Genomic DNA, 110,728 nt, shown 5'->3' on the forward strand with positions numbered 1-110,728 from the left:
CTCGGCTCTCCCGGATGAGGCTCGCGACTACCTGACACGCGCCGGCGATGCCGCGAACCGCATGGGGACACTGATCGACGACCTAATGTCCTTTTCCCGCGTCACCGCCAAGACGCATCCGTTCACCAGCGTCGACCTCAACATGGTGTTGCGAGGCGTGGTCTCCGATCTCGAGACTCGCCTCGATCAAACGCAGGGCCGAATCGAGACCGAGGAGTTGCCAACGATCGAGGCCGATCCGATGCAGATGCGCCAACTATTCCAGAATCTGCTCAGCAACGCCCTGAAGTTTCATCGCCCCAACGCGCCACCGGTCGTTCGCGTCTTCACCGACGAGACCGCGTCGACACCCGATTCGGCGACGATCCTGATCGCCGACAACGGGATTGGCTTCGAAGAGAAGTATCTCGACCGCATCTTCACCATTTTCCAACGACTGCGCGTCCGCAGTGAGTATCCGGGAACCGGGCTCGGGTTGGCGATCTGCCGGAAAATCGTCGACCGTCATCAGGGCGACATCACCGCGCGCAGCACCCCCGGCCATGGGGCGACCTTCGCTGTGACGCTGCCACTGCGACATCGCAGCGACGAGCGCGGCTCCACGCTGGGCTCGTGAGCATAGGAGGTAGTCGATGAAAGGCAACCGCACCAGCATCACGATTGTGATGGCCGACGATGACCAGGAAGACTGCATAATGACCCGCGATGCCTTGGCCGAGAGCCGTGTCGTAAATGATCTCCGCTTCGTCCAAGACGGGGAGGAGTTGATGGACTATCTGCTTCGCCGCGGGTCGTATGAGGCTCTTGGCGCCGCCCCACGCCCGGGCTTGATCTTGCTCGATCTCAACATGCCACGGAAGGACGGGCGCGAAGCCTTGCGCCAAATCAAAGGCGACGCCCAGTTGCGCGACATCCCGATCGTGGTGCTCACCACCTCCAAGTCCGAGGAAGACATCCTGCGCAGCTATACCAGCGGAGCCAGCTCGTTCATCACCAAGCCAGTCACCTTTGGAGGTTTGGTCGAAGTGATGAAGACCCTGGGCCAGTACTGGTTCGACATCGTCGATCTGCCGATGCAGCCATAGCGCGCTTGCCAGAAGGAGTTGCCCGATGGCCCACCCAACGTCCGCGGCCCACAACTTCGCCAATCGGGCACCACCGACGGCGACGAGCAACCGCCCGGTGCGCGTACTGCTGATCGAGGACGATCAAGACGACTACATCCTCACGCGTGACCTGCTCAACGAGATCGATGGGGAGCGCTTCGATATCGAGTGGGTGCCTGACTACGAAGGTGCGCACGCGGCGCTGGTTCGCCAGGAGCATGACGTGTATTTGCTCGACTATCGCCTGGGTGATCACAGCGGCATCGAGTTCTTGCGCGAGGCCGAAGCTCTCGGCTGTCAGGCGCCAGTGATCGTCCTCACCGGCCAAGGCAGCCGCGATGTCGACCTCGAGGCCATGCAAGCCGGTGCGGCCTACTACCTCGCCAAAGCCAGGATTGATGCGCCGTTGTTGGAACGCACCATTCGCTACGCGTTGCAGCTGCGCCAGGTCGAAGACCAAGTGCGTCGCCTCAATGCTGAACTCGAAGAACGTGTGCACGAGCGCACCACGCAACTGGAAGCCGCCAACCAGGAATTGGAAGCCTTCAGCTATTCGGTGTCGCATGACCTGCGGGCGCCGCTGCGGGGGATCAGCGGATTCAGCAAAGCCCTGATGGAAGACTACGCCGCGCAGCTTGACGAGCAAGGCCAGCACTACCTCAAGCGCATCAACGCCGCCGCCACGCGCATGGGCGATCTCATCGCCGACCTGCTGTCGCTGGCGCGCGTCACGCGCACCGAGATGACGTATCGCGCGGTCGATCTCAGCGCCTTGGCGCAGGACATCCTCGCCGAACTCCGCAACGCCAATCCCGATCGCCGCATCGACTTGATCGTTGCCCCCAATATCACCGCTCGCGGCGATGCGCTTCTCCTCCGGACCGTGATGGAGAACCTACTCGGCAATGCCTGGAAGTACACCGGCAAGCAGCCGTCCGCGCGCATCGAATTCGGAGTGCTGAATGCGGAGTTTGGAATCGAGCGAGTTGGACCGTCCGCGTCGGACACTCTGTCTTCCGAACTGTGCGCTCTCCATTCGCCAGTGTTTTTCGTCCGTGACGACGGTGCCGGGTTCGATATGAAGTACGCCGCCAGACTCTTTGGCGCATTCCAACGTCTGCACAATAGTCGAGAATTCGAGGGCACGGGAGTCGGGTTGGCAACCGTGCAACGAATCGTTCGCCGCCACGGCGGCCGGGTGTGGGCCGAGGCGGCCGTCGGCCGCGGCGCCACGTTCTACTTCACGCTGCCGCCAGTCTAGTCATCGCGATCACGGGCAGTTCGTCGGACCGTAGGCCGATAGCGTCGCCGGGTCACGGCTTGGTTGCCGCGAAACGCAACCGCACGTAGTCGGCGGTCCACTGACCTTGGGCGTCGCACAGCGCCGGGCGCGCGGCCTCTCTGACTTCGTCGATGAACGCGGCGCGCTCGGCTGCCGGCAACACGGCGGTGAAACTCTCAGCGAAGGTTTCGAGCCAGCCCGTGATGTCTCCCGGCAATGGCGTTGGGCGCGGAATGAGCGCGAGGTAGTTCACGACGAACCCACCAGCCCTGAGTCGCTGGCCGTAGTCCTCAGCGGTCGGAAAGTACCAGGGGTTCGCGGCGGCGCCATCGACCCCGCGGCGATCGAGCGCGGCGACCAGCGCGCGGGCGATAGTCGCCACGCAACCATTTCCACCGAACTCGGCGACAAACCGTCCGCCCGGTTTGAGCGCGCGCCCGACGCCGGCGATCACGTCGTCGGCGCGCCGCATCCAGTGCATCGCCGCGTTGCTGAAGACCGCATCGAATTCGTTTTCGAAGCTCAAGCGCTCGCCGTCCATCACCTGCGCATCGAGTCCGCGGGCGCGCGCTGCCGCGATCTGCTCGGCGCTGCCGTCAACTCCGACGACCGCGCAACCCAAGGCAACGAGCTTTTCGGTCAATGCACCATCACCACAACCGAGGTCGAGGATGCGTTCGCCGGCTTTCGGCGCGAGCAACTCCACCACCGGCATGCCGAGGTCGGCGACAAAGCGCGCGTTGCGCGCATAGCGTTCCGGATCCCACGTCTGCTGCGTTGTCATAGACTCCTATGTGTGTTCCGTCTTAGCGCGGGCTTCGCCCGCAGTCCAAGGTTGAAAGTCCAAAGTCGAAAGTGGCTGGCAGAATGTTTCTCGCAGCGCCGGCTTTGCGCAAGAAGTCGACTCTGCACAAAAGGTCGGTTTGGAGGGCGCTACGTCTCGGAGTTGAAGGACACCAACCACCGCACGGCGGTCTCCTCTTCGTCAAAGACCGCGACGGCCTCCATCGCGTCCTTGAGAAATGTCTTCACCACGACCCTGGACGCACTCCGGGCCTGCATCGTGGGCGCATAGTACGCGATCGCTGAGAACAGCTCTGCGGTCTTTGGTGCCAACATCTGTAGTGCCCCGAAGGATGGGGAGTAGGAATGGCTCCGATCAATCAGCAACGGAACCCTTTCCCCCGAAGAAAACGCACGGCCGCCGTGAGAAGCTCAGCCGCCTCTTGCTCCGTCGTCTCGTGATTCGGGCTCGGCTGTAGGTGCAGAATGCGCTCACCCCGCCACCACACAACGCCCGCAACCGATCTGAAAATTTCAGTCTTCATATGGACGGAAGCCGTAGCGACCAAGCCATGCCTGTCGGCCAAAACATGGGCGACGCGCGGGCTAGGCATCTCCTCCCGAAAGGGCTGGAAGCTTATTCAGCCGCGAGCGCCCCGAACCGGCGCGTCGTCCCGACCATACCTGCGCACGAGACTTGATCAAAGGCAAAGCTTGACTCGAACGAGTGGACGGCACTAAACACACCCGGCGGCGCAGAGAGCTGCGGCTCGCTGGACTACACACCGTGGCTGTTCCCGATCTTGATGCCGAAGCAACCCTGAAGGCGGACTCTGACGAACTCCGTCAGATCATCGCCCTTCGTCCTGCCGCCAGCCGGCCGCAGACGGCACCGCGCAACGCGACGCAAGCGCTGATGCTCGCCGTGCTCGAGGGTGGTATCCGCGACTATCTCGGTGCTGGGTCGGTTGTTCGGGCAGAAGCTGAGCACTGGATGCAAAGTGAGAAGCGCTGGCCCTTCGCTTTCAAGGTCATGTGCGAAACGCTCGGGCTCGAATCGAGCACGCTGCGGACCGCGCTCCGTGAGCTACGCGCTCGTAGTGCCGGTCCGAAGGCCATCGGCCGGAATCGGCCCAATGCCGGGTACGTCCGTCGGCTGCGAGCGAGGACTTCCAACCGCCATCTTCCTCCAACCCGGTGACGGCCTCATCAAAGATGGTCGTGGTCGCCCATGACAATGAGCGGCGCATGAAATGCCACAGGTGCGATCGGGAAGTGCAGGGCGACCGTCGCGGGAGTCAAGAGCGGGCGTCCGGCGCGAGGGTCTTCGTGCAGCACTTTGAGTGCGAATGTGGCGAGGCATGGGACATGGACATGCCAATCTCCGATGATCCCGCTGGGCAATTGATGATGCGACGCGCCTAGCTTGCGACTGCAAGGCCAGATAGCAAGAAGCGGCGGTCGGAGATCGCCAGGAAGGTAGCGCAGGTGCGGTGCACGTACCGATGAAGTGCACCGGTTCAAGCTGGGCGCCGGCACGATCGTGGACGCGACGTCATTCGGCGGCGTACAGCAGTTCACCGGCGACCTAGGTTTTCGCGATCGTCTCGCTCAGCGTAGACAGCACCCCGCGCGAATGCCACGACCGCCACCGATTGTCGGCGCAATGAGGGAGCGTAGAAGAATGTTGCTCGAGATGAAGAGAATTGTCTTGACATAGTACGACACGACGAACTATGTGCGCGCCTCCCGCGACAACGCGCGAGAGCAGGAGGGGCAGTGCGCAGTCACCGGATCGATGCGAGCACTCAACGGGTGACCGCCGGCCGTAGCCGAGTCGCATTGCGTGTGCTCATCATCGCCGCGCTGGCCGCTGCGCTCGTGGCGGTGATCGCGCCGATAACTGCTCACGCCGTGGTGGTGCAACCCGAAGAGCTTCCTACCTGCGATAGTAGCGCACCGCCGTGCGAGCTGGCCGAACTCCGTGGGGAGATGACTTCGGTTGCACAACTCGCCAACGGGCAACGGGTGCTGGTGAGCGATCAGTTACCCCGTAATTGGCAAGACGCGCAGGGACATTGGCAACGTGGCGTCCGTCAGTTTCACGCCGACGGCAGCGATGACCTGGCCGATCAATGGCCGGGATTCGTCGTGCGTTACTCGGCGATTGAGGGCGATGCGCAGACCCTCGGTGTCGTCTCGTACGCACTGCGCGACGCGACGGGTGGGATGACCTGGTTGGTCGGGCGCCCCGCGGTAGACGCGAACCCGACGTCGACGATTGTGGCCGGCGGTCTGGCGTGGACGCTGATGCTCGACCGCGACGGGCAACACTGGACGAGCGAAGCGGTGAATGCGCCGCGCGGTGTCACCACTGTGGACTGGCCGTACGAGCTGAGCGGGATGTGGGAGCCGTTCACCGTCGACCCCGACGGTGACGCCGTGAACTCGTTCTGGCGTGTCTCGCAGCCACGGATCGTCGGCGCGGACGGCACCGAGGTCCCATGTACGTGGCAAGCGGCGATCTTCCCCCAACGCTTGGTCATGGCGTGCGATGACTCGTCGTTGCCCGAGACCGCACTGCCGTACGTGATCGATCCGGTGTTCGGCCCTGGCAATCCGGGTACATGTGCTGAGGACGCTGCGAATGGCGAAGCCACGGCGTGGGGTGGGGAGACTCATGCTCTGAGCAGCGACAATTTGTGGGCAACGGCGTTGGTGGCGCCGGGGAACACATCCCGTTTCCTCAAGTGCACCAACTTTGGCATTGGTCCCGGGAATCTGCCCTACGACGCGACGATCACACAGACCCTCGTGCGCGTGGAACGGCACTGCCAGGCGGCGGCGACTTGTCAGACCAATGCGATTCGTCTGGTCAAGGACGGTATCGTACAAGCCACCGAGCACGTCGACGATCCGACGGCCGACTGGCCCGCCACCACGGACGCGACGAAAGACTATGTCTTCACCGACAACGCGTTGAACCCATGGGACTGGACGCAAACGGGCGCGGGCGTCGCCATGGCGGTGCACAACCAAGCCACGTCGTCGCGCTATGCCTACGTCGACGTGATGCAGTTGCAACTCACGTACACGGCGCCTTCCACCTCGAACGGGATCGGATGGGAGAGCGACACGATGGAGGCGGGTCAGTCGGGAGTTAGCATCGCGTCGTCCGGCTGCGCCAGCGGCGCGTATTGCGTCAGCCTGGTGCCCGGTGGTGGCATAGTGTGGAGCGGTGCGGGCTACGGTACAACCGGGGCGCGCGCGTCTGCCCGCTTCAAGTTGACCGCGTGGCCTGGTCCCGCCGGCGAGGCGGATATTCACTTGCTGGATCAGCCCGGTGGAATCTATGCGCGGGCGTTCGTTCGCGGCAGCGACCAGTCGCTACGACTACAGGCCAATTCGGTCGATTGCCCGACCGCCTTCAGCACCACCGTGCAGTTGAACACGTGGTACCGGCTGGAAGTGCGCGCGACCAACGGTCCGAGCGGCGTCTTCCAGGCGTGGCTCTATGCAGAGAATGGGACGCTGCTCGAAGCGGTCACCGACTGCGCGGCGAGTTTTGCTGTCTCACCGAACTACACCGTGGGGGACTACCTCGGCACCCGCGACGCGACCGCGGCGCTGATGATCGACGACTTCTACGCGAGCTACGACGATACGCAGCCGATCGGCAACATGCGGATCGTGAACCTGCGCCCCACGGCTGACGCCACCCCGAACGCCTGGACGGCGAGCGGCTGTACGAGCGGTCACTACGATTGTCTGGATGAACTTCCGCCTGACGGCGACCCGACACGGCTGACCAGCACGGTGACCGGTCAGCAAGAACTCTTTTCTCATACCAGCGCCGACACCGCCGGCATTACCGAGCCGATTGCGTGGGTGAAATTCTGGGACCGCGGGAACGGTCGCGTCGACACGCTGATGGACGGCAAGCCGTTTTTCGGGTGGTTGAATCGCGGCAGCAACTACACCACGACGTTTCGGGATCCCACCACAGTGCGCCCTTACGACGCGGCGCCGTGGACGCCGGCCACGCTCGATGCGACCCAAATCGGCGTTGCGGTCTACGACACCACCACCTCACCGATCAAGGAGACGGCGCTCGGGTTGATGGTGGCGTACGCCGCGCCGACCGCTACGCTGACCGCAACGCCGACGAGCACGACGACCAATACGGCAACGCAAACGTACACGGTGACGAACACGCCGACCCGCTCGTACACGCAGACGAATACGGCGACGCGGACCAATACCGTGACCGTCACCGCGACCGTCACAAATACGCCGACGCGGACCTACACGCAGACGAATACGGCCACGATCACGAACACCGCGACACGGACCTACACACTGACGAGTACGCCGACGGATGCGCCAACGGACACCCCGACTGCTACGGTGACGCCGACCGACACACCGACTCCAACTCCGACCGACACACCGACCGCCACCGCGACTCCGACTGACACGCCAACTCAAACGCCAACCGACACCCACACGGCTACCGCGACCCCGACCGATACGCCCACCGCGACTCCATCGGACACTCCGATCGCAACACCACCCGCGACACCAACCGAAACGCCGACGGCGAGCCCAACGGCGAGCGAGACGCCCACGAGCACCGCGACGCCCGCCGCGCTGCTGTCGTGCGCGCAGAGCGATCTTGGCAACGCAATCCCAATCGAGGTACCCGGCAGCACGGCCGGGCAGTCGAACGCGATGGTCGGCGCGAGTTGTGGCGATTTCAACAATCAGGCGCCGGACTTCACCTACCAGTGGATCGCGCCCGAGAGCGACACCTATACGTTCACTCTGGCGGCGTTGACCTTCGATGCCATTCTCTCGATCCGCGGCACGGCGTGCGACGGCGCAGAACTGGGTTGCAAAGCCAACTTCACCGACCCTGAGTCGGCAACGCAATTTGATCCGATCACCTTGACGTTGAACGCTGGCCAGATGCTCGCGATTACCGTCTATGGCTCCGGGAGTCAGAGCGGGAGCTATCAGTTGATCATAAACGCTTCACTACACCCGACCGTGACCCCGACCCCGACCCCAACGGTGACTCCGACCCCGACGCCTGGCGACTGCTGCGAGGCTAACACAACGGCCGGTTGCGATGATTCGACCTGTGCCGCGTGCGTGTGCGAGTTGGACTCCTTCTGCTGCACCTCGCAATGGGACGGGCTGTGCGCCGTCGAGGCCAGTGACGGGTGCACGCTGATCTGCACGTGCGCGATGGGCACACCGACACCTGGTGGCGTTGCGACCGCTACGCCGGCACCGCCAACACCGACACCGACCGCTGGACCTCCGGGAGACTGCTGCGTCGAGAATCTCAGCCCAAGTTGCGATAACTCGGCGTGTGCATCGTGCGTCTGCGCCCTCGACTCGTTCTGCTGCGACGTGCAGTGGGACAATGCCTGCGCTGCTGAGGCCGGCGACCAATGCGCCGCCACGTGTTCATGCGCAGGGCAGCCAACCCCAACTCCCGACCTGGGTTGTGTGCAGACTGATCTGGGCAGTACGGTTCCAGTATCCGTGACCGGCACGACCGTCGGTGGAGCCAATGCTTTGGGCGGCGCGGCATGCGGCGAGGGCGGTGACACCGCTCCGGACTTCACTTATGAATGGACCGCGCCGGCCGACGGTGCCTATGTGATCGAAACACTCGGCTCCGCATTCGACACGGTCCTGTATGTCCGCGATGGGGTGTGCAACGGTCGCGAACTCGCCTGCAATGACGATACGAACGGCAGCATGCAGTCGCAGATCAACGTCCAGCTCGTAGCGGGTCAGACGGTGATCATCGTGGTCGATGGATTCGGCGACGCCGCGGGCACGTTCCAGCTCTCGATTGCCGAAGCGCCCGAACAAGACCCGACTCCGACGCCAACGCCATTCGTCCCACCGACCGCACCTCGCGTTGTCATCGAAGCTCCCGCAGATGGAACCTATACGAACAGTTCACTGCTCACTGTGACGGGCACGGCATCTGCAGCCGACAGCGTCGTTGTGAACGAGGTGGGCGCCACATTGGTCGACGAAGCGTTCTCCGCGAACGTTCCGCTCGTCGAAGGCATCAACGCCATCACGGCGACCGCAACAGCCGCCAATACCTTGCCAGCGAACTATCGCATCTACGTCGTGCTCGACACTGAGCCGCCGCCGGCTCCGGTCCTCCGCCTCATTGCCATCGGCACACGCAGCAATGCTCCGGCTACGGTGCACGGCCTGCCGGGAAGCGTGGAAGCCAAGAGCTCGGTAACGGTTACCAATCAACGGACGAGCGAGAGCGCGGAGGCCGATGTGGACTCGGATGGGGAATTTGCGGCGACGCTCGCCGCGCAGAACGGAGACGACCTCTCGATCGTGGTGACGGACCGCGCCGGCAATAGCGGTCCTCCGGGCATGCTGCACGTAGGGACGTTGAGCGTCGCCATCACCACGCCCGGCGATGGAGCCAATGTGGCCGGTGGACCGATTGCGGTTCACGGGACGATCCCCACCGCGCCGAATATCGGAGTCGTGGTGAACGGGCTGAGTGCCCTGGTCGAAAGTGGGACGTTCATCGCTCCCAGCATTCCTATCGTACTGGGCAGCAACGAAATTACGGCGACCGCCACCAACCTGCGCGGTGATAGCGCGACCACCAGTGTAACGATCACGGCTCAATCCGCGACGACGGGGTTGACGCTGTCGGCCACACCGAACAACGGCCCGGCGCCGTTGTTCGTGACGTTCAGCTATCAATTCAGCGGTGCGATGCAGACCCTCAGCATCGACTTCAACGGTGACGGTGTCGCCGATTTCACTACCGCCAACGCCGAGCGGGCGTTGCACTACGTGTACTCGGCGCCGGGTACCTACGAGGTGCGGTTGAGTATCACGGATAGTCAAGGACAGCTCTCGGTCGCCACGACAGACGTGCAGGTCGTTGATCCGGCGACGATGGATGCGCTGTTCCAGAGCATCTGGACCGCCATGACCAGCGCGCTGGCGGCAGGAGACAAAGAGGCAGCGCTGGGGTTCCTGACGTCGAGTGCGCAAGAGAAGTACGGGCCGGTGTTCGAGGCGCTGCTGGCAAACATGCCAAGCATTGTGGCCTCGTATTCGCCCTTGCAGCGCGTGTCGCTGGCACCTGAAATCGGCGAATACGGCGTCAACCGCACCATCGACGGGCGCGACCGCATCTTCTTGGTCTATTTCCTCCACGGAAGCGATGGCGTGTGGCGCATCGAAGCGATGTGAGGAGAGAACGAGTCATGTCGAAGCATCTGTTGCTCGGATGGCTGGTCGCGCCCCTGATCGTGCTCGGCTTCAACGGCTGCGCCCCGCCCGTATACGTCGCGAAATCCATTCGCGGCAGAGTCGTTGACGCCGAGACGCAGCAGCCCATCGAAGGCGCGGTAGTCGTGGCGGACTGGATTCTTCTCACCAACGTGGTGGGATTTGGCAAGCACGATCAGCGCATGAAGATCTCGGAGGCCGTCACCGACGCGAACGGCGTTTACCTAATCCCCTGTTGGGGGCCGCGTCTACGGCCTCCGTTCAACGCGTTTGACTACCTCGATCCGCGATTGATCGTGTTCAAGAGTCGCTATGAGCCTGTTGTCATGGACAACACTCTTTCCGACTGGCGATGGATGGTCCGCGCATCGCGCTGGGATGGCGAGACGTTGAAGCTCGCGCCCTTCCGCGGAAATTCAGATGACCGATTGGATCAGCTCGATCGAATATTGACGGGACCGCGCGGTAAGTCGGCCTCCACACCAAACTTCTACCGCGAGATCCTAAAGGAAGAGCCGCTCATTGGCATAGCGGGCAAACCGTTTTTTCGCAATGTAAGAGAACTTTTGGAAGAGGGTTTGTGAGATGCATCCGAGATACCTCTGCGCGTTTTCAATCTTCGCTTGGGTGCTGACTAGGGGCGTCGCGTATGGGTACGAACTCGAGACGCACAGTCAGGCAAGTGCCAAGTCGTTCGATGCATCCGCACTGAATCCGGCCCATTCGGACTATCTAAGTCAGCTGGGCATGGACGCTCTCAACGATCGCTTCGAGGCAAGCTTGAGCAATACCAGGGACAATGACGGATCCGCCAAGGGCTGGCTTCGCCAAGGCGCGAGAGACGAGGATGACTACAATGTTGCATCGCAGCAACCGATCCGCGTTCGGAATCACTTCTTCAATCCCCTCACCAACAGCGGCCTTGCAAGCGGTAAGCCAGCCTCCTACTGGGGCATCGAATTCGGCAAAAACATCTCGGGGCAGGACTACTCCTTCAAGGATGCGCGCGGCTACTTCTACGACGCGCTCACCACTCAACAGCCGACGGGCCCAACCGGCCGCGAGCACTACTGGGCACAAACCTTCTACGCGCTCGGTCACGTCATTCATCTCATTCAGGACATGGCGCAGCCCCAGCACACCCGCAACGACACCCACCTGCTGGCATGGGTAGCAAGCAGGTTCAACCCGGCGCGCGCGACCCTCCGGTTCTATGAACAGTACGCTGACGCTCGGGCCACATCAGTAGGGTTACCGTATGCGGGCTACGAGCCAGCGTATCGCGATGCCGACACGAGCACGTTCACCCTCCCGCTCGACTTCTGGCATCGGGTCGGCGGCAAAGGGATGGCCGACTACTCGAACCGCGGCTTCGTCAGCGCTGACACCAACTTTTGTGCGGCCAACCCATCCGTCTCGTGCGCGGGCAGCACCATCCCGCCTTCCTTTCTTCAGCCCTACGATATTCTCCCCCACCCGGGGTTTCCCGATCCCAGTGGTCAGAGCGCGACGGTCATCACAGAGAGCATCCGAAGTCTTCCGCCGGCACTATATGGGGGATCTCTATCATCGAACGTAACCGGTGACATCGATTTCATAGAGACGGAGGTCCACGACGCCTACACCGGTCAGAGGCAGCAGGCCAGAACGAGCACCTACTCGATCTTCGATCCGGATCTGCAGGCGGCCAATCAGCAGCTCACGTTCACGCTGAATCGCTACAACTTCGATGACGCACTTGCCCTGCTCATCCCGCGCGCGGTCGGCTACAGCGCCGGCATGATCAACTACTTCTTCCGCGGCGCCTTCTCGATCTATTCGCTCGATGGTAGTGACCGAGGACCGTTCTTTGTCCGCAACTCCACTGCCGAACCGATGAACGGGTCGTTCCAGATGTACTGGGATGACGCAGCCGGTAACCGTCAACCAGTGGGGCTACCCCAAATGATTCCGGTGGCGGCACATAGTGAGAGCCCATTCGAGTTTGCCTTTGCCCCCGATCCGACCGTCAGTGACTACACGGTCGTCTTTCAAGGCAAGCTGGGCGACGAGAGTGGAGCCGTTGCCGCTAGCCGGACATGGATGAACTCCTCACCGATCGTTGTCATGAACCTACCTGCAGGTGCTGTGGCCACCGATCCGCAGAATGACCTCGTCGCCTACCAATGGACCATCGAGTGCGGTACGGAGTTCTCCGACGGAACCATCCTCTTGTACTATCCACATTTGACCAACGCCTCTGGTTCGCTAAGCGGAGGCGGGGCGTCTATCCCGGCACCGGGATTTCAAGTTCCCAGCACCATCCACGAATGCTGCTTGGACATCCAAGTAACCGACAGCCAAGGAGGCGCGGGCTTCGGCCACGGTTGCGAATAGGCTTCCTCGGAAAAGTGCCATCGGGGCCATCGAATCGCTTCCGCCGCAGTGAGCCTCGCCTCGATCCCCGAGAATGGAGAGAGAGAGAGACTTTCTCCCTAGCAGATCGCGCTGGCAATATGGGTCGGCCGCGGCACCGGGTCTTCCGGAGCGCTCCACCGTCACGGCGCGGGGCCCGCCCTTGAAGTCTGGATAAAGGTGGAACGGCGGTGCGAGACGCATCCGCTCCTCGTTGAGTTTCTCGGCGCCCTCGACCATATGATGACGCCATGGTTCGGGACTGCCGCTCCGCAATGGCCTCTGCGTGAAGGGCTCACACTACCCACGACCCGCAGTAGCCCACATCCGTCGCACGCTGGCGTGCGCTCGGTTGAATCGCCACGAGATCGCGGGATCGCTCGGCGATCTCGGGACGTTCCTGCCGCTGCTCGTCGGCATGGCGGCGCAGAACGGGCTCAACTTTGCCACCGCGCTGTTCTTCGCGGGGCTGTTCAACATCCTCACCGGGCTCACGTTCGCGATCCCGATGGCGGTGCAGCCGATGAAGGCGATCGCGGCGGTGGCGATCACCGAAGGGCTGAGCGCGCCACAGATCGTGGCAGCCGGCGCGACGGTCAGTGCGGTGGTGTTGGTGCTCGGCCTCACCGGATGGATCGATTGGCTCAACCGAGCGATTCCCAAGCCGGTGGTGCGTGGCCTGCAACTGGCGCTGGGCTTGTCGCTGGTGATGAAGGGTTTGCAAATGATCGCGCACACCAACCTGTGGCTTGGTGCCGACAGCTACATCACCGGCGCGGGCGCGGCGATCATCGTGCTGGCGTTCTTCTTCTCGTCGCGGGTTCCCGCGGCGCTGCTGTTGTTCCTCGGCGGGCTGATGCTCGCGGTATGGCGCGCGCCGGCAGTGGTTGAGTCGATCGGGATTCATCTCGCCCTACCCTCGTGGTCCCCGCCGCAGTGGGCGGACTTCGTGCGCGCGTTTCTGCCTGCCGCAATGCCACAGATTCCGCTCACGACTTTGAACTCGGTGATCGCGGTGTGCGCGTTGTCGGCGGATTTATTTCCTGCGCGCCGAGCCACCCCGCGCGCGGTGGCCATCTCGGTCGGGCTGATGAATCTGGCGTCGATGGGATTCGGCGGCATGCCGCTGTGCCACGGGGCCGGCGGTTTGGCTGGCCAGTACCGCTTCGGCGCGCGCACCAACGGCGCGATTTTGTTTCTCGGCGGCGTCAAGCTGATCGTCGCCGTACTGTTCGGCACCTCGCTGATGGCGCTCTGCCAAGTGTTCCCGGCCAGCGTGCTCGGCGTCATGCTGGCCTTCAGCGGTCTCGAGCTGGCGTTGGTGACGCGCGATCAAGTCACACGCAACGATGCCTTCACGATGCTGCTGACCACCGGTGCGTGCCTCGGCTTGGACAACATCGCGCTGGGGTTCACGCTCGGCCTCATCCTCGCGTGGGGTCTGCAACTCGCCCCAGCGGCCGCCGAACACGATCGCAACTGATCGCTGCTTGATCCGCGGCATTTCAAGTTCCGTACCGCCCGCCACCGGTTGTCGGGCGCAACGATCACATCCGACCATTCTGATTCGTGGGACTTGAACAACCCCTATTGTTCATGCGAATGGGAAGCGTCCCCGAGTCGAGAGGGCGGCAACCCAACATTTGCGCTGTCGCAGGCTTGGCAACGAATTTGGGATGAAGTTTGTGCGTATGAGGCGGGGAGTGTGACAGCCATCGGGTTTAGCCGCATTCTTTTACCGGTCGACTTCTCCATCCACGGCGAAGCGGCGGCGGCTTATGCGGCGTGGTTCGCCCAGGTATCGAATGGCACCGTTCATCTGGTTCACGTGATCGCAAACCCCGCCGATCCGCTCTACGAGCCGCAGGAGGTGGCGTACTGGGTCATGGTCGAACATGCCCAGACCAAGGCCGCGGCGATGCTCGAGCGCGCCGCAACCCAATCTCTGCCGGCAAACTGTGCGCACGAATGCCTCGTGCTGCAGGGGGATCCAGCCGACAAACTGATCGAGGCCGCGAAGCGCATCCAGCCCGATGTGATCGTCATGGCGACGCACGGTCGTTCGGCACTCGCCCACCTCATGATGGGCAGCGTGGTTGAGAAGATCGTGCGACACGCGCCGTGTCCAGTGTTTGTGACGCGCCGCGCCCCGGAGTGACGACGCGAGGAGGACAGCCCTATGCGGCTTTGCACAAAAGTCGAGCGATATCTCCGCTCGTCATTCCGGCGAAAGCCGGAATCCAGGATCGAGCCTCACGCCCACGCCTGGATACCGGCCTTCGCCGGTATGACGGACCGATTGCCTGGGTCTCTTGTGCAAAGTCCGCCGATACGGAGAACCGCACGTGCACTGCTACTCGGTTGTCTTCTAGCCACCGCACCAGCCATGGCGACCGGGTACGACGAGGGGCCGGTCGAGCACGGCGGTACAATCACCGGGCAGGTGCGCGTGATAGGGGAAATCCCCGCACTACCGCCGCAACCGGTCTTCAAACAATTCGACACCTGCGGCACCACGATCACGGACGAACGACTGGTCACCGGACCAAACGGGGCGGTGCGATTCGCGGTCGTTTCGCTCGAAGGGATCAAGTCCGGCAAGCCGATCGCCTACGAGCAGCCGGTGAAGCTCGACAACGAAAAGTGTGCCTTCGTCCCGCACGTCGTGAGCGCGAGCCTCGGCCAAAAGTTGGAGATTCACAATAGCGATCCGTTTCTGCACGACGCGCACGCGTTCTTGGGCTCACGCACGCTGTTCAACGTGGCGATTCCGAAGGGCCGCACGGCGACCCGGTCGCTCGTCGATGCCGGTCTCGTGCACATCAACTGCAACGTCCGCCACACGTGGATGCATGCGTACATTTTCGTGGCCGACAATCCGTACCATGCGGTGACCGATGGCGCCGGGCAGTTTCGCATCACCGACATCCCGCCGGGCAAGTACACACTTCGCGTCTGGCACGAGATGTTGGGCAATAGCGATCGCGAGGTGACGGTAGAAGCCGGCGGTAGCGTCGCGGTCGACTTCGAGCTGCGCGCGACAGCGGCCGAGACACCGTAAATTGGAGAAGGAGGGGAGCATGAGACACACACTCGCCGCAATCACCGTCGGACTGATTGGCATGGGAACCAGTTGGGCTGCTGACGCGCCCGAGGTCTACACCAAGAAGTGCCAGGCCTGCCACAGCATCGCCGGCGTCGCCGGCCCGATGGTGAAGATGGGTGGCCCGCTCGACAGCGTCGGAACCAAGCGCGACGAAGCGTGGCTGCGTGCCTATTTCAAAGATCCGAAGTCGAAGATTCCGGAATCGAAGATGCCCAAGCTCACGCTGTCGGACGCTGAGTGGAACGCCGTGGTCGCCTACATGCTGACACTGAAGTAGCCGAAGAAAGCGAGACGCGAACATGAACGTCCATCGGTACTGGGGTGTGAACCTCCTCATCGCTACCTGCAGCCTGTATGCGGTCGTCACGCTCAGCGGGTGCAAGGGCGACGATGGGGCAACTGGTGCTACGGGACAACAAGGTCAGCCAGGGCAGCAAGGCGCTCCCGGAACGCCGGGGCCGCAAGGTTCACCAGGACCACAAGGTTCACCAGGAGCACAAGGTTCGCCGGGACCACAAGGACCTCCGGGTTCACCAGGCGCGCAAGGTTCACCAGGACCGCAGGGCTCACCCGGTCCACAAGGAGAACCTGGGCCACAAGGCTCGCCTGGTCCGCAGGGCTCACCTGGTCCACAAGGTCCTCCAGGGACACCGGGCACCCAGGGTCCTCCGGGTGAGCAAGGTCCGCCGGGGACGAGCCAAGGCACCGTCAGCGGTCGGATCACCAATAGTCTCACTCACGGTGGCGTCGCCGGTGCATCGGTGACGTTCAGCCCGGCCGTCTCCGGTGCCAACATCTCGACCGGAGATGACGGCAGCTACTCAGTGCAGTTGCCGATCGGCGCATACACAATCACCGTCACCAAGACGAACTACACGTCAAAGACAACAACGGTTTCCGTGGTCGCGGGTACGAGCGCGACGGTTGACGTGGTACTGGTTCCGACCGCGCCGGTGGTGCTGAACACTTCGATGCAGGGGCAAGCACGGCCGGGCAGCACACTGACGGCTTCAGTGACCGTGACGCCGCTTGATGGATCGACCGTGCAGACGATCGCGTGGTCGCAAAACAACGGCGTCACCGTGACCCTCGGCACACCAACCGCCGCCACTACAACGGTGGAGGTACCCGGCAACGGTACGTTCAAGGACGAGTTGCTCCGGATCGTCGGCCAAGCCCAACTCGATCGGTTCGTGGTGCAAGGTCTCAACCCCTTCCAAGTGGATGAGGGCGGGCTGATCACGTTGACCGCGACCGTGACCACCTCGTCGGGTACGTACAAACAGCAAACGCAGATTCACACCGTACTGCTCTGGGAGCCCAATCCAGGGCTTCTGAACGTACCGATCGGAGTGCCGGTATTGTTGAATGGAAAGAATCTCGGCACGGACGCGATCTACGATTGGAACTTGGCACCGCCTGCGGGTTCTAGCGCGACCTTGGCCGATCCCGCGTCGCGCAATCCGTACTTCACGCCGGACGTTGCCGGTGTCTTCACCGTGCAGGTAACAGACAAGGCAATGAGTCCAGCGGCGCCGGTTACGCTCCAAATCAGTGCGGGCAAATGGCAAGGCGCGATCACCGGCCAAGACGCCGACGGCCGTCCACTCGCGGACGCGTGCACTGTGTGCCACAAGGCCGGCGGCATCGCGCCCGACATATTCCCCGAGTGGGCGCATTCCGGACACGCGGAGATCTTCACCAACAACTTCAACACACCGGGGCACTACACCACCGACTGTCTGACCTGCCACTCCGTCGGCTGGAATCCCAATGCCACCAACGGTGGAATCGACGACGCGCTGGGTTACCCGAACTTCCTCACTCAGTTCACTTCCAACGGCACCGACTTTGTGAGTAAGCCGGGCAACTGGACGAAGTTGTTGGCCACCATCCCCGATGTGGCCAAGCTCGCCAACGTCCAGTGCGAGAACTGCCACGGACCGAACGGGACAACGTTGCACTTCAACGGCCAAGTGGATGCGGCGCGCGTGAGCCTGTCCGCCGATGTGTGCGCGGTCTGTCACGGCGAACCCGCGCGACACGCCCGCTTCCAGCAATGGCAGGATAGTGGCCACTCGAACTATTCGCTCGCGCTCGATGAAGCGACGGTCGAAAACCGCGGCGCCACCGCGGGCCACTGCGGGCGTTGCCATTCGGCGCAGGGATTCCTCGAGTGGATCGATCAGGGAGACCTGACCAAAGTGATTCAAGGCGCCAACGGCAATGCCACCGTGCCCGAGCTCACCGCGCTGGGGCTGACGGAGAACACCGTCCATCCGCAGACCTGCACGACCTGCCACGATCCGCACGCGGAAGGCACGACCTCGGGCAAGCCGAACAACGCGACGGTTCGCATCATGGATAACACCTCGCTGCTACCGGCTGGCTTTGCCGCCTTGGGTGTCGGCCGCGGCGCCATTTGCATCACCTGCCACAACACGCGTAATGGTGCGCACAACGACGAGGTCGGCAAACCGACGAACTACACGGCCCCACACACGCCAGCGCAAGGCGACGTCCTCATGGGACAGAACGCCTACTTCGTGCCCATCGGTGTCCGTTCACCACACTCCTTCATCAAGGACACCTGCACGACCTGCCACATGGAGCTCACTCCACCGCCGGCGGAGTTCAGCTTCAGCGGCGCGGGCACGAATCACACCTTCACGCCGAGCTTGACGATCTGCGTGCAGTGCCACGGTGTCTTCGATGGTGGCACGCTACAGGAGAGCGCGGAGCTGGAGATCAAGGCCTTGGCCGCCACTATGTCGAAGTACCTGCTGGCGAAGATCACAGCGGCAGGGACGATCTTCATTCAGGATTACACGCCGCACACGCTCAACGGCGTCACCTACGATCTGAAGAGCGGAAAAGTACAGGTTGCGGCCAGCAACGTCGACGCGGTCGTCGAACCGACTGAGCCGCACGGGCAGCAGGGGTTCGTCGTGAAGTTCAAGAGTCTCGTGAACTTCACCTACAGCCCACCGGGGCAGACTTCACACACACTCAGCCTCACGCAAGCCGCGGTGCAGCTCGGTGACTTCACGACCGATGGAACGACCAAGGTGATCCCCGCGGACAACGTGCTGGTTCGAGCCGGCTGGAACTACTTCCTCATCCACGGCGACAACAGCAAGGGGGTCCACAATCCTTCGTTCACCTTCGGATCGCTCTCGGCCGCCAAAGCCGCACTCGAAGACGCGCTGGAAGTGGAGGTACCGCCAATCTGATCGAGGCACGTTCAGCGAGGACGTGAGGGGGGATTGCGTGTCGCGGAGTCGATCGTGGACTGCTCTCCTGTGTGTGTACACCGCTACGCTGCTCTTGGCGGGGTCCGTGCGCGCGCAGGAACTATCCGGCAATCTCGCCTTGCTCGGACAAGTTCGTGATGGCGACCAGACCCGTCGCACCGAGGTGCCGGTCGATCTCTACAGCAACCTCAGCGTGACCGGCTTGCGTCACGGCACTCGATTCGATTCGTTCGCCCGGCTGGAGCAAGACTTCGGCATCGATCAGGGCGCTTCTGATTTCTACGAAGGCGCGCTGCGCGTGCCGGGCGCGATCCCCGGTATCGACATGACCGTCGGGCGCCAGTTCTTGAGCGAGGGGCCAACCGGAGTGTACGTTGCCGACGCCGGCAAGGTGCGCATCGACCGCGGCTGGCCGGTGTCTTTCACGCTGTTTGGCGGTGCGCCGCGCTACTTCGAGCCGACTTACTCCACCAACATCATTTCACAAGAAGAAGCGATCTGGGGGGGCAGCGTCCGCGTCGCGCAGTGGAAGAGCACGCAGTTGTCGCTTGGGTACTTCGGGCAGGCGCGCGAAGATCACGTGTTGCGTCACCTCGTCACCAGCACGGCCAGCCGCGTCTTCACCGAGTTGCCCGGCGTGCCCAGGTTCTACGGATCGATGGCCTACGATGTCGATCATTGGAACTTCGACGAGGGCACGGGCGGTTTCGATGTCTTCTGGACGCCGCGTCTCAAGTTCAACGTCGAGGGCACGTACTACAAGCCGCAGGACCACGAGCACACCGTGCCGAACAGCAACCTCAACCGACGCGAAGACGCGCTCTTCGAGGTGTTCGCGGCCAGCGCCCTCACCCAGTGGCGTGCCGGGATCTCGCACACGCTCACCGCGACGCTGTCGCACTTCGTCGACTACTCGTTCCAACACTACGATCACATCGAGAGCACGCAAATCGAGAACTCGCACATCGCCAGCTCCGGCCTGGTATGGCTCCCCGGTGGCGATGGGCTCGAAACCGTGCGCGTCCAGTACTATGTCATCAGCAGCGATGCGGGTAACGTCAACGGCGGCAAGATCTCCTACCAAAGCCGCGTGTACCAAGACCTCTGGTTGCGATCGATGTTCGACGCGACGGGCTACGACAAGGAGCGCAATCAGTCAGGGACGGCGCTCAGCGGACTACTCGGCGTCGGCTTCGTCATCCTGCCCGGCCTCACGAGCGAGGTGAACTTCGAAGGCATCCACAACAACCGCTTCGCCGAGGAGTTCCGCTTCGGATTCTTCATCACCTACAACTTCCGCCACAGTCTGAAGCGCGGGGAGCAGAAAGGAGCGGCCTCGTGACGCGGCGTCTGACGGTTTGCCTGCTAGCGCCGCTCGCGGCCGGATTCTTCGTGGCGGCTTGCCGGCAATATTTGCCATCGAATCGGTTGCTGCAGAAGCGCGCCAGCCCGGCCGCTCCGTCCACGGCCGACGCGCGCAACAAGTTCGATCACGCTCGCCACACTAAAGCGCTAACCAAGGCGCAGGTGACCTGTGCCGACTGCCATCGCTTCGATGCGCTGGTCGACAGTGGCAGTGAGCCGCTCGCCCGCGAGTTGTCGGCGCACGCGCAGTACCCTGGCAGCGGCGCATGCCATTTCTGCCATGGCCCGAGCGAGACGCGGAACCCGGCCGCCCCTGACACGTGCACCAGCTGTCATCAAAACCTGGCGGCGCTCCGGCCCGCCGATCACGATGTGGCCTGGGAGCGCGTGCATGGACGGGCCGCACAGGTGAACTCGGCGCCGTGCGAAACCTGTCACCGACAAGCCGAGTGCATCGATTGCCACGAGCGCCGCGACACCATTCAGATGCGCATGCACGATCGGAATTTCCGTTCTTTCCACGGCATCGAGGCCACCGCCAATCCGATGCGCTGCAGCAGTTGCCATCGCGAGGATTTCTGCATCCGCTGCCACGAGCGGGGACAGTCATGAATTGGGCTCAACTCAGACATTGGCTAGTTCCTTCGCGGCAGCTTGGCACAACAGAGGCCCTCGATGCGTTCGCTCCGCGAACTACTCGGGCAAACGGGTTTTGCAATCGCGTGACAAGCAAACCGCTTCCCCGAGTAGCCGCACTGAGTAGAAGCCGAAGGCTTCGTATCGAAGGGCGGTGTATCGAGGGGCTACTCCGCATACGAGAGTCTTTGCATTTGAATCAGCGGCAACCTCGGGTGGTCCAGCCATGGCTGGTCGCGCTCACCGCCGCGGCGATCACCGGCTGCGGAAACTCTGGCGCTATGCAAGGCGAGAACTACGGCAACCTGCTCGACTCGCCGGCCGGTCTCGTCGTGGTTCAGGAAGAGCATCCGACGGGCTGGGGGCGCCCCGACTGCTTTGCCTGCCACAACATCATGGACATTCACACCGTCAACCGCACCGGGTTGCCGACGTGCAGCGCGACGATCACGCAGGATTGCCTCAACCTGTCGGAGATCCAAGCCATCGTCAGCAGCCAGCTCGAATCGAGCTGCGTCATGTGTCACGGCAACAACGGAGTGAATCAGTGATGCGCATCGGCGTGTTGTGGCTTCTCTGTTCGTTGAGCGTCGCGGCGGTCGCCGGCGCCGGCGAGGATGCGGCGAGCCCGCATCACATGATTGGGCCCGATGGCCAGGCCGAGATGGAAAAGTGCAGCCTCTGTCACAACGAAGACCTGTCGCTGCAGCGTTCGAAGGTCGAGACCTGTACGCTCTGCCATCCGATCACCGTGCACAGCGGCGCCAACGAACACTTGCGAGCCGATGCGGCCGCGGTCGCCAAGCGGGTACCCGCACCGAAGGAAGGTGAGACCGCATTGCCGCTCACCGAGGACGGGCGGATCTACTGCGGCACGTGCCACGTCTTCCACGATCCGGCGATCAGCCAGGAAACAACCGTACCCAGCGCCTGGGTGCCGGCGCCGAGTGGTCTGCCAGAGTCGGTTCGCGGCTCGATCACCAAGCGTTGGGAGGCGGCCGCCGCAGCGCGCGGCGAATCCCGTGTCGACGCGAAGTTCACCAGCCAGGGGACGCAGCGGCTGCGCTTGCCGGTGGACGACGGCAGTCTCTGCCGTCATTGCCACGAGTATTCGAAATGAGCGTTCGACCATTCACGATCGCCGCCGCACTGTGCGCGTTGCTCGCCGTCGGCTGCGGCGATGTCGGCGCGCCGCAGTACAGTGGGGGACCGTCAGCGGGTGCCGCGGCGTACGGCCAATGCGCGCTCTGTCACGTTGCGTTGGCGGATCACATGGCCGGCACCGGCGGCCACGAGAGTCTCAACCTCAAATGTGAAACCTGCCACGCGAATCTCGAACCCGGCGAATTCGGTCCGGGCCATCGCAGCATCCCCGCCTGTGCCGATTGTCACAGCGTCGAACACACGCATCACGACCCCGCGGCGGGGACGGCGCAGCAGTGCCAGGTCTGTCACGCGCCGCATGGCAGCGACAACATCAAGCTCATCCGCGAATTGATTCAGACAACGACGGGCCCTATTCGGCCGGTCACGTTCACAAGCGAAAACGGAGTAGGCAACGGGGGCTTTGCCAGTGCGAGCAACCCAGGCAGCGGCGTATGCGAAATCTGCCACACGACGACACGCTTCTACCGCGCGGACGGCATCGACCAGCCGCACTTCACCCTGCCCTGCATCACCTGCCACACCCACGCCAGCGGCTTCGCGACTCCATTGGCTCCTGCGACGCAAACGCCGACCACTACGCGCACAGCGACGCGTACCAGAACCTTCACACCGACGAGCACTGCAACCGAGACCCCGACCGTGACACCGAGTTTCACTGAATCGCCCACGCCCACTGAAACCGCGAGTCCGACGCCGACCGGCCCCAGTCCGACTCCGAGCGCAACACCGACCGGACCGAGCCCGACACCGACCAACACGCCAACCGCGACCACCACGCCGACACCCAGCGCCACGCCGAGCCCAACCGCAAGCAACACGCCGATCGTCTTGCGGGCGGTGCGTGTCAGCGCAGCGCCGTCTGGCATCGACGACCCGCTCTGGGACGGCGTGCCCCCCTTGCGCCCGAATCTCGAAAACGTTTCGACGCAACTGCTCTATGGCGACGGTCAGCTCAACATGACTCAGACCTACAACGGCGTGAGCGAGTTCAATGGCGGAGACCCGGCCGGCCTTGATCTGCGAGCCGTGCATGACGGCACCACGATCTACATCTTGGCGCAATGGAACGATGCGACCTTCAACGTCGATCGGCGGCGCTGGTTGTTCAACGGCCCCGGCGACCCGCTCAAGCCAAGTGAGTCGGCGATCGGATGGACGTCGCAGAAGAACGAAGACCGCATCGCGTTCGCCTTCGAGATCACGCCGGCGCAAAGCGAGTTCGGCACCTTCGCGCAGGTTGGTTGTGCCGCCTCCTGCCACAACACCGCCGCGGTAGGCGGACCTGATATGCGTCCGGCATCAGGCGCGGTGGACATGTGGCACTGGAAGACCGCGCGCTCCGAGCCCTTGGGGTACGTGGACGATCAGCTATCCACCGCCGACCAGGGTCTCGCGGATGATGCCGGTACGCCGATCGAGAACCGCAACGGTGCCGCAGCGGACAACAACCGTTCCGGGCCGGCGACCGAATGGGACGGTACCACGCAAGCGCTCACGCGCTGGGACGGCCAAATGATCGCCCTCGATCCCGCCTACTTCATCCTCGAAGGTCATCGCCGGCCGTTCACGGGCGATGCCGCCGCGGGGGATGTGGTGTACCAGGCGAACTGCGCGCTGTGTCACGGCAGCAAGGGCGAAGGCGGGATTGGGCCGGCCTTCACCGACATCGCCATCACGCGCATCCCACCCGCTGAACTGTACGCCGACAGCGCCGCTCCGGCGCATCCAGGCGCAAGCATCTTCAACAGCCTGAGCGCGCAACAGCAGACCGATGTGCTGGCGCGAGTCCGCGGCTTCGCCGGCGTGCCGGGGTACTTCCTCACTCCTCCCAGTGGCAGCGTCGCGGACGTGCGAACGCAATCAGACGTGAGCGTCAACCTGATCACCAACACCGATCGAACGCAGTATCGGCTGCTGACGATTCGCCCGCTCAACACCGGCCACGACGACGATACGCAGTTCACGCCGGGCAGCCAGTATCCGTTCGGTGTAGCGCTGATGGACGATGACGGGCGCAACCACATCGGCTCCAAGAAAGAAACCCTGGCGTTGGATCCGTGAGAGCGTGTGCGGCGATGCGATTGCCCCCATCCGTTCACAACCGAGTCAGCTATCTCGGCGCTGCGCTCGCCGCACTCGAAGTCCTGCTGTTTGTCTTCTTGCTGGTGCTGGATGCCGTGAGCGGCGCGGAGCGCGCCCCGTACGCCGGGCTCGTCATCTATGTCGTCATCCCCGCGCTCCTGTTGCTTGGCTTGGTTCTCATTCCGATTGGAATGTTCTTCGAATGGCGGCGCGTGCGGCACACCGGCAGACGCTCGGTGGTCCGCTTTCCGATCGTCGATCTGAACCAGGCGGCGCAGCGCAACGCATTGCTGATTTTCTCCGGCGGCTCGATTCTCCTGCTCTTCTGCTCCGCATTTGGCAGCTTCCAAGCCTACGAAGCCACCGAGTCGGTGGCGTTCTGCGGCACGCTCTGCCACTCGGCGATGTCACCGGAGTTCACGACCTACCAGCACTCGCCGCACGCCCGCGTGCGGTGCGTCGATTGCCACGTCGGCCCCGGCGCCGATTGGTACCTGAAGGCGAAGCTGACCGGCCTCCATCAACTCTACGCGGTGGCTTTCGACAAGTACCCGCGTCCGATTCCAGCACCGATTGCGAGCTTGCGACCCGCGCAGGACACCTGTGAACAGTGCCACTGGCCGAAGCAATTCTTCAGTTCGAAAGGCAGACGACTGACTTACTTCTTGCCCGACGAGTCGAACTCGCGCTGGGAAGTGAATCTCCTCGTCAAAATTGGCGGCGGCAGCCGCATTGGCGGACAAGGCGAGGGGATCCATTGGCACATGAACCTCTCTAACCGAGTCGAATACATCGCCACCGACGAGCGACGACAAGAGATTCCCTGGGTGCGGATTACCGATTCGAAGACCGGCCACCAAACCGTCTACACGTCCACAGAGAAGCCGCTCGCGGATACGGAGGTCGCAGCCGCAACCTTGCACCGAATGGATTGCATGGACTGTCACAACCGGCCCGCACACCACTACCGCTCGCCGGCACAGGCGCTTAACCTGGCACTTGCCGGCGGCACCATCGATTCCACCCTGCCCTTCATCAAGAAAACCGGCGTGGAGCTCTTAGCGGCGACGTACGACTCGACCGAGGCCGCTATGACAGGGATCGAGCAGGGGCTCGCAAAATTCTACCGAGAAAAATACCCCGAGCTACTCGCAACACGACGTGAGCTGATAAGCGGCGCGGCCACCGAGCTACAGCATTTGTATCGCGACAACGTTTTCCCGCAGATGAAGGCGCGCTGGGACGCGTATCCCGACAACGTCGGGCATCTGATCTTCTCTGGTTGCTTCCGCTGCCACGATGGCCAGCATCAGAGCGCCGACGGCAAGGTGCTCAGTAAGGACTGCGCCACGTGTCACACGATCACCGCACAGGGAAAACCGCAGGCGATGGCGTTCGCGGAGGATCTGAAAGGTCTGACCTTTGAACATCCCGAGGACATCGGCGGGGCATGGCAGGAGATGAAGTGCGCCGACTGCCACACCGGCCAGGCACCGTAGACTCAGCGCTTGGCGTCGAGACGCAGGTGACGAAGGAGTCGATTGATGGATAGCGAACTCGATCGCGGAGAGCTCTCGCGGCGCAACCTGCTCGATCTCCTGCTCTCCGGGAGCCTGTTGTCATTCGCCGCCGCCGTGTTCTATCCGGTGTTGCGCTACATCACGCCGCCGCCGGTGAGCGAAGTGACCACCACGAGCGTGGTGGCCGCCAAGGTATCCGAGATCGCGCCCAACACGGGCAAAGTCTTCCGCTTCGGATCGCGGCCGGGGATTCTGGTTCAAACGGCGAGCGGCGAATGGCGCGCGTTCAGCGCGGTGTGTACTCACCTCCAGTGCACGGTCCAGTACCGGGCCGATTTGGAACACATCTGGTGCGCTTGCCACAACGGACACTTTGACCTGAGCGGAAAGAATGTCGCCGGGCCGCCACCGCGGCCACTGGATCAGTTCAACGCCACCGTGAAGGGAGACGAGGTTATTGTCACCCTCAAGACGTAGCCCGCAACGCCCGCTCGTTGCGTGGTTCGACGAACGCCTCGGCCTCAGCGCGGCGCTCGACTTCCTGCGCCAGAAGACGGTGCCCCATCATCGCTCGTCGGTCTGGTACTACTTCGGCGGGGTCAGCCTGTTCCTGTTCGGCGTTCAGGTCGCGACCGGCCTATTGCTCCTGATCTACTACAAGCCCACGCCCGAGGCCGGTTTCGAGAGCGTGCGCTTCATCGTCGCACAGGTGCCGTTCGGTTGGTTGATCCGCTCGCTCCACAGTTGGTCGGCGAATCTGATGGTGCTGACCGTCTTCGTCCACCTCTTCAGCGTCTACTTCATGAAGGCGTATCGCCCACCGCGCGAGCTGACGTGGCTGACTGGGTTTGGACTGCTCGGTCTGACGTTGGCCTTTGGCTTCTCCGGTTATCTCCTCCCGTGGAACGAGTTGGCGCTCTTCGCCACCAAGGTCGGTACCGATATCGTCGGCTCCGTTCCCGCGGTCGGGCACGTATTGTTGCGCTACGTGCGGGGCGGTGACGAGGTGAGCGGTGCCACGCTCACGCGTTTCTTCGGCTGGCATGTGGCGCTGCTGCCGGCGCTATTCACGGGTCTATTGGGCGTGCACCTGTTGCTCGTGCAGCGGCTTGGCATGAGCGCGCCCTTGCGGCCAACGGCGGAAACGCGCGGGATGCCGTTCTTCCCCGGCTTCATCATTCGCGATGCGATCTTGTGGCTCGGCGTACTCGGAGTGTTGTTATCGCTGTGCACATTCATGCCATGGGAGCTGGGTGTAAAGGCGGACCCCTTCGCATCGGCGCCGGCAGGCATTCGACCCGAGTGGTACTTCACGTTCCTGTCGCAGTCACTCAAGTACATCCCCAGCAACGTCCTCGGAATCGATGGTGAGGTGGTCGGCATCACGGCGTCCGGGCTCGGCGGTCTGTTCTTCTTGTTGGTTCCGTTTCTCGACCGCCGCGCGGCCCGCGGCCAATCGAGTCCGCTGTTCACTGCAATCGGCGTCCTGGTGTTGCTGTACATGGCCACGATGACGGCGCTCGCATACCTGAAGCCGTACTGAAGGGGGCATGGTGATGCGACGAATCACAACGGTCCTCGCCCTCCTCACCGTTGTCGCAGGCGTCGCGCGAGCGGAGGAGAAGGTCGATTTGTGCGTGGCCTGTCATGCCGTATTGCCGGAGCAACTCGGCGCCCCGGTCGCGGGCATGCAGCAAGACGTGCACGCCCAATACGGCTTTTCGTGCGCTGACTGTCACGGTGGAGATCCCAGCGACATGGACCTCGCCGCGATGGCCCCCGAACGTGGCTTTCGCGGCAAGCCAACCCCGGGAGACGTGCCCAATCTGTGCGGGCGTTGCCACAGCGACGCTGAATTCATGCGGCGTTACAATCCAGCGCTGCCGACCAATCAACGCGAACGTTACTGGACCAGCGTGCACGGCAAACGACTCGCTGCGGGCGACACCAAAGTCGCCACCTGCACCAGTTGCCACGGCGTGCATGGCATCAAAGCCGGCCGGCAAGCGGACTCACCGGTCTATCGCGCCAACGTGCCGTCGACGTGTGGCCACTGCCACTCGAAGCCAGACTACATGGCGGGCTACGACATCCCCACGGACCAAGAAGAGCGCTATCGCCGCAGCGTGCACGGCGAGCTGTTACTGCACAAGCGCGATTTGTCGGCGCCGACCTGCACCACCTGCCACGACAACCACGGCGCCTCGCCGCCGGGGCTCACTTCGATCGCCGAAGTCTGCGGCCAGTGCCACGTGAACAACAGTACGTTCTTCATCGCGAGCCCTCACAAGCCCGCCTTCGATCAATTGCAATTGCCCGAGTGCGTGACCTGTCACAGCAATCATGAGGTGCGCCGGACCAGCGACGCCATGCTCGGCGTGACCGACGACGCGCTCTGCAGCCAATGCCACGCGAGCGACTCGAAAGGATACGTCGCCGCTCGGGACATGAGACAGACGATCGATCACTTGAAGGATGCGATGCAGACGGCTGATGCGACGTTGCACCACGCCGAGGAACTCGGGATGGAGGTCGGCGACGCACGCTACGAGTTCCACAATACCGGCGCGCTGCTCATTCAAGCGCGCACCAGCATCCACCGTTTTTCGGCGCCCTATGTGCAAGAAGTCGCCGCCCCGGGTTTCGAGCTGGCCCAGCGCACTGAGCGCATCGCGGCGGCCGCCGCCGCTGAAGCCCAATCGCGCCGGCGCCATCTGCTCGCGCCCTTGGCGATTCTCGGCGCGTTGATGATCCTGCTCGCGGTGAAGCTGCGCCGCATCGAGAAGGGAACCAACGGCAATACCCCGCGGTAGACCGGTCCGCACAGAGCGGCCCCCTACGAAGATCGGAAGCTGGTTTCCACCAGCTGCCCCGGTTCTTGTAGGGGCGACGCATGCGTCGCCCGCTCATTGACGTGTCCACTGCGGAGACGACGGAGGGCGATGCATGCATCGCCCCTACGGTTCGGAGAAGATCGCATGTTACTGACGTTTGCGAGACGCGACACTACGTGGCGGCTCCCTCGGAAACCGGGGACGGCTGCTCGCCTGCAACCGACTTCAGCATCCGCGTGCCGCGCCCGTAGAGTGTTTCGAGATACTCGATGATGTCGTCCGACTCGTACAGCTCCCGGCCGGTATTGGGATCGACGAGATACGGCACTTGCATCTTGCCGGCGCGCTGCACGAGGTCTGCGCGCTTCGGGCTGCCTTTGGGGAGATTGCGGATGATATGTTCGAGATCCAACTCGCTGAGTACCTCGCGCACCTTGCGACAGTACGGCGAGCCTTCCATGTTGTAGAGCGTGAGCGCCTCGAGACGCTGCCGCCGCGGCAGACTGCGACAGCGTGACCCGCGACCGGCGCGCACGGCGCTCGCGACAAATGATCCGAGATTGTCGATCACACTCGGGATCGGCAACGACCAGCCGGCGCGCGTACCCGCACCGTAAGTCTGGTTGAGATACGCATCGATGTCGTCCGACTCGTACATACTGGTGCCGGTGTTCGGATCGACAAGATACGGCGCTTGTACCTTTCCCCCGATCCGCTTGAGCGCATCACGCCGTAAACTGCCGTGCGCGACCGGGTGGACGACGTAGTCGAGATCCAGCTCGCAGAGCACTTCGCGAACCTTGCGGCAGTACGGACACCCTTCGAACTCATAGAGTTCGAGCATCTGCGCTGGCTCGGGACGCCGCTCGGCAGTCACCCGCGGCGTCAGGCCGCGACCCAGGCGCACGATGGTGGCCGCAAAACTCGAAACGTCGTTGACTAAGCTCATTGGCGCCTCCCTCAAAGCTGCCGGCACCCTACCGCCTTCCGCGACATCCCGAAAGCGAAGGGTGTTCCGCTTACTGCGACACGCGGTGTTACCGGACTTTGCGAGACGCAACCCTAGTCGGCGCCGACGCGGTCGTGATCAGTGACATGGCAGCGCGCCAGGGCTTGTTGCGCCCGCAGGATGGCTCGCCTTCCCAGCGAGATCGACCCGCTAACCGGTGACTCGTTCACGCCGAGACACCACGCGTTCAGATTTCCCGTGTCGCCGAGAGCGTTGTCCGAAACCGTGAGGCGCCACGCGCCGGCGGCGTCCTCGCCATCAAAGACACTCAGCGGGTTGTTCGGGATGAAGTCACCGCTGATCGCCGGGAAGGCGTCGGAACATTCGTCTTCGACCGCGGTCGGCGCCTCGTCGTCGAGCACGGCGACGATGTCCGCACCGCCACACCCGTCCGGCGGAAGAGCCGGCAGTCCTGGACGATCGATGAGTACCGCACTTGTGCCCGTGTCGACGTGAGTGAGCCGCACGACGAGATCACCAACCCAGTCGTGCGAGATGTCGACCAACACGTTCAGATCGGTGATGCCGGCGCCGTTGGCGATGACGATGTCGGAGGCAATCCCGCTCGCGCTATTGTCCGGAATCGCGTCAGGATCGACCAGCGTATCGCATTGCGTGAATCGGTCGGCAGGCGGCGTCGGCGTTGGCGTCGGCTGCGGTGGCACGTCCGGTCCGTTGGCCTCGAGGCACCAACGGATCAGGACGCCGACATCGCCGGTGGCTTCGTCGGCGACCGTCAGCCGCCATTGTCCGGCCAAGTGCTCGCCATCGAAGGCGCTGAGGGAAGCGGACGGCCGCAGGCGGCCGCCGATGCCGGGAGGAGAGAAGTTGCACGCGTCTTCCGCCAACGCTCCCGCCTCGTCGTCCAGAATCGTGTCGACATTCTCCGCACCGCAGCCATCGTCACTCGTCGGTTTTCCCGGTCGATCGAGCAGGACGACACGTGTTCCGGTGTCCACGTGCGTCAGCGACACCACGAGGTCACCCACCCACGTATGTTCGATCTCAAGGCGAACGTTGAGATCGGTGATGAGCGCCGTGTCGCTCAGCGTGAGCGTGTCGTTGATTCCGGTCGCGCTGCCGTCGGGAATCGCGAGCGGAGTCGCCGGCATGCTGCACGCGAGAGAGACCGTCGGTGTCTTGGTCGGAGTGAGCGTGGCCCGGGTCGCCGTGCCGGTCGCCGTCTTCGTCGGCGTTGATGTTTTGCCCACGAACGTGGCGGTGCGGGTTGGCGAGTTCGTCGCGGTCGCTGTCTGTGTGACTGTCGGCGTCGCCGTGCGCATGCTGGTCGGCACGGGCGTAGAGGTCGCCAACACAGTGCTCGTCGCGGTCGGCGTTTCCGTCGGCAACGGCGCAACGAGGGCGAACAGCGCGCCGCACGCAAACGCGTTCGATGCGGTCGCGCCGAGATCGGCGCCGTTGATGTCCCCATCCTCGTTTGCGTCCATCAGCGGGTGTTGCCGGCCGCCGGCGAGCCCCATGCTCGTGGCGGTCAAGTCCGCAGCCGAGACGCGGCCGTCGCGGTTGCTGTCGCCGGGGATCGCGCTCGGCGGTTGATTTCCGAAATCCTTGTCGCTCACGCCGCCGCTGCTCGTGATATCGAGGTCGTAGGTTCCATGCCCGAGGGGGAAAGTCTGGCGGTAGCCACACTGCATCAGTTCGCGCAGCACGTGCCGGCCCGCGGTGAGCCCTTGAAAGAGATAGCGGCCGTCCGCGCCGGTCACGACACGGGCTTCACCCTCATCGAGGTGTCCGTTCTCGTTGTCGTCGGTGAAGATCGTCCAGCCGGCGAGGCCGGGATCGGTGGAGTCTCTCCGCGCGTTATCATCGCGATCCTCGAACGCCGCGCCGGGCACGTTGCCGAGGCGGAAGTTGCCGAAGTCGAGGAACTGGAACGACTGCCCCGCCGCGAGGCGGCGAGGTGCCTGCGCCGGATGGCCAGCGCGCGGCATCATCATCTCGTCACCTTCGACGACGATGTCGGGCGGGTCGGCGCTGGTCTGCACCCAGCCGGGCTGCGGCACCTCGCGCACACGATAGAATCCGGCGCCGACAACGAAGGCGTACACACCGCTCTCGTCGGTGAACTTGCACTCCTCTTCCGCCTTGGCGTCGCAGACTCCGTCGCCGCTGCGTGCGTTGTTGAGCACGCCGTCGAGGTTGTCGTCGAGGAAGATGACCCAGCCGCGCAGGCGCGGCTCGCCGACATCGCGCTGGCCGTTGCCGTTCACGTCTTCGTACTTCATGCCGGTGAGGATGCTGGCAGGTGTTGGAGTCGCGGTCGGTGTCGGAGTTGGCGTCTCCGTTTCGGTCGGGGTCTCGGTCTCCTCGGGCGTCTCCGTGGGTGTTTCGGTGAGCTCGTCGGGTGTATGCGTCGGCGTCGGGGACTCGGTGCGTGTCGGCGTCGGGAGCTGGCGGTTCCCGAAGTTGACTTCGTAGCGCCCATCGCTCACCAGCGCGCCGGTGGTAGCATCGGGAAAATCGCGCGGGCCACCGCCAAACGGAAAGGTCTGTACCCAGCCCTCTTGATGAACCTCGCGTACCTGCGCCTGTCCCGGACCTTTGAAGATGCCCAGTGGCAAACGGAAGAAATAGTCGCCATCGACGTCCGTGACGGCGCGGCGCACGCGGCCGAAGGTATCGACGAACTCGATCTTCCAGTTGGGTAGACCGGGTTCACCGGCATCCTGCATACCGTTGCCGTTGCGGTCGTCGAACTTGCGCCCGAGGATCTTGATGTCGTGGAAGTTGCCGAAGTTGACCGTCAATGATTGCCCGCTGCGCACCGGTACTTGCGGAACGTCGTTGGGCAACACGCCGTTGGCCGGAAACGTGGGCGTCCAGCCGGTCTGCGTCACTTCGCGGATGACGTAATCCTGGTCTCCCTGCAACGAGTCGAGGGAAATCGAGATCTCATAGCGGCCATCCGGATCCGTGGTAGCGCGATGCACCTTCCCGAAGGTATCGATGTACTCGATCTGCCAGCCGAACAGCCCTGGCTCATCGGGGCCCATGAGACCGTCGCCATCGCGATCGTGGAACTTGATGCCCGTGAGTTTCATGTCGCGGAAATTGCCGAAGCTCACGGCGATCGCGGCGGTCGTGGCGATCGGATAGCCTTCGGGGGGATTGGGAGACTGGCCGCTGAAGCTCCATCCCTCTTGCGGCACCTCCCCGACCTGAAAGGTCTTAGTCTCCTTCGGGAAGCGCTCCTTCGGCACGATGATGACGCAACTGCCCGTGCCGTCGGTGATGCAGGTGGCGACCTCGGCGCCGTAGGCGTCGAGGACAGCGATCTCCCAGCCGGCGAGTTCCTTCTCGTCGCCGTCGTAGTGACCGTTGCCGTTCTCGTCATCGTACTTGAAGGGCAGCACGACGATGTCGTCACCGCTGACGCGAACTTCTTCGACGTCCGCTGGGTCGCTCCCGGGCCCGGTGAGGAAGGGCAGGCACACGTCGACGCGGATCTGACCGTTCCCGCGCTTGAGCCCGGTCGTGGTGGCGGCGCTCTGGTCGATGGTGACGACCGAATCCGGCGGGAACGTCGACTGCCACTTGGTCACGAACGGAATGTTGGGAATCCTCGTCTGCAAGCGCAGCTGGGTCACGGTGATCGTTCCCTGGAAGGGATTGTAGGTGAGCTGGATCTGGAAGTAGACGTTGCCGCCGCGGTAGGTGTTGCGATCGCCTTCCAGCACCGCTCCTGGCGGCACCACGATGTTGATGGGTACGCCGATGTCGGCCAGAATCTTGTCGAGTCCGGGGATGAGTCCCTCGATCTTCTGGCGAAACTTCGTAGCCGTGTCGCCGGTGAGATTGACCGGATCGAAGGCGAGGACCTGCGGCGGGCCGCTGGCCGCGACCGCGGTCAGCATGGCGACCGCATGCGGCGTGCGGTTGCCGCCGAGCGGCACCGTGATGGGGCTTTCGAAGCCGCCGGGCTCGTTGCGGATCTCGACCTTGTCGAGCTGGGGGCCGACGATGACGAGCACCGAATCATCGGCTTTGCCGAGGCAGAGCTTCTCGAGGTTGAGCGTCGCCTGCACGGCCGAGAGCCCGGGATTCTTGGCGGTGACGACGCCGCGGAAGAAGGGCTTGTTGACCGTGATGCCGTCCGTGACGGAGATGACGTTGTCCTCGGTCTGCGTGCGCCCGCTCGCCTCTTCCGAATCCATCGCCGCCTTCGAGCTCACCTCGAAATCGAGGAACTGACTGGCGATGTACGGCACGCCCTTCTCGACCGCCTTGGCGAGAACGCCGAGCGGGCCCGTCGCGGACGGGATGGCACCGATCACCGCTTGGATTGCGGTGATCAGGTTGACGTCCTCGATGATGCCGCCGAAGAAGTCGAACCTGATGCTCTTCACGCGCACGAAGCCCTCGCTGCCGATGAAGTCGGCTTCGCCGTTGCACAGTGGCCCGTGGCTGAAGAGAATCATGGGCGGATCGGCGACCTCCTTGCCGAGCGCATCGGTGATGGCGCCGGATACGAAGTTGAGGGGCGAGACCGGCTCGATCTCGAGTCCGGTCTGCTCCGCGAGCTTCATGCCCGAGATCACCAAGGCGATATTGGTGCTGGCCACTTCGACGCCGTTGCGCATGCGCACGGCGCGCAGCACGTTGACGCCGAGGCCTTCTTCGCCAGGCGTGAACTGCACGGTGGTGCCGCCGGCGCCCTGCACCACATCGAGCTTTGCCGTCTTCACCACCGGTGCCGTCTCGCCTTCTTTCAACTCCACCACTTTCTGGACGAACTTCTTGAGAGCGGCGTCGAGAACCTTGGGCGCGACGGTGCCCCGAACCCATTGGTACTCGATGTCCGGATCGTTGCTGACGTCGTGTCCGTTGCTGTCAGTCACTTGAATCGGTACCGGCGCGTTGTCGCACAGCCCCTTACCGAGGATGAGATACGGGCGCAGGGTGATCGCCAGCTTGCAGGTTTTCGGGCAACCGTCACCGTCCAGTTGATTGCCGTCGTCGCAGTTTTCGTTGAAGGGCGGCTTGTCGTCGAGCACGTGGTCGCCGCACTTCGGCAGGACGCAGAGCACGCGACAGGTGTTCGGTTCGGTGTCGCTGTTACGCGCGCCGGCGTCACATTCCTCGCCGGGATCGACGTGGCCGTCGCCGCACAGCACCGGGGTGGGCGTCGGCGTGGAACTTGGTGTCGGTGAGGTGGTGCGGGTCTTCGTGCGGGTCCCCGTCAGCGTGCTCGTCACAGTGACCGTCTGCGTCGGCGTCCGCGTTCGTGTCACTGATGGTGTCCACGTCACGGTAACCGTGAACGTCTGTGTCGGCGTGATAGTGCGCGTCGGGGTGAGGGTATGCGTGCGGGTCGGCGTGAGCGTGACCGTCGCCGTTGGGCCGACGTTGTTCGGGGCGATCTTGCTGACGAACACATCGTCGCCGCCACTGTTGTCCTGCGTCGGAAGGCCGGCGCGAGGAAAGTCCGTCGATGACGAGTTGCCGACGACGTACGCGTTCCCCGCCGCGTCGATGGCGATGCCGTTTCCGAAGTCGGTGCCGTTGCCGCCGAGATAGGTCGAGAAGAGTAGATCCGCATGGCTGTGTCCTTCCGGCCGGACCCAGCTCACGAAGGCGGCGCTGCCGCAGATACTGAGCATGCCGCCGACGACGCAGTCGGCACCCTGGATCGCCTCCTGCACCGGAAAGTCCGGCCAGACGGTCTGGCCGGTGACGTAGGCAACGCCATCGGACCGAACGGCGATCCCGCGCACTTGGCCTGCGCCCAGGTAGGTCGAGTAGAGCAATGCCGACCCGGTCTCGTTGAGAACGGCGAGGAAGGTTGTTGGAACCGCAAATCCACCGACGATGTGAGGGGCGACGGTGTTGAAGGGCATCGCTGGCGGGGGCGGGAATGGCAGGTCGACAGAACTGGTCGAACCGGCAATGTAGGCCCGCCCAGTTGGCCCGACCCCGATCCGAAGGTAGTTGCCTTCGAACTCGCTGCCCGTACCGCCGTAGAGAGTCGAGTAGACCGGCGCGCCGGACGGGCTCAGCTTCACGACGAACGCGTCCGCCTTACCCTGCGTGCCGGCCACATGGGTCTGAAAGCTCCCCATGGTGGTCGCAAAGTCGATCGAGTTCGTAATGCCCGACGCGTACACATTGGGCGGTGTCTGCGCATCGACGGCGACGCCATAGACCTCGTCGTCGAGCCCTCCGCTGACGTACGTCGCCCAGAGCGTCGCGCCGTCCGGCCCGAGCTTGGCGACGAAGCCATCCGGGGGAGGGGACGTGTCGTCGTTCTCGCCAATGCGCTGCGGCTGCCACGCGCCACCGGTGGTCGGAAAGTTGCCGTGGGGGTAGGTGATGCCGCCGACGTAGGCGTTGCCGGAGCCGTCGACCGCGATGGCGAATCCCTTATCGAGCTCGGTGCCGCCGAGCAGGCGCGAGTAGACGATGCTGTCTCCGGCGGGGCTCAGTTTGACCACGAAGACGTCATCGTAGCCTTTGCCTTTGTCCTGCCCGGGGAAGTCCGTGGCGCAGACCCATCCGGTCACATACGCACTGCCGGCCGCATCGACCGCGATGCTTTCGCCGAACGCTTCTACCGAGAACACGCATCCCTTGGCTCCATTGAGCATCGTTTGGTAGACGAGATGATCGCCCGCCGGATTGAGCTTAGCGACGAACGCGACGTTGTGGGAGTTGTTTGGGTCCGGGCCGATCGGCGTCGTTCCGGTGATGTAGGCATTGCCCTGCGTATCGACGACGATACCGGCGCCGACGTCGAAGTGGGCGCCGCCGAAATAGTAGCCCGAGTAGATCAACACAGGGTCGATGACGAGCGGCTGCGTGGGATCATAAGCGCCGAGCGCGAATGCGATCTCGGTTCGTCCTGAATCGGCAGCGGTGCTCGTCGGATCGAGTGCGGCCGCGGCGAGAACGAATCGCGCCGCAACCGGACGACGGGTGCCACTGATGTCCTGGTACGCCACCGGAGCCTTGAAGGTGAGGTCGCCGTCGGCGAGATGGAGGACGAGGTTGCCGGTGTCGTCGATGCGCACGACTCCGGCGGTCGCTTCAGAGCCCACGCCATCGACGACGGAGAGTCGGATCCGTCGCGGATCGGCGCCGGGCGCGACGACGAAGTCATACTCGAGTTGTCGCTGGTTGCCGTAGAAGACGAGATCGATCCCGGGATAGACGCCCCCGTAGGCGACGCGGCCGAAGTTGGGAATGTCGGTCTGCCACTGAAGCGGGTCATTGCCGATGAAGTAGTTGGTCGTACCCGGCTGTTGGTTGAGGCCCGTGATTTTTGGCGCGAGGTCGGCGCCGGCGAAACGAATGCGAGCCGTTTGCCACCGGTTCTCGCCATCGCCTTCGGCAACCGCGCGATGCGATGGCCGCGACACGAGCACGCCCTTGGCTGTGAGGCTCAACGTGTAGCCGGGGCCGCGGGAAAGAAACGCAACGTCACCGGACGCCTGCCCTTGGTTCGGTTCAAAGGTTAGCGGCAGCGTGCCGTAGCGGGTCGACACCGACTGCGTCGAAACCGCAGGCGAAGCAGGCGCGGCGGCGGGTTCGCCGAGACCGCCGAGCGCGAGCGCGGCGATGCAGGATATCGACGTGAACAGCGCTACGCAGTGCGTGCGAGACATCGCTCCTCTGGCGCGGGAAGATACCTCAGCACGATCAAAAAAAGCCAGGGCTCTGGCCTTGGACTTGGTGCGGATCACATGCGATGCCTGACGATGAGGAGGGCGCAAGGGAGCGATGGAAACCGAGCAGTCGTTCATTGGCTTGCCGAGTAGCGTCTGGCGTGGCGAGCCGTTTCGAATCTTCTTCCCGCTGGGCGTGGTGCTCGCATGGGTCGGCATCGGCCACTGGCTGCTGTACGCCATCGGCGTGACCAGCAGCTACTCGTGCATGTTTCACGGCGTGGTGCAGATGCAGGCGTTCATGATGGCGTTCGCGATTGGCTTTCTGCTGACCGCGGTGCCGCGCCGCACCGGCACTCCTCCCGCTTCTGCGATCGAGATCGTGGCGCTAGCTACCGCCCTCATCACCACGACCGCGGCGGCGGTCGCCGAGCAGTGGATGATCGCCGAAGGCGCGTACGGAGCGCTGTTTGTGCTGTTGCTGCAGTTCGCCGTGCGCCGTTTCGTCGGGCGCGAAGCGGGTCGCCGGCCGCCCGCGGCGTTCGTGCTGATTCCGATAGGCGTCCTGCAGGGCATCGGCGGCGCGGTGCTGATCGCGATGTCCACCGCCAGCGATGCGCCGGCGTGGCAGTTGGGGTTCGGGCGGTTGCTGGTCGAGCAAGGCGTCTTCCTGTGCTTCGCCGTCGGCGTGGGCAGCTTGGTGCTGCCATTGCTCGCAGGCGCTGCGCCGCCGCCGGATCTCGGCTCCTCGCCGCGCGAGACCTGGCGGGCGCTGTTGTACGGCAGCGCCGGCGTCGTCATCTTCGCGAGCTTGGTGTTGGAACAAGCCGGCTGGCTGCGCGCCGCTCCATTGTTGCGCGCTGCCGTGGTTGCCTGCGGACTGCTCGCCGGCGGTGGCGCCTGGCGTGCACCCGGCAAGCCCGGCTTGCATCGCCGACTAGTGTGGCTGTCGGTGTGGCTGATGCCGTTCGGGCTGGTTGCCTCGGCGTTGTCGCCCGACTATCGCGTCCCGGCGCTTCACATTCTGTTCATTGGCGGCTTCGGCCTGATGGCGTTCGGCGTGGCAACTCACGTGGCACTCAGCCATCTTGGTCTCGAGCAGCTCGCGCTTGGCCGGCCGCGCGCAGTCATCGTGCTGGGCGCCGGCTTTCTGCTGGCGATGGCTGGACGGGTGGCCGCCGATGCCAGCAACACCTACTTCGCGCACTTGGGATGGGCAGCGGGCTGTTGGCTCGTCGGCTCGTTGGCGTGGCTCGCCTTCTTTGCCCCGAAATTCTGGCGGCGCAGCGCGTAGCGCAATCTGAACTCGGCGTCAGCTTTTTCATCGGCGCGAAAACCCCCTGCCGGAATTCGCGCCGATGCAAAGCCAGGAACGCTGCGCCCGCCAGCGCATATTACGTCGTACGCCTGGCGCGCGATGTGCTGCAACCTCCTCCAATGTGAATCGCTGACCGCTCACGCGAGCTGACTCAGCTCAGAGGAGGAGAACCATGGCCGATTTCTTGTCCGCCTACTCGATCCAGAACTGGCTCGAGTCCTGCCCGCAAGGGTACCTGATGAACACCGAGTACGGGCACGGCTCAGGCGAACAGGAGCCCGAGCTGTTGCAGAACAACCCGGTGTTGCATGAAGACACCATCCGCACCACCGTGCAGTTGGTGGTCGGCGAGCGCTGCGCGCTGGCCGCGTCCTCTGGGCTCATCAATGCCGCCCCGGATGAAGCGAGCAAGCGATTTCTAGCAACCCAGACGCTCGACGAGGCTCGTCACGTCGAGATCTTCACGCACCGCCTCTACGACCTCGGCGTCCGCCGGAGCGAGCGCGAGGATGTCATCAAGCGACTGGCCAATCCCAACCTGGTCAAGTTCGCCGAGATCCTGCTCGAAAAGGTCGACAAGAAGGACTTCGTCGCGGGCGTCGTCGGTCAGAACATCGTGCTCGAAGGCATGGCCTTCAGCGTCTTCGAAATGATGTACGCGATGAATCAGCCGGTGAACCCGAAGTTCGCGCACACGCTCTCCGGCACCATCGCCGACGAGCGACGTCACGTCGGCTTCGGTGAAAACCGCATCGGCACGCTGATCAAAGATCATCCCGAGAAGAAGCCCGAGGTCGAGCGTATGCAGAAGGAGATGTCGTACTACATGCTGGCGACCTTCGCCGACGCCTTCCGCAACAACCGGGCAGCGGCCGAGATGGAGCACATCGGACAAGAGCGTGTCCACGCGCAGTGGCAAGGCGTCGACCTCGGGCGGATGCAACCGGAGGAAATGGAGGATGTCCTCGCCGATACTGTGCTGAAGGAGTTCAAGACGCGTTTGGGCCGCATCGGCATCGAGTATCAGACTCCAGTCCGACCGTGAGAGGCGCGGCGATGCCGGCGAGTCCAACCGCGGCGCCACCACGCGACATCCACGACCTTGACCCGCAGGAGTTCCTCGAAGAGGTGCACTCCTTCGAGTTCTGGTTTCAGGCGGTCGAAGGCTACCTGTCCGGACTCACCTACGGACACCGGCCCGAGACCGCCGAGGCGCTGTTGACCGAAGTCGAGCGCGATCGTCTCATCACCGTGCTGTGCAACTACTGCGTTGGCGAGACCGCGGCGCTCGAAGGCGCCAGCGGCTTGATCGCCATCGCTCCCAATCGACTCGCCAAGATCTTTCTGTCCACTCAAGTGGCGGACGAGGGGCGCCACCTGGAAGTCTTTCAGCATCGCTTGCGCGATCTCGGCGTGAGCGATCCCGAAGCCGAAGTCCAACGGCGCGCCAGCCGCAGCCTACTCTTGTTCCGACGACGGCTGTTGGAGTTGGTGGCGAGCAAAGACTGGGAAGCGGCAATCTTCGCGCAGAACGTGATCCTTGAGTCGCTCGAGTTCGCCGTCTTCCACAGCCACGCCCAGGACGCCGATCCGATCACGCGCGAGGTGTTGCAGAGCGTGATCAAAGACGAGCGCCGACACATCGGCTTCGGCGAAAACGAACTCGGCCGTCGACTCGCCAAGTCGCCGCACATTCGCGCCCGCATCGAGCAGGTGAAGAAGGAACTCGATCATCTCGTGCTCGACACGTTGGAAGAAACCATGCGCCACATCGGCTTGGAACGCAGCGAGCAGGATCGGCTCGGACGCGCCTATCTCGAATCGGTCGATCGCTTGGGGTTCGTATGATGCTCGACCCGATCGAACGTGAGGAACCCATCACCGCCGAGGAAGCGCGCCAGCGCTACATCCTAGAGGACACCGGCTTCGATGAGGTCCCGAAGAAGTACCGGCGCTTCTACCGCAAGTGGAAGGGTATCGGCGACGCGCTCGCGCCCAACGAAGTCATCTGTCCAGTGTGCAAGGTGGTCATCCGCTCGACCCGCGAACTGCGCCCCGGCGACCGCGTCTACTGTATGCCGTGCATGTCGCGACTGACCGTGGTGCGCACCGAGGCCGGCACGTTGGAAGCACACGTCGCATATTGAGCCGACGATAGCAGCCCGTTGAAAAACCCCGCATGCTTCGAGACGCGCCTCTCGGCGCTCCTCAGCATGAGCGGTTCTTTCCGCGTGTCATAACACTTTTCCGCTCACCCTGAGGAGGCGCGAAGCGCCGTCTCGAAGGGCCCCTCGCTTTTTCAGCGGGCCGATAAGCCAACGCAGTCCGAATCGTTACTCGACACGGAGCAGCGCGGAGCGAGTCGCGCGGATTCAGGAGGGCGATCCAGTAGCTGGTGTCCGCGAAGACCTTCCTCATTCCTCTTCTTTGGGTGCGCCGTGAAGATAGTGGTGGAGGTTCTTCGCGAGGTCGGTAGGAACCTTCTCCCACTCGGACTCCGGAACCGAAGCGCCCAGTTCAACGATAATCTCCCAGATGGGACGGGCCGTTGAGTCAGGCTTTGGAAGCCGTGGTGTGCGCCGGTTGCGTGATTGCGGGGGAAGCGGCCGGGTCTTCTTGTGTGCCTTCGAGGCCATGTTGCCTTCCTACCACAGTTGTCCCTTGAATGCGCAGCGCAGGAGGGGCGAGGGGAGAGCATTGATGAGTCAGATGAGAACCCAAGAGGCGGCGGACTCTAGACCGCCCGAACTTGTGATGCCTCAAGGGTCACGACCGCAGCCGTGTGCCCGCCGAGCGCGACGAACTCCACCTCGTACGCTCGTCATCCCCGCGGCAGCGATGTTATTTCCTACTCCCCGACGGCAAACTGGATCTCGCGCGCCTTCTCGACGACCTTGGATGCTTGGAGGATCTCGAAGCGAACGATGCCACCGTCGTAGCCGAAGTCCGCGATGACGCCGGGGCGTACCTCGTCACTTTCCTTGATTCGCTCGCTGCGGAGCGCGATCGTCAAGGTATCGGTTTCCTCATCATATGTGACCTTCATGGCTGCACCCCTTTCAGGTACCTCGCGATCTGCGACGTTCGGTACACGGTGACCACGACCAGTTCGTCGGGCGTTTCCTCCACGATGAGACACAGTAGCATCTCTTGCTGTAGCTGGGTATCGAAGTATCGGCGCATGAAGATTCGGCGGGGCGGCTGCCCCGGCGTAACGAACTCAGGCTGCGCGAGTGCGAGGTCGGCTTGCACCCGATCGACCTCACGATCGGCAAGATTCTTGAGGGCATGCGCTGTCCAGCGGACCGGCTTCATTCCTCCTCCTCGTCTTCCACGCCGTCCTGCCTCGTGCGGTACTTGATGTCGCAGTTGATGCAGTGCCGCGTCATCACGCTGTCTTCCACCGGGTCTTGCAGTAGTCGACGGTTTCCTTGCTGGTCAGGCGACGGGTGGAGTTGCCGCTGCGGATGTAGAGGTGTTCGTCGACGCCCTCCTGGTGAACAACGGACAGCACCTGGGTTGGATGGCCAGGCCGTAGTGGTTTCCGGTCGAAGAGGCGAACATCGTGGCTTTCAACCTCATAGGAAACAACGGATCAGTTTCGCGTCAGGCTTCGGATATGCTGAAGCAGCTTCTCTGCCTCTCGTTCGGGATTGCTAAACCAATCCGTCGACCAGATTCGGTAGACCTCCCAGCCCCTTTCAACAAGTATCTCTTCGCGAAGTCGGTCGCGGTCGCGTGCTGACTTCGCCGAGTGATACGTTGCACCGTCGCACTCGACGGCAAGAAGATACCGACCCGGATCGCGCGGGTCTTTCACGGCAATGTCGATGAAGTAGCCGGCAACTCCCAGATTCGCCACGACCTCAAACCCTTGCGTGCGAAGACGATCGGCAACAAAGACCTCGAAGTCGGAATCCGGTGGGCGACCGGTCGGGGTACCGAGATCAAGCTGCCCAGAACTGGCGTAGGCCAGGTAATGCTTGAGTATCCCAACACCCGCTCGGCTTGTCTCGGTTGGGATCACGTCGCCGGGCTCCATCGAGGAGAAGACGACGACCTTCTCCTTGGCGCGAGTGAATAGAACGTTCAGGCGCCGATGCCCCGATGCGGAATTGATCGGGCCAAAGCGCTGGGCCACCCGACCGCCGCGTTGCTCGGGGCCGTACACAGTGGAAATGAAGATGACATCGCGCTCGTCGCCCTGAACGTTCTCAAGGTTCTTGACGAAGAATGGCTCAAGCGTTTCCTCCCACCGCTTGCGATAGGCCTCAGCATGCGGCTCTCGGGCAAACAGGCGGTCCATCTCCTCCGACAGTATTTCGCGCTGCGCCTGGTTAGTCGTCACGACACCGAGGGACCGCTGTGAGTGCACCGCCATAAACTCCACAGCCGCTTGGGCGACGGCTTGGACTTCGGGCACGTTCACGCTAGCCCTCGGTGTGTACAAGCCAGCCACCTTCCGGTACTCAACTCCGTAGTCGACATGCTGCGCAATCGGTGACGGGAAGACAACCAGCTTGCCCTCGTAGAAGTGCTTGTTCGAAAAGGCGATCAGGCTTTCGTGGCGCGACCGATAGTGCCACCGCAGTTCACGCGACGGGTGAAACACCGAAACGGCAAGGTCGAGGATCGACTCGCTTTCAACGTAGTCCTCGGCTTCCTCTTCCTCCTCGCCTGGCATTCCGAGGCGCTCGAAAAAGGATGTGGGCGGCAACTGCTGGGGATCGCCAACGACGATGAGCTGGTGGCTGCGACCGATCGCACCCACTGCCTCCTCGGGTCTCATTTGCGAGGCTTCATCGATCACCACAAGGTCGAACTGTGTTCCACCGGGACGGACGAATTGCGCGACGGAAGCGGGCGACATCATCCAGCACAGCTTCATTTGCTGGATAGCCGCTCCGGCGCGCAGCAACAGATCACGGAGAGGGATGTACCTCTTCTGCTTGCCGATCTCGTTGTTGATCAAATGGAGATCAGTCCACTCACGCCTGGGACCCCAGTTGACGCCTTGGGGGATCTCGGCGCGGGAGAGCTCAGACGCAAGCCTCTGTCGTTTCAAGGAAAGAAGCTTCCGGTCAAGCTCCTGGAAACGACGGCGCGCCGCCTGTTGGGTAGTGCCGGAGAAACGCTTCAGCACCGGGTACTGCTCGTATGCTTGTCGGAGAACCGTGCGATGGAACGCATGGTCGAAGGCAGTCGCAAGATGTTTGAGCGATACGTCGGCCGCTTCATAGATGTTAGTGATGGGCTTCAGCCCCATGCTCTCTGAGTCGGTTCGCAGTCCGTTGTATTCGAGCCACGTCGTCAGCTCGTCGGTTGCAGAAAGTGCCCTCTGAATGCACGAGGTCAAGTTTGCAAGCGGCGCGCTGTCCGGGGCATCCGTGCCGAAGAAGACGTCGCAGTTGAGATTGCCAGCGCGCCTAGCCCTGTCCCGAGCCCGCGACTCCCGCTCTAGCCTATCAATCAGGGCGTTGCGCAAGTTCTTCAACCCGGGGAGATGGTTCGTGAGGTCGTCCGCGAACAACCTGTCGAGCCAGCGTCTCGGGAGGGCCATCCCACGAAGGGTGCGAGCGAGTCGTAGGGTACGGGAGAGACGCTCGTGGTCTGTGTCGAATCCGCGAAAATGCTCGCTGAGGAGATGGTTCCCAGGGAGATCGCCTTCCAGACGCCCCCTTATCTCAGCCAAAAGCGTTAGCTGTTCTGCCAGCTCTGGCAGGCGCTCCGTCATGACGTCGTCCTTCAAACCGGCAGCTTTGAGCATGTGGTGGAACTGCTCTGCCCGCTCCGCAACTCCGAGACTTGTCTCGACCATCGTCACCAGCTCGGGGTCCTCGCGCGCAGTTGTATCGTCGGCGTCGAGCTTTGAAAGGAAAGAACGCAGGCCGGAAACCAGAGCGTCGTGGGCCTCAGCTTGGACCGCATCGAGGTTTGCAAGGTCAGCCGTGCGGAGGAATCTTTGAGCCTCAGCATTTCCAGGTGCCGGGCCCGGAAAGCAGGATTCCACTCGGCGAGCGAAGTCGTTCACTGCGAGTAGACCATCGAAATCGGTGGCGACCCCGTCAAACTCCGCGCCGCAGATGGTCCGGATCCGATCGTTCTCTTGAAATTTCCGAAGCTCGACAAGGTAGTCGACCAGTTCTTCGAGTTCCCTCGCCATTTCCGACACGGTCTTCTTGCTGTGGATCTTCCGGGTTCCGCGCCACACTCGACGGGCCCGCTTGAACTTGCGACTGAACAGACGGGCGAAAAGGCCCGCCGATCGCAGCGAAGCGGCGCAAGCGCGGTACTCCTCCGGATTGTCATCATCGCCGACAACGAAGATCTCCGCGAGTTCCTTCCGATGCCGTTTCAAAATCAGCGCTCGCTCCGCTGCGTGTTCGAGGACTTGCCGTGAGGCCTCATTGAAAAGGGCGGTACGCCGCTTGATGAGCACGTGGCGCGGCGTGGACCGCAGCATGCTGATCGCGTCAAGGAGATGAGTCAGAGAGGACTTGGCAAGCGGTACTCGGACGCCCGCAACCTCGAAGAGGTGCTTAGCGACCGCGGTCTGGACCTCCGCGAGTCTGGCCAGACTCCGGTAACGCTCGGCAAGCGCAGGGAGGGCTTCAACCCTCTCGGCGAACACTCGATTGCCTACCGTGAGTTTCCGTCGCTCATCCTCAAGCGCGCGGATCGTCTCGCATGCGGGAAGGCGTTCTGCAAGCGTGTCAAAATCGGCCAAGAGGGTCCGCGTAACTTCGACGTAGTGGTGCAACTCCCCAAGAAACTTCTCAAGTGCGCCGAGCGACTCATCACCCGTCAACTTCGGCAGCACATCGGCTGCGATTTCATCGCCAGCCTCTGGCAGTACCGTGATGACCTCCGCGAGGCGCCGAACTGCACTGACATTGAGAGGCGGCGACAATCCGAAGCCGACCTCCACTTGTTTCGCTTCGATCTCCAGCGCAGCCAGTTCGTCATGCCATTCCTGCAAGGCCTGAATCAGTTCCTGTTGCTCAAATGGAGACAGACCGGCTCCGTTCACACCGACCCACGGGTGCTCGCGGGGCGTAGCGCTACTGAGGGAGGCCACGTGCTCTTCAAGTTTGATGAGCGCTCCGCGACAAGCATCACGATCTGCCGCAGTAAGGTACTGTGCACGTTCAAGCACCAGGCCATCGAGGGCGGCCGGCAGGCCGAGTTCCTTCGCTCGTATCCCTGTGCGAGCGGCTGCCCAGAAAAAGTCGTGGAGGGTCTTCCCACTCTGACCAAAGGGCTGGTTCAATAGTTCGACGTAGCGCGTGAGCCGTTTCCGCAGCTGCTCGTGCTCCTCAATCGCGTCATTCAGTTTCGCCGGTTGGCGAAGCGGCCGAAGTTCAAGACGCCTCTGCAGAGACTCGAGCACGTCCTTTCGCCGCACCTTGGTGGAGTGGAGTTCGAGACAGAACTCCCCGAGACCAGCATCATCCAGTCGCTTCTTGACGACTTCAAGTGCGGCCATCTTCTCCGCGACGAAAAGCACCTTCTGCCCTTTCGCGAGGGCTGCGGCGATGAGGTTGGTAATCGTCTGGCTCTTCCCCGTTCCCGGTGGACCCTTGATTGCGAGGTTCTTGCCGTCCATCGCGTCAGCGATCGCGGAGAACTGCGAAGAGTCTGCATCGGTAATCAGAAGGGGAACTTTGGCGGCGATTTGCGGCTGATCCACCTCGTAGTCCTCCGCATACAACGCGCCGCTTTCCTCCGAGCCGCCAAGGAGTTCGACTAGAACCGGATGCAGGTGGAGACCCTTGTCATTCGGCCAGCGCTTCGGGTCGAGATCGTGGTACATGGCGAGCCTGCCAAACGCGAAAAGGCCGACGGTTAAGAAACGACGGACGCGCCAGCGCTTCCTCTCTTTGATGGCGTCGTCGGCCTTTGCGAGGTAGCTCTCAACTGTGTCCTCTTCGCCAAGTTCTGGCAGCATCAGACCGAAATCGCGGAGCAGCCGTTCCTTGAGTGTAAGGTTTATCTCGCTCTCGTCGCCGGTGGAGGAAATGGAATAACGATAGGTCCGCCTGATGAGGGTTCGTTCCATCTCCAGCGAGTGCAGGAGGAGCGGGGCGAAGAACCGCTGGTCGCTGTTGTCAGATTCGTACCACTCAAGATAGCCGAACGCCGCAGACAAGACGTTGATCCCCATCTCTGATAGCGAGATGCGGGCACCGTCACGAATCCCCGAAAGCTTGCGTTCCATTTGATCGGGAAAGTGCAACGTCTGGATGAAGTCGTTGAGGTGAGAATCCTTGTGCTCCTCGCCTCCTCCAGACTGAGGCAGATCGTAAGAGGGGTCAAAGCCGTTGGCTCGCGCGTACTCCGCAGGTGACAGGCTCTCGCGTGTCGGGCGCGGCTGCCAGTCAAGCTGCTGGCGCACCCGGTCCTTCAAGGCACGCTCGATCCGTTGCGCCTGCGCGGACGACTCCTCGACCTCACGCAGCTGCTCAAGAGCGCCAAGATACTCCTCGTCGCTCATGCGCGCCGCTTCAAATGCCAGAAGAAATTCGTCAGACCTCTCGTCCTCTGGTTCGTCCTCGGGCTCAGGCAGAGCCGCAAACGTGAGTTTGCGGCCATCGAGAAGCTTTCCGTAGATGATGTGGGGCAGCTCGTCGATGATGCGCACGTGGGTGCGTGCACGATCGGAGAATCTGAAGTTCAGCAGTCGGCTATTGTTGCGGAGATCCAGGAGCCGCCTCCTGAGGTCCGCGATTAGCTTTTCCGCCACTTCGCGGCGAGCCGAGAGACGCGGACTCACGTGGTCCGCTGCAGTGGTCTCCTCTTTCCGAGTCTCGTTCTGAGTCATCCGGCGTCCGAGTTCAAGCAACCGACGCGAAAGTTGGCACGGTTGAAAACCCGCACGGTCTCTTGGGAGGCCGGGCGGAGTCGCTGCTCGATGTTGTCAAAGATGCGCGGCAATCACGTTCTCCTTACTCACACGACGGCAGTCCCTTACCACAGGTGTTGCCCTGGAGGACACGAGTTGGACAGGAAACGGTCAGTCGCAACCGACGACGCCCGTCACCCGCTCGCGTCGACCAACTCGTAGCCGCCGCGCGCCAAGGCGCGACGTGTGGCGTCCATTATCTGCGGGCCGTCGACGTGCTTGGCGACCGGCACATCCGGCGCCTTTCGCAATCGCTCGACGATCGCGTCTAGTTCTCCGCCGGCGAGTTGTTCGCAGACCTCGTAGAGGCCGCTCGGACCTTCCTCGATGATGTTGTGCTGCTCGAAGATGACCCGCAACGTGGCGATGATCTGCGGTGTCGGGCTCGGCACCATCAAGGCTGCGATCGCACCATGATCGCGGCGAAGCGTGGCCGCGACCGGCAACGGCTCACCGCCACGCCAGCGTTGCGCCGCGGGCAGCAGTATCTTCTCTTCCATGCCGATGTGCTTGAGCAGCCCGGCGCGGAATTCTGCGTAGGGCACCGGGTCGATCACGCCGGGGCGCGCGGTCGCGTTCGCCAGCAACGCTTCGAGCCGTCGATGGTCATCGGCGAGGAAGCGATACAGCGGTCCGGACACCAGCGTTCCTGCGCCAATGCAGATGAAACACTAGCTCGGTCGCATCTGCTCGCGCAGCTTGCAGCGCTCGAGGTACGTGCGCCGCACCAGTTCGGCGTCGCGCACGAAGTGTTCGAGTTCATTGATCAGCAGTGCCTGCGGCCCGTCACACAGCGCCTGCTCGGGACGCGGATGGAAGTCGACCAGCACCATGTTGGCGCCGGCAATGATCCCCTGAGCGGTCACATGCAGGATATCCAGCAGACCGTCGGGCGCGGCTTCTTTCTTGCCGACCGAGTGCGACGGATCAATGCACACCGGCACGCGCGTCAGCCGGCGCACCACCGGCACGTGGGCGAAGTCGACGAAGTTGCGGTGCGGGTCGCCGAGGTTGGTCTTCATGCCGCGCAGGCAGAAGACGATGCGATGATTGCCGCTGGTGGCGATATACTCGCAGGCGTTGAGCGACTCGTCGAGCGTGATGCCCATGCCGCGCTTGAACATCACCGGGAAGTCGTGTTGCTGCCCGACGGTCTTGAGTAACTCGAAGTTCTGCGCGTTGCGGGTCCCAATCTGCAGCATCACGCCAGTCGGATCGCCCGCGGCCTTGAGCGCGTCGCGAATCTCGTCGACCTGCGACTCGTGGGTGATTTCCATCGCCACGACTTTGATCCCGTACTTGCCGGCGAGCTCGAACAAGTACGGCAGGCAGGCCTTGCCGTGCCCCTGGAAGTCGTAGGGGCTGGTGCGCGGCTTGTACGCACCGGCCCGCGTGGTGGTGATGCCGAGGCCTTTGAGCGCACGGAACATCAGCTCGGTGTTCTCGGGAGAGTCGACCGCGCACAATCCCGGAAAGAGATGGAAGGTGTCTTGACCGAAGTGCACGCCGTTGTACTCGAACCCGATCGCCTCGGCCTGGCCCTGGTGTCGGCCGATCGCGCGATAGCGCTCTCGGATCCGTATCACCTTCTCGACCGCTGGAAACTCTTCGAACGGTTCGAGCGGAATCGTGCTGGTCGAGCCGAGCAAGTAGATCTCCGTCAACACGCGCAACGCGCCTTGAATCTTGCGCACCTCGGCGTGGACATCGGGGTAGCGCGCGGCCATTTGAATCACCTGCTTGACCTCGGGTGACTCCGGCAGGACGTCGTCCTTCATTACAATGATCATGCGGCACTCCAGTCTTCGGTGTGCTGATTAGGGCTCTTCGCCGCCGGAGGCAAGCTGGGCGACCGCCCGCAGACGGTCATCTCGCCGGCTATTTCGGCGAAGCGGTGGTCGGCGGTTGGACGAAGTCGACGCTGTCGAGCATGAGGAAGCGCGCGTTGGGGTCGAGACGCACGTAGCCCTTGATCGTGACTTGTTGGCGCGGGGAGACGGAGACGAAGCGCTTGATCGCGGTGTTCTGACCGCCAATCTGAAATTTCACCTTGTACGGCGCGACGGCCGCGTCGATATCGAGTGATGTGGTGGGGCCACTCAAGACGCTCAGCTTGAGCACGGATAGTTGGTATTTCTCGCCTTCGTAGACAACGACCCACGAAAACTCCGGCCGGATCCCTTCCACCTGCTCGCCGACGTAGGCGACCATGCGCACCGGAATCGGTCCCCCTTGGCGCGGCCGCGCCTCGCTCGCACTTGCAGCCAGCAGCGTCAGCACGCAGACAATCCGAAAAGTCTTCGACATCTCCAGTTCCCCCCTCCGACGGTTCTCCAACGACCGCGATCCGGACGCAAGGGGCGGACAACACCGCAACGGTTCGGTCGGATGGAGCGCGGACTAGAAGTCCACACCGACTTGGCCGGCTTGGCTCCGGACGATCGGCAAGGATTGATTCACCAGATCGCTGGGGTCACGCAGTCGTTCGCGTTCGGAGATCGCCTCCGCGCGAGTCAGCGGCGCGTCGGGATTCGCCGGCGCGGCGGGCGGGAGCGGCAGGGTGCCAACGCGGTCTTCGGGTGGCAACGCGGCCCCGGTCAGCAGCGGGTGATCGACCGTCTGGCTTTCCGGTAAACCGGCGCCGACGAACTCGAGCCCCTCGAGGTACAGGCGGAAGGCGTCATCGTCGAGACGACGGGGCGCAGTTGGAAACTGTCCCCGCGCCACCGTGGCCAACTCGCGCTCGGTAACAAAGACGACATGCCCGGCGCGATCGAGGACGCTATGAACCCGCGCACGGCCACCGACGCCAACAACCTCACTCACGTCCGCAACTGGATCGAAGCGCAGCACGAACTCGGTGCCGCGGACGCCCACGATCGCATTCGGACTCTCGATCTCGTAGGACGAACCCGGCTGCTGGTAGCCGTCGTTCACAATCGCGCGGACCTTGCCGCGGAGAATCCGCATCAGCGAGCGGAACACGCCCGGCTCCGGATCGAAGACCAGTTGATCGACGATCAGTTCCGTGTTGTCACCGATGATCAGCACGCTCTCGTCCCGGAAGACAACTCGCATGCGTCCCGGCGAGCCGGTGCGCAGCTGATCGCCTTGCTCGACCGCTGCGCCGATGGTTGCGGGCGACCACTCGCCGCCGCGCCCAACCTCCGCCTGCCCTTCGAGGTCGGCAATGGTGCCAACCTGCGTGCCAACGGTCTGCGCGGCCACGCGCACGGCGAGGCACAAGAATAGGCACATCAACAGGCCACGTCGCATGGGTCGCATGGCTAGAATCTCGCTCGTAACGACACCGAACCGATGTTCCGGTTGTAGTTGAAGTCGGGATCGTTCGAGTCGTTGAACGTACCGAAATACCCCAGCAGCCCACTCACGTGTGGAGTGATCGGATACTCCACCACGGCGGTAATGTCATGTTCGTTGTCGACCCGGCCGTTGCTCGCGCCGTCGTAGTCTTCGTGGCGGTAGGCGTAGAACAGATCGCTGCTGAATCCATACGGGAACGTCCAGCCCAGCCCGGTCATGACCTCGTTGCCATCGTAACCGTAGCGGTCACCCTGCGAATGGCTCGGATCGTTGCGATCGAACTGATAGCCGAACAACACGTAGCGCCCGACCGCACCGAGGGCGAAGATCTCACGGATCGCAGGTGCGTAGTCGATGGAACTATTCTGGGTCTCAAACGGCTGCTGTAGGAAGTCCTGCCACCGCAACCGAAAGGCAAACTGCGTGCGGCCAAAATCGCCGCTGGGCACTTCTAGCCAGGGCGACGCAGTGACGGCGGACAGGAAGCGCGTAGTGTCGAGCAGGTAGAAGTCGTAGTACGCGAGGAAGCCCGCGCGCGCTTCGCCGAACGCCCCAACGAGTTGCAAGGTTGGCCGGTGGTCTTGCAGATCGAACTGGGTCAGGTTGAAGTACAGGCTCTGGTAGAAGTCGTACCCAAGAGACAGTTGCACCTGTTGCCCGCGCCACACCACGGCATTGCCACCGACGGATGCGAACGCACTTCCATCGGCTTGCCGCGTGATACCCGCCGCCGTCGCGATCGCGTCGTCCGTCGGAGCCAAGACCACGTTGCTGTCGTACTGAAAGCCAGCTTCCGCGAAGACTTCGGTAGCCGGTCGCTCGCCGGCGCGCAGTCGCCGCAGCAGCGCGGCGGCTTCCCGACCCATTTCTGAATTGGGGCTCTCGGCAGCGACTGCGTCGAAGTGACGTTCGGCCCCGGGCCAATTCGAATCTTGGTAGTCGGCGATGCCTTGATAGTAGTGGACCGGCACAGCCAGGGCGGGATCGTGCGCGAGCGCCCGCTGCCATTGCGCGCGCGCGGCCCGTCGATCGCCGAGACGGAGATGGGCGATGCCGAGGAACAACGAGGCAGAGGCTTCTGCCTCGGGAATGCGCTGCCCGCGTTCGAGTAGCGGAATGGCTTCCGCGGGGTCGCCGGCCTGCACCAGCGCCACTCCCAACTCGAGCGCCGCTTGATCCATGTCGGGACGCACGTGTAGCACCGCCCGTAGATCAGCCACCGCGGCGGCGTGGTTGCCCAGGCGACCAAAGGTGACGCCGCGATAGTATCGGGCGTACACGTCCTCCGGGTCGGCGCGTGCCGCCTGCTCGAACAACGTGAGCGCCGCGGCGTAGTTGTGGGCGTGGAAGGCAACCAATCCTTGCGAGTAGACGCGCTCCGACTCTTCCGAGCCGAACGCCGTGGCACCGTTCAAGAGACACAGGGCGATCAAAAGAAAAATGACTCGCCGCCTCATGGCGCCCCCGCGGTGACGACCACCTCGCCGGCGCGACAGCCGGCCGGGAACACCTGCTCGAGTGGATCGACATACTGACCACCAAGGCAGCGAAGGACGACGCGACTGCCCGGTGGAACTCCCGCGTCAATCGCCACCCGGCACGTATAGACCACGCTGTCGTCGGCGATTGGGTTGAGCGTCACCAACGCCGCGCTGACTCCCTGGCAATCGGTGGCGGGCTGACAACCCGACGGACGGAACGCAAAATCGGCGACCAGGCCTGCGCTCGCGGTGCAATCAGGTGATCCGGCTGCCGTGGCCGCGATCGCGACGCCGGCACCGGCGGGTTCACTGATGATCTGATTCTGCGTACCGAGCACGGCGGTCCCGAGAGTCAGGAGCCGCACGGCTACAGTGACACGCGAGTCGGGTGCGCCGGTGACCGAACCCACTGCGATCGTCACGATGGCCGGGGTCTCCGTGGGCGTGCGCGTCGGCGTGAGCGACGGAGTGCGAGTGGGAGTTTGCGTGGGCGTCGTCGTTGGCGTGGCGGTGGGTGTGGCAGGGGCAGTGGCCGTCGATGTGTGAGTAGGCGTGGCGGTTGGTGAAGTGGTGAACGTCGCGGTGAAGCTATGTGTTGGGGTGACTGTAGGGGTCCGTGTTGGCGTTAGAGTCGGCGTCGCAGCCAGAGTGGCCGTGAGGGTGTTCGACGCAGTAAAGACCGGAGTCGGGCTTGCGGTCGGCGTGGTCGTGGGCATTGAGGTGAGTGTAGTGCTCGGGGCAAGCGTAGCGCTCGCAGTCGGCGTCGCCACAGGCTCCGTCGGTGTCGCCGTGCCGTCCACTACCGCGAACGGGTAGAAAAAGTTCAGTGCCCGCGCCGGCGACGCGAGGTTGCGCGCTTGAGCCTGCAGTGTGGCGTCGCCGCTCACGATCTCGACCGGTTCGCCTTCGACGATGAATCCACTCACCTGCAACGCACTGCCCGCACTGCACGGCTGCGCGGAGCCGTCCGCGCATGGGACCAGCGTACGCAGCCTGACAGCGGACTCGCTCCCACCATCGGGCGTCACAGCGAGCGCAATCGAGTTCGCATCGACTCCCGTGACGGCATCGGCGACGGTGAGCTGAATCGATACCGGCCGCACTGCGGAGCCGTGCGGGACCGGCTGCGCCGTCACCACGAACGGGACGGCGGGAATATCGATTGAGCCGACTTCAGTGAGCGCTCCGGGTGCGACATCGAAGCTCTTCGCATCGCTCTCAAAACTCGGCGAAGCGAGACGAGTCGGATCGCACGGCAGCCCGACATCGACCGGATCGGTTGCGCACTGCGTATTGTCCTCGCCGGCCACGGGAGCGAAATCTGTCGCGAACCCGGCGACGGAGATCACCGCCGCGCCATTGGCGATGCTGTCGAGCACGACACGCCGTGCCGGCAGTGACGACGATACGGCAAGACAGCACCGTCCCTTCTGCGTGTCGAGCACGATGCGCACGGTCCGTACCGACGGTGGAATCTGCGTACCGAAGCCGCCGTCGGCGGCGCGCTCGCGCATCGGTGCACCGCTGACGAAGGCCGCCGTGCCGTCGGCCGCACGCGGCTGCTCCCACAAGGCGTGCAAGCTAATCCGGCCACGATCTTCGCGCCCGGGCGCGCCGCCGCCCCCGCAGGCGCTCAGCCCCAGCGCCGTCGCACTGGTGAGCAGCGTGAGCGTTGTCATGAGTCGAATGTGTCGAGCCACCAGCATGCGAAACGGTCCGCCCCTGTACTCTTCATGGCGTTCCGCTGTCAAGAAGAAAAAAACGACACGTGAGGGTTTACAACTGACCGTGAGTTGCGCTACAGGCCCGCGACGTTGTCAGCTCTGAACTGCACGCAAGCATGCGAATCATCAAAGACAAACTGCGGAGCGACACGCCTCGTTCGCGACCAACTGCGGCGCGCCTATGCGCCCTCGCACTGCTCATCGTGCAGGCGGCCGGGCGCGCCGCGGCTCAGCCGACGACGGAAGCCACGGCATCGATACTGGTATTTCCGAAAGTGCTCGCGTCGGCCGCGCGCGAAACCCTGATTCAGATTACCAACACCTCCAACTCGCTGGCCTTGGCGCGCTGTTTCTATGTGAACGCGGCAAGTTCAACCGTGTCCGCGTTCACCATCACCCTGACCCGGCAACAGCCGACTCATTGGGTCGCCTCATTGGGGCGACCGCTCGATCCCACGGATCCGCAATGTTCGTCAACGAGCAACGCGTGCAACGCCGCCGGCCTCGATCCCGGCTCCGTGCCGGCGTTCGCTGCAGATTTCCAAGGGGAGTTGCTGTGTGTGCAAGTGTCCGCCAGCGGCGAGCCCATTGGCGGCAACAGCTTGAGCGGCCAGGCGACGCTGACGGACCTGAACACGGGCGACATCACGCAATACAGCGCGGTCGGCCTGAAAGGCACCGCGTTCGCCGGGTCGACCGGCAATACACTCCCGCTCGACAACTCACAGTTCATTTCTGGCCAGTACGACGCATGCCCGAACAGTTGGAACCTGAATCACTTCGCGGCCGGCGCCGTCGACGATCTCGCTGGTGCCGGGTCCGACGTGCAGACCGAGATCACGGTGATTCCTTGTACGCAGGATCTGAGCGGATTTGCGCCGACCGGGATCACGCTACAGTTTTCGATAACCAACGAGTTCGAGCAACTGTTCATGGCCACGACAATCGCTACGGGCTTGGTGACGGTCTCCCTCGCCAGCATAGACGCTGGGCTTACACTCGCCAACCTCGGCACGCCGACCGCCCGGACGCAGATCACACCGACGGAGCAGGGCGTCATCATCGTTGGTGAGGAGATCCGGACGTCGCCAGGCCCCGGCCCCATCTCGACCTCGGCCGCCGTCAACTTGCATCACGAAGGGACGCGCCGCAATGGTGTGGCGCCGATCGACGTGATCGTGCTGCCGAACTGACTCTCGAATGGACCTGCGAATGCCTCCCCGAGTGCTCCTGACGGTCGTGAGTGTGCTGCTCCTCGGACCGTTCAGCGCACACATCGGCCGCGCCGAAATTGCCGCCGACCAGGCGGCCGCAGTGGTGATCTTCCCGTATGTCTTCGTCGACTCGGCCAACGGCAGCGACACCCTGCTCCAGTTGAGTAACGCGGACACAAGCGGGCTCGACCTGCAGTGCTTCTACGAGAACCTCAACGGGCACTGCAGCGACTCTTTCGCCATCTGCCAACGCGACGATGAGTGTGCACCGACGGGAATCTGTCTGGCCGGGTACTCAGAGAACAACTTCCGGATTCATCTCACTCCTGGTCAACCGATCAGTTGGCGCGCGAGTCAGGGTGCATTTCCCTTGCCCTGCGATGCCGCCGCCAGCGGGCCGTGCGGCCCAGGAAACGACTTCAACACCGGGTTCATTCCTTCGCCCACCGAGGATCCGTTCACCGGCGTGCTGCGTTGCATCGCGGTCGACGGATCGGATCTGCCCGTGGAATCGAACGTCATCGAAGGCGTGGCGACGATCGAGCACTTCCAAAGCTCGCCGGCGGTGCGGTTCGATCAGGCGAAGTACAACGCGATCGGCATCCGCGCGATCGCCGGTGCCGGTGATGGTGATCCAATGCTCAATATCGGCGGCGCCGCAGCCGAGTACGACGGGTGTCCCGGCGTCACCGTGGTCACCCATCTGTTTGAAAACGCGCGCGCGCCTGCGACCGCGACCAGCACCGTGCAGACCACACTCGTGCTGGTACCGTGCAGTGTAGACTATGTGTCGCAGACGCCGGCAACGGTGTCCGTGCTGTACACCGTCTTCAACGAATTCGAACAGCGGCTGAGCACCACCAAGCAATTCACCGGTGCGCAGGTGCTGCCGCTGTCCGGGATTCACGCCACTTTGTTCGACGTGGCGACGCAAGGCACGTTGAGCGGCCAAACCCGCATCAGGCCTTTCGCCGGTGGCGGGGTGTTCGTCCTCGCGCTCGAGCGCCACACGGACGACGTGGATGCCACGCTGGTTTCGACGGCCGCCGTCAACCCGCACCACGCCGGTGCGCAAGGATCCGGCGACTCGATCGTGCTGCCATTCATGCCGTAGGAACGCGATGTCGCTTGTCGAAACAATCTTGTGCCGCCGATTCGCTCGCGGGCTGATCTTCGTGGCATTGAGCCGTTGCTTCCTGGCGACACCAAGCCACGCCCAGGTCACCCTCGAGCGAGCCGCGTCGATGCTGATTTTTCCCCACGTCGTTGTGAGCGCACAGCAGGATACGATCATTCAGCTCTCGAATACCTCCGCGTCAACCCTCAATGCGATCTGTGTATACGTGGATGGGTCCTTGACCCATCCGACGTTTCCCCAAAGCCCGGCGAATCCGCCGACGTGCTCACCAACGTTCTTCGACATCACCCTCTCGGGCAATTCAGGCCAGGGTAAGCAAGCCACGCATTGGACCGCGTCACTCGGAAGGCGGGTCGATGCTTTGAGTGACAATTTCCTCTGCACCCACTCGAACCCGCCGGATTGCGACGGCGCGGGTTTCGATCCCGGGCTCGTGCCACCGGCGCCGCTAGGTTTCGACGGCGAGCTGATCTGCTTCACTGTCGATGCCAGCGGAGTCCCGATTGCGAACGACGGCCTGACCGGAGACGCAACGATCAAAGACCTGACCAGCGGCGACCTGGCGCAGTATCTTGCGATCGGCCTACCTGGGACGATCAACAACAACGGCGACGGCGTGCTCTGTATCGGCTCCGGCGTGAGCGCCACCTGCCCATCAGGCGCCGAGTATCTCGCCTGCCCCGACACCTGGATTCTCAATCACGTTGCCAGTGGAACGGAAGACCCGCTAGTGGGTTCCGGCTCATCCGTCAGTACCAGCCTCACCATCGTTCCGTGCGGGCGCGACTTCACCGCCACGAGCGCCGCAAACGTCAGCGTCCAGTTTCAGGTGACCAACGAATTCGAGGCGACGCTGTCGGCAACTACGACGGTAACGTGCTTTGCGAACAGCCGGCTGGAAGACATCAACCCGTCCTTCACTCGGCCCATCATCGGTTCGGACTACGTGCAGACCCGCATCCGGGCCACAGGAGGGCGGGGGATCGCCGTCGTGGCGCAAGAGTTTCGCGATAGCGGCGGCGCACAACCGGTGACTGCCACCGCAGGCTTCAGTGCGCACCACGAGGGCCAAGCCGCGGGGCAGGACATCATCATCCTGCCGCCGACGCTGACACCGTGACGAGATGAGCCCGTTGCGAACTTCGCGGTTGCACGTGTGGGGGCTGACGCTGCTGATCTGCGTGGTCGCCCGAGCGGGCTACGCGCAGCTCGCGTCGGAGCCCGCCGCCTTGGTGGTGTATCCCTACATCGTCGTGAACAGCGCCGCGGGCCAAGATACGTCCCTCCAGTTAAGCAATAGCCTCACGTCGGCCGCCGCGGTCGACGTGCGCTGCTTTTACGAGAACGACACACGGCACTGCGCTAGCGGCGGTGCGCTCTGCACAACCAATGCTGACTGCGGTGCCGGCGGTTCGTGTGTACTGAACTGGCAGGCGATCGAGTTTGTCGTTCGACTGACGCCCAATCAGCCCATCGGTTGGCAAGCGAGCGCCGGCTTGCCGCTGCTGCCTTGCGACGCGGGCAGCGGCGGGCCATGCGGAGCAGGCGGCGACTTCAATACCGGTTCGATTCCTCCCCTGCCGGAAGACCCGTTCGTCGGGGCGCTACGCTGCTTCGTCGTCGATCCGACGGGGAAGCCATTCGGGAGCAACGCGCTGACGGGAACGGCGACACTCGAAACGTACGTGGCCGGTTCGCCGCCGATGCTCGATGAGGCGAAGTACGGCGCGATCGGGATCCCGGCGATCAGCAGCGGGCCAATCGCCAGCGTTGGGCTCGTGCTCGGTGGCGCTGGCGTCGACTACAACGCATGCCCACGCACGGTGCTCCTCAACCATGTTTTCGATGGTGCGCTGGAGCCGGCCGCACGGGCCAGCACGATCGACACGTTGCTGGTGCTCTTGCCGTGCGGTGCCGACCTGGTTTCCAATCTGCCGGGAGCGGCCATCGCGCAGTTTCTCGTCTACAGCGAGTTCGGTACCCGTTTCAGCACGTCCAGAAGTGTCACTGGCCAGTTCGTTAGCAAGCTTTCCAACATCGATACGACGAACAGCAACGCGAGCGTCTTCAGCGTTAAGGTCTCGGGAACGTTCGCCGGTCTCTCCGAGATCACCGGTATCGGCGGCGGGCTGCTAGCGCTAGCGATCGAGCGCCATCGTGACTTGATCGATCCGACGCGCGTCACCTCCGATGCCCATCTGGCTCACGGCACTGGAATTCGGGCGACTCCTGATCGTATCGTCCTGTTCTCGCCGACGCCGACCTTCACGCCCACGCGGACACCAACGGTCACTCGCACCCCGACTCGCACTCACACGCCGACGCGAACACCGACCGCGACCCGAACGTTCACCAACACCCGCACCGCTACCTCGACGAGAACCCCGACGAGAACCCCGACCACAACCCCCACGCACACGCCGAGCTCAACACCGACGGTGACGCCCACCAACACAGAGACACCCACAACAACCGCAACCGTGACACCAACACGCACGCCAAGCGCCACTCCCACCGCAACGCCCACGCGCACTCCGACTCACACCCCCTCGCCCACACCGACGCGCACGCCAACCACGACCCACACACCGACCCGTACGCCGACAGTTTCTCCCACGCAGACGCCGACACGCACCCCCACTGCCACTGCGACGGCGACACCCACCCGCACCGCAACCCCGACCCTCACGTCGACGCGCACATCCACGGCCACAACGACTCCCACGTTCACACTCACATCGACCAACACGGTCACCGCGACGGTTACGCGGACTCCCACCGCCACCATCACATCGACGGCGACCCCATCGGGTCGCCCGACCACCTCGGCATCGGGAACACCGACGGAGACTACGACCGTCACGCCAACGCGAACCGCAACCGTGACCCCGACTCACACGCCTAGCGCGACCGCGTCCCGGACGGCGACGCCGACTCGAACGCCGACACCGACGGCAACTCCCTCCACGACGCCGACAGCGACGCCCACGCGCAGCGCGACACCAACCAGATCAGAAACCGCGACACCGACAGCGACGAGCAGCGCGACGCACACGGCGACTCTCACCCCGACCGCTCCGGAAACGCGGACGCCATCGCCAACGCCCTCGGCGCCTCCACCCGCTTGCGTCGGCGACTGCGATGGCGACCTCGTCGTCACACAGGAGGAAGCCCAGCACTGCTTGCAGATCGCCAACGGCGCCGCCCTCGCCGGTTGCGCTGCCTGCGATCGTAACGGCGACGGGGTAGTCGATCTCGGTGAAGCGCTGCGCTCGCTTCGTAACGCGACCAACGGCGGCTGCCAATAGCGCACGGCAACCCGTCGCTGCGCCGACAGCTCAGACGGCGCCGCCTCTCCTCTCAACCCCGAAGAAGTGATACGAGCGACCGCACGCGTCGCCGTGGGTTCAAGGGCGCGGAGGGAATACTTGCCGACAATGAGCGCTCGCAAGCGTAGCCAGAGTTGGGTGGTGCGGACGTTCCGCAGCAAAATCCGTCCGATCTTTTCGCGTCGGCTGGCAAATCTCGCGGCCGCCGTCGTTCCCCACCTCTACATGTTCTACATGCGGTTGGTGTGGGCGACTAGCCGTATCGAGGGGCGCGACTTCGTCCGGCTCAAGCAGATCAGCAAGGACCACAACGGCGCCGTCGCCTTGCTGTGGCACGAAGAGGTCATGACAGTCGCCTTCGGGTACTACTACCTCGGCCTTCGCGGGCACACGTTGGCGAGCTTGGGCGAATCGGGCGAATTGATCACCCGCATGCTGAAGCTGTGCAACTTCGTCGTCTTCCGCGGCGGCTCGACCACCGGCCGCTCACGCCGGCGCGAAGGCACGCTCCAAGAGCTGATCGATCACATGCAGACACACGACGACGTGATCTATGGCCTGACCGTCGACGGCTCGAAGGGCCCGCCCTATCGCCTGAAGACCGGCGGCATCATCATCGCACGGGATTGCGGCAGGCCAGTGGCTCTCGTGCGCACGTGGTACAAGCGCTGCCTGCGCTTGGCAACCTGGGATCGCATGGCCATCCCCCTGCCCTTCAACGTGATCCGCTACTACCTGCGCGGCCCGTTCATGGTGCCCGCGAGCGCGTACACCGACGAAGGCCTCGAACAGTTCCGGCTCGAAATGGAAAACAATCTGATCGACCTCGCCGCGCAAAGTTACGTCGACATGGGACAAGCACGGCCGGCGAATTTGGTGAAGCGATAGAGAACACAAACGGCGAGCGCCCGCCCTCGTCGCTACCCATCATCCCGCCCGGCCCGCCGATGGAGGAAGGGCGCGGCGGCGTCACACACCTGCTCGACGGTGGCGGTCGCCACCGGATCGGACTGCTCGAGCCCCGTCGGCGCAGACACCACGATTTGATCCGGATCGTTCGCGCTGTCGGTCCACAAACGCTCAGCTCCGGTCCGAATGATCACCACGGTCGGACAGCCGGCGGCGGTGGCGATGTGCTTGGCGCCACCGTCGTTGCCGATCCAGACATGGCAACGTTCGTACATCGCCGCGAGTTCCTGAATGGTCGTCGCACCATAGTCCCACAGGGCGGGGCGTTCCTGCATGCGGGCCACGACCGCGCGCACTTGCTCGACCTCATCCGCAGCGGCGGTCAACACCAGTTGCGCCCCGTGCGCGCGGACCAAACAATCCGCCACCGCAGCGTAACGCTTCGGCAACCACTGCTTGTCGCGCACTTTCGCCGCGGCCGAGATCGCAACGATCGGTCGATCGGAACGAATGCCCGCTTGCGTGAACAACGCAGCGGCCCGTTCGCGGTCTGCTTCCGAAACGGCCAACGCGAGACGCACGTCCGCCGGCGCCGGGACGCCGATGACCGCCGCTACCCGCGGGAATTTGCGCGCGACGTAAATCGGATCGTTCCACCCAGGCACGAGGCGATTGTAGATTCGGTCACGGGGGCGGAGTTTTTCCCAGCCGACGCGGACCCGCACGCCAGACGTGAGAACAAGCAGAGCGCTGCGCGGGCTGCTCTGCAGATCGAGGACCGCATCGTATCGGGCCGCGCGGCAGGTCGCGATCGCGCGCAGCCAGGAGACCATCCCGTGCTCCAACACCAGCACCCGATCGATGTGCGGATTGTTGATCAAGACCTGATCGAAGCCGGCGAGCGTCAGGACATCGAGCCGGGCGGCGGGGTACGCCTGACGAATCGCGCGCAACGTCGGCGTTAGCAGCAGCACATCGCCAAACCGACGCAGCCGAATAACCAGGATGCGTGCTGATGGCGCGAGAGCGGGGCCAGAGATGGACGTCATCGACGGTGTCCGCGAGTGATGCCCCGGCACATGGAGGACACGGGCATGGTGGGAGACAACAGGAAGCCACGCGCGGGGTCAAGGGGCGCGTCCGAGGCGCATGATTGGCACGCGCAGCCGGACTACACTGCGCGCCGCGCGATGTTCGACCCAAACTCGGTCCAGCAGAAGGCAAGGCCAGCAGGACAAGAGCGCGAGCGGCGTGATCACGGCGCGACCCGCCGGCCGTTCCCTTTTTCCCCGCTGTCCGATCCGTCGGCGGAAGTGGACACGGCAGACGGGCGCCCATTGGGCGAATTGCGCTCCGCACGTCCCTCGGCACGTCTCACGGATTGACAGCCGAGGGCGCACGGTGGTCTAACGGCGACCACAACAAGCGAGCAACGGAGGTTGGTGGCCATGACGACGGGAACCTCGATGACGGCGCAGCGCCCGGCTGGCGCTGTCGCCCGAGCGCTGACGCTGCTATACGGCGTCGGCTCCTATCTCTTCTTCTTCTGTACGTTTCTCTACCTGATCGGCTTCGTCGGGAACTGGGTCGTACCGAAGGGCATCGACGACGGCACCCTCGCCGCATCGGCTGGCGCGGCCGTCGCTGCCAATGTCCTGCTTCTTGGCCTCTTCGCTGTGCAGCACACGATCATGGCGCGCCCCGCGTTCAAGGAGATCTGGACGCGCTGGGTGCCGTGGCATGTCGAGCGCAGTACGTTCGTCTTACTCTCGACCGCGATCCTCGCGGTCATGGCTTGGCAATGGCGGCCGCTGCCCCAGCCTGTGTGGCGCTTCGAGAGCCCGCTGGCCGCCGGCGTCCTCGCGGCCGCCTCGCTCGCCGGCTGGGGGATGGTGCTGGTGTCGACGTTTCTCATCGACCACTTCGATCTCTTCGGCGTCAAGCAGACGGTTTCCTACGCACTGGGACGTCCACTCGAACCTCCCAGGTTTAGGGAGCGCCTCTTCTACCGCTGGGTGCGGCACCCGCTCATGCTCGGGTTCCTGATCGCTTTCTGGGCGACACCCACGATGAGTCGGGGGCATCTCCTCTTCGCGGTGGTGACGACCCTCTACGTGCTGATTGCGATCCAGATCGAGGAACGGACGCTCGTGTACCTCCACGGAGAGCAGTACCGCAGCTACCAACGACGCGTGCCGATGCTCCTACCGTTCGGCCGCCGCCAGTAGGCCTGACAGCCGATCATCAAGGTCGTTACCACTGTCGATCGAACAAGATCTCGATTGACGACCGCTCGACTCAGTGGCACTAAGAACACCGCATGCGCGATACGACCCTCCATCTCACTTGGAGCGGCGCGGTGAACTGCCGAGCGACATCCAATTAAATGGACCCGCAAGACACCTTCGTCGAGAAGTTCGTCACCTTCCGCAAACTGGTTTCTCCCAATCAGCTTCAGCAGGCCAAAGCGCTGATTGCGCGCAGTCCCGACAAATCGCTGTTGCAGTGTCTGATGGAGTTGGGGTTTGTCAGCGAGACCGACTCCAAGTCCACCCTGCAACTGTACGAGAAGAGCCTCCGAGATCAGCCGCGAACAACCGTCGCACAACCGGCACAGCGCGCCCAGACACCCACCGCCGCGACACCCGTCGGCACGGCCTCCGCCGCGGTGGAAGCGCCGCCCGCAGCGGTCACGATACCTGAAACCGACTCTGCGAGAATCGCCGCCTTCAGTCACCTGCATGACTACCTGGACTACGCGCGCGAAGTCGGCGCCTCCGACCTGCACATCAACGTCGGCTATCCGCCGATCATTCGCAAACACGGCCGGCTGCTCCCGCTTTCCAAGACCTTGCTCGGCTCCGCAGAAACGGAGAAGCTGCTGTTTCAAATCTTGACTGACGAGCAAGCGCAGCGCACTCGCGAGGACAAGTCCCTCGACTTCTGTTACCGGGCGCCTGACCAAGGCCGTTACCGTAGTTGCATCCTGAAGCAGCGCATCGGATGGGACGGTTCGTTCCGCGTCGTGCAATCGCAAGTGCCCTCCTTCGAGCAACTCGGGCTGCCGGAGCAACTGCGGCGCTTGACCGAGTTCAACCAGGGGCTTGTGCTGATCACCGGCCCCAATGGCTGCGGGAAGTCCACCACCCTGGCCGCCATGGTGGAGTTGGTCAACCAGAACCGCGACGATCACATCATCACGATTGAAGATCCGGTGGAGTTCAACTTCGTCCCCGTCAAATGTCAGATCAATCAGCGAGAAGTCGGCGCACATACTAAGAGTTTTTCGGCGGCGCTGCGCGCGGCGCTGCGCGAGGATCCCGACGTGATCGTCATCGGTGAACTGCGCGATCGCGAGACTGTCTCACTGGCGATCACGGCCGCCGAAACTGGGCACTTGGTTTTCGGCACCATGCACACGACCTCAGCGGCGCGCACCATCGACCGCGTCCTCGATGTCTTTCCCGCCGACGAGCAGCCGCAGATCCGCAGCATGATTTCCGAGTCCATCAGAGGGATCGTCTGCCAGCAGCTCATTTTCCGAAAAGACGGCACCGGGCGCGCAGCCGCGCTCGAAATCTTGCTGAACACGCCGGCGGTCAGTAACCTCATACGGGAACGCAAGCTGTTCCAGATTCCCTCGACCATCCAGACCTCAAAGCAACAAGGCATGGTCTTACTCGACAACTCCTTGCTGGAATTGGTCAACGCCGGCGTCATCGACGGAGTCGAAGCCTACTACGCCGCCGACAGCAAGAGTTCCTTCCTGCAGTGGGCGCCGAAGATCGATGGCTTGGCCGCCGAGGGATCGTGATGCCCGCCATTGATCAGTGGTTCGATGCGATGTTGGCGGCCGATGGCTCGGACTTGCATCTCGCCGAAGGACAGCCGCCCAAGATCCGCCGCAACGGCCGGCTAGAGCAACTGGACTATCCCGCGCTGACGGCGGATACGATGCACGCCTACCTCAAAGAGATTTGTAGCGCGGAGCGCTGGCAGCAATTCCTCGACAGCGGCGATCTGGATTTCGCTTACGCCTTTGGTGAGAAGGCCCGCTTCCGCTCGAACTACTTCAACCAATCGCACGGCATGGGCGCTGTCTTCCGAACCATCCCGAGCAAGATCAAAACTCTCGACGACTTGAAGCTGCCGGCGGTTTTGAAGACGTTCAGTCTGTTGCGCTCGGGCCTCGTACTGGTGACCGGCCCCACCGGTTCAGGCAAGTCCACAACACTGGCGGCGATCATCGACTTGATCAACGAAACCAGCGCCCGGCACATCCTGACCATCGAGGAGCCGATTGAATTCGTGCACCCGAACAAGATGTCGATCCTCTGCCAGCGCGAGGTCGGCATCGACGTGTCCTCGTTTGCCGATGGGCTGAGAACCGCCGGCCGGCAGGATTGCGACGTGATTCTCGTGGGTGAAATGCGCGACTACGAAACCATCTCGATGGCGGTCAGCGCCGCATCGACTGGGTCGTTGGTGTTCGGGACCTTGCACACGAGCTCCGCGGTGAAGACCGTCGACCGGATCATTGACGCCTTTCCTTCCGGGCAGCAAGCGCAGATCCGCAGCATGCTCGCCGATTCTCTCAAGGGCGTATGCGCCCAGATCCTCCTCAGAACCGCCGATGGCAACGGGCGGCTCGCTTGCAATGAAATACTCCTCTCGAGTGGAGCGCTGGCGAATTCCATTCGCGAAGGCAAGACGCCGAACATTCGGAACATCATCCAAGGCGGCAAGAGCCAGGGGATGCAGTTGATGGACGACGCGATCCAAAAATATCTGAGCGAGCAGAAGATCACCGGCGAAGAAGCCTACATGAAGGCCACCGAGAAATCGCGCTTCATCCAGCACGCGCAGCGCGCGTGATCCACCCATTCTCCCCTAGTCCATCGCGCTCTCCTCACCCGCATCAAACCGGAGCGCGCCATCAGAGCTGGGCAGCGGTCGCGCAGTCGCTCATCGCCCGATTCAGCGCGGCGATCAGGTCATCGACGGTAACCGCGTCGTCCGAATTGGCGTCGAACGATGGGCAGACGTCGATGGCTGTGATGCCGAGCGCGATGTTGACGCCCAGGATCAGCTCGTCCACCTTGACAGCGCCGTCCTGATCGCAGTCGCCAACGCAACGGACCGGCGTGGGCGGCGTCGCCGACGGCGGAGCGGTTGGTGAGGAGGTCGGTGTCGGCAGCTCCGGTGACGGCGACATTGTCGGCGAAGGGGTCGGTGTGGGCAACGCGACGCTTCGCCGCAGGACGAGGTCAGCGCACTGGTAGTAGATGTCGTTCCCCGGCGTCACGTACGGCGGCTTGTCGTACATCACTTGAATCAACTGAAGCGTGCAGCGATCGCACTCGATGTCGGGCAAAGTGATCTGCGCGCCACTCACCCCGCCGTACGGCGTATCGGCGATGCCGTCGAGGAGCACCGAGTCGTTCGAGTACAACTCGATCTTGGGAGAAGTCGTACTGCAACCGTTCAAGCACTTCGGATCAACGAAGCCGTTGTCCCCTTCGGCGTCGAACGAGAGGCGGAAATGTCCCGGATGATTCACGTACTCGTCCCACACGACCGTGATCGAAGCCCCCGGCTCGAGCACGGTCACGTGGCTGGTGCGCGCTCCGCCGGCAATGCCGCAGGGGCCGGACTTGAGCACGTTGTCACCGTAGCGCGACGGCGGGTAACGAAGGCCGACGTGAGCCGCGGCGGGCGTTGCGAGCGCAACGGCGAAGCCAAAGGCGACCAATTGGAGAAGCGCCTTCACGCGTCGACTGTATGGACTCGGGCGAGCTTTCGCAATCGACGTTGCGCGTGACGCCCTGTCGTTCATTCAGCACTCTGCATTCCGCACTCCCCATTCCCCATTCCCCATTCCCCATTCCGCATTCCGCATTCCGCATTCCAAAGACCCTTGCCCTTTGGTGCGGCGCCTGCGATCGTGCGCTACACAAGCTCACACGCGAAGGAGACAGCGATGCCAGCCGTTAGCAACAAGACTCACAAGCCCCTGAGCGTTCCGCTGCCCGGCGGCAAGACGTTGCATCTCGGCCCGGGAAAAACGGGACAGATTTCCGCGAAGGCCGTCGAGGATCAGCGTCTCAAGAAACTCGTCGACGCCGGCGAGATCGAGATCATCGACAAGGACGATGCTCGACTCGGCACGGGATCGAGTGGCGGCAATCGGGGTCGAGGCCCCATGCTCGGCCACACCGCAGGCAGCCACCGGAGCGGTGACCGCTGAACTGCGCCGGGAGATGCGAGTGCTCGCGGGCCGATGGAGTTGAGGATGGAGGATTTACCCGGCTACGAGATTGAGGGAATACTGAGCGCGGACATGCCCCCGCACGGCCCCGCCGTATGCCGAGGGGGCGCGAAGTGAAAGTCTAGAAGCGTGCGCCCCGTCTGGCGTATGCAAAGAGGATAGTCTGGAACTCAGTGTCCCAAAACCCGAAGCCGATGCGGATCAAAGATCCCGAAGCGTGGATCCTGACTTAGCGGCGGCATGTAGTCCCCAGTGCCCAACGGCTCTCGGTACTGCTTCCACCCTCGATCACTGATCCCCATGATGCCGCCGTCTCTGCAGATTTCCAGGTTCTCCTTGAGGCGCCCGCAGGACGCCCCAAATGCAATTCTCCCCTGGATCTCCCGCAGTACATCCTGCTCCTTGAGACCTCTTTCCCCCATTATCCTAGCTTTCTCGTTCGTGGCGACCCCGGCTCTGCCGCCAATCTCAAATGCTATTGCCGCCACGGAATCCGCGTCCGTACATAGGACATCCCCGATATAGAGCTGCATACCGACATATCCGTTGATCAGCCTGTTGCCGCGACGGATCCGGAGCCGGCCGCGGATCTCGGTGACGTGCGCCACGACCAGCGGCTCGAGACCTGTGCGGTCGACGAGGTTCACCGGATCGTTGGCCGCGTATTCGTACAGGTTGACGCCGCCGTTGAAGCCATCCGGGGCTTTGGTGGTCCAGCGCCCGGACGGTGGATCGTAGTCGCGCGCACCGAAGCGGACGAGCCCAGTATCGGGATCGTACAACCCGCCGGCGAAGCCGAACGGCACGCGCGTGAAGCCGCCCGCCACCACGTCCCCGGTCACCCGTCCAAACTCATCGTGATTCATTCTCTGGACGATGGAGCCGTCAGTCGTGTTGATCACCAGCCGAAGGCTTCCTAGGTGGTCGGTGATGATCCGGTAGGTGATGCCACCCTGCACGACGTAGTCGGGGACGTTGGCGTGCGTGGCGTAGACGAAGCGACTGACGAGCGCGCTGTCGCCATCCAACTCGGCTACGATCTGGAGCGCGCCATCCCAGAGGAAGCCACCGTTGAGCACACCGTTGATCTTCTTGCCGATGCGACGATTGCGGCCATCGATCACGTAGTCGATCCGCGTCGCATCGGGCAGTACTACCCGGGTGAGATTGCCCAGCTCGTCGTAGGTGTACTGCGTGGTCGCGGCATCCTCTGTCTTGCTGACGAGATCGCCGGTGTTGTTGTACACGTAGCTCGTCGCGCCGTACTGAGTCATTCGGTCCTGCGCGTCGTATTGCGTCGTCGAGACATCGCCCAGCGGCCCACTATAGCTGGTCCGACTGCTGTTGACGTCGTAGGTGAAGCTGATCGGCGTGGCGTTCTTGTTCGCCGTCAGCAAGCGGCCGGCGAGGTCGTACGTGTACATGAAGGTGTCGGTGGTGCCGGCGATGGACTCGATCTTCCGTGTGATGCGCCCGATCCCGTCGCGGGTGTACTGGGCTCGATAGACGTCGCTGCCGTTGTAGTGCACCCGATAGTCGGTCGGCTCGGCGTGGGTATTGTAGATCCAGCTATCGGTGACGCCGCCGAGGGTGGTGCCGGCGAGCAGCCCGCTCTGAGCATCCGGCGCGACGACCAAACTTCCGGCCTGGGTCAGGACGCTATCGGCGTCGTACGAAAAACTTGCAGCGTTGCCCCCATTGACGCTCTCCGACGCGACGCGGAAGTCATTGTCGTAGGTCCACGCGACGGTACTCGGCACGGGGCCCGTCAGTTGCTCGGAGCGCAGCAGATCGCCGTCGTACCCAAACACATGACCGATGCCGTCCGGCGCGGTTATGCCGGTCAGCAGACCCGTCGTCGTGTCGTAGCTCATGCCCAGCGAGCCGCGTGAGAAGGCGATGCTGCTGATCCGGCCCGCCGTGTCGTACACGGGCGTCACTGACGCTCCGTCCGGGCGCGACAGCAGCGTCAGTTGACGGTCGATGCTGAAACTGCTGTTGACCTCGTCGGGAACAACGCTCACCACGTCCGGCGGGTTGTATTGCGTCTCCAGGTCGACCGGGGAGTAGCTCATCTGGTGCGCCAGGCGTCCCGGTGGCGTGATGTGGGCGAGGTTGCCATTGGGGTCGTAGGTCGCCGTGACCACACGGCCATCCGGCAGCATCTCCGTCAGGGGCCGGCCGGCGGCATCGTAAGTGAACGAGACCATCCGGCCAATTGGATCGGTGATCGTCTGCACGTAGCTCTGCGCGTTGTACGAGTAAGTCGTCGTCCGCACTTCCGCTTCAGCGCCTTCCGTCATCGTGATCAAGCGGCCACGCACGTCATAGGTCATCGCCGCCGGCGCGAGCCCACCGAATTGTTCCGCCGTGCCCCGGCCTTGGTCGTCAATCGTGGCTGTGCCCTGGCGGTTTGCCGAAGTCGTGTTGGTAAACAGCTTGGTCGCCGCATCGTAGATGCTGGTGTCGGTGCGCCCGTTGATGGTGAAGGTTCTCGTGAGTTGCGTGACGCTCAGCGGATCGAGCGGGTTACTCTGTGTTGCCGTCGCCGTCTGGCCGATCGCCAGTGACAACCCGCCGGGCGTGCGTGAAACCAGCGTCTGCATCACGGGCGCCAGCATACCGAACTGTGGATCCGGCCCATCGACGCCGGCGATTGTCGTCCCATCGGCGAAACTCATCTTCCGGCTGCTGTCTTTGCCGTAGAGCGACTCTCGTTTCGTGCCGGACGGCGCCGTGACGACTTCGTGGCGCGTGCCGTCACTCAGAAACTCAACGCGATAGTCCGTCGTGCGCCCAAGACCGGTCGTGCGCGTGACCTCGTCGCCGTAGGAAATAGTGGCGTTCGGCGCGATGACGCTACGAGCCAGTATTTGCGACCCGCCCGCAGGGTCGATGTCGTGCGTCAGCAAACCGAGCGCGTCGTACTCGTACGTATAGGTGAAGCCACGCGGCGTCGTTCGGCTCGTCATGAGGCCGTCGGCGCTGGATTCAAACGTCATCGTCTCATTGGCCGGGTTGCTCAGGCTCGACAGCCAGCCGTTCGCATCAACGCTCAGCGTCGTGCGTTGGCCATACGGGCCGACGATCCCGGTCGGATTCCCGTTGCCGTCGTGCTCAATCGTCGTCGCGTTGTCGGTGCCGCCGGTCTTCTCGGTGATAGAGATCAGACGTCCACCAGCGTCGTAACCGAAGCTCAGCAGCACCGCGCCCGTCAGGGCATGACGTGTTTCGAGATGGCGTCCCGACGCGTCGAAGCGATACACGACGCTGCCATCCTCGGACGGGATGAGCAGGTCGCTGAGATCAAGACCCGGCAAGCGACGGCGGATGCGCCTGACCTGGGTTGCGTTGCCGTATGGGCTGCCAATGTAGATATCGCCAGCCGGGTCGACCGCGATGTAGCCTGGAAACCCGATGTTGGCTCCGACGGCTGGACCACCGTCGCCGTTGATCAGAAAACCGCCGGCCCGGTTGCCGGCGACGATGGTGGCAATGCCGCCGCGCAAACGCTTCAGCAACGTGGTGCTTCCGCCGGCCTGGGCATAGAACAAACTGCCGTCGGGCCCGAGGCTGATGTCGCCGGGTGTGTTGAGGTATTCTTCGGTTGCTGGCTTTCCGTCGACGAATTCATCGCCGCCGCCCGCCGCAACCGAGACAATGCCGGCGGTGTTGATGCGCAAGATGAAATAGTAGTCGCGACCATGGGTCCAACCGAAGTACACGCTGCCGTCCGGTGCAACCACCAGCCCATCGAAGCCTCCACCCAGTGCCGTACTGGCCGGGACGCCGTCGGGTGGGTTCGCATAGTAACCAACGAAGTCGTTGCCGTTGCCGCCCACGGTGTGGATGATGCCGTCGGGGCCCACGCGGCGGATTCGCTGGCCCGCATACTCGGCGAAGTACACGCTGCCATCGCCACCCACCGCCAGGTTTACCGGGAAATTGACCTGTGCCTGGACGGCGGGGATCTCATCGCCGTTGTATCCACCCGGTGTCTGCGGCTGGCCGGCGAACAGGTGGAGGACACCTGACGGGTCGATACGAAACACGAAGTCGTGCAGGTCGACGCCGTAGATACTTCCATCCGCGCCCACGGCGATATCCAGGGTGCCGGCCAGGTCGGCATCACGCGCCGGGATCTCGAACGTTTCGTATTGCCCGCCGCCACCGGCTACCGTGGAGATGATGCCGTTGATGTCGACGCGGTGAATGCGGTTGGCGCTGTCGAGGATATAGAGGCTGCCGTCCGGTCCCATGGTGAGCGACTTGACGAAGCCGATCGCGGCCAGGCGCGCTGGTCCGCCATCGCCGGTCTCGCCAAACACACCATTGCCGACGACAATGTCGATTTCCGGTCCCAGGGTGTCCACCTCGCTGCGCCGACTGCCGTCACCGAGATAGAGCACACGGCCAATCGGGTCGTACACGTGATGGTCACTCAGGTCCCACCCACCGAGGCCGACGCCGCTCGCGTCCCAGCCACCAGAGCCAACCAGCGTGGCATGCAGCACCGAGGCGGCCTGAAACGGCGCGCGCGCGCTGTGACCCAGTTGAATCAATCCGCTGCCGAACTCCGCGAAGCTTCGCACCTCAAACGACTGCTCCCCTGCTCGCACGCCGCGGCTCAGGTTGCCGGCATGGGGCACCGGGATCGGCGGCGCCGTGTAGTAAGCCGGGTAGTCGTATATCACTCGGACTGTGGCCGGCTGTGTGCCAATCACTCGGCGTCCGTAGGCATCGAAGCCGTCCCAGGTGAAGAGATAGTGTTGATTCGGCTGGGGCGGGAACGACTGCCTGATCAGTCGCCCGGCCACTTCGACCTCGAGTTCGATCTCGAAAACGCCCTCGGGCAACGTGTCGCGGCTGAGCGGGATATCGATCGTCCGCCCGTCCTTGCGGCCGGGAACGCGATCGCTGGCGTAGGTGAGCATAAACGGCGTGCCGACGATGTCGGCGCTCTCGCCAAGAGTCTGGTTCTCGCACTCGATGCTCGAGCCGCCGATCACGGTGCAGGCATGATCGAGCTTCTGACCCTGGAGCAGGTTCGCGATCTCCATGGGCGGTCCATTCGAAGTAGTGCCGAAGTTGGCGTCGAAGGTATCGCTGAAGTGCGCAATGGGGAGACGTTCGAGGCTCTGTCCCGGCGCATAGAGTATCGCCAGTTGCTGGCGCTCGGCATCGCTGACCCCGAGTGCCGCTAGCGCTGAAGCGCCGGCGGCGATGCCGCTGCCGTCGATGTCCAAATCGGCGAGGGCGGAGGTGACGCTCAAAATCTTGATGATCAGCCCGTCGGGTTCCGGTATCCACACGCCGCGATCACGATCGTATGACCCCAGTGGCACAGAGAGTCCGACCGGAAAACCGATGAAGTTCTCCACGTACATGACGATCGACGGCGTGAAGCGGATGGTCTTGGCGCCGGCTGCGACTTCTTCTTCGGCGGTAAACTCGGCGGCGTACGTGTACCCGCTCGTCGGTGGCAGCTCGGCCGGCATTGCTTTCCGGCCGTTGGGGCCGACGGTGAACTCGGTGGCGTGCAGCGTGAGGTGCGTGATGGGCTGTTCGCTGGCATCGGGCAACACCATCGTCGCTTGGGTGCCCGGCGGAAACAGCAGCGTTGCCTGGCGTGTGCCGTCGGCGTCGGTCATGACGCCACCGCGCGCCACTTGTGTCGTCGGCGCGGTCAGATCAACGGCCGTCACGTTGGGGTCGAGCGCGACCAACATCACCTCGTGCGGGCAGACATAGTCCTGCCACGGCGCTTGCACCTGGCGTTGTGCGGAGAGGTAGCCGGGTTTCTCGTAGACCACCGTGAGCAAGCCACCGCCGTTGACGGCGAGGTCGAACATCCCATCGGCGCGGGTGCTCGTACGGCCGAACTCGGCATGGTTGAGAACGCGGATGGCGACGCCCGCGAGCGGCGCCATCGACTGGTCGACGACATGACCGCGAATCACTGCCGCTCGTCGCGCGTCGATCGTGCCCGGCCCCACACCGACCTGCACCGCGGGTTGCCCCTGCGGCGGATCGTAGAGGAACGAGGTCGCGCTGCCGAGATCCGTGATGGTATTTTTCGACAGCGGCGGCGCGATGCCCGCGGGATCAGGTGCCGGCGCGTTCGGATCGCGCGTCGGTGTGACACTCGGCGTCACAGGCGTTGGCGACGGCATCGTCGGCGTCGCGCTCGGCGGTGGCGTCAGTGTTGGTGACAAGACGATTACGGTAGGCGATGCCGACGGTGTTGGCGTCGCCGTCGCGGTCGGCGTTGGCACCACGGGACAGTTGGTGAGCGCGTTGTTCACTGCAACAATCAACTCATCGACGGTAACGCTGTGACTGTCGTCCGAGTCGAATGATGGGCAGTCGTCGAGTGGTACCGTGCCGAGCGCAATGTTGACGCCGCGGATCAGCTCCTCGACGGTGACGGTGCCGAGACCGTCGCAGTCGCCGATGCAAGCGAACGCACGAACCGGCGCGGCCGCACTGCCGGCCATCAGCGCCGCTGTCATGAACGCATGGATCAGAAATCGCACAGGCCGCACGTTCCCTCCGTGGAGTTCGAATCGCAAGGGCGTTGACGCTTACAGCCGTTGGTCTTCCAAAGTCAACGAAGAATACTGATGAGGTTAACCGCGCTTGAGTGGGCCATGTTGAAAACGTCCATCGCTCAGAACCTCGATCACCCGTCCGCAAAACTCTTCTCGCGTCATCGACTCCAGTAGCGTCTTGTCCTCGCATCTGACGACGGTGCGCTCGCCCTTGGGCGTGTCGCAGATGGCGATGCCGTGCGAGATCTCGTCGCGATTGAACATCACGGTGTAACCGACGATCGTGGCCGGACCGACGTAGTCGCCGGTGAGTGGCACCGGAAGATCCCGCTCGGCAACAGCGCGCGTGATGTCCTTGTAGGTATACCCGCGATCACTTGGCCGATTCGAGAGCACGACACAGCCTTGCTTGCCGAAGATCCCGCTGAGGTTGGAGACCAGTCCGAATCGCGTCCGCGGCTCATTCGAACGCAACACCTCCACCATCCTCGCCACGCCCTCCAGGCTGAAACTATTGAAAGGGCCGCCGGCAAACGGCATCGCGCCAGTCACGGTGAGCGGACACACGTTTTCCAACTTCAGATCTTGCGCAAAGGATTGGATGGCGGAAGGGAAACAACTGTAGAGCTCCGCCGCCGTGAGGTCGGGCGTAGCGATCCCCGCGAGCGCGAGGACTCGCTCGCCGCACAGGACCGTGCCCGGATGGCTGTGCAGTTGTCGTTGTTGCGCGAGCACCACGACGTGCTTCGATTCCACCGCCGCCAACGGATAGATCCAACCGTCGCTTCTCAAGCCTAGCTGCTCCGCCTTCGCCGCCGAGGAAACGAGAATGGCCACCGCCTGGTTCACGTTCCATTGGGTGCAGTGGCGCTTGGTGTACGGAAAGGACACCATCGTGTTCTTCGCCGTGGCGTTGCGGATCTCTTCGGCACGCATCGGCTCGCGTCGCCACGCATGGGGATTCGCCGCGGCGATGTCGCTGAACGAACTATAGAGCCGGGCGACCTTGTCGCGATGCTCTTCGATGCCCAAGCCCTGATGATGACGCAGCGCCGACTCGATGATGGCGAAGTGCTCGGCGGGTAGATGCAGGCCGCGTTGGCCCTCGAGGTCGCTGGTGAACGGGTCCGGCGACGTGTGATGCACGTCGGGCGGCGGCGTATCCTCTGATTGCTGCGTGTCGCGTACCGGCTGTTGCGTGATCATGCTGCGCAGCTCGCGGAACTGCGCTTCACCGCCGGCGACGACACCGATCTGCTGTTCGCCAGCAGCAATGGCTCGACACAAATCGCTGAGGATGGTCAGTTGCAGGACGCCCAGATCCGAGATGACACTCTTCGCCAACGGGCAGCCGAGCGCGTCGGCGATCAACTTGCCGGGATTGCGATACTGCCACATCCCCTGCGGGACTGAGATCGATTCGAGCTGTCTCAGCATGTCCTCGGATGAACCCGCATCGCTCGCGGCGCTGCGTACCGCGCGCACCATCAACTGATACGGCTCGGCGCATTGGGTCGGATCGTCGGTCCGTTCTTGATGGAAGCCGATCCCGACGATAACCGGGGTGTTCGGCGCCAGCTCCTTCACTTGCTACTCGCCAGTGTAGACCGGCTTGCGCTTTTCGGCGAAGGCCTTCATGCCTTCGCGGGCATCCCTGGTGCCGAAGATCGGGCTGCCGTATTCGAGTTCTTTGACCAGCGCGTCGGCCTCGCTGACGCTCTCGTCGACCTCACGCAGCATGTGCATGAGGGCACGGATCGAGAGCGGGCCGTTCTCGCAAATCGTCGCCGCGATCTTCTTCGCTTCGATGAGCGCCTGTCCTTTGGGCACGAGTCGTCCGACCAAGCCGAACGCCAGCGCCTCTTTGGCGGTCACGTGTCGCCCCGTCAACAGAATCTCCGCCGCCAGTGTGTACGGAATCTGTCGCCGTAGTCGCACGCTGGAACCGCCGAGCGGGAAGAGTCCGCGTCGCGCCTCGGTAACACCGAAGACTGCGTCTTCGGCGGCGACACGGATGTCGGTGCCCTGCAGGATCTCGGTGCCGCCGGCGACGGCGTAGCCTTCGATCGCCGCAACAATTGGTTTGAGCGGTCGGTTGTGGCGCAGCAAGGCTTGCCAGTGGATGTCGGGCACTTCGGACATGAGCTGCATGAACTCGTCGTCTGATTCGCCGGCGCCCATCGCCTTGAGGTCGGCGCCGGCACAAAAGACGTCGCCACGGCCGGTGAGGATCGCCACGCGCAGCTCGGGATCATCGTCGAGCATGCGCCAGGCGCGATACATGCCGGCGAGCATTCCGGAGCTCAAGGCATTCTTCGCCTCGGGTCGGTTGAGGGTTACGGTCAACACGTGGCCGTTGCGTTCGATCAAGCAGTGCTCGGCATTCATGGACGCTCCTTACATCTCGAAGTCGCTAAAGAGTGGCTTGTGGCGATGGGCTCTGCACAAGACTTCCGGTAGTGGGTCCGTCATACCGGCGAAAGCCGGTATCCAGGCGGGCGTGAGGGTCGATCCTGGATTCCCGGCTTTCGCCGGAATGACGAGCGGAGACGTTGCTCCACTTTCTGCATAGCCGCTGCGATCCTGCTAAGGAAGAGCAGTCAGATACGGTCTACGTCCTTCGACGCGGGTTTGAGCTGCCGAGGAAGCTGACGCTGCTTTTCCTCGATGGAGCGGTACTTGAACACCCCGGGTTGAGTCTCGTTTTGGACACGCGAGAAGAATTTGTGGAGGTGCCAGCGCCGAACGAAGCCCTCCCAGATCCGAGGGTCGCCGGGCTCCCGCCACAGGCTTCGGCGCGCGCCGTCGACGGTGCGAAATTTTCTGACCGGCATTGTCAGTCCTTCAGATTGAATTTCTCCTTGAGAACCTGAGCGTCGGCTTTGTCCCGCAGTCTCACGGTGTCGCGCTTCATGCGATACAGCGTCTGCGGCGTGGCAACGTTGACCGGGACATCGCCGTACACATGGACGGTCGCCTCCAAATCATCGTAGCCGAATGCCTCACCCAGGCGCGACAGAATATCCAGCGTGGTCCCGTCGGGGGCTACGTACTGGATGGCCGGAAACTCGCCGGCGAGGTCCGTCGCGGTGATCTCATCGATGGAAGGATCCTGCCACACACGCCGCAGGGCACGTCGCAAGCGGTCGATGTTTTGCGGTGTCGGCCTCACAAAGAGATCGACGTCTTCGGTGAGTCGCCCGATACCGTGTACGTCGAGCGCGAGCGCACCGATCAGCACGTACTCGACCTTCTCGTCGTACAGGGCCATGAGGAGCGCCCGGATCGTCTCAGGTTCCATCGTGCCGGTTCCTTTAGCACACCAGCGACTTCCGTGCTCCACGCCATGAGGGTCACCGGCACCACGTGGCGTCGCGTCGATCACGCAATGCTCGGCGTTCATGGACGCTCCTTTGTCTTCATCGCGAAGGCGTTGAGGGGCGATTTGCGGCGATGGGTTTCGCACACGAATTCCGACAGTGGGTCTGTCATACCGGCGAAAGCCGGCATCCAGGCAGAGAGTGAGGCTCGCGGGTGCCGACCTGCTTGCGCTAGACCGGTCCGCGGGCAATTCTATGCGCCGGCAGCCCGAGCGCTGCTCGTTGGGCATCATCACATTTCGTCGAAGGAGGTCGTGTCATGGAATTGCAAGGTGGATGTTACTGCGGCGCGCTTCGCTACGAGGCTAAGGGCGACCCGCTGTTCAAAGGCCAGTGCCATTGCCGAGAATGCCAGTACATCTCGGGCGGGCACCCCAATGTCGTCATGGCCATGGCCGAACCCGGCTTCACGTACACCAAGGGCGCGCCGAAGCAGTTCCGCCGCGGCGATCTCGCGAAACCAGTGACGCGCGAGTTCTGCGCTGAATGCGGTACGCACATCTTGGCCAAGTCTCCGAGTATGCCCGGCGCCTTGATCCTCAAGGTGGGGACGCTCGACGATCCCAGCGTCTACGGTGGACTGCAGATGGTGATCTTCACCATCGACAAGCAGGGCTTCCACCACATTCCGGAAGGCGTACCCACGTTCGAACGCGCTCCGGGGTGAGATCGCGCCGCCGAGTTCAGGAATCGGAGAGGTTTGTCTCTTCGGCAGCTACGCCGCTGTAAGACACCGCCCGGCGTTGCCGCGCGCGAAGAGTGCGGGGGGATTGAACCCGAACTCTAGCGGGACGCGCGCGCATGCTCATGCGCCGCCCGCAACTCCGTCGGCGCCGGAAGAGCGTTGCGAAGCGTCGCTGGAATAGGGGTCTGACGGACTTGCCGAATCAGGCGATCGGGACTCCCAGAGACGTGTTGATATCGCGAACGAGGTTTTTGACCCAACTGTTGTAATTTTGGTGGATCACTTCTTCGCCGTTTGGCTTTCGTTGGTAGAGCAGCTCCGTACTTCCCGCGTACCGGATTGAGTACGAGTTATCGGTGTACTCGATTCGAACCACGGCCTGGTGGCTTCGGAGGTTGAGCGTACCGGTGATGACGCCCGGCGCGTCCTTGGTCGCGAGCCAGCGGCGGTTGGCGAGCGCCTTCAGGATAGCCTGCTCGACGGTGTCGGGATTGCGCGCGGGGAACTCGATCCGAGGATTGTAGATCGGAGCGGCTCGACACGCGGTCACGATCAGCGCGAGCAACACGATCAATGACGGGGTCCTATGACGACGAGCCATTTTCACTCCTCCCGTTCGGCGATGTCTCCAATGCAACGTCAGGGCTATCCATCGTTCGGCCGAGATGTGGCGTTTGCACGGCTGGCTGCGCCATCGCGGCCGGATGACGGAAGGGTCTCGTATGTCGGCGTCGCTCCCATCTGCGCGACTGTCTGCCGGACCTTCTAACCGAGATCGATGACGTCGCGCAAATCAGCGCGAGGACTGCGACGATGAGCGATGGTTTGGAGGATGAACGTTTGAAAACCACACGCCTCGAGGCGGCACCTATCTGGCCGGCCTGCCGCGTGCAGTGATGGCGGCCGATGCCTGCGCCGACCATCGCCGAGCTCGGGAACGTCTCTCCCGCCGCGCCGCGGCGCTGTGAGCTCATCTACGCGCTGGCATTCGGACCGGGCGTCGGGTAACGCTGAGTCCGCATGCGTAGATCCGGCATCGGCCGACTGGCAAAGCGTCCTACACTCCGGGCGCTGATCGCGCTGGTGGCGCTGCTCGGAATCGGTGCTGTCGTCGGGGCGCTGGTGCGCTGGCGGGCGAGTGGACGGCCGCTCAACGCCATCATCATTCTCGTCGATACGCTGCGCGCCGATCATCTGAGCCTCTACGGCTACGAGCGTGCGACCAGCCCCAACCTCGACCGCTTCTTTCGCCAGGGCGTCGTCTTTCGCGCCGCGCGCTCGCAGGCGCCCTGCACCTTCCCCTCGGTGAACTCGCTGCTCACCTCGCACTATCCGAGCCAGTTCCTCGCGCAGCCCGAGAAGCGCATGGGCATCCCCGACGACGTCCCTTCGATCGCGGAGATCCTGCACGCCCGCGGCTACGCCACGGTCGCCGTCTCGGCCAGCCCGGTGGTGAGCAAGACCGGCACCCAGCACAACAAGTTCGGCGGCTTCGGCCGCGGCTTCGACGCGTTCGACGAGAACTCTGCTGCTTTCCGACCGCGAGTTGGGTGAACGAGCACTTCGCCGCCCGTCTGGCGGAGTTGAAAGAGCCCTTCTTCGCCTACCTCCACTACATAGACCCTCACTATCCCTATCGTCCCCCCCCCCGAGTACAAGAAGCGCTTCGCGGCACTTGATTACGACGGCCCCGATTACGTGCGGGACGGCAATCCCAACCCGATCGCCGTCGCGATCGACGACGCGATCCAATCGCAGAAGCCGCGGCCCGAATTCCCACCCGTGGACGTGCAACATTTGATGGACCTCTACGACGATGAGATCGGCTCCCTCGACGAAGAGCTCGCCGTGCTTCTGGCCGACCTGGAGAAGCGCGGCCTGCTGGAGCGTACGATCGTGGTTCTGGCCGCCGATAACGGCGAGCAGTTCCTCGAGCACGGCTTCCTGAAGCACGGTTACACGCTCTACGACACCGATATTCACACCCCACTCGCCTGGCGCATACCGGGTGTCGGCCCCGGCGAGATCTCCGCCCCGGTGCAGAACCTCGATCTCGTACCGACGCTGCTCGACTACCTGGGAGTGCGCCTCGACTCGCTCGCGCTCGAAGGGCGTAGTCTGCGCGGCTTGATCGAGGGCACTAGCAGTGGCGCCCGCAGGTGGCACCTATGCCTTCGCCATGCAGGACCTCAAACGCGCCGTCGCCGACGACCGCTACAAGCTCCTCTTCAGTGCGCGGACGAAGCAGTTCGAGCTCGTCGATCTGCGCGCCGACCCGGGCGAGCGCGCCGATGTGCTGGCGCACAACCCGGAGGCTTTTCTGCGCCTGCAGCCGCTCCTGAAAGAGTGGGAGATGAAGATGGCGCGCGGCAGACCGGAGGAGTTGGAGCGCGCCGGCCAGGAAGTGCAGGAGCGCCTGCGCGCCCTCGGCTATCTGCCTTGATCCGGTCGCCGGGTCGAAGGCCCCGCCTCATCAGCAACTGCTACCATCGCCTTCGCACACCCCGCAAGGATCCAGTTTGGCGTCGCCATGACAGACCATGTGGCAGTCTCGGTCTTCCGGAAAACACTCGAGAATGACCGCACAGCCGGTCGGAGGATGTGGAACACAGCTTCCAGCTCCTCCCGATTTCGTGGTCACAACCACCAAGGCGTCGGGGTCTGCATCGAGGGGCGTGCCAATTGCCATGTTGCAGGTGACCATAGTTTCGCTGTTTGCGCCACCAACGTGGGTGGGACTGACACACTCGATGTTACCGACAGTGATGCTGACGAGGTCGTCTTGATCGAGACTCAGCCGGACCCCGGAGATCGTCATCGCAGCCGCCGAATCGATGGTCACGGTGTAGGGAGACACCGTGGTGACGTTTGGCGGTGAAAAGGCGCAGGAGTACGAGCCGGGAGTGTTGGTGCAGGCGCCGAACTTGCCGCACGGGCACGCGGGGTACGCGCCATACACGCCCGGGCAGACCGCGCACTCGTCGATGTCGACGCAGGCGCTGCCGTCGAAGTGGTAGCCCGGGTCGCAGTCGGGCGTGGCGGTGGGTGTCGTGGTCGGGGTGGTGGTCGGCGTCGTGGTCGGGGTGCTAGTCGGCGTGTGCGTGGGCGTCGCCGTGGGGGTGTCCGTCGGCGTGGCCGTTGCCGTCCCCGACGGTGTTACCGTGGGCGTTTGCGTTGGCGTGTTGCTGGCGGTCTGGGTCGGGGTGCTAGTCGGTGTCGCGCTTGGCGACGCGGTCGGGCTTGCGGTGGTCGGAGTCGTCGCGCTGATCCGACTGATGTCGAATCGCATGTACAGGTTGACGCCGTCGGCCGTCATGAACACCGCGATCAGATCCTCCGCCGGGTCATTGTTGCTGCTGTCGCCCGCCGGGTCGGTGGCCGTTGGCGCGAGACCGGACCAGTCCGGCACCTGACCATCCATGACGATGGTCACCGCAAACGCCGTGAGCACGCTCCCGGCCGTGACAATGGCTACCAGCAGCGCGGCGTGAAACGGCTTCACTCGCCGCCGCAGCCCCCACCAAGCGACGGCCACGAGCAATACGACTCCCAGAATCGTCCCCGTCGGCGACAGTGCGGGCGCGGTGGATGCCCTCGCCAATTGGAAGAGGATCGGCGCGCCGCCCAACCCGCCCGTCGTGCTCAGCACGATGTCACTGCCCGGATCGCTCCGACTCGCCGTAAAGTACACCCGCACGCGCGGAGTCCCCCCGAGCAGCGCGCGCGGTATGAAGCCTTCGACGACATCGACGCCGCCGACACCGTTGCCGACGCCAACCGGCCAGCCGCCCTCGGAAACGGGCACAGGCGTGTCGAAGATCGCGCCGCCGATGCAGAGGCTGCGGGTGATGCCGGTGATCGATCCACCGGTCCCATCGCGGCTCACCGCGACGCTGACGATCTGCTCGATGCCGTGGACCGTCTGATTGCCGACGATCGCATCATCGACAGCGACATCGCACCCGGTGGCGGAATCGACGTCGCTATCGAAGAGCACCTGAGAGACGTAGGCGTCGGGTGCAGCGACCGCCGCCGTCGGCGCAGCCACGCCGAGGATCCCGATCAGCAATGATACCCAACGAACGATCTCGCGTAGGTTCACAATGAACTCGGTCTCTCGCTGCACTCGGGCTGGACGTCGATTTGCGCTGCGGAAACGCGCCGCACTGGCGTTCGCCGATAGCACCGCCATGGCCGCGATACAACGGAAAAATGGGACCGTGATGTTGTGTTGCCCAACCGCGTGGCCATACGCGCGTCGCGTGTTCGGGTTGCGACCACCACGAAAGAAAGCGCCGCCGTCAACATGATCGCGCCCGGCCGGTTTCGGATTCCATGCCCCCCAATTCTTACCCCAGGCGGACGACGTGAACCTAAAATCTAACCCGAATTTTCGAAAAAATTAGCGGTCCACGTTCTTGCCTGGCGGGGGGAATTGAACCCGGTCCCGAAGGAGATGACGGGATACCAGATGATGAAGAATCGCCGAGTTAGCGTCCGCCACCCTACTACCAGCTCACGTCAATTCACGTCATTTGGGTACCCCGTGCCCACTCGCCAAACGCCGATGCTGAGCCGCCGGCGCAAGACGAGCGCGAGGCTGGCCTCTTTTGGCTTCACTGCTTAATGGACCCGAGCACTCCCGCTGATTTGTGCAGTGCCCCGACTTACACCACGACCCAGGGTCGCAAGGACCCCCGTCACGACAGATCACGGCCGTACCAAATAATGGGAGGTCGACCTTGACTGCTCCGTAGAATTGTTTGTCATTCTCGCTGCCCTCATCATCAAACGGGGCGGGTGTCGAAATGCGAAATAGGTTGTCGGCGCCTGTGTTGACGTCATAGAGCTGTGTCCTCGGCCTATAGCAATGATCATCGCCGTGCACGTACACGTATTCGATGTTGGGATGATCTTGCGCGGAATGGTTCAGGAAACTGAAGAAACCATCGTCACCGCCAAGCCCTGGTGTGCCATCCTTCGTGCTCGTCGGACCCGGTTTATCCGGATAAGGATCACACCGCCCCCCCAAACCTCCCCCGGAATTTCGGCTTGGGCGAAGATGACTATTGTTCCCTTCGCGTCAGGCAATGATTTCTCGGCCTCTCTCAACCAGACCTGGTCGGCCCGTCCTCGCTGAACAAACTCTACTTCCTCCGTCGCCGTTGCTGTTCTTCCGAGAGAGACAAGATTAACCGTGATGAATACCAGGCCCGGCAGACCTTCCAAGGTCCATCGCTGATTCTCCGGGTAGTCTCCTGGTTTCTCCTGGTGCGTTGTGGGGTTTGGCTCGTGATCGTGCGACCCGGGGGCACGGAAGAAGACATCTCTAACATCCTCAAGCGGGAAATAGATATCCTCATAGTAATCCTTCGTCGGGGTGGGGGGCTCGTGTTTCGCTGCATGCCCGCAGTCGATCCATTCATTGTCACCAGGCACATAGACCCACGGAACCTTGGGGACCGAGGATTTCAGCGGATTCGACAGCGTCGACAACACGGCGAATACGTCTGTTAGATCTTCATGTTTACACGGTTGGTTGTTGGGGACAATGTCGCCAACGTGAACGACAAAGGCGGGTGGCGGCTGCAGCTTGGCTATTGTCTGGATCAGCTGCTGAAAATCGACTCTCCATGGCGGCTCCTTCGGCCTTCCCTCCGGTATGTCTCCGATGACGACGAATGAGATGTCGCCCTGCTTGACTCCGGCGGAGGCCGAACAGGCGAGCAGCGCAACAACCGCCAACGGCCTCATCAACCGCCGAATACAGAAGTGGTCGCATTGGACAGCGGAGCTGCGGTGCACATTGCTGGTGACTCGACTCATCTTTGACCTCCACCTTCAAGTCCGCAATCGCGTACTCAGCACGCGCCAACGATTCGAGCGCCGCCGGTCGATCCATTCTCGCCTCGCGCGGGGAGCAACTTCGGCGGACACACCGTCTGAACCACGCAGCGCGAAGGAGGGTCAGGCAGCCAGATTCCTAACCTTCTTCTCCAGCGCCTTGCGCTTCTTGCCGACTCTCCAGAGATCGTACTGGGTTTGCTGGTTCATCCAGCTTTCCGCGGTGGTGTCGAACGCGATGGCCAATCGAACGGCCATCTCCGGGCTGATGCCGGCTCGCCCGTTGAGGATCTCGGAGAGAGTCTTGCGACTCACCCGTAGTGCCTTGGCGGCGTCCGACACCGACAGCCCGAGCGGGGCGAGACACAAATCGCGAATGATCTCTCCCGGATGGGGTGGATTGTGCATGCGACGCTCCTCCTAATGATAGTCAACGTAATCGACATCGACGGCATCCTTGCCCTCGAAACGGAAGACCACGCGCCAATTGCCACTCACGTCTACGGCCCAGGCGCCCTTCAGTCGACCCTTCAGCGGATGCAGGCGCAGGCCGGGCAAATTCATATCGCGAGGCTCGGCCGACGCGTCGAGTCGAGCGAGAACAAGCCGAAGCCGCCTCGCGTGCTCCGGCCGAATGCCACGGGTGTTCCCGGATTCAAAGAATGCCCGCAAGCCCTTGTGGCGCCACCGCCGGATCACGCTCGCTTGTAACCCGTGGGGTTACATGAGTCAAATGGACTGCGATCGGCGGCGCTGCGCCACGACCGGCACCGGATGGGCACCAACGTCTTCGCGAAGTTCGCGAATTCAAGCAGTGGAGAAGTGGAGGCGGGGGGAATTGAACCCCCGTCCGGAAGCGGTCGACCTGGGCGTCTACGTGCGTAGTCTCGTGCTTTGATCTCGCGGGCGGAGCTCCCACGGACAAGATCTCCGCCAACCAGCTCGTGGGTTTTCGTCGGTGGCGCCCGAGCGCTCGCCACCGCTTATCCCGATTTGCGTCGCCTAGTCCCACCCTACGGGCTCGAGCAGGCTAGACGTGGTGGCCCTTAGGCCGCCAGTGCTAGAGGTTCGTCTGCGTTTAAGCAGCCCTGGGGTTTTACGGTACCCAGGATCCCGTGCACGCAACCTCGGCGTTCCTACCCCCGTCGAACCCAGTTCGCCCCCGTATCGAGTGACGAGTGAGCAGTGACGAGTGTTGAGTCACCGATCCTCAAAGAACCGTGCTGAACTTAGCGACTCGGGCACTGATCCGCAACCGAGAGGTTCCACGGCGCAAGAGACAGATCGGCCTCATCACTGATCGCGCCGCCGTCGCATGGCGCGATCGACTTCTCTATTGGTCTCGCGTTCCTTGATCGTTTCGCGCTTGTCGTACTGCTTCTTGCCGCGTGCCACCCCAAGCTCGACTTTGGCGCGGCCGTTTTTGAAATACATCCGCAACGGAATCAACGTCAGGCCCTTCTCTTTCACCTTGCCGGTGAGGCGATCAATCTCGCGCGCATGCAGCAACAGCTTGCGCTTGCGGACGGGCTCATGGCCGAACTGTGCGGCGGGGTTGTACTCGCTGATGTGCGCGTTCGCGAGCCAGGCCTCGCCGCGCTCGATGCGGGCGTGGCTGTCCTTGAGCTGCGCCTTGCCGGCGCGCAGCGACTTGACCTCGCTGCCGGTTAACACCAGCCCGGCTTCGATGGTTTCTTCGATGAAGTAGTCGTGTCGCGCGCGGCGATTGATGGTGATGATCTTCACGCCGTCGCTTCGCTGCAAACCCGCCATGGCGGGGTTCAGGTATCAGGTGCCGCCAATCAACGCGAGTCGGCGCCGCGCGAGTTCACCCCCGACATTGCGTCACGCCGAGAACAGCCTACGTGCGCTCCGCCGAGGTTAGCGGTGGCGCACGGAAGCGCGCGCGAGCTTCGTCGTGATCGGCGCCCCGATCGTGTGCATTGTTCGTTCCACGCGCATTGCCACGACGGCATCCATGCACAACGGCGGACGTCGACTACTTCACGCTCTTCCGAATGAGGGTCTGGTCGTACGGTCGGTCGCGAAGTCGGAACTTGACTCGTCTCCCATCGGAATCGACGCGGGTGACAATCTCGCAACTCTCCAGGTCGAGCTTCCGGGCGAGTAAGTCGTCCCGACACCACGAGACCTTGAATCCGCTGGCCTCCTCTTCGGCGACGATTCCAACATCGACCGGGTAAGCGGGATCAACGAACTTCTCACTGGGTATCGATTCAGTCGCGGGCCGCGATGAGGCGGCAAGCGCAAAGCGTTGGCCGCGCGGGGTGATGGTCAACGTCGTGAACGCGCGATTGATTGAGTTGCTCGCGTGACCCTGCGCGTAGCCCTGATGAACCAAGTAGTACGCCGCCGGGTTGACGCGCCGAACTTCCCAACCAAGAAACTGGGCCAAGTCGTCGAGCGATCCGCCACCAGCGTTCATCGCAGCGATCGCCAACGCAGGCGCGTCCGCGACGGGATCCGAACCTCTGAGTACCGGATCAGTCAGGAAGAACAGTTCAGGTGTCGCACCCACGCTGTGTGCGCCGATTGGGCTATTGCAGTCTTCGAGCAGTTTGACCAGCCCGTGCTCGCGCAGTTCGTCCAACACGAGGAGGAGAGTTTCCGCACTAACGCCGAGCTCCGTCTCGATTGATTCAACTGCGAGCCACACCTCGTCTTCAACGCCGTATACGGCGTGCCTGTTAAGCATGGCCGCCAACCGTTGAGCCGATCTGGATAGGCCGCTCCCCGCTAGCAGTGTTTCGTGACTCGCGTGAAGTAGCGGGCTCAACGGAGGCTTGACCTGAGCCTCACAGCACGCGTCGACGAGCTCGCGCACTCCATCGTCATAGCTGACATCGGATATTCGAATCCAACGAATGCTCCGCAACGTCACGGGCACTTCGCTGTCTTCTACGCCGCAAAGGATTGGGATCAGTCGGCAAGCGCCGGCAATTCGCTGTACCAGCGCCGCGTCTAGTTCGGTCTGGACCCACTCGGACTCAAGGCTGTTGGGCGACAGCAAGGCGAGAAAGTGCGTCGCGGTACTAATGCCTTGATCGATCCTTCTACGCAGACTGTCGCCCGGCTTGATTTCCCATTTGTCAAACCAGACATCGACGCCGCTTTGCAGCAGATCGTTCGCCAACCGCTCAACGAGCGGCTTGTCCTTGCTTGAATGGCAAAGAAACGCTCGCGGCTGCATCTTGTCTGCCAACCTAAATCTACCAGTTCACCACTCGCAACTCCGCTTGCCCGGCCTGCTCGGCGCGGCGCTCGACGATTTGGTTACGGTCGTCGACGAAGACGACCTTCGGTTCCCACGCGCGGGCCTCGGACTCGCTCATCCAGCCGAAGGTGGCAATGATGACGAGGTCGCCTTTGTTCGCCTTGTGAGCGGCGGCGCCGTTGATGCACACCACGCCCGAACCCGGCTGGCCTCTCAATGCGTATGTCCGGAAGCGTTCACCGTTGGTGACGTTCCAGATCTCGACTTCCTGATGCGGCAGGATATCGGCCGCATCGAGCAGCAGCGCATCGATGGTGACGCTGCCTTCGTAGTGCAGATCGGCGCCGGTAACAGTGGCGCGGTGGATCTTACTGCGCAGCATGTTGCGGTACATCAGCCCTCTCCCCATGCGGCCGCTCGGCCGAGCATCGTATTGTCGATCAGACGGGTCGACCCGAACCACACCGCCAACGCCAGCAGCGTCGGCCCCGCGATGCGTTCAACCGGGCGCAGCGACTCGGGATCGCTGAGCGTCACGTAGTCAATGCGCGCGCGCGGTTCGCCGGCAATGAACGTCCGCACACGGTCGAGCACGATCGCCGCCGAGCGCTCGCCCTGTTGCACGGCGGCCTCCGCCACGCCGAGGGCTCGCGACAAGCAGCGCGCGGCGGTGCGATCGGCCGGCGCCAGGTAGGCGTTGCGCGAGCTCATCGCCAGCCCGTCGGCCTCGCGGACTATCGACCCGCCGATGATCTCGATATCGAAGTCGAGATCGCGCACCATGCGGCGGAGCGCCACCAGTTGCTGGAAGTCCTTCTCACCGAACACGGCGACGTGTGGATGCACCGCGTTGAAGAGCTTGGCCACCACCGTAGTTACGCCGCGAAAGTGCCCCGGTCTTTTCTCGCCGCACAACCCTTGTGTCACGTGCTCGACGTTCACCGAAGTCTGAAAGCCTTCGGGGTACATCTCGGCGGCCAGCGGCAGATACAGCACATCGGTGCCGGCGTCGGTGAGCAGCTTGGTGTCGCGTTCGATATCGCGCGGATAGCGGTCGAGGTCTTCATTGTGTCCGAACTGCAGTGGGTTGACGAAGATTGACGCAACGACCTGATCGGCATGCCGGCGCGCTTCGGCAACCAAGCTGAGATGCCCCGCGTGCAGAAAGCCCATCGTCGGTACGAAGGCAATGCGCTGCCCGTTTGTGCGGGCACGATCGGCCCAGGTCCGCATCGCTCGGATACTGGTGATGGTTTCCATTTGCGTTACCCCTGCGCCGCGACCTTGCCGGGAACCGGCGTGAGCGAATGAAAGGCGTGCTGATCGGTGGGGAACACGCCGCTGCGCACATCTTCCACGTAAGCACGCACCGCTTCGCTGGCGACGTGCCACACTTCGGCGTAACGCTTCGCAAACCGCGGCGACATGCTCTCGCTCAGACCGAGCACGTCGTGCAGCACCAAAATCTGCCCGTCACAGTCCGGCCCCGCGCCAATGCCTACGGTAGGGATGCTGAGGCGCTCGGTGATCTCGGTCGCAAGATCACGCGGGATGCCTTCCAACACGACGGCGAACGCGCCGGCATCTTCGACCGCCAGCGCATCGTCGATCACGCGCTCGCGCTGACCCACTTTCGAGCCACGTTGACGCCCCTGCACTTTGTGACCGCCCATGCGATGCACCGACTGCGGCGTGAGCCCGATGTGCCCCATGATCGGAATGTCGACCGACGCGATCGCGCGGATGGTCTCGGCCACCGCCACGCCGCCTTCGAGTTTCACCGCCTCGACATTGCCGTCCTTGATCAGACGGCCGGCATTCGCCACCGCATCGTGAACCGTCACCTGGTAGGACAGGAACGGCAGATCACCGACCACCAGCGCGCGCGGTCGCGCGCGCGTGACCATGCGGCAGTGGTAGATCATCTCGTCCATGCTGACCGGCAAGGTGGTATCGAGCCCTTGCACGACCATGCCGAGCGAATCGCCGACGAGGATCAGGTCGATCCCGGCACTGTCGACGATGCGGGTGAACGGAAAATCGTAGGCCGTGATGGCGACGATCGGTTCGCCCACGCCTTTACGTTTGAGAAGATCCGGGACTGTGACTTTGCGCTCCATAACGCCTCCCGAACCGGTTGGAGGGGCCTTTGCCAACGCAAAGTCGGAGTTGAGATGAGTCGCGGAGGAGAAGTGTCGAGCTGGATTGAGTCGGCCGCGTTCTGACCGCTCGTACCCGAACTCCGCATCAACGAGTCACGAAACTCCGAAGTGCCGCTCCGTCTCGGTCCATCTGCCCGGCCGCAGCCGGGGGTTATTTGGATCCAAGCGGAATGTAGTGTTGCACTCCTTGCCCCATGCTTTTGATCTCGCGGATCAGGTCCGCCATCTCGTCGGAGTTCGCCACGAAGTCGATCGCCGACGAGTTGACCACCAGCAGGGGCGTTTCGTCATAGTAGAAAAAGTAGTCTCGATAGGCCTCCGCTACACGTTCGATGTACTCGGGCGCGATCCGCCGCTCGTAGTCCCGGTCCCGCTTGCGTAGCCGCGTGAGCAAAACGTCGGAACGGGCTTGGAGATAGACGACCAAGTCCGGTTTCGGCAGGCGAGCGTCGAGCAAGCCAAAGAGCTGGCGGTAGAGAGCGAGTTCATCGGAGTCCAGATTCAGTTGCGCAAATATCTGATCCTTCGCGAACAGGTAATCGACGACGGTATTTTGGCTGAAGAGATCTTGTTGTGCAAGCTCTCGTTGCTGGCGATAGCGCGTGAGCAGGAAAAAGAGTTGGGCCTGGAACGCGAACTGACGGGGCTTCTCATAGAATTTCTTGAGGAACGGGTTCTCCTCCACCTGCTCCAGAACCAAGCGGGCGCCAAAGGCGTCGGCTAACAGCCGCGCCAGCGTCGTCTTACCGACCCCTATAGGGCCTTCCACGACGATGTACCGCGAGCCCTTCACCGCCGCCTCCGTGTCCGCAACGGCGCACTACCACACCGCACAATGTAGTGTCCAGACGAATTCGCGCGAATCCAGCGCGAATCGTCGGCGCACACGGGTATGGTAAGGTGACGCGCATGGATCGGCAGGCGCTGCAACAGATGATCGGCCGGGTGCTCATGGTCGGCATCCCCGGCGTCGAGTTGGACGAAGCCACTGCGGCGACGTTGCGGCGGTTGCACATCGGCGGCGTGATTCTGTTTCGCCGCAATGTGGGCACGCCGACGCAGCTCGCCGCCCTGACTGCCGCGCTGCATGCGTTGCCCGCTCGGCCACTGGTCTCCATTGACCACGAAGGCGGTCGGGTCATGCGACTCGGCGCACCGTTTACCTCGTTTCCCGCGATGGCAGTTGTGGGCGCGACCGGCGACAGCACAGTTGCACGGCAGGTCGGCCGCGCGATGGGAGCCGAGCTGTCTGCTGTTGGTATCGATTTGGATTTCGCGCCCGTACTCGATGTCCACTCCAACGCCGCCAACCCCGTGATCGGTGACCGCTCGTTCAGCAGCGACCCGAGTGTCGTTACGACGATGGGCATTGCGCTGATGCACGGTCTGTACGAGGGCGGCGTACTGTCGTGCGGCAAGCACTTCCCTGGGCACGGCGATACCGACACCGACTCGCATCTAACGCTGCCGACTGTGCGGCGCACGCGCACTGAATTGGATCGCATCGAGTTGCCGCCCTTCCGCGCCGCCATCGCAGCCGGCGTACCGCTGCTGCTGACTGCGCACGTGCTGTACCCAGCCCTCGACCCGCACCGACCGGCGACGCTGTCGCCGTTGATCCTGCGCGATCTCCTGCGCACGGAGCTCGGCTTTGCCGGCGTGATCGCCAGCGACGACTTGGAGATGCGCGCCATCAGCGGTCATCACGATATCGGTGATGCGGCCGTCGCGACGTTGAATGCCGGCGTAGACTTGCTGCTTGTGTGCAACGATTTTGCCAAAGCGGAAGTCGCGAGCGCGGCGATCGAGCGGGCGGTGATCGACGGTGTGCTGTCAGCCAACGTTGTTGAAGCCGCCGCCGGACGGGTCAACCGACTGACGAAACCGCACCGGTCGTCGATCGCGCTCGCGGATTTGCCGATCGCCGAACACGCCGCGCTCGCGGCGCGTCTGCGCGCACAGAAGTAACAGCCTGTTGAAAAGCTCCGCATGCTTCGAGACGCGCCTGTCGGCGCTCCTCAGCATGAGCGGTTCTTCCCTTCTGCCACAACACTTTTCCGCTCACCCTGAGGAGGCGCGAAGCGCCGTCTCGAAGCCTGTCCTGAGCCCGTCGAAGGGGGGCGTGGCACTAACGGGCTGCTAGCGTGAACCCGTCTTGCGACTAACGACGCGCGGTTCTCCGCGCACCAAACGCGCGAGGGATTTGCTGTACGGCGGACGCGCCACGCCGCGTTCAGTGATGATAGCGGTAACCAACTCGTGCGGCGTCACGTCGAACGCGGGGTTGGCGATGCGGATACCCGCCGGCGCGATCTGTCGGTCGCCGATGTGCGTAACCTCACGAGCGGCGCGCTCCTCGATCGGGATGTCTTCACCACGTTTGCAGGCCAGATCGATCGACGAGGTCGGCGCCGCAACATAAAACGGCACGCGATGCCGCGCCGCCAGCACCGCGAGCGTGTACGTCCCGATCTTGTTGGCGACATCGCCGTTGGCCGCGGTCCGGTCGGTGCCCACCACCACACACTCGATCGCACCGGCCTTCATGAAGTGACCCACCATGCTGTCGGTGATCAGCGTAACCGGGATACCGTCCTTCTTCAGTTCCCAGGCGGTCAAGCGCGCACCCTGCAGAAATGGACGCGTCTCGGTCGCAAACACATTGATCCGGCGACCCGACTCGACTGCGGCGCGGATCACGCCAAGCGCGGTACCATATCCAGCGGTGGCCAACGCGCCGGCGTTGCAGTGCGTCAGTACGGTCGCCTTCGCCGGCACCAACTCCGCGCCGTAGGCTCCGAGCGCCCGATTGGCGGCGATGTCTTCTCGGTGGATTGTGAGCGCTTCCTGACGCAACAGGTCGCGGACGGTGTCGGGGCTGCTGCCGCGAGCGCGCTTGAATACCCGCTGCATGCGTTCGATCGCCCAGAACAGATTGACCGCGGTTGGGCGGGTCGCCGCAAACATCCGGCACCAGCGATCGAACGCGCGCGCCATCTCGCTCGGTCGCGCGTGCGCCATCCCCAGCGCGATTCCCATCGCCGCCGCCACACCGATGGCCGGCGCGCCGCGCACGACCATATCTTTGATCGCCACCGCAACTTCGCGCGCGTCACGATAAACGCGATAGACCTCGCGCGTCGGCAGCAGCCGCTGATCGATCATCACCACTGTGCCGTTGCGCCATTCGACGGTTCGAATCACTGTCCCCTCACGCGAGGCGATTCCCTTACGTTTGCGATGGCGACAGGTCAAGGTCATGTTTCGCAGTCAGCGGTGGATGCAGCGGCGGCCAGACGCGAAACGTGCTGCCGGCCTCGGGGGCGCTCTCGACGGCGATGCGCCCGCCGAGCATGCTCACCAACAGCTGAACGAGGTAGAGCCCGAACCCCACCCCGCCGCGCTGCGGCCCGTTGCCGGGTGCGACCTGATGAAACGGATCGAAGATCGCGGCCAGTTGGTCGGGCGCGATGCCGACGCCGGTATCGGTCACGGTGATTTCGATCCCGCCGTCGCGCGCCGAGGCGACCAGACGAATCTCCCCTTCGCGCGTAAACTTCGCCGCGTTCGACAACAGATTGCGCGCGATCTCGCGCACCTTTCCTGCATCGCTGTCGAGCACGAGGTGACTCGGAATATCCCACTGGAGATGCACCAGGCGCTCGCGCACGAGATCCGCGGTGGTCTCGCGCAAGGGATCCAACGCTTCGTGGACCGCGAACGTCTCGCGGTGCAACGGGAGGCGGCCATCTTCGAGACGCGCGAGATCCAGCACGCCGTCGGCGAGATAGAGGAGTTGGCGCGCCTCCCGCGCAATACTACGCACCGCGTGACCGGCATCGGAAGGCAGCCCTTGCTCGGCGAGAACGTCGGCGTATCCCATGACGACCGTCAGCGGCGTGCGCATGTCGTGCGACAGGCCGGTCAGCAGATCGGTGCGCGCACGGCCGGCGGCCTGCAGACGCTGATTGACGTCGCGCAACTGCTGCGCCTGTCCAAAGAGTTGGCGACGGTTCTGATCGATGTAGTGTGCGCCCAGGGTGGAGAATATCGCGTCCGAAACCAGCGCGATGAAATCGTACGTCGGCACCGGGCCGCTGTGTGCCCCCGCGAGCAACGCCAGTGAGTGGGCGCCGATCACCCCGACGTTGAGCGCGAGCTGAAACCGTGCCCCCCAGGGCACGAACACCGACGACACCAGCATGAACGCGATGTACGTCAGCAGCACGTACAACATGTCGCCGCCGACCACCGCATTGTAGAGCGCGAGGATGACGCAGACGCTCACGTTCGACGCCAGCGCGATCCACGCCGTCGTCGGATGGCGGCAGACGCGCATGCGGCGCCAACCCGCAATCACGACCGCGAGCTGAACCAGCCACGCCGCAATGAGCCACCAGTGCCGGGCCGGGTAGTACGTTCCTTCGACAAACGAGCCGATCGCGGCAAAGACAAGGTAGAGCGTGAGCCCAATGCGCCAGCGGCGCGCCGTGAGTTCGCCGGTTTCTTCCGCGAATGTGGCGGCGGTTCCGCCGCCCTCGGAGCCATGCTGCGGTGCGTCGCGTGACACGGCTCTGGCCCTTAGCACGGGCGCGCCATCGGCGCGAAGCCGCCCGCCGCAGCGTGAACGCAGCATGTCAGTCCTTGACAAACTGCGTCATGAAACTCTAAGTTCGGACCCATGTGAGGTGGGATGTGGGGATTACAATCGTCCAGAAGAGCGAAGTAGGCGTTCGCAAACCCGATCCAAAGATCGCGCTGGTTTTAGCCGGCGGCGCGATTACCGGGGGGGCGTTTAAGCTCGGCGGGCTGAAGGCCCTCGACGACTTCCTCGTCAATCGCAAGATCAACGATTTCGACACCTACGTCGGCCTCAGCGCTGGCGCCGTGTTGGCCGCGCCGCTGGCCGCGGGCATTAGCCCGGCCGAGATGCTCAAGAGCCTTGAGGGTAAGTCCGAAGAGATCTCGCAGTTCCAAGCGCTTGATTTCTACAGCCCCAACTGGCGCGAGTTCGCCGAGCGCCCGCTGCAGTTCACGCTCGACCTCGCCGCCTACGCGCCGGGCGTCCTACTCGACCTCGGGCGCCACGCGCCCACGCTGTTCGGCACCTTGCGGCGCGGTCTCGCGGCGTATTTGCGCGAGCCGTCATCGCAACATCTGTGGGACATGGTCGAGCCGATCGTCGAGACCATCGACAAGCGGCGCAGCTTTCCGTTCGTGCTCGACTACCTGCCGTCGGGCTTCTTCGACAACTCGAGCATTGAGCGATACCTGCGCCGCAACTTCGAACGGGGCGGCATCAGCAACGACTTCCGCACCCTCTACCAGTCGACCAAGCGCGAGCTGTACATCGGCGCGATGAACCTCGACACGGCCGAGCGCGTGGTGTTCGGCCACGACGAGGACGCGTCGGTGACGATCTCCGAGGCGGTGCAGGCCTCGACCGCCCTGCCCGGCTTCTACAAGCCGGCGCGGTTGCACGGTGTCGACTATGTCGACGGCGGTGTGCGGCGCACGGCGAACATCGATGTCGCCATCGAACACGGCGCCGACTTGGTGATCTGCTACAACCCGTTCCGGCCGTTCTCCAACCGCGTCCGGCGCAAGTACGTAAAGGAGTTGGGCAAGGTCGTGGTCGAAGGTCGTCCGTTGGTCGACACTGGGTTGCTCACGGTGATCAACCAAGTGTTCCGCACGCTGCTCCACTCGCGCCTGCAGTACGGTCTGCGCCAGTATCAGGATGATCCGCACTTCCACGGCGACATCCTCGTCATCGAGCCGAAGGAATCCGACCAGCACTTCTTCCAGATGAGCGCGCTCGCCTACTGGCAACGCGCCATAGCCGCGCAGCACGGCTACATCTCGGTGACGCAATCGATCGAGCAGAACTACGAACTGATCAAGCCGATCCTCGAAGGCTACGGCATCGCGATCACCCGCCGCGCCGCCCGCGCCGGCGTCGACCGGCTGCGCGCCGACAACGAAGACGAAGCCTCCGACGTGCTGACTCGCGAGATTCCGCGCCGCAACCTCAGCGTGGCGTAGAGCGTTCGGTATACAGTGCCGGGAACGGCGAGGAGCACGGGATGACCGACTATGAGTTCACGGTCGTGATCGAGCGAGACGAGGACGGACGCTTCGTCGCGATCTGCCCGGCCCTGCAGGGTTGCTATACCGAAGGCGAGAGCGCGGAGGAAGCACGCGGTCTCATCGAGGATGCGATTCGTCTCCACGTTGAAGATCGCTTGGCCTCTGGCGAACCGATCTGTCAGGAAGTTGGGGCGACCAAGGTCCGCGTTGCGGTATGAGTCCGCGGCTGCCGACACGCAGCGCGCAGGACGTTCTGCTTCTCCTCAAACGCAAAGGCTTCGTCGCCGTTCGCCAGAGCGGCAGTCATGTGATCCTCCAGCATCCAGACGGCCGCCGCACCACGGTGCCGGTTCACAAGGGTCGCAACCTCGGGCGTGGCCTGCTTCGTCAGATCATGCGCGACGCCGATCTCACAGTCGATGATTTGATTGGCTGAAGGCGAGCAGCCGAGCTGCTCTTCTAACAGAGTGTGGAGGACACGAGCCGAATTACCTCGAATTGCCTCCTTCCCGACTTGACCCCGAAATTCCCCTGCTGAGGGCAAGCAGAACATCGCGACACGCGACTTCGAGAAACTGTCTCTTGGGCAGCCCAGTCCGTCCTGCTCGCCTTGATGCTGTGTTCGAACAGCAGATTCCCCTGGACGAAAATAAAGCGGGCAAGTCGCTTGACAAACGAGGTAGCATGCGATTTTTAGCCGGCCAACCGACAGGAGGAAGCCATGCCATCGAAGACCACAACGGTCAGGCTCGCCCACGGAATGATACTGCCGGATGCGAGCACTATTCGTGCGCTAATGAAAGAACTTCGCACGCGTGCAGACAAGGATCGGAGTCTGGGGCGTCGGTGGAGGTCTAATCCACGTGCGGTTCTTGCGGAGTTGGGCCTCGCCCGGCCCATTCAGAACCAGATTCTCAGCGAAGAAGGTCTGCGGGTGGTACGTCGCTCTGGAGAACTGCAGCTCGAATCGGGGTGCTACAGCTGCTCGGGGTGCTGCTGCACAGGCTGCTCCTACTCAGGTTGATCGCTCGCCAGCGACTCGTTTCTCTTCGGAAGCAATGCCGAGCGGCCTTGAGCACCCGGCACGGGTTGAAGCTCGTCTCGCGGCCCTCTACGCCGACCGCCTTGCAGCGTTCGTTCGTACCCTCGGCCGTGATTGGGTCGTTCACGAGCGCTCCACGAAGAACCTAACTTGGCTGTACTGCGGGCACAGCTCCGGCATCCCAACCCACGGCTGGAAGGTGCACGTCTCGCTCGCGATCGCGGAAGCGACAGATGCGTTTTTGAGGATTCTGGAGTATCTCCGAGAGGAGATGCTGTCGTTCAAATTGCCGAACAGTCTCGGTGGAGTATCAGCTCTCAATAGCGGGCTCGCAGGGCCGACCCAGTTTGGAAAAGTCCTGACCATCTACCCATCATCGACAGCTCAGGCTTGCTTGGTGGCCAAGCACCTAGATTCAGTGATTCCCGTTAGAAGGGGTCCTCGAGTGCCATCTGACAGATACCTTCGGGCAGACGGTGCGATATCGTTAAGATACGGTAGCTTCACGCTTGATCGCGTTTTGGTGGACGCGTTCGGGCGTTTCGAGCCAGCGATCGAAACTCCGTTCGGGCTCTCACGCGACGAGCGTACAGCCACCGGTCGCCAGTCAGCGTTCGCCGATCCTTTGCCACTGTCGCTCGAACCCCAGCACGATCACTCGGCTCTCGCGACAAACGACGCGCTGTTCAGAAAAGATTCGACAGAATACGTTCCGCTGTGTCTGCTACAGCAGACGCCACGCGGCCGTGTGTTTCTTGCCGGAGACATCAACTCGGCGCAAACCGTGATCATCAAGACCGCGGAACAGGGTGTCATGAGCGACATTGCCGGTCACGATGCCGCGAGTCGGTTGTTAAACGAATTTAGGGTGTTGAGGCAACTAAGACAGGCTGGCCTCACAGTGGCGCCCGAACCAATCGTGATGAACGCTGAAGTGCCATGGATGGCCGTGGCCGATGTACAAGGCGAAACAGTCGACTCGCTTCCACCCGATCAGCAATTGCTTCGGCTCGCCGATGCGGCGGACAGACTTGCGCGGGTGCACGAAGCCGGTTTTGTGCACCGGGATGTCAAGCTTGCCAACATCCTGGCGACGCACGACGAAGTCGTCCTCATCGATTGGGAGCTAGCCTCCAGAATCGGCAGCGAGGAGCCAATCATCGGAGGAACAAGGGGTCATGTTGCGCCCGAAGTGATCCGGGGGAAGTACGCTGCCGAGCAGGCGACGCCTATGGCAGATGTGTTCGGCGTCGGGGCCTCCGTGGCGCATGCGTTACTGAGGTGCAATCCGGCGCTGCTTCCGGCTGGCAGCGGTAGGCTCATTGGTCTCCTGGTTCTAGGCGGGAACAAAGACGCCGCGATCGTCGTAAGGAGGTGTGTTGCTGCCGATGTAGCACGCCGTCCAACAGCGGCAGACGTGCGCGACAGCATACGGCGTCTTCGAGTTCGCACTGCGGCAATGTTCCTTCAAACAAAGGTGGTGAAGCGCGGTAGTCGAAGGTGGGCACTCCGAGCGGCGTACGAAGTCGCGAACCTGACGCGGAGGTACCGATCACCCACACCTGGCGGCACTGCGTGGCAGAATCGCCATTTTCAAGCAGATTTTCTCTGCGAGAGTATCAATTTGGGCGCGGCTGGGATCATCATCGGTCTGCTAACGATTGCAGAATTTACGCGGCGCGACTCGCACGTTGACGATGTCCAACGCGCAGCCGAGTGGCTCGCGAACGCCGCACCGCCCAAAGCTTCATGTGGTCTGTTTACCGGAAATGCGGGCGTCGCCCTCGCGCTCGCGTTGGTTGGTACGCGCTTCGGTGAACCGAGGTTCATCGCAGCATCACTAGAACGTTTAGGCGTGGCCGCGGAAGCGCGAGATGAGCAGGATTTGTTCGCCGGCGCGGCCGGTGTCCTGTGGGCAGGGGCTGCTATTGGGCGGCTCCTGGGAGAGGTAGCGCGTGACATTGTTGCTCCTCTCGCACGATGGCTGAACGACACTGTGGTTGTTCGTGACGACCTGCTCGTGTGGAGAAACTCAGGTAGGCTCGATTCGGCAAAGGAACCCTTTACCGGGGCTGCTCATGGGGCAGCAGGAATAGCTCTTGCGCTCCGGGTCTGGAGTAGCGAGAGTCGACAGATAGACGGAACGCTATTGGCCCGTGAAATACTGTTGCGTCTCTACGAGAAGGCAAGAGTGGAGCCGGGTGACGCGATGCGACGGTCCCTGGACGTTCCCGTGCTGCCGACGCCGTCGAACGAATGGTGTCATGGAAGCATGGGATATGTTTGGTGCGCCCTGCAGGCATTCCCGAATGATCCGGCCTTTGAGCCGGCGATCGACTGGGCAGCATCGCGTCTCTACGCGGCACCACGTGTTAGCAACGTCACATTCTGCCATGGCCTAGCAGGGCAGCTTGAGGTGTGGCGAATGTTGACTCGGAACGCCCGGTGGGACCGAATCGCGCAGCACCGTAGCAGCGAAATTGCCGCCTGCTTGAGATTGCTGACAGAGAGAAGCAGCGGCCTTACGACATGGTGTGCAGAAGATCCGAACGTATTCACGCCTGACCTGTGGGTTGGCTTTCTAGGCCCCGCAACCGCAGTCGCGAGACATTTCATGGGTGAGTCATTGCCACTGATGTCGCTTGATTGAACGATTGGGTGCTGGGAGAGATCGTGCGTATCACTCTTGATCGTTTACCACGAAGTGCCGTCATCTGTGCAATTGGGGTGTGGGACCCGGTCCTCGAATGTAATCGCAAACTGTTCCGCCAACTTGCTAAGACATCGCGTAGCGAGCACTATACTAGCGTCATCGTGACGTTAGATCCTCCGCCAGCAATGTTCAACCATGGCCGAAAAGAGTGGGCGACATTTGATAATCTAGCGGCGCGGCTCTCATTTCAGCGCAACGAGGGCATCGACACGACAATCGTTGCGCGAATAAGTCACCGCGAAACCAAGCTCGGCGCGAGGTGGTTTTTCGATGTACTCTCCAACTACGTCGATATCGCCCAGATCTGGCTCGGTGCGCGGCAATCCCTAGGTCCAGATCACGAGGGATCTTCGGCTGCTATTCTTGAGTACGCATCGCGACGCAAGATACGCGTGGTGCGGCTGCCGAATCGGTTCACTCGCAACGTATCCGGGCGCGGAAGGGAATGGCTTCGTATCGGGAGCGTCTGTCGTGCGAGAAAAATGTCGGGCGTGAACCTTTGTGGCGAAAGCCCCCCCATTCTAAACGAGTGAGCGTCGCCTGGTTGCCAGGAAACTATACCGCGAGAATCATAGAGGATCCGTCGCAAGTCGATGGCGATACTGTGGAGTTGCAACTTTTGCAATCCGGTTCTGGGCTCCCAGCGTTCACGTGGCCCGAAGCGGCGTCGAAGTGGCTGCGCTTCATCGCTGGGCCGCTCGACCAGCGAGGGAGAGGTGATCTCTGAACAACGGTTGAAGCCGCCGTGCGGACTCTACCAACCGCGTCAAGCGCAAACTTGGGGTGCGTCTGGAAGTGGGCGTTCGCTTGAACCGCTTCGCCGGGGAACGATGCGGAGCGCCGCGTCGCTACAGTCAGAACGTGGGTGTGGGGTTCCCACGCCGCACGCCGGACCGTAAGCTCGTCCAAGGCCAACGGCTTGGACGAGCCCGCACGACACGATCGATCATCACCTTCTGCAGGCTGCCGGAGAGAATCCCAGTGGCCGGATTATCAGGTAGCCAGGACACGCTGCGCCGGCTCAGCGTGTCTGCGCCCCCTGGCGTTCGACTTCCCGCAGCACCGCAGCGATCAGCGGCGCCTGCAGCACGGCTTCCAGGCTCCGGCCTTTCGCATCGGGCGCACTGCCCAATCAGCACACGCGCTAAACGGAAGATGGGCGCCGTGGTCAATCGGGTCGGCGGCGTACTCGCCTGTTCCCTCAGACTCCCACCAACGATCGCAGCTTGGCGCGGGCCTGATCCATCGAGCGGGCCGAAAGCCGACCCAGCCGGCGGCGGACGGCGGCGACGTGAATGGTCGCAAGCTTGTGCAACCTGAGAACCGACGTCACCTTCAGTCCGGTCTGCCCGTGCTCGTCGAGTTGCGGATCAAGGACCAGATCGGTTGGGGCGGAGTGACGGACGAGATGTAGGCAACGAGGATCTCGTTGGTCGACGCGGTCTGTGGTGTGAGCAGCAGAACCGGGCGCTGCTTCATCCCCGGGGCGTCGCCGAACGGAAAGCCGCTAGATGAATCTCACCGGGCTGCATCCTCCGGTTCCCCGTCGTTGACCGTGTAGATGTCCTCGCGGACATCGCCGAGCTCGGCCGCCCACTGTCGCGCAACGCCGCGTTCCCACGCTTCCCCGGCTTCATCTTCCTCGGGGACCAGAATGATGACCCGTACCCGCCCCGGCCGCAGATCCGGCGGCACGATTCCCTGTAGACGGTGCTGGTCATCGATCTCCGCGCTTACTTCGAGGGCCTTCATGCTCGACCTCTGGCAGATTCACTGGGATTTCGTGCGGCGACCATAGCATGCCATCTCTGGAAAAGCTTCCGGCGCACTCACGAACGCACTGCAGAATAGATTCGCGTGAGGCCGCCTCCCAATCGTCTTGCGGATCGACCAGCAGCAGTGTGGCGCAGGAGGATGTCGCCAGCAGTTCATCCACGAGACCTTCCCAGGCTCGATACAACTCGATGACTGCTTGACGGCCCTTGAGGCCGCGGCTTCGTGCCCACGGGTATTTCGAAACGTAGGCCACGTTCTGGGAGGCCCATGATTCACCGCGCTCGCGATGCACGCGCGTCAACGCTTGGTCGATGTTGCTCGGCCGAAGATAGATGAGCAGTGGGTCAGCCGCGGTGATCTGACTTTCGATTCTCGCAAACACCGCCTTGACTTCATCGATCGGCGCCCCGTCCATAAGGTTGGGCAGCACCGAGTTCTGCAGAAACGTGCTCTCAAGAATGATCGTTTGCTGGCCGCCGGTGCAGCGGCTGGCCAGTCGCGCCCATTGATCCAGCCCGTACACCTCCGCATCCCTCGCCAAGCCGTCCTCGCCGTCGTCGGATTGCGCGGCCATGTTGCGATAGTGGGTTCTGAGCAAGTCGATCGCTTTGGTTCGGATCGGATGATCGTCCGCAAACTCGTGATAGACGCGGGCGTCTTCACCCTGGCTAATGAGCCAATTCGCCAGCTTCGAAGCCGTCGTCGACTTTCCCACGCCGATCATGCCCTCGATCAGGATCAAACGCCCTGCCGCCATACTGGGTCTGTAACCGAAACTTCGAGCCTCAGGCCGCGCGCCGCTTCGTCGGCGCCCCGAAGTAGCGCGCGAGATCCTGTCGACTACTGCCCATGCTGACGAGCGAACGAACAAGTAGGTCGATGCTGACCGATGGATCACCGGCCTCCATCTTCGCCACCCGAGACTGACTCGATCCAAGCATTCGCCCCGCTTGCGCTTGGGTCATCTTTCGCCGCGTCCGTTGCTCACGCAGCGCCTTTGCGAGATCGAGCTTCAGCTCCACCACCGCAGCCTCGGCATCGGTCAGCGCCAGGAACTCCCTGGCGGAGCCGACCTTCCATCCAGCGGCTTCCAGCCGTTTCTTCTTCTGCCGTTTCATCGCTCCCTACTTCCGCAACCGATCGATGTCGCCGATCTTCGGACCCGGGCCGGGAGCAGCGCGCCCTGCCGCTACAGGCTCGACGATTCGGGTGGAACGATCTGCTCTAGCTGGCGCACGAGCGGAGGCAGCTCGGCACTGACCACGTCCCAGACGAGATCGTAGTCAACCTCCAAGTAAGTCATGCACCACCTTGTGCCGCATGCCGATGATCTTGCGCCACGGAACCTCGGGATGCGCTTGTTGGAACGGTGACGAGACGCGGCGCGCGGCTTCGCCGAGCGTTTGGACGAGATGGGTCAGCGCGAGCCGAAGGTCCTCGTCGGCGTCGTACGCGGCGCGACTGCGCACTTGCCGATCGCCTTGCGGGCCATGTCGAGCATGTGGCCGACATAGACCAGGTCATCCTTCTGCGTACTGCGTCTCGGCACTCTCGATGACGCGGCCGCGGAGCCGACGATTGAGATACTTCTCTCGCACGAGATCGACCCGGTGACCGCCGAGGATCTGCGACAGCTCATCCTCGATATCGAAGACCCTGAATCCGACGACCTGACCGGGTTCGAAGTCGACGAGTACGTCGACGTCACTGTCTGGCCGGAAGTCGTCCGTCAATACCGACCCGAACAGGGCCAATCTGCGGATGTGATGCCGCCGGCACAACGCCGCGACTCGCTCGTGGTCGATGAAAATCCTGGCGCCCATGGTCTCCCCATACCATATTCGACGCGGAGGCTGGAATCGACACGACTAGTAAGGCAGCGCTCGAAGACGGAGGTGCCGCACGTTTGTCCGTCACGCGGCATGCCGGATCTTGGCCTTGAGAGCACGGCTTCGAGCAGAGCGCGCGCATTCGCGAGATTCCACGCCGCAACCTCAGCGTGGCGTAAGGGCGGTAGGCAGTAGCGCCCCGACTGCCTACTGCCCTCTGCCTACTGTCTACTGTTCTCCGCTCACAGACGTTCGATGATGGTCGCGATGCCCATGCCGATGCCGATGCACATTGTGGCGAGGCCGTAGCGCTTGTTCTGCCGTTCGAGTTCGTCGACCAATGTGCCGATCAACATCGCGCCGGTTGCGCCGAGCGGATGACCCATCGCGATCGCGCCGCCGTTGACGTTGACGCGCTCCGGGTCCATGCCGATTTCCTGCATCACGCACAGCGGCACCGGGGCGAACGCTTCGTTGATTTCAATCAGATCGATGTCGCGCTAGTTCCATCGTCCCCGCCAGCGGCGAGCACTGCCCGGTTAGAAGTCGCCTAGACGCCGGAGCTTCTCCTTCACCTCTTGTAGAACCGGCTTCGGGACGTCTCCGAGCGGCCGCCGGAGCCGGCGGTTGTCGATCGCGCGGCTCTGGTCGATCATAACCTCGCAATCCGCCGCGTTGCCCGCCATGCCATGCGGTAGAGCGACCCGCAGCAGATTCTCTCCTGACAGGTGCGTGGTGCACGGGAGAACCCATGTGGAAGGGTGATCGGCTTGATTGAGGAGGTCGGTCTGGATCACCAGTACGGGCCGCAGCTTGCCTGCCTCGGTTCCCTGCCTCGGGCTCAAGTCGGCGAGGTAGAGTGTTCCGTGGCGAATCGCTGCCTTCAATCGAGTCCCTCGCCAGCGAGATGATCCAACTCCCGGATCTCCTTCATCGTCGATTGTCGCGTCGCGCGCGATGCCACCCGGTACGCCGCCTTGAGCGTCCGCCGCTCGGTTCTCTCCTGCAGCAGCCGCAGCCCGCGTCGGATCACCTCGACGTTGCTCTTCAGTTTGAGACGCGACTTAAGAGAATGAACGAGTCGGAGTTCCTCCTGCGGCAGGGTGACACTCGACTTGGCATTGGTCCTCATGCCGTTTTCATACCGCGACGGCCGCCGCCACGGCAAGCGCTCGGCAATTATCTGTAAGCGATGGCGGTGCGCACAGCGAATCAAGGCGGTACGACGCCGCAGGGCAGGAATGAGCAGACTTTTGTCGAGACGCCCCCGGCGGAGCGTCTCGACCGAATGGAGGACTACGGACGTTCGCAGAATTACAGACGTTCCAGAACTACAAGCGTTCGATGATCGTCGCGATGCCCATGCCGATGCCGATACACATCGTGGCGAGACCGTAGCGCTTGTTCTGCCGTTCGAGTTCGTCGACCAGCGTGCCGATCAACATCGCGCCGGTTGCGCCGAGCGGATGCCCCATCGCGATCGCGCCGCCGTTGACGTTGACCCGCTCCGGGTCCATGCCGGTTTCTTGGATCACGCACAGCGGCACTGGCGCGAACGCTTCGTTGATTTCAATCAGATCGATATCACCGATCCTTAGGCCCGCGCGCCTCAAGACCTTCTGCGTCGCCGGGATCGGCCCGGTCAGCATGATGACCGGCTCGGAGCCGACGATCATCTGATCGACGATGCGCGCGCGTGGTTTGAGGCCGAGTTCCTTCACCTTCTTTGCCGACGCCAGCATGACCGCCGCAGCGCCGTCGACGATGCCGCTCGAATTGCCGGCCGTGATCTTGCCGTCGGGCTTGAACGACGGCGTCAAGGCCATCAGCCCTTCCAACGTCGACTGCGGCCGCACGTGCTCGTCGGTGTCGAACAGCTTCGCTTCGCCATTGAGCGTCACCTTCATCGGAATCAGGCTCTTCTTGAAGCGGCCTTCCTGAATCGCGCGCCACGCTTTCTGCTGGCTGGCGAGCGCGAAGCGATCGATTTCCTCGCGGCCGTAGTTCCACTTCTCCACGATCATCTCGGCAGAGAGACCTTGCGGCACGAGGTTGTACTTTTCCATCAAGCTCATCGGCAGCGGTCCCATGTCCGAACCCATGGGCACACGAGTCATGTTCTCCACGCCGCCGGCAACGACGAGATCTTGCGCGCCCGCCTTGATCGCCTGCGCAGCGAAGTTCACGGCCTGCTGACCCGAGCCGCAGAAGCGATTGAGCGTCACGCCCGGCACGTCCACCGGCCAACCCGCCGCCAGCACCGCACCACGGGCGATGTTCGTGCCCTGCTCGCCAGTCTCGCTAACGCAGCCGATCACCGCGTCTTCGATTTCCTTGGGATCGACGCCGGTGCGCGCGGTGATCGCGTTGAACACCGCCACCAGCAGATCCATCGGATGGACGTTGCTCAGACTGCCCTTGCGCCGGCCACGGGCGGTACGGCACGCATCAATGATGTACGCTTCGGACATGGGAAACCTCCATTCGGGGAAAAATCAGATGAGGCAGGACTAACAGCCGTTCATCTCGCAGTCAATGTGGGAACCGGCTACGCGTCGTCGGTTTCTTGGGACTCTTCGCGCAAGGCCAGCAGCGGATCGCCGAGGGTTTGAACGATCCATCGATGAACGTCGCCAACGCGTCGCTCCCATCCGCGTTCCACGTGCAGGGCATGACCTGCGTCCGGATCCATTTGCAGCACCGCGCCGACGTGCTGGGCCAAGCGCGCGACATCGGCCTGCGCCACGAACGCGTCGGCGCTACCGGCGACAACGAGCGTCGGCGTTGCCGTCGGCGCGATGTCGATGGCATCGCGTACGAGTGTCCGTAACAGGACGACGGACTCACGGGTGTCCGCATCGAGCGGCTCGCCGAAATAGGCCCGGCCGCGCGCGCCCCGCGGCGCACGGATCGTGCGGCCGAATCCAAGAGCTGGCCGAAGCAAACGCGCGGGAGTGTCGCTGAACGGGCGTGGCACGATCGGCGCCAGCGCAACCGCTGCACGCGCGATCGTCGCCGTCCGTAGGGCCAGCAGCGCACCAACATCATGTCCGATCACCACGGGCTGGGCGGGCAGAGCAGCAATGACGCGCCGGATCTCACGCTCGATTTCCAACAACGAACTCGCCGCAGCGGCACCGTCGCAGTCGCGCCAGTTCAGCGCGTAACAGGCCCAACCACGATGCGCGAGAAATCCGCTCCACCGGCGCCACACAGCGGCGGTGTGCCACAACCCATGGAGCAACAGCAGCGGCGCGGTGAACTTCGGACTCTCGCCGCCGCTGACCTCGACGCTCAGTTCGCCGATCCGAAGATTCATGCTGAGTCCTTCGCGCGCGCAGCGTGCGATCGCAAGCCCCAGAAACAGACAGGCCCTCTGGAGTATCCAGAGGGCCTGTCCGCCGAGCCCGAAGGCTCAACCTGAGGGAGGGAAAAAAAACCTGGCCTAGTGAATGGCCTCAGTCAACGTGACGCTGGCTACTTCTTCTTCTTGCCAGCGGCTTTCTTCTTCGCAGGGGCTTTCTTCTTCGCCACAGCCTTCTTCCCTTTCTTTGCCTTCTTCTTCATCGGCATAGGATCCTCCTTGGAGACCACGCTGGGTCTCGACTTTCCTCACAGCTCCCATTCCCTCAGGCATTCTCCACCTCATTCAGCCACCCACCACCAGTTACGGTCCGGATTATAGGAAGTCACCTTCCATCGTGTCAATAGGAGAATGGCATTTTGGAAAACTTTTTCCGGGCGAAAGCCCGCCGCCCAAAAGCGAAAAACCGGGAGCGTGAAGTGGTGCTCGTCGCATTGCGCGCGCTCGGTAGCAGATTGTTTTACCCCGTCCTCCACAACCGCGCGCGCGGTTTGTCCACAGCTCAGATACCAAACAGCAACTGCAATAGCGCACGCACCACGGACCATCCCGCGCTCTGCGCCAAGTCCCGCTTGATGTCCGTGGGTTCGTCGTCAGCGGCGAGTGGCGCGCTCGCCGCCGCGTCGAGATTCTTCACCGTCGACCAATTCGTCGCGCTGGCGTAGCGCTGCGTGAGTTCCTGTAGCGCTGCGGCACTTACTGGTACTGGCTGCGATCGTGGCGTTGCCGCGTGCGCACCTTTGAAGCGGCGGAGTTCGCCACGGTTGAGCCACATTCCCTCACACGCGCGGCAGCGTTCGATGTGCGCGTCGGCCGGCAACACCGGATCACGAAATTCGTGCATGGCCGTGACGCAACGCGGGCACTTGAGTTCGCTCGGCACTGTCGCCACCGGCGCCCGCAGCGCCGGTTGATCGACTGGATCAAGCCGCGCGACGTCGCTTGCGTCGATCGGAAATAATTCCCAGCGGTCGCACCACAACCCGCCGCAGCGCTCGCATTGATCGAGCGCAATCAGGTAACCGCTACGCGAGTGCGCGGTGACTGGCCGCAGCGCGATGTCGCAATTGGGACAGGCGGGGGCACTCATACGGCTGTGCCGTGCGCGAGTGCGCGCAGAATCGCGATGCGCCGCGCCAACGGCGGATGCGTCGCTAGCAGGTCCGCCAACCGTCCGTCGCGGGAACCGATACTGCGCTGCAACGGATCGCTGATGAACAGGTGTGCAGTACCACGAGTCGCAGCGCGCAACGGCGTCGCGATGGCGCCGATCTTCTCCAGCGCGCGCGCCAACCCCAGCGGGTTACGCGTGAGCTCCGCCGCCGTCGCGTCCGCCAGGTATTCGCGTTGCCGTGAGATCGCCATCGCCAACAAGCGCGACAGCAAGGGCGCAATCACCAATGCGATCGGCAGCAGAACGATCAGGAGGATGCCGCCGCGCCGGCGCCGCTCGCCGCCCACATAGAACATGCGCCGCCCCCAATCCGCCAGCATCACCAGGCCGCCCAACAGCACACCGACCACCGTCATCACCAGCGTATCGCGGTTGGCGATGTGCGCCATCTCGTGCGCGATCACGCCTTGCATCTCTTCGCGATCGAGCCGCTCCATCGCGCCCTCGGTCACCGCGATCGCGGCGTGCTGCGGGTCGCGACCGACAGACAAGGCGTTGGGCGCCGGATCGAGCAGCACGTAGATCGCTGGCTGCGGCAGCCCCGCCGCCAATGCCATCTCGGCCACGATGTTGCGCAGTTGGCGATGCTCGGCGAGATTGGGGTCGAGCGGATCGGCCAGCAGTGATGCCATCACCAGCCGGGCACCCGCAAAATACGACGTCAGCGCTAGGCCGCCCGACGCCACCAAGGCGATGAACGAGACGAACGGCAAGCCTTCGCCGTGCGGATCAAGGAAGCCGTAGGTCGTGACGTCGAGCGCGAAGCCGAGGCTGAGGAACGCCAGAATGAATACTGCGAGAAACGCAAACGTGCGCCGGCGGTTCTGAACCTGTCGCGCGTAGAGGTCCACAAGTGGCTAGGACTTCAGCGTGAGGTCGACATGCGAGATGGTGCGATCCGCGTCGTCGGCGCTGAAGAACTCGGCGCGCTGAAACCCGAAGAAGTTGGCCAGCAGGTTGGACGGGAACACTTCCTGGCGCGAGTTAAACTGCATGACGGTATCGTTGTAGAACTGGCGCGCGAAGGTGAGTTGGTTCTCGGTCGTCGTCAGCTCTTCCTGCAGTTGCAGCACGTTCTGGTTGCTCTTCAGTTCCGGATAATTCTCGATGACCGCGAGCAAACGCCCGAGCGATTGCGTCAACTGGCGCTCGGTCTCCGCGGTCTCCGCCACCGTCGTCGCGCTCACCGCCTTGGCGCGCGCGGCGACCACCCGTTCGAGCGTGTCGCGCTCGAACTGCATCGCACCCTTCACGGTCTCAATGAGATTGGGAATGAGGTCGTGGCGCCGTTTGAGCTGCACATCGATTTGCTTCCAACCGTTCTGGACCCGGTTTCGCAGCGTCACCAATCCGTTGTAGCTCAGCACCGCCCACGCAGCGGCGCCAAGGACGAGCAGGAGCAGAATGGTCGACATATGCCACCTCAGCGCCGCAGCACGGCGCGGCCGGGATACTCCGCTTTGCGGCCGAGTATCTCTTCGATCCGGAGTAACTGATTGTACTTCGCGGTGCGCTCGCCTCGGCAAGCGCTGCCGGTCTTGATCTGGCCGGCATTCACGGCAACGGCCAGGTCAGCGATGGTGGAGTCCTCGGTCTCACCGGAGCGGTGAGAGATCACGGTCGTGTAGCCCGCCGCCTTCGCCATCCGAATCGTTTCGAGGGTCTCAGTCAGCGTGCCGATCTGATTGAGCTTGATCAAGATCGAATTGCCGATGCCGGTGTCGATGCCGCGGCGCAAACGGATCGGGTTGGTGACGAACAAGTCGTCGCCGACCAATTGCACGCGGCGCCCGAGTCGCGCCGAGAGCGCTTGCCAGCCGTCCCAATCGTCCTCGGCGAGTCCGTCTTCAATCGAGACAATCGGATAGCGCGCCACCCAGTCGGCGTAGAAGTCAATCATCGCCGTACTCGATCGCCGCACCCCGTCCGATTTGCGGAAGACGTAGGCGCCGCGGTCGAAGAACTCGCTGGCGGCCGGGTCGAGGGCGAGCACCACCTGACGCCCGGGCTTGTAGCCGGCACGTTCGATCGCTTCGAGAATGATCTCGACCGCCTCTTGATTCGAACCGAGCGACGGCGCGAAGCCGCCTTCGTCACCGACCCCGGTGCTGTACTTGCGTTCCTTGAGTACGGTACGCAGTGTGTGAAAGACCTCTGTGCCGATGCGCAGCCCCTCGGCGAAGCTGCGCGCACCCACCGGCATCACCATGAATTCTTGCAAGTCCACCGAGCTATCCGCGTGCGCACCGCCGTTGAGGATGTTCATCATCGGCACCGGCAACACGGTAGCCTGTTTGCCGCCGAGATAGCGAAACAGCGGCTCGCCCACCGCCGCCGCCGCCGCGTGCGCGACCGCGAGCGACACGCCAAGCATCGCGTTGGCGCCGAGGCGGCGCTTGTTGGGCGTCCCGTCGAGATCGATGAGGAAGCGATCGATCGCATCTTGCTTCCGCACGTCGCGGCCCCGCAATGCCGGCGCGATGATCTTATTGACGTTGGCGACCGCTCGGGTGACCCCTTTGCCGAGGTAGCGGCGTTTGCCGTCGCGCAGTTCGAGCGCTTCATGCTCGCCGGTCGAGGCGCCCGACGGCACCGCGGCTCGACCCACGACATCGCCACTCAGCCGCACGTCCACTTCGACGGTCGGATTTCCGCGCGAGTCCAAGATCTCGCGCGCCACGATCTGTTTGATCTTCACCCTCGGTCTCCGCGGCTGTTTGCTATCGTGTCGCGCCTTCCGCTACGATGCGATTCCAACAGTGGGGAAAATGCGATGGCTCTCGTACCACCGCCTCCGGCGAAATACAAAGCGCTCCTGCTCGGCGGCGTGGTGTTTCTCGTCGCGCTCGTGATCGGTGCGATCTACGGCGATCGTGGCTTGATCGATTTGCAGCGCTTGCGCGGCGAGCAGCAACGGCTGGAACAGTTGGCGTTCGAGCGCCAGCAGGCCAACGCGCAATTGCGCGAGCACATTCAGCGGCTGCGCTCCGACGATCGCTATCTCGAGCGGCGCGCGCGCCAGCAGTTGCATTGGGCGAAGCCCGGTGAGGTCATCTATCGGTTCGACGAACCAAACGGCGAACCCAAAGCAAGGCCGTCTCGCTAGCCGATCGGCGCCAGCGAACGTGGCGCTAGTCGTCGCTCTCGCTCTCGACAAATTCTTCGTACTCGTCGGCCTCCATCAACTCTTCCAGCTCCGCCTCGTCCTTGAGCGTGACTTCGATCAGCCAGCCCTCGTGGTAGGGATCCTCATTGATGAGACTCGGGTTCTCGGTCAGCTCGGTGTTGACGGCCACCACCGTTCCGGTCACCGGCGACGCCAGTTCCAACGCCGTGCGCACCGACTCCAGTTCGCCAAATGGCTCACCACGCTCAACCGCGCTGCCCACTTCCGGCAACTCGACGCCAATGATCTCGCCGAGTTTGCCTTGGCCGTAGTCGGACAGGCCAACCTCGACGCGATCGGCTTCCCCGCGCACCCACAGGTCGTCGTTAGAGAAGCGAATAATGAGCGGCGCGGTGCGCTCCTTCTTGGTTACTTTCTTCTGCCGTGCCACGGGCTGCTCATACAAACGCCCGCTGCGCGGTGTCAAGGGCTAGGAGGTCGAAGTAGTGTCTCAGTTTGAAATTGGCACTGCGGCCCATCTTCTAGCGTCGTGTCTCGCAAATGTCAGCGATAGGCGATCTTTTCTGAGGCGTAGGGGCGATGCATGCATCGCCCTCCGTGTTTCTCCGCGGTGGACGTCAATTCGCGGGCGACGTATGCGTCGCCCCTACAGGGAACCGGGAGTGCTTCGTCGCTCGTTCCTACCAA

At 63.1% G+C, this 110,728-nt stretch carries 90 protein-coding genes, 1 other RNA gene and 2 pseudogenes (1 of these 93 cut by a window edge); 43 read left to right on the forward strand and 50 right to left on the reverse strand.

The features are described from left to right. The 3 genes in view from HYR72_07665 to HYR72_07675 are tightly spaced (at most 25 nt apart) and all read left to right on the forward strand, a layout consistent with a single transcriptional unit that may run on beyond the window. A protein-coding gene (locus HYR72_07665) for a PAS domain S-box protein (protein ID MBI1814838.1) crosses the window boundary here: on the forward strand, positions 1-616 show its final stretch. The gene continues 953 nt to the left of window position 1, outside the view; only the last 616 of its 1,569 coding nucleotides appear in the window; its start codon lies off the left edge, out of view; its stop codon occupies positions 614-616. Between the two features lie 16 nt (positions 617-632). Beyond that, complete coding sequence (locus HYR72_07670) at positions 633-1,085, forward strand: response regulator (GenBank protein MBI1814839.1); 453 nt, start codon at positions 633-635, stop codon at positions 1,083-1,085. A gap of 25 nt (positions 1,086-1,110) precedes the next feature. Then, the gene (locus tag HYR72_07675; GenBank protein ID MBI1814840.1) at positions 1,111-2,367 is read left to right on the forward strand and encodes a response regulator; all 1,257 of its coding nucleotides are present in this window, start codon (positions 1,111-1,113) and stop codon (positions 2,365-2,367) included. A gap of 52 nt (positions 2,368-2,419) precedes the next feature. On the opposite strand, the gene HYR72_07680 is transcribed toward HYR72_07675, so the two are convergent. Next, entirely contained in the window at positions 2,420-3,172 is a 753-nt protein-coding gene (locus tag HYR72_07680) for a methyltransferase domain-containing protein (protein ID MBI1814841.1), read from the reverse strand. 149 nt (positions 3,173-3,321) lie between these two features. After that, positions 3,322-3,507, reverse strand: a complete 186-nt coding sequence (locus HYR72_07685; protein MBI1814842.1) for a hypothetical protein — start codon at positions 3,505-3,507, stop codon at positions 3,322-3,324. Positions 3,508-4,950: 1,443 nt separating this feature from the next. Here HYR72_07685 and HYR72_07690 point away from each other — a divergent pair. The 17 genes and pseudogenes from HYR72_07690 to HYR72_07770 all read left to right on the forward strand — a co-directional run bounded on the left by HYR72_07690 (position 4,951) and on the right by HYR72_07770 (position 28,810). Next, the gene (locus tag HYR72_07690; protein ID MBI1814843.1) at positions 4,951-10,434 is read left to right on the forward strand and encodes a hypothetical protein; all 5,484 of its coding nucleotides are present in this window, start codon (positions 4,951-4,953) and stop codon (positions 10,432-10,434) included. A gap of 14 nt (positions 10,435-10,448) precedes the next feature. Then, positions 10,449-11,057, forward strand: a complete 609-nt coding sequence (locus HYR72_07695; GenBank protein MBI1814844.1) for a carboxypeptidase regulatory-like domain-containing protein — start codon at positions 10,449-10,451, stop codon at positions 11,055-11,057. A gap of 163 nt (positions 11,058-11,220) precedes the next feature. Further along, on the forward strand, positions 11,221-12,849 hold the full coding sequence (locus HYR72_07700) for a hypothetical protein (GenBank protein ID MBI1814845.1): 1,629 nt from the start codon (positions 11,221-11,223) through the stop codon (positions 12,847-12,849). 364 nt (positions 12,850-13,213) lie between these two features. After that, positions 13,214-14,350: pseudogene (locus tag HYR72_07705) on the forward strand (sulfate transporter). Between the two features lie 222 nt (positions 14,351-14,572). After that, complete coding sequence (locus HYR72_07710; protein MBI1814846.1) at positions 14,573-15,025, forward strand: universal stress protein; 453 nt, start codon at positions 14,573-14,575, stop codon at positions 15,023-15,025. A gap of 228 nt (positions 15,026-15,253) precedes the next feature. Next, the gene (locus HYR72_07715) at positions 15,254-15,928 is read left to right on the forward strand and encodes a carboxypeptidase regulatory-like domain-containing protein (protein ID MBI1814847.1); all 675 of its coding nucleotides are present in this window, start codon (positions 15,254-15,256) and stop codon (positions 15,926-15,928) included. Positions 15,929-15,947: 19 nt separating this feature from the next. Beyond that, positions 15,948-16,250, forward strand: coding sequence for a c-type cytochrome (locus HYR72_07720; protein MBI1814848.1), 303 nt, complete (start codon positions 15,948-15,950; stop codon positions 16,248-16,250). A gap of 22 nt (positions 16,251-16,272) precedes the next feature. Continuing rightward, entirely contained in the window at positions 16,273-19,206 is a 2,934-nt protein-coding gene (locus tag HYR72_07725; protein ID MBI1814849.1) for a hypothetical protein, read from the forward strand. 37 nt (positions 19,207-19,243) lie between these two features. Further along, positions 19,244-20,569 carry a hypothetical protein gene (locus tag HYR72_07730; protein MBI1814850.1) on the forward strand — a complete coding sequence of 442 codons (1,326 nt, stop codon included), beginning with the start codon at positions 19,244-19,246 and terminating at the stop codon, positions 20,567-20,569. Next, a complete protein-coding gene (locus HYR72_07735; GenBank protein ID MBI1814851.1) occupies positions 20,566-21,204 on the forward strand; it encodes a hypothetical protein in 639 nt (212 codons plus the stop codon). The genes HYR72_07730 and HYR72_07735 overlap by 4 nt, the downstream gene beginning before the upstream one ends. A gap of 239 nt (positions 21,205-21,443) precedes the next feature. Next, positions 21,444-21,779, forward strand: coding sequence for a hypothetical protein (locus tag HYR72_07740; GenBank protein MBI1814852.1), 336 nt, complete (start codon positions 21,444-21,446; stop codon positions 21,777-21,779). Continuing rightward, the gene (locus HYR72_07745) at positions 21,776-22,348 is read left to right on the forward strand and encodes a hypothetical protein (protein MBI1814853.1); all 573 of its coding nucleotides are present in this window, start codon (positions 21,776-21,778) and stop codon (positions 22,346-22,348) included. The genes HYR72_07740 and HYR72_07745 overlap by 4 nt, the downstream gene beginning before the upstream one ends. Next, the gene (locus HYR72_07750; GenBank protein ID MBI1814854.1) at positions 22,345-24,456 is read left to right on the forward strand and encodes a hypothetical protein; all 2,112 of its coding nucleotides are present in this window, start codon (positions 22,345-22,347) and stop codon (positions 24,454-24,456) included. Before HYR72_07745 ends, HYR72_07750 begins: the two co-directional genes overlap by 4 nt. Positions 24,457-24,476: 20 nt before the next feature. Then, positions 24,477-25,976 (forward strand): NapC/NirT family cytochrome c, encoded by a 1,500-nt coding sequence (locus HYR72_07755; GenBank protein ID MBI1814855.1) that lies wholly within the window; start codon positions 24,477-24,479, stop codon positions 25,974-25,976. Between the two features lie 45 nt (positions 25,977-26,021). Continuing rightward, positions 26,022-26,474, forward strand: a complete 453-nt coding sequence (locus HYR72_07760) for a Rieske (2Fe-2S) protein (protein MBI1814856.1) — start codon at positions 26,022-26,024, stop codon at positions 26,472-26,474. Beyond that, the gene (locus HYR72_07765; GenBank protein MBI1814857.1) at positions 26,455-27,540 is read left to right on the forward strand and encodes a cytochrome b N-terminal domain-containing protein; all 1,086 of its coding nucleotides are present in this window, start codon (positions 26,455-26,457) and stop codon (positions 27,538-27,540) included. Before HYR72_07760 ends, HYR72_07765 begins: the two co-directional genes overlap by 20 nt. 13 nt (positions 27,541-27,553) lie before the next feature. Further along, positions 27,554-28,810 carry a cytochrome c3 family protein gene (locus HYR72_07770; protein ID MBI1814858.1) on the forward strand — a complete coding sequence of 419 codons (1,257 nt, stop codon included), beginning with the start codon at positions 27,554-27,556 and terminating at the stop codon, positions 28,808-28,810. A 193-nt stretch (positions 28,811-29,003) separates the two neighbouring features. On the opposite strand, the gene HYR72_07775 is transcribed toward HYR72_07770, so the two are convergent. Both HYR72_07775 and HYR72_07780 read right to left on the reverse strand, forming a co-directional pair. Further along, positions 29,004-29,780 (reverse strand): glutathione S-transferase N-terminal domain-containing protein, encoded by a 777-nt coding sequence (locus tag HYR72_07775; GenBank protein MBI1814859.1) that lies wholly within the window; start codon positions 29,778-29,780, stop codon positions 29,004-29,006. A 113-nt stretch (positions 29,781-29,893) separates the two neighbouring features. Continuing rightward, entirely contained in the window at positions 29,894-37,462 is a 7,569-nt protein-coding gene (locus HYR72_07780; GenBank protein ID MBI1814860.1) for an SBBP repeat-containing protein, read from the reverse strand. Positions 37,463-37,577: 115 nt separating this feature from the next. On the opposite strand from HYR72_07780, the gene HYR72_07785 reads away from it, so the two are divergent. The 4 genes from HYR72_07785 (at position 37,578) to HYR72_07800 (ending at position 40,927) form a co-directional block, all read left to right on the forward strand. Beyond that, a complete protein-coding gene (locus HYR72_07785; protein MBI1814861.1) occupies positions 37,578-38,756 on the forward strand; it encodes an NnrS family protein in 1,179 nt (392 codons plus the stop codon). 196 nt (positions 38,757-38,952) lie between these two features. Then, positions 38,953-39,825 (forward strand): ferritin-like domain-containing protein, encoded by an 873-nt coding sequence (locus HYR72_07790; GenBank protein ID MBI1814862.1) that lies wholly within the window; start codon positions 38,953-38,955, stop codon positions 39,823-39,825. A gap of 11 nt (positions 39,826-39,836) precedes the next feature. Beyond that, positions 39,837-40,628, forward strand: coding sequence for a long-chain fatty aldehyde decarbonylase (locus HYR72_07795; protein MBI1814863.1), 792 nt, complete (start codon positions 39,837-39,839; stop codon positions 40,626-40,628). After that, positions 40,625-40,927, forward strand: coding sequence for a hypothetical protein (locus HYR72_07800; GenBank protein MBI1814864.1), 303 nt, complete (start codon positions 40,625-40,627; stop codon positions 40,925-40,927). The genes HYR72_07795 and HYR72_07800 overlap by 4 nt, the downstream gene beginning before the upstream one ends. A gap of 587 nt (positions 40,928-41,514) precedes the next feature. On the opposite strand, the gene HYR72_07805 is transcribed toward HYR72_07800, so the two are convergent. The 10 genes from HYR72_07805 to HYR72_07850 all read right to left on the reverse strand — a co-directional run bounded on the left by HYR72_07805 (position 41,515) and on the right by HYR72_07850 (position 54,193). Then, positions 41,515-41,589, reverse strand: a complete 75-nt coding sequence (locus HYR72_07805; protein MBI1814865.1) for a hypothetical protein — start codon at positions 41,587-41,589, stop codon at positions 41,515-41,517. 39 nt (positions 41,590-41,628) lie between these two features. Beyond that, the gene (locus HYR72_07810) at positions 41,629-41,826 is read right to left on the reverse strand and encodes a DUF2283 domain-containing protein (protein ID MBI1814866.1); all 198 of its coding nucleotides are present in this window, start codon (positions 41,824-41,826) and stop codon (positions 41,629-41,631) included. Continuing rightward, on the reverse strand, positions 41,823-42,095 hold the full coding sequence (locus HYR72_07815) for a DUF4258 domain-containing protein (GenBank protein ID MBI1814867.1): 273 nt from the start codon (positions 42,093-42,095) through the stop codon (positions 41,823-41,825). The genes HYR72_07810 and HYR72_07815 overlap by 4 nt, the downstream gene beginning before the upstream one ends. Positions 42,096-42,375: 280 nt before the next feature. Next, positions 42,376-47,601, reverse strand: a complete 5,226-nt coding sequence (locus HYR72_07820; GenBank protein MBI1814868.1) for a DUF4011 domain-containing protein — start codon at positions 47,599-47,601, stop codon at positions 42,376-42,378. A gap of 215 nt (positions 47,602-47,816) precedes the next feature. Beyond that, entirely contained in the window at positions 47,817-48,341 is a 525-nt protein-coding gene (locus HYR72_07825) for a hemerythrin domain-containing protein (protein ID MBI1814869.1), read from the reverse strand. 12 nt (positions 48,342-48,353) lie between these two features. Then, a complete protein-coding gene (locus HYR72_07830) occupies positions 48,354-49,472 on the reverse strand; it encodes a 3-deoxy-7-phosphoheptulonate synthase (GenBank protein MBI1814870.1) in 1,119 nt (372 codons plus the stop codon). An 88-nt stretch (positions 49,473-49,560) separates the two neighbouring features. After that, entirely contained in the window at positions 49,561-49,989 is a 429-nt protein-coding gene (locus HYR72_07835) for a hypothetical protein (GenBank protein ID MBI1814871.1), read from the reverse strand. A 93-nt stretch (positions 49,990-50,082) separates the two neighbouring features. Next, complete coding sequence (locus HYR72_07840) at positions 50,083-50,967, reverse strand: FecR domain-containing protein (GenBank protein ID MBI1814872.1); 885 nt, start codon at positions 50,965-50,967, stop codon at positions 50,083-50,085. A gap of 2 nt (positions 50,968-50,969) precedes the next feature. Continuing rightward, positions 50,970-52,463 (reverse strand): tetratricopeptide repeat protein, encoded by a 1,494-nt coding sequence (locus HYR72_07845; GenBank protein ID MBI1814873.1) that lies wholly within the window; start codon positions 52,461-52,463, stop codon positions 50,970-50,972. After that, positions 52,460-54,193 carry a hypothetical protein gene (locus HYR72_07850; protein ID MBI1814874.1) on the reverse strand — a complete coding sequence of 578 codons (1,734 nt, stop codon included), beginning with the start codon at positions 54,191-54,193 and terminating at the stop codon, positions 52,460-52,462. The genes HYR72_07845 and HYR72_07850 overlap by 4 nt, the downstream gene beginning before the upstream one ends. Positions 54,194-54,327: 134 nt before the next feature. On the opposite strand from HYR72_07850, the gene HYR72_07855 reads away from it, so the two are divergent. The 5 genes from HYR72_07855 to HYR72_07875 all read left to right on the forward strand — a co-directional run bounded on the left by HYR72_07855 (position 54,328) and on the right by HYR72_07875 (position 60,780). After that, positions 54,328-55,404 carry a hypothetical protein gene (locus tag HYR72_07855; GenBank protein ID MBI1814875.1) on the forward strand — a complete coding sequence of 359 codons (1,077 nt, stop codon included), beginning with the start codon at positions 54,328-54,330 and terminating at the stop codon, positions 55,402-55,404. Positions 55,405-55,423: 19 nt separating this feature from the next. Then, entirely contained in the window at positions 55,424-56,539 is a 1,116-nt protein-coding gene (locus tag HYR72_07860) for a hypothetical protein (protein ID MBI1814876.1), read from the forward strand. A gap of 7 nt (positions 56,540-56,546) precedes the next feature. Next, a complete protein-coding gene (locus tag HYR72_07865; GenBank protein ID MBI1814877.1) occupies positions 56,547-57,683 on the forward strand; it encodes a hypothetical protein in 1,137 nt (378 codons plus the stop codon). A gap of 4 nt (positions 57,684-57,687) precedes the next feature. Continuing rightward, positions 57,688-59,871: a hypothetical protein gene (locus HYR72_07870; GenBank protein MBI1814878.1), complete on the forward strand. Its 2,184-nt coding sequence runs from the start codon at positions 57,688-57,690 to the stop codon at positions 59,869-59,871. A 129-nt stretch (positions 59,872-60,000) separates the two neighbouring features. Beyond that, the gene (locus HYR72_07875) at positions 60,001-60,780 is read left to right on the forward strand and encodes a DUF374 domain-containing protein (GenBank protein MBI1814879.1); all 780 of its coding nucleotides are present in this window, start codon (positions 60,001-60,003) and stop codon (positions 60,778-60,780) included. A gap of 32 nt (positions 60,781-60,812) precedes the next feature. Here the strand turns inward: HYR72_07875 and HYR72_07880 are convergent, their stop codons facing one another. Next, positions 60,813-61,850, reverse strand: a complete 1,038-nt coding sequence (locus HYR72_07880) for a glycosyltransferase family 9 protein (GenBank protein MBI1814880.1) — start codon at positions 61,848-61,850, stop codon at positions 60,813-60,815. Positions 61,851-62,267: 417 nt separating this feature from the next. On the opposite strand from HYR72_07880, the gene HYR72_07885 reads away from it, so the two are divergent. The 3 genes from HYR72_07885 to HYR72_07895 all read left to right on the forward strand — a co-directional run bounded on the left by HYR72_07885 (position 62,268) and on the right by HYR72_07895 (position 65,676). Next, positions 62,268-63,029: an isoprenylcysteine carboxylmethyltransferase family protein gene (locus HYR72_07885; protein MBI1814881.1), complete on the forward strand. Its 762-nt coding sequence runs from the start codon at positions 62,268-62,270 to the stop codon at positions 63,027-63,029. A gap of 284 nt (positions 63,030-63,313) precedes the next feature. Beyond that, on the forward strand, positions 63,314-64,615 hold the full coding sequence (locus HYR72_07890; protein MBI1814882.1) for a type IV pilus twitching motility protein PilT: 1,302 nt from the start codon (positions 63,314-63,316) through the stop codon (positions 64,613-64,615). After that, positions 64,615-65,676, forward strand: coding sequence for a PilT/PilU family type 4a pilus ATPase (locus HYR72_07895; protein ID MBI1814883.1), 1,062 nt, complete (start codon positions 64,615-64,617; stop codon positions 65,674-65,676). Before HYR72_07890 ends, HYR72_07895 begins: the two co-directional genes overlap by 1 nt. A 61-nt stretch (positions 65,677-65,737) precedes the next feature. Here the strand turns inward: HYR72_07895 and HYR72_07900 are convergent, their stop codons facing one another. Next, positions 65,738-66,571 (reverse strand): hypothetical protein, encoded by an 834-nt coding sequence (locus HYR72_07900; GenBank protein ID MBI1814884.1) that lies wholly within the window; start codon positions 66,569-66,571, stop codon positions 65,738-65,740. Positions 66,572-66,781: 210 nt separating this feature from the next. On the opposite strand from HYR72_07900, the gene HYR72_07905 reads away from it, so the two are divergent. Then, positions 66,782-67,048, forward strand: coding sequence for a hypothetical protein (locus tag HYR72_07905; protein MBI1814885.1), 267 nt, complete (start codon positions 66,782-66,784; stop codon positions 67,046-67,048). Between the two features lie 191 nt (positions 67,049-67,239). On the opposite strand, the gene HYR72_07910 is transcribed toward HYR72_07905, so the two are convergent. The 4 genes from HYR72_07910 to HYR72_07925 form a co-directional block, all read right to left on the reverse strand. Further along, the gene (locus HYR72_07910; protein ID MBI1814886.1) at positions 67,240-73,614 is read right to left on the reverse strand and encodes a hypothetical protein; all 6,375 of its coding nucleotides are present in this window, start codon (positions 73,612-73,614) and stop codon (positions 67,240-67,242) included. 84 nt (positions 73,615-73,698) lie between these two features. Then, a complete protein-coding gene (locus HYR72_07915; GenBank protein ID MBI1814887.1) occupies positions 73,699-75,207 on the reverse strand; it encodes a hypothetical protein in 1,509 nt (502 codons plus the stop codon). Positions 75,208-75,210: 3 nt separating this feature from the next. Continuing rightward, a complete protein-coding gene (locus HYR72_07920) occupies positions 75,211-76,008 on the reverse strand; it encodes a crotonase/enoyl-CoA hydratase family protein (GenBank protein MBI1814888.1) in 798 nt (265 codons plus the stop codon). Between the two features lie 448 nt (positions 76,009-76,456). Beyond that, positions 76,457-76,921, reverse strand: coding sequence for a nucleotidyl transferase AbiEii/AbiGii toxin family protein (locus HYR72_07925; protein MBI1814889.1), 465 nt, complete (start codon positions 76,919-76,921; stop codon positions 76,457-76,459). Between the two features lie 338 nt (positions 76,922-77,259). Between HYR72_07925 and HYR72_07930 the strand changes: the two genes are divergently transcribed. Continuing rightward, positions 77,260-77,667 carry a GFA family protein gene (locus tag HYR72_07930; GenBank protein ID MBI1814890.1) on the forward strand — a complete coding sequence of 136 codons (408 nt, stop codon included), beginning with the start codon at positions 77,260-77,262 and terminating at the stop codon, positions 77,665-77,667. A gap of 220 nt (positions 77,668-77,887) precedes the next feature. On the opposite strand, the gene HYR72_07935 is transcribed toward HYR72_07930, so the two are convergent. Continuing rightward, positions 77,888-78,286, reverse strand: a complete 399-nt coding sequence (locus tag HYR72_07935) for a hypothetical protein (GenBank protein ID MBI1814891.1) — start codon at positions 78,284-78,286, stop codon at positions 77,888-77,890. A 419-nt stretch (positions 78,287-78,705) separates the two neighbouring features. On the opposite strand from HYR72_07935, the gene HYR72_07940 reads away from it, so the two are divergent. Then, complete coding sequence (locus HYR72_07940) at positions 78,706-79,239, forward strand: sulfatase-like hydrolase/transferase (GenBank protein ID MBI1814892.1); 534 nt, start codon at positions 78,706-78,708, stop codon at positions 79,237-79,239. A gap of 75 nt (positions 79,240-79,314) precedes the next feature. Beyond that, a complete protein-coding gene (locus tag HYR72_07945) occupies positions 79,315-80,265 on the forward strand; it encodes a sulfatase-like hydrolase/transferase (GenBank protein ID MBI1814893.1) in 951 nt (316 codons plus the stop codon). Here the strand turns inward: HYR72_07945 and HYR72_07950 are convergent. The 11 genes from HYR72_07950 to HYR72_08000 form a co-directional block, all read right to left on the reverse strand. Continuing rightward, positions 80,159-81,787, reverse strand: a complete 1,629-nt coding sequence (locus HYR72_07950) for a hypothetical protein (protein MBI1814894.1) — start codon at positions 81,785-81,787, stop codon at positions 80,159-80,161. The genes HYR72_07945 and HYR72_07950 overlap by 107 nt on opposite strands. Positions 81,788-82,614: 827 nt before the next feature. Continuing rightward, positions 82,615-83,430: a metallophosphoesterase gene (locus HYR72_07955; GenBank protein ID MBI1814895.1), complete on the reverse strand. Its 816-nt coding sequence runs from the start codon at positions 83,428-83,430 to the stop codon at positions 82,615-82,617. 222 nt (positions 83,431-83,652) lie between these two features. Further along, a complete protein-coding gene (locus tag HYR72_07960) occupies positions 83,653-83,937 on the reverse strand; it encodes a HigA family addiction module antidote protein (protein ID MBI1814896.1) in 285 nt (94 codons plus the stop codon). Between the two features lie 12 nt (positions 83,938-83,949). Then, entirely contained in the window at positions 83,950-84,228 is a 279-nt protein-coding gene (locus HYR72_07965; GenBank protein ID MBI1814897.1) for a type II toxin-antitoxin system RelE/ParE family toxin, read from the reverse strand. 121 nt (positions 84,229-84,349) lie between these two features. Next, positions 84,350-84,693, reverse strand: a transfer-messenger RNA (tmRNA) gene (ssrA, locus tag HYR72_07970). 129 nt (positions 84,694-84,822) lie between these two features. After that, on the reverse strand, positions 84,823-85,293 hold the full coding sequence (gene smpB / locus HYR72_07975; GenBank protein ID MBI1814898.1) for an SsrA-binding protein SmpB: 471 nt from the start codon (positions 85,291-85,293) through the stop codon (positions 84,823-84,825). Between the two features lie 235 nt (positions 85,294-85,528). Next, complete coding sequence (locus tag HYR72_07980; GenBank protein MBI1814899.1) at positions 85,529-86,740, reverse strand: toll/interleukin-1 receptor domain-containing protein; 1,212 nt, start codon at positions 86,738-86,740, stop codon at positions 85,529-85,531. A 19-nt stretch (positions 86,741-86,759) separates the two neighbouring features. Continuing rightward, positions 86,760-87,158, reverse strand: a complete 399-nt coding sequence (locus tag HYR72_07985; protein MBI1814900.1) for an aspartate 1-decarboxylase — start codon at positions 87,156-87,158, stop codon at positions 86,760-86,762. Beyond that, positions 87,158-88,024 (reverse strand): pantoate--beta-alanine ligase, encoded by an 867-nt coding sequence (locus HYR72_07990; protein ID MBI1814901.1) that lies wholly within the window; start codon positions 88,022-88,024, stop codon positions 87,158-87,160. The genes HYR72_07985 and HYR72_07990 overlap by 1 nt, the downstream gene beginning before the upstream one ends. A 5-nt stretch (positions 88,025-88,029) precedes the next feature. Then, a complete protein-coding gene (gene panB, locus HYR72_07995; GenBank protein MBI1814902.1) occupies positions 88,030-88,884 on the reverse strand; it encodes a 3-methyl-2-oxobutanoate hydroxymethyltransferase in 855 nt (284 codons plus the stop codon). Between the two features lie 193 nt (positions 88,885-89,077). Further along, positions 89,078-89,719, reverse strand: coding sequence for a deoxynucleoside kinase (locus HYR72_08000; GenBank protein MBI1814903.1), 642 nt, complete (start codon positions 89,717-89,719; stop codon positions 89,078-89,080). Between the two features lie 116 nt (positions 89,720-89,835). Between HYR72_08000 and nagZ the strand changes: the two genes are divergently transcribed. Further along, positions 89,836-90,894, forward strand: a complete 1,059-nt coding sequence (gene nagZ / locus HYR72_08005; GenBank protein MBI1814904.1) for a beta-N-acetylhexosaminidase — start codon at positions 89,836-89,838, stop codon at positions 90,892-90,894. Positions 90,895-91,065: 171 nt separating this feature from the next. Here nagZ and mtnA read toward each other — a convergent pair whose 3' ends face one another. Both mtnA and HYR72_08015 read right to left on the reverse strand, forming a co-directional pair. After that, the gene (mtnA, locus tag HYR72_08010; GenBank protein MBI1814905.1) at positions 91,066-92,187 is read right to left on the reverse strand and encodes an S-methyl-5-thioribose-1-phosphate isomerase; all 1,122 of its coding nucleotides are present in this window, start codon (positions 92,185-92,187) and stop codon (positions 91,066-91,068) included. Then, positions 92,156-93,496: a HAMP domain-containing histidine kinase gene (locus tag HYR72_08015; protein ID MBI1814906.1), complete on the reverse strand. Its 1,341-nt coding sequence runs from the start codon at positions 93,494-93,496 to the stop codon at positions 92,156-92,158. Before HYR72_08015 ends, mtnA begins: the two co-directional genes overlap by 32 nt. A gap of 125 nt (positions 93,497-93,621) precedes the next feature. On the opposite strand from HYR72_08015, the gene HYR72_08020 reads away from it, so the two are divergent. From HYR72_08020 to HYR72_08040, 5 genes are all read left to right on the forward strand, one after another. Continuing rightward, positions 93,622-94,971 carry a patatin-like phospholipase family protein gene (locus HYR72_08020; protein ID MBI1814907.1) on the forward strand — a complete coding sequence of 450 codons (1,350 nt, stop codon included), beginning with the start codon at positions 93,622-93,624 and terminating at the stop codon, positions 94,969-94,971. A 41-nt stretch (positions 94,972-95,012) separates the two neighbouring features. Further along, positions 95,013-95,234: a type II toxin-antitoxin system HicB family antitoxin gene (locus HYR72_08025; protein ID MBI1814908.1), complete on the forward strand. Its 222-nt coding sequence runs from the start codon at positions 95,013-95,015 to the stop codon at positions 95,232-95,234. Then, a complete protein-coding gene (locus tag HYR72_08030; protein MBI1814909.1) occupies positions 95,231-95,452 on the forward strand; it encodes a type II toxin-antitoxin system HicA family toxin in 222 nt (73 codons plus the stop codon). Before HYR72_08025 ends, HYR72_08030 begins: the two co-directional genes overlap by 4 nt. Before the next feature lie 805 nt (positions 95,453-96,257). After that, positions 96,258-98,708, forward strand: coding sequence for a phosphotransferase (locus HYR72_08035; protein MBI1814910.1), 2,451 nt, complete (start codon positions 96,258-96,260; stop codon positions 98,706-98,708). After that, positions 98,705-99,304 (forward strand): hypothetical protein, encoded by a 600-nt coding sequence (locus HYR72_08040; GenBank protein MBI1814911.1) that lies wholly within the window; start codon positions 98,705-98,707, stop codon positions 99,302-99,304. Before HYR72_08035 ends, HYR72_08040 begins: the two co-directional genes overlap by 4 nt. 668 nt (positions 99,305-99,972) lie before the next feature. Here HYR72_08040 and HYR72_08045 read toward each other — a convergent pair. The 15 genes and pseudogenes from HYR72_08045 to eno form a co-directional block, all read right to left on the reverse strand. After that, positions 99,973-100,152 (reverse strand): type II toxin-antitoxin system PemK/MazF family toxin, encoded by a 180-nt coding sequence (locus tag HYR72_08045; GenBank protein ID MBI1814912.1) that lies wholly within the window; start codon positions 100,150-100,152, stop codon positions 99,973-99,975. 137 nt (positions 100,153-100,289) lie between these two features. Then, positions 100,290-100,523 carry a hypothetical protein gene (locus tag HYR72_08050; GenBank protein ID MBI1814913.1) on the reverse strand — a complete coding sequence of 78 codons (234 nt, stop codon included), beginning with the start codon at positions 100,521-100,523 and terminating at the stop codon, positions 100,290-100,292. Continuing rightward, a complete protein-coding gene (locus HYR72_08055; GenBank protein ID MBI1814914.1) occupies positions 100,489-101,304 on the reverse strand; it encodes a deoxynucleoside kinase in 816 nt (271 codons plus the stop codon). The genes HYR72_08050 and HYR72_08055 overlap by 35 nt, the downstream gene beginning before the upstream one ends. 28 nt (positions 101,305-101,332) lie before the next feature. Further along, positions 101,333-101,665, reverse strand: coding sequence for an XRE family transcriptional regulator (locus tag HYR72_08060; protein ID MBI1814915.1), 333 nt, complete (start codon positions 101,663-101,665; stop codon positions 101,333-101,335). 71 nt (positions 101,666-101,736) lie between these two features. Further along, positions 101,737-102,048, reverse strand: a pseudogene (locus tag HYR72_08065) (DUF86 domain-containing protein). 19 nt (positions 102,049-102,067) lie between these two features. After that, on the reverse strand, positions 102,068-102,370 hold the full coding sequence (locus HYR72_08070; GenBank protein ID MBI1814916.1) for a nucleotidyltransferase domain-containing protein: 303 nt from the start codon (positions 102,368-102,370) through the stop codon (positions 102,068-102,070). Positions 102,371-102,618: 248 nt separating this feature from the next. Next, complete coding sequence (locus HYR72_08075) at positions 102,619-102,870, reverse strand: hypothetical protein (protein MBI1814917.1); 252 nt, start codon at positions 102,868-102,870, stop codon at positions 102,619-102,621. Between the two features lie 45 nt (positions 102,871-102,915). After that, positions 102,916-103,263 carry a type II toxin-antitoxin system PemK/MazF family toxin gene (locus tag HYR72_08080; GenBank protein ID MBI1814918.1) on the reverse strand — a complete coding sequence of 116 codons (348 nt, stop codon included), beginning with the start codon at positions 103,261-103,263 and terminating at the stop codon, positions 102,916-102,918. Beyond that, complete coding sequence (locus HYR72_08085; GenBank protein MBI1814919.1) at positions 103,260-103,508, reverse strand: hypothetical protein; 249 nt, start codon at positions 103,506-103,508, stop codon at positions 103,260-103,262. Before HYR72_08085 ends, HYR72_08080 begins: the two co-directional genes overlap by 4 nt. Before the next feature lie 199 nt (positions 103,509-103,707). After that, on the reverse strand, positions 103,708-104,847 hold the full coding sequence (locus tag HYR72_08090; GenBank protein MBI1814920.1) for a thiolase family protein: 1,140 nt from the start codon (positions 104,845-104,847) through the stop codon (positions 103,708-103,710). Positions 104,848-104,924: 77 nt separating this feature from the next. Then, entirely contained in the window at positions 104,925-105,695 is a 771-nt protein-coding gene (locus tag HYR72_08095; GenBank protein ID MBI1814921.1) for an alpha/beta fold hydrolase, read from the reverse strand. 547 nt (positions 105,696-106,242) lie between these two features. Further along, positions 106,243-106,830: a zf-TFIIB domain-containing protein gene (locus HYR72_08100; GenBank protein MBI1814922.1), complete on the reverse strand. Its 588-nt coding sequence runs from the start codon at positions 106,828-106,830 to the stop codon at positions 106,243-106,245. After that, positions 106,827-107,765 carry a M48 family metallopeptidase gene (locus HYR72_08105; GenBank protein MBI1814923.1) on the reverse strand — a complete coding sequence of 313 codons (939 nt, stop codon included), beginning with the start codon at positions 107,763-107,765 and terminating at the stop codon, positions 106,827-106,829. The genes HYR72_08100 and HYR72_08105 overlap by 4 nt, the downstream gene beginning before the upstream one ends. 6 nt (positions 107,766-107,771) lie before the next feature. Continuing rightward, entirely contained in the window at positions 107,772-108,329 is a 558-nt protein-coding gene (locus tag HYR72_08110; GenBank protein ID MBI1814924.1) for a LemA family protein, read from the reverse strand. Positions 108,330-108,337: 8 nt separating this feature from the next. Beyond that, positions 108,338-109,612 (reverse strand): phosphopyruvate hydratase, encoded by a 1,275-nt coding sequence (eno, locus tag HYR72_08115; protein MBI1814925.1) that lies wholly within the window; start codon positions 109,610-109,612, stop codon positions 108,338-108,340. A gap of 75 nt (positions 109,613-109,687) precedes the next feature. On the opposite strand from eno, the gene HYR72_08120 reads away from it, so the two are divergent. Then, the gene (locus HYR72_08120; protein MBI1814926.1) at positions 109,688-110,020 is read left to right on the forward strand and encodes a septum formation initiator family protein; all 333 of its coding nucleotides are present in this window, start codon (positions 109,688-109,690) and stop codon (positions 110,018-110,020) included. Positions 110,021-110,045: 25 nt separating this feature from the next. Here the strand turns inward: HYR72_08120 and gcvH are convergent, their stop codons facing one another. Further along, on the reverse strand, positions 110,046-110,471 hold the full coding sequence (gene gcvH, locus HYR72_08125; protein ID MBI1814927.1) for a glycine cleavage system protein GcvH: 426 nt from the start codon (positions 110,469-110,471) through the stop codon (positions 110,046-110,048). Between the last annotated feature and the right edge of the window lie 257 nt (positions 110,472-110,728).

This window comes from Deltaproteobacteria bacterium (assembly GCA_016178705.1).
Taxonomy (GTDB): Bacteria; Desulfobacterota; Binatia; order HRBIN30; family JACQVA1; genus JACOST01.

Excerpts from the sequence above, each read along its gene's own strand:
- HYR72_07670 (MBI1814839.1), top strand. The coding sequence starts at position 633 with ATGAAAGGCAACCGCACCAGCATCACGATTGTGATGGCCGACGATGAC.
- HYR72_07675 (MBI1814840.1), top strand. The coding sequence starts at position 1,111 with ATGGCCCACCCAACGTCCGCGGCCCACAACTTCGCCAATCGGGCACCA.
- HYR72_07680 (MBI1814841.1), bottom strand. The coding sequence starts at position 3,172 with ATGACAACGCAGCAGACGTGGGATCCGGAACGCTATGCGCGCAACGCG.
- HYR72_07685 (MBI1814842.1), bottom strand. The coding sequence starts at position 3,507 with ATGTTGGCACCAAAGACCGCAGAGCTGTTCTCAGCGATCGCGTACTAT.
- HYR72_07695 (MBI1814844.1), top strand. The coding sequence starts at position 10,449 with ATGTCGAAGCATCTGTTGCTCGGATGGCTGGTCGCGCCCCTGATCGTG.
- HYR72_07700 (MBI1814845.1), top strand. The coding sequence starts at position 11,221 with ATGGACGCTCTCAACGATCGCTTCGAGGCAAGCTTGAGCAATACCAGG.
- HYR72_07715 (MBI1814847.1), top strand. The coding sequence starts at position 15,254 with ATGGCGACCGGGTACGACGAGGGGCCGGTCGAGCACGGCGGTACAATC.
- HYR72_07720 (MBI1814848.1), top strand. The coding sequence starts at position 15,948 with ATGAGACACACACTCGCCGCAATCACCGTCGGACTGATTGGCATGGGA.
- HYR72_07725 (MBI1814849.1), top strand. The coding sequence starts at position 16,273 with ATGAACGTCCATCGGTACTGGGGTGTGAACCTCCTCATCGCTACCTGC.
- HYR72_07750 (MBI1814854.1), top strand. The coding sequence starts at position 22,345 with ATGAGCGTTCGACCATTCACGATCGCCGCCGCACTGTGCGCGTTGCTC.
- HYR72_07760 (MBI1814856.1), top strand. The coding sequence starts at position 26,022 with ATGGATAGCGAACTCGATCGCGGAGAGCTCTCGCGGCGCAACCTGCTC.
- HYR72_07770 (MBI1814858.1), top strand. The coding sequence starts at position 27,554 with ATGCGACGAATCACAACGGTCCTCGCCCTCCTCACCGTTGTCGCAGGC.
- HYR72_07775 (MBI1814859.1), bottom strand. The coding sequence starts at position 29,780 with ATGAGCTTAGTCAACGACGTTTCGAGTTTTGCGGCCACCATCGTGCGC.
- HYR72_07780 (MBI1814860.1), bottom strand. The coding sequence starts at position 37,462 with ATGTCTCGCACGCACTGCGTAGCGCTGTTCACGTCGATATCCTGCATC.
- HYR72_07785 (MBI1814861.1), top strand. The coding sequence starts at position 37,578 with ATGGAAACCGAGCAGTCGTTCATTGGCTTGCCGAGTAGCGTCTGGCGT.
- HYR72_07790 (MBI1814862.1), top strand. The coding sequence starts at position 38,953 with ATGGCCGATTTCTTGTCCGCCTACTCGATCCAGAACTGGCTCGAGTCC.
- HYR72_07795 (MBI1814863.1), top strand. The coding sequence starts at position 39,837 with ATGCCGGCGAGTCCAACCGCGGCGCCACCACGCGACATCCACGACCTT.
- HYR72_07800 (MBI1814864.1), top strand. The coding sequence starts at position 40,625 with ATGATGCTCGACCCGATCGAACGTGAGGAACCCATCACCGCCGAGGAA.
- HYR72_07810 (MBI1814866.1), bottom strand. The coding sequence starts at position 41,826 with ATGAAGGTCACATATGATGAGGAAACCGATACCTTGACGATCGCGCTC.
- HYR72_07815 (MBI1814867.1), bottom strand. The coding sequence starts at position 42,095 with ATGAAGCCGGTCCGCTGGACAGCGCATGCCCTCAAGAATCTTGCCGAT.
- HYR72_07820 (MBI1814868.1), bottom strand. The coding sequence starts at position 47,601 with ATGACTCAGAACGAGACTCGGAAAGAGGAGACCACTGCAGCGGACCAC.
- HYR72_07830 (MBI1814870.1), bottom strand. The coding sequence starts at position 49,472 with ATGATCATTGTAATGAAGGACGACGTCCTGCCGGAGTCACCCGAGGTC.
- HYR72_07835 (MBI1814871.1), bottom strand. The coding sequence starts at position 49,989 with ATGTCGAAGACTTTTCGGATTGTCTGCGTGCTGACGCTGCTGGCTGCA.
- HYR72_07840 (MBI1814872.1), bottom strand. The coding sequence starts at position 50,967 with ATGCGACCCATGCGACGTGGCCTGTTGATGTGCCTATTCTTGTGCCTC.
- HYR72_07845 (MBI1814873.1), bottom strand. The coding sequence starts at position 52,463 with ATGAGGCGGCGAGTCATTTTTCTTTTGATCGCCCTGTGTCTCTTGAAC.
- HYR72_07850 (MBI1814874.1), bottom strand. The coding sequence starts at position 54,193 with ATGCTGGTGGCTCGACACATTCGACTCATGACAACGCTCACGCTGCTC.
- HYR72_07855 (MBI1814875.1), top strand. The coding sequence starts at position 54,328 with ATGCGAATCATCAAAGACAAACTGCGGAGCGACACGCCTCGTTCGCGA.
- HYR72_07860 (MBI1814876.1), top strand. The coding sequence starts at position 55,424 with ATGCCTCCCCGAGTGCTCCTGACGGTCGTGAGTGTGCTGCTCCTCGGA.
- HYR72_07865 (MBI1814877.1), top strand. The coding sequence starts at position 56,547 with ATGTCGCTTGTCGAAACAATCTTGTGCCGCCGATTCGCTCGCGGGCTG.
- HYR72_07870 (MBI1814878.1), top strand. The coding sequence starts at position 57,688 with ATGAGCCCGTTGCGAACTTCGCGGTTGCACGTGTGGGGGCTGACGCTG.
- HYR72_07875 (MBI1814879.1), top strand. The coding sequence starts at position 60,001 with ATGAGCGCTCGCAAGCGTAGCCAGAGTTGGGTGGTGCGGACGTTCCGC.
- HYR72_07880 (MBI1814880.1), bottom strand. The coding sequence starts at position 61,850 with ATGACGTCCATCTCTGGCCCCGCTCTCGCGCCATCAGCACGCATCCTG.
- HYR72_07885 (MBI1814881.1), top strand. The coding sequence starts at position 62,268 with ATGACGGCGCAGCGCCCGGCTGGCGCTGTCGCCCGAGCGCTGACGCTG.
- HYR72_07890 (MBI1814882.1), top strand. The coding sequence starts at position 63,314 with ATGGAGTTGGGGTTTGTCAGCGAGACCGACTCCAAGTCCACCCTGCAA.
- HYR72_07895 (MBI1814883.1), top strand. The coding sequence starts at position 64,615 with ATGCCCGCCATTGATCAGTGGTTCGATGCGATGTTGGCGGCCGATGGC.
- HYR72_07905 (MBI1814885.1), top strand. The coding sequence starts at position 66,782 with ATGCCAGCCGTTAGCAACAAGACTCACAAGCCCCTGAGCGTTCCGCTG.
- HYR72_07920 (MBI1814888.1), bottom strand. The coding sequence starts at position 76,008 with ATGAATGCCGAGCACTGCTTGATCGAACGCAACGGCCACGTGTTGACC.
- HYR72_07925 (MBI1814889.1), bottom strand. The coding sequence starts at position 76,921 with ATGGAACCTGAGACGATCCGGGCGCTCCTCATGGCCCTGTACGACGAG.
- HYR72_07930 (MBI1814890.1), top strand. The coding sequence starts at position 77,260 with ATGGAATTGCAAGGTGGATGTTACTGCGGCGCGCTTCGCTACGAGGCT.
- HYR72_07935 (MBI1814891.1), bottom strand. The coding sequence starts at position 78,286 with ATGGCTCGTCGTCATAGGACCCCGTCATTGATCGTGTTGCTCGCGCTG.
- HYR72_07940 (MBI1814892.1), top strand. The coding sequence starts at position 78,706 with ATGCGTAGATCCGGCATCGGCCGACTGGCAAAGCGTCCTACACTCCGG.
- HYR72_07960 (MBI1814896.1), bottom strand. The coding sequence starts at position 83,937 with ATGCACAATCCACCCCATCCGGGAGAGATCATTCGCGATTTGTGTCTC.
- HYR72_07980 (MBI1814899.1), bottom strand. The coding sequence starts at position 86,740 with ATGCAGCCGCGAGCGTTTCTTTGCCATTCAAGCAAGGACAAGCCGCTC.
- HYR72_07985 (MBI1814900.1), bottom strand. The coding sequence starts at position 87,158 with ATGTACCGCAACATGCTGCGCAGTAAGATCCACCGCGCCACTGTTACC.
- HYR72_07990 (MBI1814901.1), bottom strand. The coding sequence starts at position 88,024 with ATGGAAACCATCACCAGTATCCGAGCGATGCGGACCTGGGCCGATCGT.
- panB (MBI1814902.1), bottom strand. The coding sequence starts at position 88,884 with ATGGAGCGCAAAGTCACAGTCCCGGATCTTCTCAAACGTAAAGGCGTG.
- nagZ (MBI1814904.1), top strand. The coding sequence starts at position 89,836 with ATGGATCGGCAGGCGCTGCAACAGATGATCGGCCGGGTGCTCATGGTC.
- mtnA (MBI1814905.1), bottom strand. The coding sequence starts at position 92,187 with ATGACCTTGACCTGTCGCCATCGCAAACGTAAGGGAATCGCCTCGCGT.
- HYR72_08025 (MBI1814908.1), top strand. The coding sequence starts at position 95,013 with ATGACCGACTATGAGTTCACGGTCGTGATCGAGCGAGACGAGGACGGA.
- HYR72_08030 (MBI1814909.1), top strand. The coding sequence starts at position 95,231 with ATGAGTCCGCGGCTGCCGACACGCAGCGCGCAGGACGTTCTGCTTCTC.
- HYR72_08050 (MBI1814913.1), bottom strand. The coding sequence starts at position 100,523 with ATGAAGGCCCTCGAAGTAAGCGCGGAGATCGATGACCAGCACCGTCTA.
- HYR72_08055 (MBI1814914.1), bottom strand. The coding sequence starts at position 101,304 with ATGGCGGCAGGGCGTTTGATCCTGATCGAGGGCATGATCGGCGTGGGA.
- HYR72_08060 (MBI1814915.1), bottom strand. The coding sequence starts at position 101,665 with ATGAAACGGCAGAAGAAGAAACGGCTGGAAGCCGCTGGATGGAAGGTC.
- HYR72_08070 (MBI1814916.1), bottom strand. The coding sequence starts at position 102,370 with ATGGGCGCCAGGATTTTCATCGACCACGAGCGAGTCGCGGCGTTGTGC.
- HYR72_08085 (MBI1814919.1), bottom strand. The coding sequence starts at position 103,508 with ATGAGGACCAATGCCAAGTCGAGTGTCACCCTGCCGCAGGAGGAACTC.
- HYR72_08090 (MBI1814920.1), bottom strand. The coding sequence starts at position 104,847 with ATGTCCGAAGCGTACATCATTGATGCGTGCCGTACCGCCCGTGGCCGG.
- HYR72_08095 (MBI1814921.1), bottom strand. The coding sequence starts at position 105,695 with ATGAATCTTCGGATCGGCGAACTGAGCGTCGAGGTCAGCGGCGGCGAG.
- HYR72_08100 (MBI1814922.1), bottom strand. The coding sequence starts at position 106,830 with ATGAGTGCCCCCGCCTGTCCCAATTGCGACATCGCGCTGCGGCCAGTC.
- HYR72_08110 (MBI1814924.1), bottom strand. The coding sequence starts at position 108,329 with ATGTCGACCATTCTGCTCCTGCTCGTCCTTGGCGCCGCTGCGTGGGCG.
- HYR72_08120 (MBI1814926.1), top strand. The coding sequence starts at position 109,688 with ATGGCTCTCGTACCACCGCCTCCGGCGAAATACAAAGCGCTCCTGCTC.